The following is a 113,663-nucleotide window of genomic DNA, read 5'->3' on the forward strand; positions in this document are numbered from 1 at the left end:
GCTGCGAGTACACCATGTTGACCGGGGCCTCGAAGCCCGGGACCAGGCGGTGGTACGAGTTCACCGTCGGGTTGGTGAACGCGAGCAGCGACGGGGCGTGCTTGAGGATGCCGCCGATGTAGTAGCGGGCCATGTCCGAGAGGCCCGCGTAGCCCGTCTCGTCGTAGAACAGCGGGGAGCCGTTCGACCACAGCGACTGGTGGACGTGCATGCCCGAGCCGTTGTCGCCGAAGATCGGCTTCGGCATGAAGGTCGCGGTCTTGCCGTTGCGCCAGGCGACGTTCTTCACGATGTACTTGAAGAGCATCAGGTCGTCGGCCGCGGCGAGCAGCGTGTTGAACTTGTAGTTGATCTCGGCCTGGCCGGCGGTGCCGACCTCGTGGTGCTGGCGCTCGACCTGGAGGCCGACGTTCTCCAGCTCCAGGGAGATCTCGGAGCGCAGGTCGGCGAAGTGGTCGACCGGCGGGGCCGGGAAGTAGCCGCCCTTGTAGCGGACCTTGTAGCCGCGGTTGTTCTCCTCCGAACCGGTGTTCCAGGCGCCGGCCTCGGAGTCGATGTGGTAGAAGCCCTGGTTCGCGGAGGTCTCGAAGCGCACCGAGTCGAAGACGTAGAACTCGGCCTCGGGCCCGAAGTACGCGGTGTCGGCGATGCCGGTGGAGGCGAGGTACGCCTCGGCCTTCTTCGCGATGTTCCGCGGGTCACGGCTGTACTGCTCGCCCGTGATCGGGTCGTGGATGAAGAAGTTGATGTTGAGCGTCTTGTCGCGGCGGAAGGGGTCCACGCGGGCCGTCGACAGGTCGGCGCGGAGCGACATGTCGGACTCGTGGATGGCCTGGAAACCGCGGATCGACGAACCGTCGAAGGCGAGCTCCTCCGCCGGGTCGAAGGCCGTCGCCGGGATCGTGAAGTGCTGCATCACGCCCGGAAGGTCGCAGAACCGGACGTCGACCATCTTGACGTCGTTGTCCTTGATGAACTTGTTGACCTCGTCGGCGTTCTGGAACCCGTGCTTCTCGGACATCCAACTCCTCCTACTCCCGGCCCGGGGAGGGGCGGGGTTGCAGCTCGGTCGTGCGGCCAGTGCGGTGGCACACGCTGGACCCGACCATAGGCAGACGGGATTTCTCAAGCATGACCCAATTGTTTCGTCGAAGTTAACCGGGCTGGGTGTCCCCGGGGCGTTCCGGCGCGCTCGGCGCCCGTCCGGACCGGCTGTGCCCACCCGGGCCGAAGTGATCAAAAACGGGCGCAGTACCGTGGTCGCGTGGACAACAGGCAAGCACTCGGATCCTGGCTCTCCGGCCCCCGCGCGGCGGCCGAGGAGGCCGGCGTGGACTTCGGCTACCGCGGTCAGCAGCTGGGACTGCCCGAGGAGGGCCCCGGCTCGATCGCCCGCCCGGGACGGCGGCTCGGCGCCCTCGCCGTCGACTGGGCCCTCTGCACGCTGATCGCATACGGCTTGATCACCGACGGCTACAACCAGGCCACCGGCAACTGGGCCCTCGTCATCCTGCTCGTCCTGAGCGTGCTGACGGTCGGCACCATCGGCTCGACGCCCGGCAAGCGCCTCTTCGGCCTCCAGGTCGTCTCCGTGCACGGCGGCCGCCTCGGCCTGCCGCGCGTGGCGCTCCGCTCCCTGCTCGTCTGCCTGGCCCTCCCGGCGCTGATCTGGGACCGCGACGGCCGCGGCCTCCACGACCGCCTCTCCGGCGCCGTCCAGGTCCGCATCTGATCCCCGGGCGCGGAGCTCCTGAGCAGGAGGCCGGCCCCCCGAGCGCGGAGAAAGGCCCCGGACCGTTGTCACGGTCCGGGGCCTTTCTCGTCAGGTCGTGGGTCAGCGCGCCTTTCCGCCGCGCGGCATCCGCATCCCCTTGGGCATGGGGCCCTTCGGCAACGGCATGTTGCTCATGAGGTCGCCCATCGCCCGCAGCCGGTCGTTGGCCGCCGTCACCTGCGGGCCGGTGAGCACCCGAGGCATCTTGAGCATGGTCGTGCGGAGCTTCTTCAGCGGCACCTGGCCCTCGCCGTCGCCGACGATGAGGTCGTGCACCGGCACGTCCACCACGACGCGGTTCATCCGCTTCTTCTCCGCCGCCAGCAGGGTCTTGACCCGGTTGGGGTTGCCCTCGGCCACCAGCACGATGCCGGCCCGGCCGACCGCCCGGTGCACGACGTCCTGGCTGCGGTTCATCGCGACCGCGGGGGTCGTCGTCCAGCCGCGCCCGACGTTCTGGAGCACCGCCGCCGCCGCGCCCGGCTGGCCCTCCATCTGTCCGAAGGCCGCGCGCTCGGCGCGCCGCCCGAACACGATGGCCGCCGCCAGGAGCGCCAGGACGAAGCCCAGGATGCCCAGGTAGACCGGGTGACCGATCAGGAAGCCGATCGCGAGGAGGACACCGAGTACGACGATGCCCACGCCAGCGACGACAAGCCCGACCTTAGGGTCAGCCTTTCGGGTCATCTTGTACGTGAGGGCGATCTGCTTGAGCCGCCCCTGGTTCGCAGCGTCAGCGCTGCCCGTGTTTGCCTTCCTCGCCATGTCCTGAAGTTTACGTGGCCCGGGAAGTCCGGCCCGACGCGACCTCCATCACGTGCTGGGCCTCGACCCGGTCCTTGGCGTTGCGGCGGTCCTCCAGGACGGAGTTCCAGGCGTTGCGCCGGGCGGTGCGCTGCCCGGCGCCGAGGAGCAGTGACTCCACGGCCTTCAGGGCGTCGGTGACGGACGGGATCGCGGTGACGCGGACGTGCGTCGATGCGGCCGGCATGTCGGGGTCCTCCCTCGATTGCGGGTGAGACGAGGCGGGGGGTGTGAGCGGGTGGTGGCGGTGAGTGGTTCCAGGCTCACAGACTGGTGTTACCAGGGCGTGACCCGGTGGTCAAACACTGATGAAACGTGGATGAGCCCAGGCGGCGGAACCGGGGAACGGCGGCGCGGCCCGTACATCCCCGCTGAGCTGCGGGGGCGTACGGGCCGCGCCGGATCCGGCCACTACTGACCGGTAACTACTTGTGCTCGGATTCACACAGCCATGGAACGGCTCAGACCGCCTGCGTGGCGTTGTCCACCGCGCCGCGCTTCTCGATCGCCTGCTGGAACAGACGACCGGCACGGTACGACGACCGGACCAGCGGGCCCGACATCACGCCGGAGAAGCCGATCTCGTCGGCCTCCTCCTTCAGCTCCACGAACTCCTGCGGCTTGACCCAGCGCTCCACGGGGTGGTGCCGGACCGAGGGGCGCAGGTACTGGGTGATCGTGATGAGCTCGCAGCCCGCGTCGTGCAGCTGCTGGAGCGCCTCGCTGACCTCCTCGCGGGTCTCGCCCATGCCGAGGATCAGGTTCGACTTCGTGACCAGGCCGTAGTCACGGGCCTGCGTGATGACGTCCAGGGAACGCTCGTAACGGAAGCCCGGACGGATCCGCTTGAAGATCCGCGGCACCGTCTCCACGTTGTGCGCGAAGACCTCGGGGCGGGAGGCGAAGACCTCCGCCAGGAGCTCCGGCACCGCGTTGAAGTCGGGGGCCAGCAGCTCGACCTTGGTCCGGCCGTCGGCACGGTCCGCGGTCTGCTGGTGGATCTGGCGCACGGTCTCCGCGTACAGCCAGGCGCCGCCGTCCTCCAGGTCGTCGCGCGCGACGCCGGTGATGGTGGCGTAGTTCAGGTCCATCGTGACGACCGACTCGCCCACGCGGCGCGGCTCGTCCCGGTCCAGCGCCTCGGGCTTGCCCGTGTCGATCTGGCAGAAGTCGCAGCGCCGGGTGCACTGGTCACCGCCGATGAGGAAGGTGGCCTCGCGGTCCTCCCAGCACTCGAAGATGTTGGGACAGCCCGCCTCCTGGCAGACCGTGTGCAGGCCCTCGCTCTTCACGAGGCTCTGCATCTTCGTGTACTCGGGCCCCATCTTCGCCCGGGTCTTGATCCACTCGGGCTTGCGCTCGATGGGGGTCTGGGCGTTCCGGACCTCCAGGCGCAGCATCTTGCGTCCGTCGGGTGCGACTGCGGACACATCGGCTCCTGTAGCTTCGATTCTTCGGCGAACACCAGGGTACGCCGTTGCTTCCCATGCCTTACTACGTCTGGCCAACCTCTGGCCAGCGCCCTGCATTCCTCAGACCGAGGCGGTTTCCGCCGCCACCGGACGCTCGATCTCGCGGGGCCTGAGCTCCGCGCCCTCCAGGACGTCCCGCAGATGGCGCTCCGCGACCGGGAGCACCTCCTCGATCGTGAGGTCGCGGCCCAGCTCGTTGGCGAGCGAGGTCACCCCCGCGTCGCGGATGCCACAGGGGATGATGCGGTCGAACCAGGCGTTGTCCGGGTTCACGTTCAGCGCGAAGCCGTGCATCGTGACGCCCTTGGCGACCCGGATGCCGATGGCGGCGAGCTTGCGGTCCTCGCGGCGCTGGCCGGCGTTGGACGGCGCGTACTCGGGCCCGTTCAGGCGCGGGTCGAACTCCTCGTCCGTCAGCCGCGGATCGAAGTCGAGGGAGAGTCCGCCGATCGCCGGGCGCTGCTCGACCGGGTCGCCGAGGACCCAGACCCCGCTGCGTCCCTCGATCCGGGTGGTCTCGACTCCGAACTCGGCGGCCGTACGGATCAGGGCCTCCTCCAGGCGGCGCACGTGCGCGACGACGTCCACCGGGCGGGGCAGCTTCATGATCGGGTAGCCGACCAGCTGGCCGGGGCCGTGCCAGGTGATCTTCCCGCCCCGGTCGACGTCCACCACGGGCGTCCCGTCGAGCGGGCGCTCGTTCTCCTGGGTGCGCCGGCCGGCCGTGTAGACCGGCGGGTGCTCCAGGAGCAGACAGGTGTCGTCGGTCTCGTCGGCGAACCGCGCGGCGTGCACCTCGCGCTGCTTGTCCCAGGCCACCTGGTACTCGACGGCTTCCGCGCCGAACCCAAGGCGGACGAATCGCAGCTCACTCACGGCCATGCCTCCTCCTGGGTGCCGTGGACCGGGGACCGGGGATCATCCCGGGCCGGCGGCGGCACCATGCGTCATTCGCGCCCATGCCACTGTACGGCGGTGGCGGGGACGCCCCTCCGGCAGGTGGACGGGGGCGCCTACGTCAGCGATGCCGTCAATCCTCACACGATCGGATGAATCTGGGGCGAAGCTGGCGGTACGGGCCGTGGGGACCGCTAAATTCACGCCGTTCCATGAGGGTCCGACGGGGCTGCCGCCCGGACCCGGAAGGCAGGAGACCGCACAGCTGATGACGGAACGACCACCGCAGCGCATCCCGAACCGCCAGCTCGCCGCGCTCATCGCCGAAGCCGGGTTCTCCCACGCGGGGCTCGCGAGACGGGTCGACCAGCTCGGTCTGGAACACGGCCTCGACCTGCGGTACGACAAGACCTCGGTGACCCGCTGGCTCCGCGGCCAGCAGCCGCGCGGCACCACGCCCGCCCTCATCGCCGAGGTCTTCACCCGTCGCCTCGGCCGCCGTCTCTCCGCCCAGGACCTCGGTCTCGACGCCTGCGCGCCGGTCTACGCGGGCCTGGAGTTCGCCGCGACCCCGGAAGAGGCCGTCGACATCGTCAGCGGCCTCTGGCGCAAGGACTCCGGCAGCCACGCGGAACTCCGCAAGATCGCCTTCACCCCGGCGGGCCTGGTCGTGCCCAGCCGCGACTGGCTGATCGGGCGGGCCGACGACAAGGTCGCGCGCGGGGAGCAGCCGCAGCCCGCCCGCGCCTCCACCGGCGGCACGGCCACCGCCTCCGCCCGCCTCGCGCACGACAGTCGCCTCGGGCAGGACACACGGCTCACCCGCGACTCCCGTCCCGGGAGCGACTCCCGCCTCGCCGGTGACTCCGGGGCCCCGTACGACCCGCGTGACCCGCGCTCCGCGCACACCCCGCAGGACAACCGTCCGCCCCACGACCCCCGCGCCCCGCTCGACCCCCGGGTGCCGCCGCAGGGCCGCTTCTCCGTGCCCCGGCAGCGCGGTACGGACCGGGGGCCCGGCCAGCGGGTCTCCAGCGGCGACATCGCCGCCCTCCGCTCGGTCGGGGAGCTCTTCCGCACCCTCGACCACGCCTACGGCGGCGGCCACGCCCGCCAGGCCCTCGTCCGCTACCTGGAGCACGAGACCGAGCCGATGCTGCGCGGCACCTACGGGGAGTCCGTGGGCCGCCGGCTCTTCGCCGCCGCCGCGGACCTCACCCGGCTCGCCGGCTGGACCTCGTACGACATCGCCGCCCACGGACTCGCCCAGCGCTACTTCGTGCAGGCGCTGCGCCTCGCCCAGGCCGCCGGGGACCGGGCCTACGGCTCCTACGTCCTGCTCACCATGAGCTGCCAGGCCGTCTACCTCGGCCACGGCCGCGAGGCCGTGCAGCTCGCCCGGGTCGCCCAGCAGGGCGTCGGGCCCGCCGCGCCGCCCGTCGTCCAGGCGATGCTGCACGCGGTCGAGGCGCGCGGGCACGCGGTCCTCGGCGAGGCCCGCGCGTGCAGCGCCTCCCTCGTACGGGCCGAGCGGGCCCTCGAAGCGGCCCGGCCGGGCGACGAGGTGCCGTACTGGGCCCGGACGTTCGACGAGGCCCAGCTCGCCGACGAACTGGGGCACTGCCACCGGGACCTCCAGCAGTACCGCCCCGCCGCCCAGCACGCCGAGCGCGCCCTCCAGCTGCGGGCCCCCGGCTACGCCCGCAGCCGCCTCTTCTGCCGGGTGGTCCTGGCCACCTCCCGCCTCGCCCTCGGGGAACTCGACCAGGCGTGCGCGCTCGGCGCGGAGGCCGCCCAGCAGGCCTCCGAGATGCGGTCCGCCCGCGCCGTGGAGTACGTACGCGACTTCGAGCGGCGCCTGGAGCCGTACCGCGACGCGGCGGCGGCCCGCACCTACCGCGACCGGGTGGCGGCCATCGGCTGACCCGGCCCCGGGGCGCCCCGGCCGCCGCCCGGCTCAGGCCGCCTCCTCCTCGGCCGCCGGCTCGTCCGGCGCCCGCAGGCCCAGGTCGGACAGCAGGGCTCCGGCCGCCCGGTGGCCCGAGGCGAGGGCGCCCTGCGGGGTGCTGGTGGCCCGGTGGTCGCCGCAGGCGTAGAGGCCCGCGAGCAGCCGGACCGGCCGGCGGGCGTCGTGCGGGGGCGTCATCGCGGGCACGGCGTCCCGGGTGTGGTGCAGGGCGAGCAGCTCCCACTCGTCGGTCGACGTGCCGTAGAGCGTCGCCAGGTGCTTGCGGACCCGTCGTTCCGTGTCGTCCGGCGGCGTCCCCAGCACCGTCGAGGTGATCAGGGGCCGGCCCCCCGGCGCCCGGCTCGGATCCACCGCGCTCATCACGGCGGTGTGGGCCACCGGCCCGCCCGGGTCGGACTCCAGGACGAGCGTCGGGTCCCCGGTGGGCGCCACCGGCGCCGTGTGGTGGAGCACCGTCACGGCGTGGAAGTCCGGGGTCCGCAGCCCCGGAAGCAGTGCGGCGGCCGTCCGCGCGCCGGTCGCGAGCACCACCGACCGGCACCGGAAGACCCCGTGCCGCTCCGTCGTGACCCGGGAGACCGAGGCCTCCGTGACCCGCACGCCGGTCCGGACCGTGCCCGGCGGCAGCGCGGCGGCCAGCTGCTCGGGGAGCGCCGCCGAACCGCCCTGGGGGACCGTCAGCCTGCCCCTGGCGAAGGCCCGCAGCGCGAGGTCCGCATGGCGGCTCGACATGCCGAGGTCCGGATCGCCGAGCAGCGCCGCGAGCAGCGGACGCAGCACCCCCTGCACGGTCCTGGCGGGCAGCCGGGCGGTCAGCGCCTCGCGCGCGGTCCGCTCGGGGCGGGCGAGGAGACGCTGGGTCGGGGTCGCGGCCAGCCGGACCAGCGACGCGCCCAGCCGCGCCTGGTCGAGCGAGGCGGCCGGATGACGGGGGGCGCTCGCGAGGGCGCGCGCCACGCTGAACGCTCCCCCCACGCTCCGGTGGCCCGCTCCCCGGGGCCCGCCCGCCGCCCGGCGCGGGCGCGGAGCGCCCCATCGCGCGTAGCGGCCGTCGCTGTGCACGAGCACCCCCGGAGCGAAGGGGCGCAGCACGAGGCCGTCGAGGCCGGGCGTGGCGCGCAGCTCCTCGTACGACAGGGTGAGCAGCGGTCCGACCCGGTCGAGCAGGAAGCCGTCGACGGCCTCGGTGGCCATCCGCCCCCCGATCCGCGGCTCCGCCTCCAGGACGGCGACGGAGAGTCCGGCGCCGGTCAGCCGGTGGGCGGCGGCGAGCCCCGCGACCCCGGCTCCCACGACGACGACGTCGACGGCCCGCGTGCCGTCGTCCTCGACGTCCGTACGCTGTGCGGTCCTTGCGCTGTCTGCGCTGTTGAGCACGTGCCCCTCCCCAGGTCGGCGCGGCCGGTGGGATGCCTATGCCCCCAACCGGCCTCCGGAACGCCCGAGTTCGCCGTTCTCGTCGAGCCTAGGCAGCGCTCCCACGGGTGCCAGCCGCGCGCACCGGGGTGCTTGCGGCACGGGGGAGCGCAGGGGTGCGGGGAGGGGCCGGTGCCGTGCCCGGCGGGCGCCGGCGCTCAGCGGGCGGCGGCCCTGATCGCGTCGTCGATGGTCGGGAACGCGAACTCGAAGCCCGTCTCCAGCAGGCGCCCCGGCAGCACCCGCTGACTGCCCAGCACGTCCTGCGCGAAGTCCCCGAGGACCAGCTTCAGGGCGGGTGCGGGCACCGTGCACACGGTCGGCCGGCGGAGCACCCGGCCCATCGCCGCCGTCACCTCGCGGTTGGTGACGGGCTCGGGGGCCGTCAGGTTCACCGGACCGGAGACCGACGGGGTGTCGACGAGGTGGCGCAGGGCGGCCACCTCGTCGTGGAGGGAGATGTACGACCAGTACTGGCGGCCGTCGCCCATCCGCCCGCCGAGCCCGGCGCGGAAGACCGGGAACAGCCGACCCCACGCCCCGCCCTCACGGGCCACGACCAGGCCGGTGCGGGCGTACGCGACCCGGATGCCGGCCTCCTCGGCGGGCGCGGCGGCGGCCTCCCACTCCACGCAGACCTCGGGCAGGAAGCCCGTCCCGGCGGGGGCGCTCTCGTCGACCGCACGGCTGCCGGTGTCCCCGTACCAGCCGAGCGCCGTGCCGCACACCAGGGACTCCGGCGGCTGCGCGAGCGAGGCGAGGGCCTCGGCGACGGCCCTGGTGCCGAGCACCCGGCTGTCCCGGATCTCCCGCTTGTACGCCTCGTTCCAGCGGCGCTCGCCGACCCCGGCGCCCGCCAGGTGCACGACGGAGTCCACGCCGACGAGTCCGGCGGCGTCCACGTACAGCCGCTTCGGGTCCCAGGTGACCTCGTCGGCGGTCCTGGCGGGCCGGCGGACCAGCCGGAGGACCTCGTGGCCGTCGGCGCGCAGGGAGCGGACCAGGGCGGAGCCGATGAGCCCGGAGGCGCCGGTGACGGCGACGCGCTTGCGAGTGGCGGAACGCTGCATGGACACCATCCTGCCCTCCCCGGCGGGCGCGTGGCACAGTGGCGGTCATGATCGTGCCGGAGACGCTGATACGGACCGCCGTGCAGGCCGACGACGCCGCCCTGGCGGAGCTCGACCGGACCACCTGGTCGACCCTGCACGCGGTGCTGCCCGCCCCGGAGCCGGGCGAGCCCTTCTTCGACGCGCGCCACCTGCCCGGGGACTACCTGGTGGCCGAGCGTGGGGGAGCGGTCGTCGGCTACGTCCGGGTGGTGCCGCCGACCCCGCTCGCCGCCACCGCGCACGTCCGGCAGATCCAGGGCCTCGCCGTCGCCGGGTCCGCCCGGGGGCTCGGCGTGGCGCGGGCGCTGCTGCGGGGCGCGATGGACCTGGCCAGGGAGCAGGGCGCCGTCCGGATCACCCTGCGGGTCCTCGGGCACAACGCCCCGGCCCGCGCCCTCTACGCCTCCGAGGGCTTCGTCGTGGAGGGCGTCCTGCCGGGCGAGCTGTTCCTCGGCGGGGCGTACGTGGACGACGTCCTCATGGGGCGCCCGCTCACTCGCTGACGTCCGGGTTCAGCAGCCGCATCCCGCCCATCAGTTCGCGCAGGCAGCGGACCGCGAGCCCGGCCGGGGCGCCCTCGCCGGTGACCGGGGCGTCCGACTCCGCCCAGGCCTCCAGGGCGATCCGGATCGCGTCCGTGGCCGCCGCCGCCGCGAGCCGTACCTCCAGCGGGTCCGCGTCCGGCCCGGCGAGCCCGGCGACGACCTCGCGCAGCCGTTCCTCCGACTCCTGGTTGACCCGGTACCAGACCGCCCGCAGGGCGGGGTCGCCGGTGGCGGCGCGCAGCAGCCCGCGCGTCCAGCGGAGCCCCTCCGCCGCCTCCTCGTCCCCGGGGTTCAGCGAGGCGGCGATCGAGCGTTCCAGGGCCTCGGGCAGGGCCGCGCCCGGTTCCGTGGTGGCGAGGATCCCGCGCCAGCGGTCGGCGCCGACCGTGAGGAGGGGGGCGACGGCGTCCTGCTTGGAGCGGAAGTAGCGGTAGAAGGTGCGCAGCGCGACGCCGGCCCGCTGGGCGATGTCCTCGGCGGTGGTGCCGTCGGGGCCGCGCTCGGTGAAGAGCTCTCCGGCGGCGCGCGCGATGTCCAGCTGGGTGGCGGCCTTGCGGCGCTCCGTCAGCGTCCGGGTGGGGGGCGTGGCGCCCTCGGGCTTCGTGCTCACCGTACGAAGCGTACGCCCGCGACTGCCGAGCGTGCACGTCGTGCAGCTGTGGCAAAACGTGTCACGTGGGCGTACGGTGGCATGGTTCCCGGGAACGTTCCCCGGAATCTTGAGATCGAGAGGTTGTCGCCATGAACCAGCTGACCCGATACGAAGGACGCCGCGCCCTCATCACCGGCGGCGGCTCCGGCATCGGCCAGGCCACCGTCCTGCGCGTGCTCGCCGAGGGCGGCCGGGTCGTGGCCGCCGACATCAGCGAGGACGGCCTCAAGGACACCGTCGCCAAGGCGGGCGACGCCGCCGACCGCCTCACCACCGTCGTCCTGAACGTCGGCGACGAGGCCTCCGTACGCGCCGGCGTCGCCGCCGCCGTCGAGGCGCTCGGCGGCCTGGACGTCCTGGTCAACGCGGCCGGCATCCTGCGCTCCTCGCACACCCACGAGACGAGCCTCGACTCCTTCGAGCAGGTGCTCCGGATCAACCTGACCGGCACCTTCCTCATGATCCGCGAGGCGATCCCGGCCCTCCTGGAGGGCAACGGCTCCGCCGTCGTGAACTTCTCCTCCACCTCGGCGATGTTCGCCCACCCCTACATGGCGGCCTACGCGGCCAGCAAGGGCGGCATCCAGTCCATGACCCACGCGCTCGCCGCCGAGTACGCCGGGCGGGGCATCCGCTTCACCGCCGTCCAGCCCGGCTCCATCTCCTCCGGCATGACCGACGGCACCGGCGCCAGCCGCCAGAGCGTCGGCCCCGGCCTCCCCGAGGACGCCGACCTCTCGCTCTTCGTGAAGCTCGCCCCCGCCCTCGGCCAGGGCTTCGCCGGCCCCGAGACCGTCGCCGGCGTCGTCGCGATGCTGGCCTCCGACGACGGCCGCTTCATCACCGGCACCGAGGTCCGCATCGACGGCGGGACGCACTTCTGATGACCGCCTCCCCGCTCGCCGCCGAGGTCTTCGGCGGACGCACGGCCGTCATCACCGGCGCCTCCTCCGGGATCGGCGCGGGCCTCGCCCGGCACGCCGCCGGGCTCGGCATGAAGCTGGTCCTCGCCGACATCGCCGCCGACCGCCTCGCCGCCTTCGCCGAGGAACTGCGGGCGGGCGGCGCCGAGGTCGAGAGCGTGGTGACCGACGTCGCCGAACCCGCCTCCGTCGAGGCGCTCGCCGACACCGCGTACACCCGCTTCGGCACGGTCGACCTGCTCGTCAACAACGCCGGGATCATGTCCATGGGCTGGTCCTGGGAGATCCCGGCCGAGCGCTGGGACGCCATGCTCCGGATCAACATCGGCGGCTACGTCAACGGCATCCGCGCCTTCGTCCCGCGCATGCTGGAGCGCGGCGCGAAGGCCTGGGTGGTGAACGTGTCGTCCATCGGCGGCATGCTGCCCAGCCCGCTGATGGCCCCGTACAGCGTCACCAAGTTCGGCACGCTCGCGCTCACCGAGTCGCTGCACCACGAGATGCTGATGAAGGGCGCCCCGATCCAGGTGTCCGTCGTGACCCCCGGCTCGGTCAAGAGCGAGATCTTCAGGGCGGCCAGGCCCGGCGAGACCGTCCCGCCCGAGATCGCCGCCTTCAACGAGCAGCTCCAGACCCTCGCCGACGAGCACGGGCTCACCCCCGAGGAGCACGCCGAGCGCGTCTTCGAGATGGTCGCCGAAGGGAAGTACTGGGCGATCCCGCAGCCCGAGCAGCTCTTCCCGGCGCTCCAGCCGCGCACGGACATGATCCTCGGCCAGGAGAACCCCCGGCTCCAGCTGGGCTGAACCGCCAGGGGCACAGACCCCGGGTGCGCGACCACTCGGGGGCGCGGATCCCTCCGTCCGCGCCCCCGGGTCCTACGCCGCCCCGAACCGCTCCCACAGACGCGGGAAGCGGGCCGCGAGCACATCGTCGTCCGCCAGGTCGAAGGGAGTGCCCAGCGGCTCCCCGCCCGGCATCGGAATGCCCAGGTCCGGGGTCTCGGCGCCGGTCAGCCGCTCGTACGCCTCGTCCGCCGCGAAACCGATCTCCTCGCCGTCCCCGTCGATCTCCATGTCGAAGTCGTCGAGCAGCTCCGCCAGCGCGTCCGGATCGTGCACCGCGCCCTCGTACACCTCCCGGCCCTGCCCGATGAGCCAGCAGCGGAACGAGTCGAAGGACTCCTCGCCCGCCCCGTCGAAGAGCACCGCCGCCGCGCCCCACAGATCCCAGAGGTACGCGCGGTTGTAGCGGGCCTCGAAATGGCGCGCGTAGTCGAGCACGGAGTCGGGGTCCAGCCGGGTCAGCCGTTCCACGAGCAGATCGGCCTGCTCCTCGGGGTCGCCCTCGGCGGCCTCGCGGCTGGCGTCGATGATCTCCCAGAACTCGGTCTCGTCCATCACGGGACCAGCATCGTGGCTCGGGAGGTGCGACGCACCCGGAAAGCCCGAAATGAATCCGGACAGAGGATGTCGGGTATTCCGGGAAGACTCCTCCGCATGACGACGGAGACGAAGCCACTGCACGGACGGATCTGCCTGGTGGCCGGGGCCACCAGGGGCGCGGGACGGGCCATCGCCGTCCAGCTCGGCGCGGCGGGAGCCACGGTGTACGTCACCGGGCGGACCACCCGCGAGCGGCTCAGCGAGGTCGGCCGGGCCACCGAGACCATCGAGGAGACCGCCGAACTGGTGACGGCGGCCGGCGGCGAGGGAGTCGCCGTCCCCACCGACCACCTGGAGGCCGACCAGGTCCGGGCGCTGGTCGACCGGATCGACCGGGAACAGGGACGGCTCGACGTCCTCGTCAACGACGTGTGGGGCGGCGAGCACCTGGTCGTGTTCGGGAAGAAGCTCTGGGAGACCGACCTCGACAACGGCCTGCGGATGCTGGAGCTGGGCGTGCGGACCCACGCGATCACCTCCCGCCTCGCCCTGCCTCTGCTCATCAGGAACCCGGGCGGCCTGGTCGTCGAGGTGACGGACGGGACGGCCGCGTACAACACCCGCTTCCGCGAGAACTTCTTCTACGACCTCGCCAAGAACGCCCCGATCCGGATGGCCTTCGCCCTCTCCCACGACCTGGCGGACGTCGGCGGGACGGCGGTGGCGGTCACCCCCGGCTGGCTGCGCTCCGAGCAGATGCTCGAAGGCTTCGGCGTACGCGAGGAGAACTGGCGCGACGCCACCGCGAAGATCCCCGACTTCGCGGTGTCCGAGTCCCCGGTCTACGTGGGGAGGGCGGTCGCCGCCCTCGCCGCCGACCCCGACCGGAACCGCTGGACCGGACAGTCCCTCTCCAGCGGGCAGCTGGCCAGGGAGTACGGCTTCACCGACGCGGACGGCTCGCGGCCGGACGCCTGGGGCTTCATCGTCGCGGGCGAGACCGGGAAGCCGGACGTGAACGACTACCGGTAGCGCGCGGCCGTGCGCCGGGCCGCCTCGGCGAACCGCTCGCGCAGGGAGGCGGGGGCCAGCACCTCCGCCTCCGGGCCGAGCCCGAACAACTGCGAGAAGGCCACCTCCTCGCTCTCCACCGGGAGCCGCACGGTCACGCGCCCGTCGCCGTCCCCGTCCCCGTCCCCGGAGCCGGAGCCGGAACCCGAGTCCCGCTCCCCGTCGGCCGCCGCCGCGAGCGCCTCCTCGGCCGCCGCTCGGTCCGTGACGTACGGAAGCCGGCGCGCCCCCGCCTCCGTGAGCCGGACGACGACCTCGGCGCGCAGGATCGACCGGGCGAACTCGGCGGCCCGCTCCTCCCAGAAGGCGGACAGATCGAAGTCCTCCTCCCGGACGAACCGCTCCCCGCCGACCGCGACCGCCGTGAAGCGGTCCACCCGGTACGTACGGAAGGAGGAGCCCGAGCGCGCGCACAGGTACCAGACGCCCGCCTTCAGGACGAGTCCGTACGGCGCGAGTTCGCGCTCCACCTCGGTGTCCCCGCGCCGGTAGCGCGCCCGGACCGGCAGGTCGTCCCAGACCGCCTCCGCGAGCGGCGCCAGCAACTCCGGCGTCTCCGGCTCCTGGTACCAGCCGGGGGCGTCCAGATGGAAGCGCCGCGCCGCCGAGGCCGGCGCGTCCCGCAGCGAGGGCAGCAGGGCGGCGCTCACCTTCAGCCGCGCCGAGGAGGCCGCGTCCGCGAGCCCCATGTCCCGCAGCGCACCGGGAAGCCCGGAGAGGAACAGCGCCTCCGCCTCACCGCGCTCCAGACCGGTGAGGCGCGTACGGTATCCGCCGACGAGCCGGTACCCACCGGCCCTGCCCCGGTCCGCATACACCGGAACCCCCGCCTCCGAGAGGGCGAGGGCATCGCGGGTGACGGTCCGTTCGGACACCTCCAGCTCGGCCGCGAGCGCGGCCGCCGTCATCGAGGGACGGGACTGGAGGAGCAGGACCATCTTGATCAGCCGGGCGGCACGCATGACTCCATCATGCGTGCCCGCACCGACGACCGGATCCGGCCTACAGACCGTAGCGCTCGCGCGCCTCCTTCACGGCCGAGGCCGGGACCTCGCCGCGGCGGGCGAGCTGCGCGAGGGCCGCGACGACGATCGACTGCGCGTCGACGCCGAAGTGGCGGCGGGCCGCGTCACGGGTGTCCGAGAGGCCGAAGCCGTCGGCGCCCAGCGAGGACCAGTCCTGCTCGACCCACTGCGCGATCTGGTCCGGGACCTGGCGCATGTAGTCGGAGACCGCGAGGACCGGGGACTCGATGCCGTCCAGGGCCCTGCGGATGTACGGCACCTGCTCCTCGCCGCGCAGGAGGGCCGCGTCGGCCTCCAGCGCGTCACGGCGCAGCTCCGTCCAGGAGGTCGCGGACCACACGTCGGCGCCCACGCCCCACTCGGCGGCGAGCAGCTTCTGCGCCTCCAGGGCCCAGTGGATGGCCGTACCGGAGGAGAGCAGCTGGATGCGCGAGGCGTTCGCCGGGAGGTCGAGACCGGCCGACTCCGCCGTGTTGAAGCGGTAGAGGCCCTTGACGATGCCCTCGTCGATCCCGGCCGGCTTGGCCGGCTGCGGCATCGGCTCGTTGTACACGGTGAGGTAGTAGAAGACGTTCTGGTCCTCGCCCTCGGCGGCCTCGCCGTACATCCGGCGCAGACCCTCCTTGACGATGGCCGCGACCTCGTAGGCGAACGCCGGGTCGTACGTCAGCGCCGCCGGGTTGGTCGCCGCGATCACCGGCGAGTGGCCGTCGGCGTGCTGGAGGCCCTCACCGGTGAGGGTCGTACGGCCCGCGGTGGCGCCGACGAGGAAGCCGCGGCCGAGCTGGTCGCCGAGCTGCCACATCTGGTCGGCGGTCCGCTGCCAGCCGAACATCGAGTAGAAGATGTAGAACGGGATCATCGCCTCACCGTGCGTGGAGTACGCGGTGGAAGCGGCGATGAAGTCGGCCATCGAACCGGCCTCGGTGATCCCCTCGTTGAGGATCTGGCCGTTCTTGGCCTCCTTGTAGTACATCAGCTGGTCGCGGTCGACCGGCTCGTACGTCTGGCCCTTCGGCGAGTAGATGCCGAGCGACGGGAACAGCGACTCCATACCGAAGGTACGGGCCTCGTCCGGGACGATCGGGACCCAGCGCTTGCCGGTCTCCTTGTCGCGGATCAGGTCCTTGATCAGACGCACGAAGGCCATCGTCGTCGCCATCGACTGCGCGCCGGAGCCCTTGTCGAAGGCGGCGAAGGCCTTCTCGGCCGGGGCCGGCAGCGGGGCGAGCGGCTGGGTGCGGCGGGCCGGTGCCGGGCCGCCGAGGGCCGCGCGGCGCTCCTGGAGGTAACGGACCTCGGGGGAGTCGGCGCCGGGGTGGCCGTAGGGCACCTGGCCGTCGACGAACTGCGCGTCCGAGATGGGGAGTTCGAGAAGGTCACGCATGTTCTTGAACTCGTCGGTCGTGAGCTTCTTCATCTGGTGGTTCGCGTTCTTCGACGCGAAGCCCTCACCCAGGGTGTGGCCCTTGACGGTCTGCGCGAGGATGACCGTCGGCGCGCCCTTGAACTCCACGGCGGCCTTGTACGCGGCGTACACCTTGCGCGGCTCGTGGCCACCGCGCGAGAGGTGGAAGCACTCCAGGATCTTGTCGTCGCTCAGCAGCTGCGCCATCGCGACGAGCGCCGGGTCCTTGCCGAAGAAGTCCTGGCGGATGTAGGCGGCGTCGCGGGTCTGGTACGTCTGGACCTGCGCGTCCGGCACCTCGCGGAGGCGGCGGACCAGGGCGCCGGTGGTGTCGAGCGCGAACAGCTCGTCCCAGGCGTTGCCCCACAGCGACTTCACGACGTTCCAGCCGGCGCCGCGGAACTGGGCCTCCAGCTCCTGCACGATCTTGAAGTTGGCGCGGACGGGGCCGTCGAGGCGCTGCAGGTTGCAGTTGATGACGAAGGTCAGGTTGTCCAGACCCTCGCGGGCCGCCAGGGCGAGGGCGGCGGTCGACTCGGGCTCGTCCATCTCGCCGTCACCGAGGAACGCCCACACGTGCGAGGCGGAGACGTCCTTGATGGAGCGGTTGGTCAGGTAGCGGTTGAAGCGCGCCTGGTAGATCGCCGAGAGCGGGCCCAGACCCATGGAGACGGTGGGGAACTCCCACAGCCAGGGGAGGCGCCGGGGGTGCGGGTAGGAGGGCAGGCCGTTGCCGCCGGACTCCTGCCGGAAGTTGTCGAGGTGGGCCTCGTCGAGGCGCCCGTCCAGGAACGCGCGGGCGTAGATGCCGGGGGCGGCGTGACCCTGGATGTAGAGCTGGTCGCCGGAACCGTCGGCTTCCTTGCCCTTGAAGAAGTGGTTGAAGCCGGTCTCGTACAGCCAGGCGGCCGAAGCGAAGGTGGCGATGTGACCGCCGACGCCGTACTTCGAGCCGCGGGTGACCATCGCGGCCGCGTTCCAGCGGTTCCAGGCGGTGATCCGGCGCTCCATGGCCTCGTCGCCGTCGAAGGCGGCGCCCGTCGGCTCGGCGGAGGTCGGGATGGTGTTGACGTAGTCCGTCTCCAGCAGCTTGGGCAGGGCCAGGCCCGCGCCCTCGGCGTGCTGGAGCGTGCGGCGCATCAGGTAGGCGGCCCGGTGGGGGCCGGCGGCCTTGGTGACGGCGTCCAGGGAGGCCGCCCACTCGGCGGTCTCCTCGGTGTCACGGTCCGGGAGCTGGTCGAGCTCGCTCGGAATCTTGCCTACGGGATCGGTCATGATCGCCGCCTTCCGGACAGATGGGGGTGGAGAAGGGGTGCCTTGTCTGGCAGGACAGGGCGAAGGGCCGGGTAGCGGCCCGCCGAAGACTGTAAACCGACGATCGATGATCGATCAAAGGGTTGAAGGGGAAAACCTCTTCAGATCGAGAAAGTCGGCACAGGGTGCCAAGGAAAAGGGCACCCGGTGCCTCCGAAATGACCCGTTCTCGCAGGTCGGAGGCGCTTTCTGAGGGGGTGCTCGCACGGATGAGCGGGCCCGCCGAAGGCGGACCCGCTCGCTGTGCGTCAGACCTCTCGGGCCCCGGCCGGGTCCCGGATCAGGCCCTGGGGGCGCAGCCCAGAACGTGCGCCTTCACCAGGGCGCCGATGTTCGGGTCGCCCCTGCGGAAGGCCTCCACCAGCTCCTGGTGCTCCTCCGCGTACGACTTCTGGACCGTGCCCAGCCAGCGGATCGACAGGGCCGTGAAGACCTCGATGCCGAGCGTCTCCCAGGTGTGCAGCAGCACGCTGTTCCCGGCGGCCTTCACCAGCTCCCGGTGGAAGGCCACCGTGTGCCGCACCTGCGCGGTCCCGTCGGAGGTCGCGTCCGCCTCGTAGAGGGCCGCCACGTGCGGTTCCAGGGCCGAGCAGTCCGCCGCCAGCCGTCCGGCCGCCAGCTCGGCCGCGATCTGCTCCAGACCGGCCCGGACGGGGTAGCTCTCCTCCAGGTCGGCGGCGGTCAGATTGCGGACCCGGACGCCCTTGTTCGGCGCCGACTCGATCAGCCGCAGCGACTCCAGCTCGCGCAGCGCCTCGCGGACCGGGGTCTGGGAGACCTCCAGCTCGGTCGCGATCCGGCGCTCCACGATGCGCTCGCCCGGCTTCCAGCGGCCGCTGACGATCCCCTCCACGATGTGCTCGCGGATCTGCTCGCGCAGCGAGTGGACGACGGGGACGGTCATGAAGCGGCTCCTCGGGGAGTGTTGACTCTCAAGACAATACGGCGGCGCCCCCGTCCGGAAACACTTCCGGACGGGGGCGCCGCAGGTGAGGCTCGTTACGTTGCCTCCGCGTCTGCCTTTCGGTCCACCGCTTCGGCGTACGCCTTACAGGCCGAGGTCGACCTCGAACTCGCCGGCCTCGAGGATCGCCTTGACCGAGGTCAGGTAGCGGGCGGCGTCGGCGCCGTCCACCAGACGGTGGTCGTAGGACAGCGCGACGTACGTCATGTCGCGGATCGCGATCGTCTCACCCAGGTCCGGGTGGTTGATGACGACCGGACGGCGCACGGTGGCGCCGATGCCCAGGATGGCGACCTGGTTCGGGGGCACGATGATCGTGTCGAAGAGCGCGCCGCGCGAACCGGTGTTGGAGATGGTGAAGGTCGCACCGGCGAGGTCGTCCGGGGTGATCTTGCTGGCGCGCACGGCGCCGGCCAGCTCCGCGGTCTTCTTCGAGATGCCGGCGATGTTGAGGTCGCCCGCACCCTTGATGACCGGGGTCATCAGACCCTTCTCGGAGTCCACCGCGATACCGATGTTCTCGGTGTCGAAGTAGGTGATCGTGCCCTCGTCCTCGTTGATCCGGGCGTTGATGACCGGGTGGGCCTTCAGCGCCTGGGCCGCGGCCTTCACGAAGAACGGCATCGGGGACAGCTTGACGCCCTCACGGGCGGCGAAGGCGTCCTTGGCCTTGGCGCGCAGCTTCATCAGCTTGGTGATGTCGACCTCGACGACCGAGGTCAGCTGGGCCTGGCCGTGCAGCGCCTTCATCATGTTGTCGCCGATGACCTTGCGCATGCGGGTCATCTTGACGGTCTGACCGCGCAGCGGGGAGACCTCGAGCGCCGGAGCCTTGGCGGCGGCGGCCGGAGCCGCGGCCGGAGCGGCGGCGGCCTTCTTGGCCTCGGCGGCCGCGAGGACGTCCTGCTTGCGGATGCGACCGCCGACGCCGGAGCCCTTGACGGCCGCCAGGTCGACACCGTTCTCGGTGGCGAGCTTGCGGACCAGCGGGGTCACGTACGCGCCGTCCTCGGCGGGAGCCGCGGGCGCCGCCGGAACCGGGGTGACCAGGGCCGGGGCGATGGACGGGGCGGCGGGCGCGACCGGAGCCGGAGCGGCGACCGGGGCAGCGGGCGCCACCGGGGCCGGAGCGGCGACCGGGGCGGCCGGAGCCACCGGGGCCGGAGCGGCGACCGGGGCCGGGGCCGCCGCGGGGGCGACCGGAGCCGGAGCCGGGGCGGCGGCCGGAGCGGCACCCGCGGCACCGATGACGGCGAGCTTGGCGCCGACCTCGGCGGACTCGTCCTCGGCGACGACGATCTCCAGGAGGACACCCGAGACCGGGGCCGGGATCTCGGTGTCGACCTTGTCCGTGGAGACCTCGAGCAGCGGCTCGTCGGCCTCGACGGTCTCGCCGACCGACTTCAGCCAGCGGGTGACGGTGCCCTCGGTGACGGACTCGCCGAGCGCCGGCAGGACGACGTCCGTGCCGGTGGCGCCACCGGCGGCCGGAGCCTCGGCGGGGGCCTCGGCGACCGGAGCCGGAGCCGCCGGGGCCTCGGCCGCGGGGGCCGGGGCGGCGGCCGGAGCCGGAGCGGCCTCGGCGGCCGGAGCGGCGGCGGCGGGCGCACCCGTGCCGTCGTCGATGATGGCCAGCTCGGCGCCGACCTCGACCGTCTCGTCCTCGGCGACCTTGATGGAGGCCAGGATGCCCGAGGCGGGGGCCGGGATCTCGGTGTCGACCTTGTCGGTCGAGACCTCGAGCAACGGCTCGTCGGCCTCGACACGCTCACCCTCGGCCTTGAGCCAGCGGGTGACGGTGCCCTCGGTGACGCTCTCGCCGAGCGCCGGCAGGGTTACGGAAACCGACATGGTTTCAGTTGCTCCTAACGAATTGCGGGAAGTGGTCGTCGCGCCCTGTGATGACGATGAGCGTCAGTCGTGGGAGTGCAGCGGCTTGCCGGCCAGGGCCAGGTGGGCCTCGCCGAGCGCCTCGTTCTGCGTCGGGTGGGCGTGGATGAGCTGCGCGACCTCGGCCGGCAGCGCCTCCCAGTTGTAGATCAGCTGCGCTTCGCCGACCTGCTCGCCCATGCGGTCACCGACCATGTGGACGCCGACCACGGCACCGTCCTTGACCTGGACGAGCTTGATCTCGCCCGCGGTCTTGAGGATCTTGCTCTTGCCGTTGCCCGCGAGGTTGTACTTCAGGGCCACGACCTTGTCCGCGCCGTAGATCTCCTTGGCCTTGGCCTCGGTGATGCCGACGGAGGCGACCTCGGGGTGGCAGTACGTCACCCGGGGCACGCCGTCGTAGTCGATCGGGACGGCCTTCAGGCCGGCCAGGCGCTCCGCGACGAGGATGCCCTCGGCGAAGCCCACGTGCGCAAGCTGGAGGGTCGGGACGAGGTCGCCCACGGCCGAGATCGTCGGCACGTTGGTGCGCATGTACTCGTCGACCAGGACGTAGCCGCGGTCCATCGCGACGCCCTGCTCCTCGTAACCGAGACCGGCGGAGACCGGGCCGCGGCCGATGGCGACGAGCAGCACCTCGGCCTCGAAGGTCTTGCCGTCGGCCAGGGTGACCTTGACGCCGTTGTCGGTGTACTCGGCGGACTGGAAGAAGGTGCCGAGGTTGAACTTGATGCCGCGCTTGCGGAACGCGCGCTCAAGGAGCTTCGAGCTGTTCTCGTCCTCGACCGGGACCAGGTGCTTCATGCCCTCGATCACCGTGACGTCGGTGCCGAAGGACTTCCACGCGGAGGCGAACTCGACGCCGATGACACCGCCGCCGAGGATGATCGCGGACTCCGGGACCCGGTCCAGGGTCAGCGCGTGGTCCGAGGTGATGATCCGGTTGCCGTCGATCTCCAGGCCGGGCAGGGACTTCGGCACGGAACCGGTGGCCAGGAGGATGTGACGACCCTCGACACGACGGCCGTCGACGTCGACGGAGGTCGGGGAGGACAGGTGGCCGGTGCCCTCGATGTACGTCACCTTGCGGGAGGCGACGAGACCCTGCAGACCCTTGTACAGGCCCGAGATCACGTCGTCCTTGTACTTGTGCACGGCCTTGATGTCGATGCCCTCGAAAGAGGCCTTGACACCGAACTGCTCCGCCTCGCGGGTCTGGTCGGCGACCTCACCGGCGTGGAGCAGGGCCTTCGTCGGGATGCAGCCGTTGTGCAGGCAGGTGCCGCCGAGCTTGTTCTTCTCGATCAGTGCGACGTCCAGGCCCAGCTGCGCTCCGCGCAGCGCCGCGGCGTAACCGCCGCTGCCGCCGCCGAGGATCACTAGGTCGAAAACGGTGCTGGCGTCGTTCGCCACGTCACGTCCTCCATGCATGTGCGCTCGTCGCCGGTCGTCGATGACCGGGCGGCGGCTGGTGTCCGGCCGCTTTATTTCGGCCCTGTGGTGGGGGCCCTGTCCTGCCGAGAACCCATCTTCGCACTTGTTGACGGACGACGGGACGCGGGGCCGTGCTCTGAGACGGCCGATCGTCCGTACGGCGGGGCCACCAGCGCGTACGAACCTACGGATTTCGTCGCCGGCGAACACGGTGGACGCCGGACGCGGCCGACACGGCCGGCGGCGGACGGCGTGCGAACGGGGACGGCCCCGGGCGCGAAGCCCGGGGCCGTCCCCGTCACGGTGGTGCTCAGAGCTCGCCGGCCGCCGTGCGCTCGGCCAGCTTCACCAGGGTGCGCACCGAGGAGCCGGTGCCGCCCTTCGGGGTGTAGCCGTACGGGGCGCCCTCGTGGAAGGCCGGGCCCGCGATGTCCAGGTGGGCCCAGGTGATGCCCTCGCCCACGAACTCCTGGAGGAAGAGACCGGCGACCAGGCCGCCGCCCATCCGGACGCCCATGTTGGCGATGTCGGCGGTGGGGGAGTCCATGCTCTTGCGCAGGTCCGCGGGGAGCGGCATCGGCCAGGCCTGCTCGCCGACCTCCTCGGCGATCTCGTGGATCGCGGCGCGGTAGTCGTCGTCGTTGGCCATGATGCCGAAGGTGCGGTCGCCCAGCGCCAGGACCATCGCGCCGGTCAGGGTCGCCACGTCGACGATCGCGTCCGGGTGCTCCTCGGAGGCCTTGGTCAGCGCGTCGGCGAGGACGAGCCGGCCCTCGGCGTCGGTGTTGAGGACCTCGACGGTCTTGCCGCTGTACATGTTCAGGACGTCACCCGGGCGGGTGGCGGAGCCGGAGGGCATGTTCTCCGCCAGGGCGAGCCACCCCGTGACGTTGACCTCCAGGCCCAGCCGGGCCGCGGCGACGACGGAGGCGAAGACGGCGGCGGCGCCGGCCATGTCGCACTTCATCGTCTCGTTGTGGCCGGCCGGCTTCAGGGAGATGCCGCCCGAGTCGTAGGTGATGCCCTTGCCGACCAGGGCGAGGGTCTTCTCCGCCTTCGGGTGGGTGTAGGCGACCCGGACCAGGCGCGGCGGGTTCACGGAGCCGTTGCCGACGCCCAGGATGCCGCCGAAGCCGCCCTTGGTGAGCGCCTTCTCGTCGAGGATCTGGACCTTGAGGCCGTGCTCCTTGCCGGCGGCCTGGACGGCGGCGGCGAAGGTGGCCGGGTACAGGTCGTTCGGCGGCATGTTGATCAGGTCACGGGCGCGGTTCATCTCCTCCGCGACGGCCTGGGCGCGCTCGGCGGCGGCCTTGAAGGCCTTGTCGCGCGGCTTGGCGCCGAGCAGGGCGACCTCGCCCAGCGGCTTCTTCGCGTCCTTGCCGGCCTCCTGGTACGCCGTGTAGGCGTACGCACCGAGCAGGGCGCCCTCCGCGATGGCGGCGGCGTCCTCGGCGACGTCGATCGGCAGCGCGAACGCGGCCTTCTTCGTGCCGGTCAGGACACGGGCGGCGGTGCCGGCGGCGCGGCGCAGGACCTCGGCGCCGTACGACTCGCCGTCCTCGGGCACGCTGCCCAGGCCGACGGCCAGGACCAGGGGCGCCTTGAGGCCGGCGGGGGCGGGCACCTTCGTGGCCTCTCCCTCGGCACCCGAGGCGCCCAGGGTCTCCAGGACGGCGGCGAGCCGGCCGTCGAAGGCCTTGTCGACGGCCTCGGCGCCCGGGGCGACGACGAGCGCCTTCCCGGACTTCGCGACGCCGACGACGAGGGCGTCGGCGCGCAGCGTCGCCGCACCGGCAGTGCTGAGAGTGAGAGCAGTCACGGTGGTGAAATCTCGCTTCCATTGAGTTCTGTGGCGGTCGAGGGATGGGCCGACCGTGCCCGCCGCATCGTATTTCGGCCCGGAGAGCGCCGAGAACGAGCCTACGCTCGCTCAGCGGGTTCGCTCACGGCGGCGTTGATTCACTCATCCGTGGTGTCTCTTTCATGTTTACCGTTCCGGCCCGGAACGCTCGTCCACACTCGCCTCATTCGCGCAAGGACGACGCCCTCGTCTTTGCATCATCTGCATGATCTCCACAGGCCCTGCGTCCCGGCCCCGGGCGCGGCAGGACCTGCCGAGGGGGGACACCACCCGATGGACTCCGGCCGAATCCGTACGCCCAGAACCGCGCCCCGCACCCGCCGAGGCGCCCGCGTCGCACCCCGCACCGCCCGCGTCGCGGCCCTCGCCGCCGCCGCGCTGCTCGCCACCGTCGTCCCGTCCGCGCAGGCCCTCGCGGCCCCCGCGCCCCGGATCGACCTCACCGTCCTCGTCGTCGACGACGGCGGCAGCGCGGTCGGGGCGATCACCGCCGAACTGAAGGGCTCCGGCGTCCCGTACCGCAGGATCGACCTCGACGACCCGAACCGGCCCGTCCTCGACACGGCCTTCCTCAGCGACACCCTCGACGGCCGCCCCCGCGCCAAGTACCAGGGCGTCGTCCTGCCGCACGAGAGCGCCTTCGGCCCCGACTCGGCCGAGCACACCGCCCTCCAGGCGTACGAGCGGACGTTCGGGATCCCGCAGGTCGACGCGTACACCTGGTCGCACCCCGGCGTCGGCCTCGACTACACGAACGAGGGAGGCTGGTCCGGCGTCCTCGACGGGACCACGGCCGGCGTCACCGCCGCCGGGCGGGCCGGCCCCTTCGGCTATCTGAACGGGGCGCTCACCTTCGAGGACAACGACCCGGCGATCTCCGAGAGTTACGGATACGCCGGCCGCCCCCGCGCCGGGTACACCAGCTACCTGGACATGCCCGTCGACGGGGCCGGCGGCCGGGCCAGCCTGGTCGGCGAGTACGCCGCCGACGGGCGCCGCGAACTCGTCGTCACCTTCGCCTACAACCAGTACCAGCGGCAGTTCCGGGCCCTCGCCCGCGGCATCGTCGAATGGCTCACCCAGGGCGTCCACCTCGGCCGGAGCCGCAACTACCTCTCCGTCCACGTCGACGACGTCTTCGCCCCCGACGCCCGCTGGGACACCGGACTCGACTGCACGCCCGGCGACTTCGACTGCGTCGGCGACGACGGCGAGGGCGCGAACCCGATCCGCATGACGGTCGCGGACGCCCAGTACGCCGCCGCCTGGCAGAAGTCGGCCGGCTTCACCCTCGACATGGTCTACAACGGCGGCCAGGGCGAGCAGTGGAAGACCGAGCACGGCGGCAGCGACCCGCTCACCGACCGGCTCGTCGCAGACCGCGCCCAGTACCGGTGGATCAACCACACCTACACCCACCCCTTCCTCGGCTGCGTCCAGGACAACGCCGTCGTGCCCTGGCAGTGCGCCAAGGACACCGCGGGCAACACCCTCTGGGTCAGCCGCTCCGAACTCTCCGGCCAGATCCGCGACAACTACAACTGGGCCGTCGGCAAGGGCATCTCCGTCGACCGGACCGAACTCGTCACCGGCGAGCACTCGGGCCTCAGGACCCTTCCCCAGCAGCCCGTCGACAACCCCAACCTCGCCGGCGCCCTCGCCGACAACGGCGTCAAGTGGACCGGCAGCGACAACTCCCGCGAACCGCAGCAGCGTTCGGTCGGGACCGCCACCGGCGCCGCGAAGACCGTGCCCCGCCACCCCATGAACGTCTACTACAACGTGGGCACCGCCGCCGAGATGGCCGATGAGTACAACTGGATCTACACCTCCCGCGCCGCCGGCGGCAGCGGCGTCTGCGAGTCCAACCCCGCCTCCACCTGCCTGCCCGCCCCGCTCCCCACGGCCACCGGCTACGCCGACCACATCGTGCCGCAGGAAGCCCGCACCGCCCTCTCCCACGTCCTCGGCAACGACCCCCGCCCGCACTACGTGCACCAGTCCAACCTCGCCGAGGAACGCCTCCTCTACCCCGTCCTCGACCGGGTCCTCGGCGACTACCGGGCCCTCTTCGCGCCCAGCGCCCCCCTGGTCAACCCCGCCCAGAAGGACGTCGGCACCGAACTGACCCGCCGCACCGCCTGGGACCAGGCCCTCGCCGCCGGCAAGGTCACCGCCTACCGCGTCGGCGGCACGGTCACCGTCAAGGCCCCCGCCGGCGTCGCGGCGCCCGTCACCGCCCCCGAGGGCACCCGCAAGCGGCTCCTCCTCGGCACCACCGCCTTCGGGACGCCCTACGCCGGGACCCGCTCCGCCTGGACCACGCCCGAACTGCTCCAGACCAGCGTCACACTCACGCTCCCGACCGCCTGACCAGCACGTTCTGGGGGGAACGCACATGCCGAGCCGTGGCCGTCACGTCACCATGCTCACCGAAGGCACCTATCCGCACGTCCACGGCGGCGTCAGCACCTGGTGCGACCAGCTCGTCCGCGGCATGCCCGAGGTCGACTTCGAGATCCTCGCCCTCACCGGCAGCGGCCGCGAGCCCGTCACCTGGGAGCTGCCGTCCAACGTCACCCGGCACACCGCGTACCCCCTCTGGGGACTTCCGCAGGGGCCGGCCGCGCCCATCCGCGCGCGCCGGCCCCTGCGGGGGCGTACGCGCCGCCGCTTCCTCGACGCGTACGAACGCGTCCTGCTCGCCCTCCTCGACCCCGAGGCGGACTGCGACTTCGGCACCGGCCTGTACGAACTGGCCGAACTCGCCCGGCAGGGAAGGCTGACCACGGCCCTGCGCTCCGAGGCGGCGCTGCGCTCCCTGATGTGGATCTGGACCATGCCCCATCTGCCGACGCTCGCCGCCCGGCCCACCGTCCACGACGCGCTCACCGCCACCGACCTGCTCGAACACGCCCTGCGGCCACTCGCCGCCCGGATATCCACCGACGGCGTCGCGCACGCCGTCTCCAGCGGCCTCGCCACCCTGCCGGCGCTCGCCGCACAGCACTTCGAAGGGGTGCCCTTCCTGCTCACCGAACACGGCATCTACCTCCGCGAGCGCTACCTCGGCTACCGCACCGACACACAGCGCTGGCCCGTCAAGGCCCTCATGCTCGGCTTCTACCGCGAGCTCAACACCCTCGGCTACCGCAAGGCCGACCTCATCACCCCCTGCAACCACTACAACCGGCGCTGGGAGGAGCGCGGCGGCGCCCCCGTCGACCGCATCCGCACCGTCTACAACGGCGTCGACCCGGCCCTCTTCCCCGAGGCCGGACCCGAACCGGAGACACCCACCCTCAGCTGGTGCGGACGCGTCGACCCCATCAAGGACCTCGAAACCCTGATCAGGGCGTACGCGATCTGCCGGGCCGAACTCCCGGCGCTGCGGCTCCGGTTGTTCGGCCCGGTCCCCGCCGGGAACGAGGACTACCTCACCCGGCTGGAGAAGCTCGCCGCCGAACTCGGCGTCACCGACGGCCTCACCTTCGAGGGCCGGATCTCGGACGTGCCCTCCGCCTACGCGGCCGGCAGCGTGGTCATGCTCTCCTCCATCAGCGAGGGCTTCCCCTTCTCCCTCATCGAGGCCATGTCCTGCGGCCGCGCCACCGTCTCCACCGACGTCGGCGGGGTACGGGAGGCCGTCGGCGACGCCGGGATCGTCGTCCCGCCCCGCGAACCGGCCGTCATGGCCGCCGCCGTCACCGCGCTCCTGCGCGACGGGGCCCACCGCGCCGAACTCGGCCGCCAGGCCCGGCAACGGGTGATCGACCGCTTCACCCTGCACCGCTCGGTCGACGGCTTCCGCCAGATCTACCGCGAACTCGCGGGCGACCGGATCGGACCCGTACGCCCCGTCACCCACCCCAAGCCGTGGCCGGTCCGCCTGCCCGCGCCCCGCCGCATCACCCCCACCCTCGTCGCGGGAGGCACCCCGGCATGAGCGGCTCCCTCTGGCTGAGACGCCCGACCACCCACACCCCGCTCCCGGCGATCCCGCGCCCCCGCGCGCAGACCCCGGGGGCGCCCGGAGGACCCGGCAGGGGCGCGGACGCCGACACCGCGCCCCCGACGGGCCCCGGCCGCACCGGCGACGGCCACCCCGCCCCGGCCCGGGACCCGGCCCCGGACCCCACCGGGGGCGGACTCGCCGCCGACCCGCTCGACGAACTCGCCGAGCGGCTCGGGGGACTCGCCTCCGTCGCCGTCCACCCCGACGAGATCGCCGCCCTCCTCGAGTCCGACGGCATGACCGACGACCACATCCGGCTCACCTACGGCCGCGCCGACTCCTTCGAGCTCGCCGAGGACCTCTACGCGCGCGTGGAGCGGCGCCACCCCGCCCCGGAGGCACCGCCCGCCGGGCCCTGGCACAGCGGACTCGCGGGCTGCCTCCTGCGCGGCCTCGTCTTCGCGCTGCCAGGCCTCGCGTACGTCCTCGCCTCACCCCTGCTCGCCGGGGAACACGGCCGGTTCGGGCTCCCCGGCGGCACCGTCCCGCTCCTCGCGGGCGCCGTCACCGGCTGGGTCTGGAACCAGGCCCTCTCCCACCGCGCGTACACCTGGCTCGGCCTCGGCGACCGGCCCGCCGCCGCCCGCACCCTGCTCCTCGGCGCCCCGGCGGGCGCCCTGGCCGGCACGGCCGTCGCCCTCGCGGCCGCCGCGCCCGGCGAGCTCCCGGCCGCCCTCTTCGCCGCCGGGCAGTCGCTCTACCTGGCCGCCGCGACCGTCCTCCTCGTCCTCGGCCGCGAACGGGCCCTGCTCTGCGCCCTGCTGCCGCTCGCCGGAGCCGTCCCCGCCTTCCGCTGGGACCTGCCCGACCCGCTGCGCGCCGCCCTCCTCCTCGCCGCGCTCACCGCCAGCACCGTCTTCGCCGGGCTGGTGCTCCGGCCGGGCGCGCGGCGCGGCGCGGCGGGACGCGGCGGCCCGCCGCGCGCGGCCTCCCTCCCGTACGGACTGTTCGGCCTCGGCAGCGGTCTCCTCGTGCTGCACGCGGGCGTCGGCGACACGCCAGTGAGCGGGGCGGGCGCGGTGATAGCGCTGACCCTCTCCATGGGGCCCGCCGAGTGGCTGCTGCACCGCTTCCGGGGCGAGAGCCTGACCCGGCTGCGGACCCTGGCCACCGCCCGCGAGTTCCGCCGCGCGGTCACCGGCACCCTGGTGCTCTGCCTCGGCGGCTACCTCACCGTCCTCGTCGGGCTCGCCCTCACCGTGACCCTGGCCTGGCCGGGGGCGCCCCCGCCGGCGCTCCCGCGGCTCCTCACCCTGCTCCTGATCGGGACCGTGCTGTGGCTGGGGCTGCTGCTCCAGGCCTTCGGCGCGGTGCTGAGCGCCGCCGCGGTGTGCCTGCTCGCGGCGGCGGCACAGACCGCGGAACCCGCCGCGGGCCCGGTGGCGGCCGGGGGAGCGGCCGCCGTGCTCGCCGTACTCACCTGTGTTCTGCTGGTACGACCGACCGCCCACCGCGTCTAGGGGACCCGGCCCGTGAATCGTTTCCTCCTGGTGCCGTTCTACGAGCACCCGGCCGACCGTCCCGAGGCCTGGTCGGCGCTCGTGGACGCGGCCCCGTCCCTGTACGGCGTCGTCGTCAACCCGGCGAGCGGCGCGGGCGAGGCGCCCGACCCGGCGTTCGCGGAGAGCGCCGGACGGCTGCGCGCGGCCGGCGTCCGGCTCCTCGGCTACGCGGACACCGCCTACGGGCGCCGCCCGCACGCCGAGGTCGTCACCGACCTGCTCCGGCACCGCGACTGGTACGGCACCGACGGCGCCTTCCTCGACCAGGTGTCGACCGCGCCCGCCGCCCTCGGCCACTACCGCCGGATCGCGGTCGCGGCCCGCTCCGCCGGAGCGGGGACCCTGGTGCTCAACCACGGCGCCCACCCCGACCCGGGATACGAGGAGTTCGCCGACCTCCTCGTCACCTTCGAGGGCCCCTGGGACACCTACCGGGCGCTCGACCTGCCGGTCGCCCCGCACTACTGCCACCTCGTCTACGCCGCCCCGCCCGGCGTCCGCCCCGCCACCCCGGTGCACTGCGCCGTCCCCGGCACCGGCGCCCACCCCTGGGGCACCCTTCCGCACCTCCTGGAGCCCGCCCGATGAGACGAACGCTGCCCCTGCTCGCGGGGCTGCTGCTCCTCGCCACGGCCTGCACGACGGCCCCCGACCCGGACCCGAAGCGGAGCGAGGGCCGCTGGCAGCCGAAGCCGGGTCTGACCTGGCAGTGGCAGCTCAGCGGGAAGCTCGACCCGACCGTCGACGTCCCCGTGTACGACATCGACGGCTTCGACCACCCGGCGTCCGCCGTCGCGGACCTGCACCGCAGGGGCCGCAAGGTCATCTGCTACCTCTCCACCGGCGCCTGGGAGGACTTCCGCCCCGACGCGGCGGACTTCCCGAAGTCCGTCCTCGGCAAGGGCAACGGCTGGGAGGGCGAACGCTGGCTCGACATCCGCCGCACCGACGTCCTCGAACCGCTCATGGCGAAGCGCCTCGACCTGTGCCGGGACAAGGGCTTCGACGCCGTCGAACCCGACAACATGGACGGCTACCGCAACCGCACCGGCTTTCCCCTCACCGCCGCCGACCAGCTCCGCTACAACCGGCTGATCGCCCGCCTGGCCCATGACCGCGGCCTGGCGGTCGGCCTCAAGAACGACCTGGACCAGATCCCGCAGCTGCTCCCGGACTTCGACTTCGCGGTGAACGAGCAGTGCGCGGAGTACGACGAGTGCGGCCGGCTCGCCCCGTTCGTGACGGCGGGCAAGGCCGTCTTCCACGTCGAGTACGAACTGACGACGGCCCAGTTCTGCCCGCAGGCCCGGAAGCTGGGCCTCAGCTCCATGCTCAAGCACTACGACCTGGGGGTGTGGCGCCGGCCCTGCTGACGGGGGAGCGGCCGGCGCGCCACGGGCGGGTCAGCCCAGCGCGAGCGCCACCAGGGCCACCGTCGCCGCCGACTCCTCGACGGCCCCGAACACGTCGCCCGTCACCCCGCCGAAGCGCCGCACGCAGCGGCGCAGCAGCAGCGCCGCCGCGCCCATCGCGGCCCCGGCCGCCAGGACGTTGTGGACCGCGTCGTACGGGGAGAACAGCAGGCCCGCCAGGGCGCAGAGGGCCAGCACCACGGCCGTGGTGAGGGTCGCCGAGCGGACCGGGACCGTCGCGGCGACGATCGCGCCGAGTCCCTCGGGCCGGGCGGCGGGGACGCCGTGGCGGGAGGCGTGGGTGAGGGCGAGGCGGGCGACGGCCGCGGCGAGGAGGGTGCCGGCCGCGCCGTGCGCCCAGCCCTCCCCGTACAGCTCGAAGAGGGCCGCGACCTGGGCGAGCAGGACGAGGAGGAGGACGATCACGCCGAACGGGCCGACGTCCGACTGCTTCATGATGCGCAGCGCGTCCTCGGCGGGCTTGGCGCTGCCGAGGCCGTCGGCGGTGTCGGCGAGGCCGTCGAGGTGGAGGCCGCGGGTGAGGACGGCGGGGACGGCGGTGCCGACGACGGCGGCGAGCAGCGGACCCGAGCCGAGCGCCAGGAACGCGGCGCCGAGCGCGGCGGCGCAGAGGCCGACGGCCAGACCGGCCAGCGGGGCGCAGAGCATGCCGGCGCGCGCCGCGTCCCGGTCCCAGCGGGTGATGCGGGCGGGGAACACCGTGAGGGTGCCGAAGGCGAAACGCAGGCCGTCCATCCGGGCAGGGTAATCGCCGCTTCCGGACGGTAGATTGCGCATACCGCGCATATCGGAACGGGGTGGCATGGGTCACTGGTTCTCCCGCAACATCGTCGAGCCGGGCAAGCTCCCGATGCTCCTCGCGCTGACCTCGTTCATCGTGACGTTCCTGGTCACCCGGGCCGTCGTCCGCCTCATCCGGGCGGGGAAGGGGCCGTTCAAGAACGTCTCCTCCGGCGGGCTCCACATCCATCACGTCGTGCCCGGTGTGGTCCTCACCGTCCTCGGTGGATTCGGTGCGGTGGCCAGCGACCGGCACGGGGTCGGCGGGGCCGTCTTCGCGGTGGTCTTCGGGATCGGCGCCGGCCTCGTCCTGGACGAGTTCGCGCTGATCCTGCACCTGGACGACGTCTACTGGAGCGACGAGGGCCGCAAGAGCGTCGAGGTGGTCGTCCTCACCGCGTCCATGGTCCTGCTGGCCCTGAGCGGCTTCTCCCCGCTCGGCGTCGACGACATGACCTCCGACGAACGCCAGGACCGGGCCACCTTCCTCCTGACCCTGGCGGTGAACTTCCTCTTCATCCTGGTCACCCTGGTGAAGGGGAAGTTCCGGATGGCCGTGATCGGGACCCTGGTCCCCTTCGTGGCGATCGTCGGCGCCGTCCGCCTCGCCCGCCCCGGCTCCTGGTGGTCCCGCCGCTTCTACCGGCGCCGCCACCGGGCACGGGCCCGCTCCCGTATCCGTACCTACCGGCACGACAAGCGCTGGACCAGGATCCGGCGCCGCTTTCAGGACTTGATCGGCGGCTTCCAGGAGCGGGTCCCCGGACGGGGCTCCGGTTCCACCCCGTCCTGACGGCGCTCCCGCCACGCCCGGACGGCGATCAGGAGGAGGACGGCGGCGATGGCCGCCAGATGCTCCTTGCCCGCGAGGTTCGCCTTGATGATCACCTCCACGACCATCGCCACGACCACCAGCGCGCCCGTCCACCGGGCGCCGAGCCGCCAGCACACGTACACGGCGAGGCCGACGACCGCGGCCGACGGCCCCGTGTCCACGACCTGCGCGTCGGAGGCGGGCAGCCCGAGCGGGCCGTCCGGCCCGAGCGCGATGCCCACGCGCGCGTACAGCGTCCCGGCGAGCGTGGCCAGATAGGCGACGCCGAGGGTCCGCCACCGGCCGAGACAGATCTCGGCGATCCCGAACACCAGCAGGACCTGGGCGAGCGCGCCCCACACCGGCAGGTCGAGGGCGGGTACGAAGAGCGAGAGCGGGGTACGGAGCAGCGACAGCCACAGGGGGTCCTCGGCCCGTACGGAACCGATGTCCTGGACCGCCTGATAGCCCCAGCCCTGGTTCTGCACCACCTGGAACAGAGCGGTGAGGGAGACGGCGGCGAGCGTCATCGGGACCGCCCTCCACCGCTCGGTGACGAGCGCCGTCCGTACGGTGGTGAACAGCGGCCCCCACTCGCGGCGGGCGAAGTCCCGGAGGGCCCGGCTCAACGGCCGCTCTCCAGATGTCTGCGGTGCATCCTCCCCCAAGGACTTCGTCCAGGGGGTGCCCCCAGCAGCCCGGGGGCCTCCAGGAACCCCTCCGCCCGGCCGGCGGCGAGGCCGATGCGCAGCAGGTCCGCACTCTTCTCGAAGAGCATGAATCGGGGCTCCCAGATCGGTCGGTACTTGGCGTTGGCGCGGTACAGCGACTCGATCTGCCACCAGCGGGAGAAGAAGCTGAGCAGCGAACGCCACATGCGCAGCACGGGTCCCGCCCCGAGCTTCGAGCCACGCTCGAAGACGGAGCGGAACATCGCGAAGTTCAGCGAGACCTGAGTGATCCCGATCTCCTTGGAGCGCTGGAGGAGTTCGATGACCATGAACTCCATCAGACCGTTCTCGGAGTCGCGGTCGCGGCGCATCAGGTCGAGCGAGAGCCCCTTCGGGCCCCAGGGCACGAAGGACAGCACGGCCCGCAGCTCGCCCTGTTCGTCGGTGCACTCCAGCATCACGCAGCGGCCGTCGCGCGGGTCCCCGAGCCGGCCGAGCGCCATCGAGAAGCCGCGCTCGGTGGCGCCGTCCCGCCAGTCGTCGGCCCGGCGCAGCAGCTCGGCCATCTCGTCGGCCGGGATGTCCTCGTGGCGCCGGATGCGGACCTCGTAACCGGCCCGCTTGACCCGGTTGAAGGCCTGCCGGACCGTCCGCATCGCCCGGCCCTCGAGCGTGAACTCGTCGGTCTCCACGATCGCCTCGTCGCCCAGCTCCAGCGCGTCCAGGCCGTGCCGGGCGTAGATGGTGCCGGCCTCCTCGCTCGCCCCCATCACGGCCGGGATCCAGCCGTGCTCACGGGCCTCGGCGAGCCAGGGCTCGATCGCGCCGGGCCAGGCCTCGGGGTCGCCGATCGGGTCGCCGGACGCCAGCGACACCCCGCCGACCACCCGGTAGGTCACGGCGGCCTTCTCGCTCGGCGACCACACGACGCTCTTCTCGCGGCGCAGCGCGAAGTAGCCGAGCGAGTCGCGGTCGCCGTTCTTGTCCAGCAGCAGCCGCAGCTTCTCCTCGTCCTCCTCGGTCAGCGGGTCGACGGCCCGGCGGGAGCGGAAGGCGGCGAACAGCACCGCGAAGAGCAGCAGCGTGGACAGCACGTTGATGGTCACGTCGACCCAGCCGGGGGTGCTGATCCCGGCGATGCGGGAGTCGTCCGCGGCCAGGGTGATCAGCCGCATCACGCCGTACCGCCAGCGCTCCAGGAAGGTGGAGGGAGCGGTGGCGGTGTTGGTGACGGTGACCAGGACCGCCGCGAGCAGCGAGGTCACGAGCAGTCCGCCGACCGCCACGATCGCGGCCAGCCACGGGTTGGAGCGGTCGCCCTTCGCGTAGAACTCCTTGCGGCCGAGCAGCAGCGCGAGGACGAACGCGGCGGTCAGGGCCAGCGAGATCCAGTTCTGGGCGTGCTGCCGGATCTCCGGGAAGAACATCACCAGCGCGAAGAGCAGCAGGAAGAGCCCGCCGAGCACCAGGTTGAGGATCCACGCGGCCCGCTTGCGGCGCCGCATGGTGATCGCCAGGAAGAGCGTGAAGACGCCCGAGGCGAAGCCCGCCGTGAGCATGTACGGGGTGAAGTAGTTGTCCTCGTTGTGCCGGCGCAGGTCCTGCCCGAAGGAGACCCAGACGGCACTCAGGAAATTGATGAACGTGACGACGCGCAGGTACCAGACGGCGAACGCGGCGCTGCGCCGCGAACGGGCCGTGGTGCCCCGGGGCGCTCCTTCGGCGGACAAGCGGGCCTCTCCCATGAAAAGCGATCATATGGGGCGCCGCTCGCCGTGCGGCGACGCCGGAGACGGCCGCGCGCGCGTCGCGACCGGCCGCCTGACCGGCGTCGGTGGGTCCGTCTCCCCGCGTCGGACCCCGCCGTCAGAGCCCGGAGTCGCCCTCGGCGTCCGGAGCGGTCGGGTCCGGACGTTCGGGCAGCTCCGCGGCGAGCGCCGCCGCGGCCCTGACGAGGGGAAGCGCGAGCAGTGCCCCGGTTCCCTCACCCACATGGACGCCGTGGTCGAGCAGCGGGTTGAGCGCCATCCGGTCCAGCGCCTTCGCCTGCGCCGGCTCCCCGCTCACCTGGCCCGCCAGCCACCAGTCCGGCGCCCGGAACGCCGCCCGCTGCGCCACCAGCGCGCAGGCCGCCCCCACGACACCGTCGAGGATCACCGGCATCCGCCGCACCGAGGCCTGGAGCAGGAACCCGGTCATCGCCGCCAGGTCCGCCCCGCCGACCGCCGCGAGCAGCTCCAGCTGGTCGCCGAGCACGGGCCGGGCCCGCCGCAGCGCGTCCCGGATCGCCGCGCACTTCCGCATCCACGCCAGATCGTCGATCCCGGCTCCGCCCCGGCCCGTCACCACGGAGGCGTCCGTCCCGCACAGCGCCGCGATCAGCGTGGCCGCCGGCGTGGTCCCGCCGACGCTCAGGTCCCCCAGCACCACCAGATCGGTGCCCGAGTCCGCCTCCTCGTCGGCGATGGCGATGCCCAGCCGGACCGCCGCCTCGGTCTCCTCGACCGTCAGCGCGTTCTCGACGTCGATCCGCCCGGTACCCCGCCGCACCCGGTGGCGCACCACCTCGGCGGGCAGCAGCTCCGGGTCGCAGTCCAGCCCGGCGTCCACCACCCGGACCGGGACCTCCGCCGACCGGGCCAGCACCGCGACCGGGCTCTCCCCCTCCAGGACCGCGCGCACCAGCTCGTGCGCGGTGCCCGCCGGGCGCCCCGACACGTCGAGCGAGGCGATCCCGTGGTCGCCCGCGAAGAGCACCACCTTCGGCTGCTCGATCGCCCGCACCTTGACCGAGGCCTGCGCGGCCGACAGCCACTCACCGAGCTCGTCGAGCCGGCCGAGCGCACCCGGCGGCACGGTCAGCCGCTCACGGCGCTCCTCGGCGTCACGCCGGATCCCCCCGTCGGGGCGCTCGATCAGATCGGAGAAGTCGTCCAGGTTCACGGGATTCCGCCTTGTGACAATCAGCGAGGGCCATCGGTGCTCGCACCCTACCCGCGCAGCACGAACGGCTGACCGGCGACCACGAGGAGGACCTCCTCGCACTCGTCGGCGAACGCCGCGTTCAGCCGGCCCAGCTCGTCCCGGAACCGCCGCCCCGCCGCCGTCGCCGGCACCACCCCCGAGCCGACCTCGTTCGTCACCGCGACGACCGTGCGACGGGTGGCGCGCACCGCGGCCACCAGCTCCGCCGTCCGCTCCCGCAGCGCCGCCTGCCCGCCGGCCGCCCACGTCTCGTCGTCCCAGGCGCCCACCCGGTCCATGGCGTCCGTCAGCCACAGCGACAGACAGTCCACCAGCAGCGCGGGCCCGTCCCCGTCGAGCAGGGGTACGAGATCGCAGGTCTCGGCGGTACGCCAGGAACCGGGCCGCCGCTCCCGGTGCAGGCCCACCCGCTCCGCCCACTCCGGGTCGCCCTCCCGGGTCCCGCCGGTCGCCACGTACAGCACCTCGGGGAAGGACTCCAGGCGCCGCTCGGCCTCCACGGACTTCCCCGACCGGGCCCCGCCGGTCACCAGCGTCCGGCGCGGCACGTCCGGCACCTCGTGGTACTCGCCCACGTACAGCGTCGTCCCGTCCGGCACCGCCCGCGCGCCGGCCGCCGCGAGCCGCCGGTCCAGCTCCGCTCCCGTCGGCGCGTCGTGGTCCAGATGGACGGCGATCACCTCGGTCGCCGGGCCCACCGCGCCGGTCGCCCGCAGCCGGGCCAGCGCGTCCGGCCGGCCCGTCACATCGGCGACGACCATGTCGTACGGCACCCGGTGGTCCTCGGGGAGGCCCGCCGGAGCCCCGCCGGGCGGCAGATAGAGGAGCCGCTCGCCGTCCGCCGAGGTCACCTCGTACCCGGTGCCGGGGGAGTCCATCGCGACCGCCCGCACCCGGTGTCCGGAGATCAGCGTCAACTCCCGTCCGTCCGGCACCCGCCCGGCCGTCGGCAGCCCGGCGGGCACCTCGACGGCGGGCCCGTCGTGCGGATGCGTCAGCAGCACCTGCCGTACGCCCACCAGCGAATGGCCCGAACGGGCCGCCGCGAGCGCGGCCCCCGGGGTCAGATCGAGCAGCAGGGCCCCGTCCACGAGCAGCGCCGTCGCGGCGCGGACCCGGGGGCCGCGGGAGAGCGCGCACACGGCGCAGGGGCAGTCGGAGCGGGGGAGTCCGAGCGGGGCGCCGGTGCCGAGCAGAGTCAGTTCCACCCTCAGATCCTCCCGCGCCACCGCGAGGCGTGCGCGCCCGGCTACTCTGCGGGCAGGAAACCGATCATCCGGTGAGCGCCAGGAGGCGGACATGGCATGGACGTGGCGGTTCGAGAAGTCCGACGGCACAGAGGTCGAGCCGGTGGTGACTCCGGAGGAGTTCACCACCCAGGGCGACGCGGAGAGCTGGATCGGCGAGCACTGGCGTGACCTCCTGGGCGGTGGCGCGGACCAGGTGACGCTGTCGGAGGACGACACGAAGATCTACGGCCCGATGCCCCTGAACGCGGAGGGCTAGGGCGCCCGGCGGCCAGGGAGGGGGTGCGGGGGACACGGTCCCCGGCACCCCCTTCGGCCTGGGTGGCCCCGGTGTCCCGGGGCGCGTGACTCGGGTTGGGCCTCAGGGCTCCGGGCCCCGGTGCGTCCCGGCCGACGGCTCTCGGGCCCGGGCCTTCGGCCGTGCCAGGAGCTTTCGGGGTCCGTGTCTCCGGGCGCCGGTCCCGTCCGGGCCCCGGGCGCGTGCGGGTTCCGTGTCTCCGGGCCGGGCCACGTCCCGGCCCCGGCCACGTCCCGGCCCCGCGCCGTCACAGCTCGCCGAGCGTGATCTCCGTCTTGTGGGTCGTCGTGCCCCGGACGTACGTCGCCGTCACCTTGTCGCCCGGCTTCATCGAGGCCAGCGCCTCCGACAGCGACGTGATCGTCGTGATGTCGGTGTCCCCGAGCCGGGTGATCACGTCGCCCGGCTTCAGACCCGCCTTGCCCGCCGCGCCGTCGGCCGGGGCCTCGACCACGGCGACGCCCGCCGGGTTGTAGTCGTCGTCGAGCACCGTACGGCCGGTGATGTCCAGGGCCGCCCGGCCCGAGTCCGTCACCTTGCCGTCCTTGATGATCTGGTCCGCGATCGTCCGGACCATCGACGCGGGGATCGCGAACCCGATCCCCGGTGCCGTCCCGCCGCCCAGCTCCGGATCGGTCGCCGCGAGCGTCGGGATGCCGATGACCTGGCTGTCCAGGTTCACCAGGGCGCCCCCGCTGTTGCCCGGGTTGATCGCCGCCGAGGTCTGCACCATGTTCCCGATGGTCGCGCCGGTCCCGCCGCCGTCGCGCCCCTCGCTGACCGTGCGGCCGGTCGCCGAGACGATGCCCTGCGTCACGCTGCCGGACAGGCCGAGCGGAGAGCCCATCGCGAGGACGATCTGCCCCATGTCGACGCCGGCCGAGTCGCCGAACTTCGCCGGCTTCAGGCCCTGCGGCAGCGACTCCAGCTTGATCACCGCGAGGTCCTGCTCGGGGTACGAGGAGACGAGCCGGGCGGTCACCGTCTGCCCGCCGGTGGCGGCGGCGACCTTGAAGGTCTTCTCCTCGCCGACCACGTGCGCGTTCGTGACGACGTGCCCCTTGTCGTCGTAGACGACCCCGGAGCCGAGGCTGGCGCTCGCGTCGATCTGCACCACCGACGGCAGGACGTTCTTGATGACGGCCTGGTAGTCGTCCTGGAGTTCGTTGGCGGAACGCGGCGCCGCCGCCTGCGTCGAGCGCTCGGGCGCGGCCGGGCCCCCGCCGGAGGAGCAGCCGCCGACGAGCGCGGCGGCGCAGACCGTGGCCGTCAGGGGGAGGAGGAGACGGGGCGTACGGGCACGGGCACGCGCGGAGGCGCGGGAGACGTCCATGTCCGGAGTATCTGTTTCATCCCGCGCGCGGGCCCGGCGGGCGCACCCGATCAGGGGTGCGGGACCCCGCTCGGGGTCCCGCGGGGGCGGCGACGGCCGTACGAGGCCGGCCGCGCCGCGTCAGCCCCGTACCCCGCAGAGGTGCAGCAGCGCCGCCAGCCGCCGGTACGGCTCCGTGCGGCCCGCCCGGTCCTCGGCGGCGAGCAGCCGGTCCAGCTCCTCGGCGGCCGGCAGCCCCGCCTCGTGCGGGATGCCGTCGGTGAAGACCCGCACCCCGTACCAGGCGTGCAGCGGCGCCGCGATGCCCGCCAGCGTCGAGGTCAGCGCGTCCAGCCGGTCGGCCCGCACCTTCACGCCGTTGTCGTCGGTGTAGACGTCCGAGTCGAAGGCCGCGAGCGCCCCCGACCAGTCGCCGGCGAGCCCCGGCCGCAGGGCGAGCGCCTCCGCGTTCCGCACGACCAGGGAGAGGAGTCCGCCGGGGGCGAGCATCCTGGCCAGGCCGGCGAGCAGCGCGTCGGGCTCGTCCGCGTACATGAGCACGCCGTGGCAGAGGACCACGTCGAAGCTGCCGGGGAGGAAGTGCACTCCGGTCTCGCGTCCGTCGCCCTCGATCAGCCGGACCCGCTCGCGGATCCCGGCCGGTTCGGTCGCCAGCGAGTCCCGGGCCGCCTTCAGGAGGTCGGGATCGGCTTCGAGACCGGTGACGGTGTGCCCCGCGCGGGCGAGGCGCAGGGCCTGGGTGCCCTGGCCCATGCCCGCGTCGAGGATGCGCAGCCGCTGGCCCACCGGGTAGCGGCCGGATATCTGCTCGTCGAGCTGACGGGCGACGATCTCCTGCCGGATGGTGTCGCGCAGCCCGCCGGAGCCGGCGGGCCAGTGCACGACGGGCAGCACGGGGCCGCCCGACTCCGACGTCGCCGCGCCGAAGGCGCGCTCGACGGGCTCCGAGCTGTCGGCGCTCAGGGCCGCTCTCCGCGCTTGACCTGCGGCTTCGGCAGTCGCAGTCGGCGCATCTGGAGCGTACGCATCAGGCCGTAGGCGATGGCGCCACGCTTCGGCTCGTTCGGGAAGCGCTCGTTGAGCTGCTTCCGGAGCCGGATCCAGATGCCGATCGAGTCGATGACGATCAGGACGATCACGCCGAGCCAGAGCAGCAGCGAGATGTTCTGCAGCCCCCGGTTGGCGTTGCCGAACAGCGACAGCACGAGGATCACCACGGCCATCGGCAGGAAGTACTCGGCGATCGCGAACCGCGAGTCGACGAAGTCGCGCACGAAGCGGCGGACCGGACCCTTGTCGCGGGCCGGCAGATAACGCTCGTCGCCACTGGCCAGCGCCTCGCGCTGGCGGGCGAGGTCGGAGCGGCGTGCCTCGCGCTGGCGCTTGGAGGCCTCCTTGCGGTCGGTCGGCACCGTCGCGGCGCGACGGCGCTGGGTCTGCGCCTCACTCCGCTTCGGCGTCGGGCGGCCCTTGGGGGCCTCGGGGTCGCGGGGCTGCTTGGAGAGGTCCGCCGTCACCTTGTCGGTGGGGGCCTTCTCTTCCTTCGAACGGCTACGGAACACAAAACCCAAGGGTACGGGGTGGTGGGCATGAACCCCAGGCTGGGCGGGAACGATCTGATAGCAATGCTTCGAAAGATCTTGAAAAATTCTTCGGCATTGGCGGAGCGACAGCGGAGCGGACTGCGTCTCGGTGTATGTGTACGCGGGACCACGGGGGTTCCCCTAGATCCATCTACTCCCTGCGCGGGAGGAAGCACGGGACGCAGTCGTCCTTGGGGAGGAGCGCATCACGCTCCGAACAGTGCGGTAATGGAGACAGGGCCCGTACTGTGGATCCTGTCGAAGAGCGGTAGCCGAAGTCCGTCAGAAGGGGGCGCGCGAAGCCCATGAGCGGTGTCATGAAGCGTATGGGGATGATCTTCCGCGCGAAGGCGAACAAGGCCCTTGACCGGGCCGAGGATCCGCGCGAGACGCTCGACTACTCGTACCAGAAGCAGCTGGAGCTGCTGCAGAAGGTGCGGCGCGGCGTCGCCGACGTCGCCACCTCCCGCAAGCGGCTCGAACTCCAGCTGAACCAGCTGCAGGGCCAGTCCGCCAAGCTGGAGGACCAGGGCCGCAAGGCGCTCGCCCTCGGCCGCGAGGACCTGGCGCGCGAGGCGCTGTCCCGGCGCGCGGCGCTCCAGCAGCAGGTCAGCGACCTGGAGGTGCAGCACCAGACGCTGCAGGGCGAGGAGGAGAAGCTCACGCTCGCCGCCCAGCGCCTCCAGGCCAAGGTGGACGCCTTCCGCACCAAGAAGGAGACCATCAAGGCGACCTACACGGCGGCCCAGGCGCAGACCCGGATCGCCGAGTCCTTCTCCGGCATCTCGGAGGAGATGAGCGACGTCGGCCTCGCGATCCAGCGGGCCGAGGACAAGACCGCCCAGCTCCAGGCGCGCGCCGGCGCGATCGACGAGCTGCTCGCCTCGGGCGCCCTGGACGACCAGTCCGGGCTCGGGAAGGACGACATCCAGGCGGAGCTGGACCGGCTGTCCGGCGGTACGGACGTCGAGCTGGAGCTCCAGCGGATGAAGGCCGAGCTGGCGGGCGGACCGTCGGCGCAGCAGCAGGCCATCGAGGGCGGCGGCGCGGCCGCGCCGCAGGACCACACGCAGCAGCAGTCCCACCCGCGGTTCGAGAAGTAGGCGACAGACAGGACGCGTCATGATCGTGCGGATCATGGGGGAGGGCCAGCTGAAGCTGGCCGACAGCCACTTCGTCGAGCTGAACAAGCTGGACGACGAGCTGCTCGCGGAGCTGGAGTCGGGGGACGAGGAAGGGTTCCGGCGCACGCTGGGCGCCCTCCTCGACGCCGTGCGACGGCTCGGTGAGCCACTGCCGGACGACGCACTGGAACCCTCGGAGCTGATCCTCCCGGCTCCGGACGCGGGCCTGGACGAGGTCAAGGAGATGCTCTCCGACGACGGCCTGATCCCGGGCTGAGGTCGGGGGCCGGTCCCGGCCGATCGTCCGGCCGAATCCCGGGCCCGCTGCCGGGCCGGCCCCCCGGCCGGCCCGCCCCGCCCGCTCCCGGGTCGGCCATGCCGCACGACAGGTCCCGCCACCCCCCCCGGGGTGGCGGGACTCCGTGCTTCCCGTACGAGCCCCCCGCCGCGCCCCGTACCGTTGTCCCCCGTGACCCCCACCGGCCATGCCACCGGCACCCCCTTCGCCCGCTTCCGCGACTGGTTCCGCGGGCACCCGCTCGCCTTCGACGCCACCGTGGCGTTCGGCGCGCTCGTCTGCATGATCGCCGGGTCGTTCACCGATCCGCACGGCAGCCGGACCGGACCGACCTTCGGCGACCACGTGCCCGGCGTGACCAGCGTCCTGATCATGGTCGCCGGGGCCGTCGCACTGGTGCTGCGCCGCCGCTTCCCGCTCCGGGTGCTCTGCTTCACCGTGGCCGTCACCCTCGTGGAACTGGTCGGCGACAACCGGCCCGCCCCCATCGCGATGAGCGCCGTCGTCGCGCTCTACACCGTCGCCTCCCGCACGGACCGGCCCACCACGTGGCGGGTCGGCCTCGTCACCATGGCGCTGCTGACCGTCGCGGCCATGGCCTTCGGCCCCACCCACTGGTACGCGCAGGAAAACCTCGGCGTCTTCGCCTGGACGGGCATGGCGGCCGCCGCCGGTGACGCCGTGCGCAGCCGGCGGGCCTTCGTCGACGCGATACGGGAGCGCGCCGAACGCGCCGAGCGGACCCGCGAGGAGGAGGCGGGACGCCGGGTCGCCGAGGAGCGGCTGCGGATCGCCCGCGACCTCCACGACGTCGTCGCCCACCACATCGCCCTGGTGAACGTCCAGGCGGGCGTCGCGGCCCACGTCATGGACAAGCGCCCCGACCAGGCCAAGGAGGCCCTCGCGCACGTCCGGGAGGCCAGCCGTTCCGCGCTCGACGAACTGCGCGCCACCGTCGGTCTGCTCCGCCAGTCCGGCGACCCGGAGGCGCCCACCGAACCGGCCCCCGGCCTCGCCGTCCTCGACGGGCTCCTCGACAGCTTCCGCAAGGCCGGGCTCCCGGTCGCCCTGGCCCGCACCGACGGCGCCCCGCCGCTGCCCGCGACCGTCGACCTGGCCGCGTACCGGATCGTGCAGGAGGCCCTGACCAATGTGCGCAAGCACGCGGGCCCGGACGCGAAGGCCGAGGTGAGCGTCGTCCGGGTGGGCCGCACGGTCGAGATCACCGTCCTCGACGACGGCGCGCCGACGGCCGGGGGCACCGACCCGAGCGGCGGCCACGGCCTCCTCGGCATGCGCGAACGCGTCGGCGCCTTCGGCGGCACCCTGAACGCGGGCCCCCGGTACGGCGGCGGGTTCCGGGTCCAGGCGATACTGCCCGTGACGTCCCGAACGGGGGAGGACCGATGACGATCCGGGTAGTGCTCGCCGACGACCAGGCCCTGCTGCGCAGCGCCTTCAAGGTCCTGGTCGACTCCGAACCCGACATGGAGGTCGTCGGCGAGGCCGCCGACGGCGCCCAGGCCGTGGCCCTCGCCCGCTCCGAACGGGCCGACGTCGTCCTCATGGACATCCGGATGCCGGGCACGGACGGCCTCGCCGCCACCCGCATGATCACCGCCGACCCGGAACTCTCCGGGGTGCGGATCGTCATGCTGACCACCTTCGAGGTCGACGAGTACGTCGTGCAGTCGCTGCGCGCCGGAGCCTCCGGCTTCCTCGGCAAGGGGGCCGAGCCCGAGGAACTCCTCGGCGCCATCCGGATCGCGCACGCGGGCGAGGCGCTGCTCTCCCCGGCCGCCACCAAGGGCCTGATCGCCACCTTCCTCGCGCAGGGTCCCGGCACCGAGGACGTCGGCGGGGGAGGCGGGGCCCGCGCCGCGCGGCTGCCCGCGCTCACCGCCCGGGAGCGCGAGGTCCTGGTCCTCGTCGCGGGCGGCCTCTCCAACGACGAGATCGCCGAGCGGCTCGACGTCAGCCCGCTCACCGTGAAGACCCATGTCAACCGCGCCATGGCCAAGCTCGGCGCCCGCGACCGGGCCCAGCTGGTGGTCACGGCCTACGAGTCCGGTCTCGTACGCCCCCGGGTGGAGTGACCGCGTACTCCAGACGCGGTATGCGCGGGATAAGGATCTGGACCCGGGGACCGAGGACTTCCGGCGCTCGATGGCAGATCGTATAGACGGGGGCGCCCCCGGCGGATCCAGCGGATCCCGGCCGGGTTCTTGGCTGCTCCCGCCTGTCGACGAGTACGCCACAGAAGAGAGACCCCATGTCCTGGCTGTCCAGATTCAGCCTCGCGCAACGGGCCCTGATCGGGCTGATCTCCATCGTCGCGCTCGTGTTCGGCGCGATCGCGATCCCGCAGCTGAAGCAGCAGTTGTTCCCCTCGATCGAGCTGCCGATGGTCTCGGTCCTCGCTCCCTACCAGGGCGCCTCTCCCGATGTGGTCGAGAAGCAGGTCGTGGAGCCGCTGGAGAACAACCTGAAGGCCGTCGACGGCCTGAAGGGCGTCACCTCCACCGCCTCCGAGGGCATGGCCCTCGTCATGGCCTCCTTCGACTACGGCGACGAGTCGACGAAGCAGCTCGTCGCCGACGTGCAGCAGGCGGTGAACCGGGCCCGCGCCCAGCTGCCCGACACGGTCGACCCGCAGGTCGTGGCCGGCTCGACGGACGACATCCCGACCGTCGTCCTCGCCGCCGCCTCCGACAAGGACCCGCAGGCCCTCGCCGACCTCCTGGAGCGGACCGTCGTGCCCGCCCTGGAGGACATCGACGGCGTCGGCCAGGTCTCCGTCAGCGGCGTCCAGGACCTCCAGGTCTCCGTCACCCCTGACGACACCAAGCTCGCCGCGGCCGGCCTCACCTCCATGAAGCTCGCCGAGGCCCTCCGCTCCGGCGGCGGCACCATCCCGGCCGGCTCCTTCTCCGAGGCCGGTAAGAACCGCACCATCCAGGTCGGCGGCGGCTACACCTCGCTGCGCCAGATCGAGGACCTGCGCATCCCCGCCGCCGTCCCCGGCAAGAGCAAGGCGGTCCGCCTCGGCGACGTCGCCACCGTCCGCCAGCAGGAGTCGCCCCGCGTCTCCCTGACCCGGACCAACGGCAAGCCCAGCCTCGCCGTCATGGCCACCATGGACAAGGACGGCAGCGCCGTCGCGATCTCCGACGCCGTCGAGGAGAAGCTGCCCGAGCTGCGCGCCGCCCTCGGCGCGGGCGCCGAGCTGACCGTGGTCTCCGACCAGGGCCCGGCCGTCGCCAAGGCCGTCTCCGGACTGACCACCGAGGGCGCGCTCGGCCTCGTCATGGCCGTCCTGGTGATCCTGGTCTTCCTCGCGTCGATCCGCTCGACCCTGGTGACCGCCGTCTCCATCCCGCTCTCGGTCGTCCTCGCGCTGATCGTGCTGTGGACCCGTGACCTCTCGCTCAACATGCTGACGCTCGGCGCGCTCACCATCGCCATCGGCCGGGTCGTCGACGACTCGATCGTGGTCCTGGAGAACATCAAGCGGCACCTGGGCTACGGCGAGGAGCGCCAGACCGCGATCCTCACCGCCGTCCGCGAGGTGGCGGGCGCCGTGACCTCGTCGACCCTCACCACCGTCGCCGTCTTCCTGCCGATCGGCCTGGCCGGCGGCATGATCGGCGAGCTGTTCGGCTCGTTCTCGCTGACGGTCACGGCGGCCCTGCTCGCCTCGCTGCTCGTCTCCCTGACCGTGGTCCCGGTCCTCTCGTACTGGTTCCTGCGCGCCCCCAAGGGCGCCCCGGACGACCTGGCGGAGGCCCGCAGGCTGGCCGAGGAGAAGGAGGAGAAGAGCCGTCTCCAGCGCCTCTACGTGCCGGTCCTGCAGTTCGCGACCCGGCGCCGGCTGACCAGCCTCGGCATCGCGTTCGCCGTCCTCGTGGTCACCTTCGGCATGGCCCCGCTCCTGAAGACGAACTTCTTCGACCAGGGCGAGCAGGAGGTGCTCAGCATCCAGCAGGAGCTGCCGCCCGGCACCGGCCTGGACGCCTCCGACGCCGCCGCGAAGAAGATCGAGAAGCTCCTCGCGGACACCGAGGGCGTCAAGGACTACCAGGTCAACGTCGGCTCGTCCGGCTTCATGGCGGCCTTCGGCGGCGGAACCGGCACCAACCAGGCCACCTACCAGGTCAGCCTGGAGGAGTCCGCCTCGTCCGAGAAGGTCCGCGAGACCATCGAGAAGGGCCTCGGCTCCCTCGACGGCATCGGTGACACCACCGTCGCGGCCGGCGGCGGCTTCGGCAGCCAGGACCTGAGCGTGGTCGTCAAGGCCGGCGACGCCGAGGTCCTCAAGAAGGCCTCCGAGCAGGTCCGCGCGGCGGTCGCCGGGCTCAAGGACGTCACCGACGTCCAGAGCGACCTCTCGCAGTCCGTGCCCCGGATCTCCGTGAAGGCCAACGCCAAGGCGGCCGATGCGGGCTTCGACTCCACCTCGCTCGGCATGATCGTCGCCCAGGCCGTCCGGGGCACCCCGGCCGCCAAGGCGATCCTCGACGACAGCGAGCGGGACGTCCTCATCACCTCGGCGCATCCGGTCACCACCCTGGCCGGGCTCAAGGCCCTGCCGCTCGGCCCGGTGACGCTGGGCGACATCGCCACCGTCGAGCTGGTCCCCGGCCCGGTCTCCATGACCCGGATCGACGGCGCCCGCGCCGCGACGATCACGGCCAAGCCGGTCGGTGACAACACCGGCGCGGTGAGCGCCACCCTCCAGTCGAAGATCAACTCCCTGGACCTGCCCGAGGGCGCCTCCGCCACCATCGGCGGTGTCTCCGAGGACCAGTCCGAGGCCTTCCTCAACCTGTTCCTGGCGATGCTCGCGGCCGTCGCGATCGTCTTCATGCTCCTGGTCGCGACCTTCAGGTCGCTGATCCAGCCGCTGATCCTGCTGGTCTCGATCCCGTTCGCGGCGACCGGCGCGATCGGCCTCCTGGTGATCACCGACACCGCGATGGGCGTCCCGGCGATGATCGGCATGCTGATGCTGATCGGCATCGTCGTCACCAACGCCATCGTCCTGATCGACCTGATCAACCAGTACCGGGCCCAGGGCCTCGGCGTCGTCGAGGCGGTCATCGAGGGCGGCCGGCACCGGCTCCGCCCGATCCTGATGACCGCCCTGGCGACGATCTTCGCCCTGCTCCCGATGGCGCTCGGCATCACCGGCGAGGGCGGCTTCATCGCCCAGCCGCTGGCCGTGGTGGTGATCGGCGGTCTGATCACCTCGACGCTGCTGACCCTGCTCCTCGTCCCGACGCTCTACGCGATGGTGGAGCTCCGCAAGGAGCGCCGCGCGAAGAAGAAGGCGGCGAAGAAGGGCGGAGAGCCCGGCGAGACGGCGGTCCCGCCGCAGGCCAAGGAGCCGGCCGCGGTCTGATCCGTACGGCATGACGAAGGGGCGCCCCACGAGCTCGTGGGGCGCCCCTTCCGCGTGCGTACCGGGACACCTACCGGGTCCCTGCCGGAGAACCGTTACGGCAGCGCCAGCATCCGCTCCAGGGCGAGCTTGGCGAAGCTCTCCGTCTCCTTGTCGACCTGGATCCGGTTGACGAGCTTGCCCTCGGCCAGCGACTCCAGGGTCCACACCAGGTGCGGCAGGTCGATGCGGTTCATGGTCGAGCAGAAGCAGACCGTCTTGTCGAGGAAGACGACCTCCTTGTCCTGGTCGGCGAACCGGTTCGCCAGCCGCCGGACGAGGTTCAGCTCGGTGCCGATGGCCCACTTGGAACCGGCCGGGGCCGCCTCCAGGGTGTTGATGATGTACTCGGTCGAGCCGACGTGGTCCGCGGCGGCGACGACCTCGTGCCGGCACTCGGGGTGGACCAGCACGTTCACCCCGGGGATGCGCGCGCGGACGTCGTTCACCGAGTCCACCGAGAAGCGGCCGTGCACCGAGCAGTGGCCCCGCCAGAGGATCATCTTGGCGGCGCGCAGCTCCTCGACGGTCAGCCCGCCGTTGGGCTTGTGCGGGTTGTAGAGCACGCAGTCGTCCAGGGACATGCCCATGTCGCGGACGGCGGTGTTGCGCCCCAGGTGCTGGTCCGGCAGGAACAGCACCTTCTCCCCCTGCTCGAAGGCCCAGTTCAGGGCCCGCTCGGCGTTGGACGAGGTGCAGATCGTGCCCCCGTGCTTGCCGGTGAAGGCCTTGATGTCGGCCGAGGAGTTCATGTACGAGACGGGCACGACCTGCTCGGCGACGCCGGCCTCGGTCAGCACGTCCCAGCACTCGGCGACCTGCTCGGCGGTGGCCATGTCGGCCATCGAGCAGCCGGCCGCCAGGTCGGGCAGCACGACCTTCTGCTCGTCACCGGTGAGGATGTCGGCCGACTCCGCCATGAAGTGCACACCGCAGAAGACGATGTACTCCGCCTCCGGCTTGGCGGCGGCGTCGCGGGCGAGCTTGAAGGAGTCGCCGGTGACGTCGGCGAACTGGATGACCTCGTCACGCTGGTAGTGGTGGCCGAGGACGAAGACCTTGTCCCCGAGCTTCTCCTTGGCGGCGCGGGCGCGCTCCACCAGGTCCGGGTCGGAGGGCGACGGCAGATCGCCGGGACACTCCACGCCGCGCTCGCTCTTCGGGTCGGCCTCGCGACCGAGCAGGAGCAGGGCGAGCGGCGTCGGCTGTACGTCGAGCTCAGGACGGGTTTGGGCCGTGGTCACGTCACGCACCCTTTCTTCGGGGAACCTTTTCGTCGAAATGACGCTATCTATCATAACCCCTTCACGTCACGTTGACGATGTCCATAGTGTCGATGTGACGAATTCGCCGTCGCCGTCCCTGGACTTCGCCGTCCCCGCAGCTGGACAGGGTGTGCGAGCATGAAGGAGGGAAGACCCCACTCGGCCCGGAATGAATCCGGGGCGCCGGCGGTTGCAACCGTCGGCAAGCAGTCTCCGTACACACCGGGAGAGAAGCAGATGTCCGTATCGGACGAGAAGACCACTGTCAGCGACGGCATCCTCCTGTCCGACGCCGCCGCGGCCAAGGTCAAGGCCCTCCTCGACCAGGAAGGCCGCGAGGACCTGGCCCTGCGCGTCGCCGTTCAGCCCGGCGGCTGCTCCGGCCTGCGTTACCAGCTGTTCTTCGACGAGCGTTCGCTCGACGGCGATGTCGTGAAGGACTTCGACGGCGTCAAGGTCGTCACCGACCGCATGAGCGCCCCGTACCTGGGCGGCGCCTCGATCGACTTCGTCGACACCATCGAGAAGCAGGGCTTCACGATCGACAACCCGAACGCCACGGGCTCCTGCGCCTGCGGCGACTCGTTCAGCTGAGCCGCACACCGGCTAGGTCGTGTCCGGAAAGTAGCGCCGTCTGCCCGCAGGGCAGGGCCCGCGGCGTCTGGTGCGTGCGATCGCAAGGCGCCGGAAGGCCCTCGTAGCGGCGACCTAGGGCCTGTCTGACAATGCGCGTCGGATCAGGCCGGGCCGTACGCGCATGAGGGCGGCGGCCCGGGATCACTCCCGGGCCGCCGCCCTCACGCATGCCCCCGCCGGACCGGCGCACCGGCCCGGCCCCGGCGGTTCAGCGCCGCGGCACCGCCTCGCCGCTCGCCGCGTCGACCACCGGACGGGAGCCCAGCGGGACCTGAAGCGTCACGGTCCGGGTGAACTCCTTGGCGATCATGACGCAGACCCGGTCCGGGTCCACCGGCGACTCGGTGATCCGTACCGCCACCCGCTCCGGACGCTCCTCCGCCGTCACCTCGTACGTGCTGCACACCCCGCCCCAGAAGGTGACCGCGAGCTTCCGCCCGCCGTCCTCCGCGCGGTACGACTCCACCTGCCGCGCCGGCGCCGTGCCGTCCTCCCCGGGGGGAGGCGTCGGCGCGGGCTTCGCGGGCGGCGCCAGGTACTCCGTGGCCACCGCCGTCTCCGCCACCGTGTACGGCGCCCCGTCGTCCGGGTCCGCCGTGAACAGCCAGGACGGTACGAGCAGCCGCTCGCCCTCCACATCGCGGGCGGCCAGACCGAACACCGCACCCGTCACCGCCACCCGCTCCGGCTGCGCCCGGTCCACGACCGTCCGGCAGGGGCCGCCCGGCTCGGGCTTCCCCTCGCCCTCGACCCGCCCGTTCCCGATGACGTCACCCGGCGAGGACGGCGGCTTGCCGAGGCAGCCGTCGGCGCCGATCGGTCCGGAGCCCTTCGACTCCTCGTTCAGCGCGGCGAGCGCCTTCGACGCCCCGACCACCGGATACACGGCGCCCTCCACCGGCGCCTTGAGCATCCCGCTCCCGGAGACCGGCTTGCCGTCCCGCCCGATGTGCAGTCCCGTCGACCAGCCGTGGGTCGGCAGCCCGCCCACCACCGGATCGGCGTTGACCACCCGCACCGAACCGTTCACCACCCGGCTCGCGTCGACCTTCGCGTCGTCCTGGCCGAGCGCCTTCAGAACCGGCGCGGCCGCCGCCTTTGCCGCCGCCTCGCTCAGCGGCGTACCGCCCGGGGACGACTTCGAGGGCTCGCCGGGCGGCGGGCAGGCCTTGCCCTTCAGACAGGTGTCGCCGACCGGCCCGCCGTCGTACCAGGAGTACGTCCAGTTCCCCGGCGCCCGCTTCGCCACGTCGAGCCGCGGCCCCGAGCCGTCCTGCTCCGGCCGGATCGTCCAGACGTCCCCCACCAGGGCCGGACGGCCGGAGACGCCCAGCGCGTCGGCCAGCCTGGTCACCTCTGCCGAGGTGACCAGGCCCTCGGGCCGGTGGACCGCGGCCGAGGAGGGCCCTTGGGGGAGTGGGCCCTTGGCTGTGTAGACGGTCCCGTTCGGACCGCCGCCGGGGTCGGGCTCGCCGGGCGCGATCCCCGGACCGCCCCGCGTCGTCGCCCCGCCACCGGGGTCCGTACCGCCGCCCCCGAGCCGCAGCTGCGGCGGGGGGCCGGCCGCGTCGGCGGCCCGGCCCGCCGGGCCGGTGTCGTCACCGGAGGCCGTGGCGGCCAGATAGACGCCACCGCCCCCGGCGAGCAGCACACCCGCCGCCACCGAGGCGGCCAGGACGTTCCGTCGCCTCCGTACGTTCTCCGTACCGCTCACCGCAACGCTCCCTCGTCTCGACCGGACGCCGATGGGACGGAGCGGGCGGGCGGACGGTTCCGTCCGTCAGCCCCCGTATTCCGCCGTGGCGTCGATCAGCCGTGCCGAGGCCGCCGGTACGACGACCCCGTGGATCAACGCCGGGGAGACCGGGGCGGGTACGGGGGAGGCGGGGGTCACCCAGTGCGGAGCCATCCGAGCGCTGTCGCCCCGCAGATCGGCGAGGCTCAACTCGGACTCGTGTCGCTCACGTGAAGCGGGGTAGAGGGTCATGGGCGCACCGTAAGCACCGCACGCCCCCGGGGAAAAGGCCTACTCTGGGGTAGTTTCCACTGTTCGGCAGGCACGCCCCCACCCGGTAGCGTGAACCGTCTGTCATTGCCGCCTTCCCGCAGGAGCACCCCGCCGTGCGTATCGCAGTCACCGGCTCCATCGCCACCGACCACCTCATGACCTTCCCCGGCCGGTTCGCCGACCAGCTCGTGGCCGACCAGCTCCACACGGTGTCCCTCTCCTTCCTCGTCGACAACCTCGACGTCCGGCGCGGCGGAGTCGGCCCCAACATCTGCTTCGGCATGGGCCAGCTGGGCGGCAGCCCGGTCCTGGTGGGCGCGGCGGGCTACGACTTCGACGAGTACCGCGGCTGGCTCGACCGGCACGGCGTCGACACCGGCTCGGTGCGGATCTCCGAGGTCCTGCACACCGCCCGCTTCGTCTGCACCACGGACAAGGACCACAACCAGATCGGCTCCTTCTACACGGGCGCGATGAGCGAGGCCCGGCTGATCGAGCTCAAGGCCGTCGCCGACCGCGTCGGCGGACTCGACCTGGTCCTGATCGGCGCCGACGACCCCGAGGCGATGCTCCGCCACACGGAGGAGTGCAAGACCCGCGGCATCCCCTTCGCCGCCGACTTCTCGCAGCAGATCGCGCGCATGGGCGGCGAGGAGATCCGCACGCTCCTCGACGGCGCGACCTACCTCTTCTCCAACGAGTACGAGAAGGGCCTCATCGAGTCCAAGACGGGCTGGACCGACGCCGAGATCCTCGCCCGCGTCGGCCACCGGGTCACCACCCTCGGCTCGCGCGGCGTGCGCATCGAGCGCGTCGGCGACACCCCGATCGAGGTCGGCTGCCCCGAGGAGACCGCCAAGGTCGACCCGACCGGCGTCGGCGACGCCTTCCGTGCCGGCTTCCTCACCGGCCTGTCCTGGGGCGTCGGCCTGGAGCGTGCCGCGCAGGTCGGCTGCATGCTGGCCACCCTGGTCATCGAGACCCTCGGTACCCAGGAGTACACCCTGCGCCGCGCCAACTTCATGGAGCGCTTCACCAAGGCGTACGGCGAGGACGCCGCCGCCGAGGTCCGTTCGTACCTGGTCTGACGCCACCCGCCGGGGGCCCGTGCACGCGCACGGGCCCCCGCGGCATGTCCGGGGCCGTGCGAGCGGGCCCGGTGGCGCATCCGCGCCGCGGGCGGGTCTACGCCACCCGGCGCACCGTGTACGCCACGCCGCCGCGCTCCGACGGCTCCTCGCCGACGTACTCCTGGCCGCGCATCTCGCACCAGGCCGGGATGTCCAGCCGGGCCGCCGCGTCGTCCGACAGGACCGTCACCGTGCCGCCCACCGGGACGTCGCCGATCACCTTCGCCAGCTCGATCACCGGGATCGGGCAGCGCCGGCCGAGCGCGTCCACCACGAGCGGGCCCGCGCTCGCCGACGGGGCGGCCACCGGGGCGGCCGGGGCGCCCAGCCGCTCCCGTACCCCCGCCACCACCCCCGGCAGCACCTCCAGGAAGCGGTCCACGTCCTCCGCCGCGGTGCCCACCGGCAGGGACACCCGGACGTTCCCCTCGCTCAGCACCCCCATGGCCCGCAGCACATGGCTGGGCGTCAGAGTCGAACTCGTGCACGACGAACCGGACGAAACGGAGAAACCCTCCCGGTCCAGCTCGTGCAGCAGGGTCTCCCCGTCGACATAGAGACAGGAGAACGTCACCAGATGGGGGAGCCGGCGCACCGGGTCGCCCACCACCTCCACCTCGGGCACCAGCTCCGGCACCCGCGCCCTGATCCGGTCCACGAGCGCCCGCAGCCGCGCCCCCTCGGCCTCCGCCTCCGCCCGTACGGCGCGCAGCGAGGCCGCCGCCGCCACGATCCCCGGCAGGTTCTCGAAACCGGGCGCCCGGCCCGACTCCCGCTCGTCCGAGGGGCCTTGGGGCGCGAACCTGACCCCCTTGCGCACGGCGAGCAGTCCCACCCCCGCCGGGCCGCCCCACTTGTGGGCGCTCGCCGCGAGCAGCGACCAGCCCTCCGCCACCGGCCCCCAGCCGAGTGACTGGGCCGCGTCCACCAGGAGCGGCACCCCCGCCGCCCGGCAGGCCTCGGCCACCTCCGCCACCGGCTGCTCGGTCCCCACCTCGTGGTTGGCCGACTGGAGGCACGCCAGGGCCGTACCGGCGTCGAGCGCCGCCGCGAACACGGCCGCGTCCACCGCCCCCGACCGGTCCACCGGTACCTCCGCCACGGACCCGCCCGCCGCCGCGTGCGACTCGGCCGCGTGGAGCACGGAGGAGTGTTCGACCGCGGAGAACACGAGCCGGTTCCCGACACGCCGACGCCCCGCGAGAGTCCCGGAGATTCCCGCGTGAACCGCGCGCGTCCCCGAAGGAGTGAACACGAGCTCGTCCGGGCGACACCCCACGGCCTCCGCCGCGGCCTCCCGCGCCGCGTCGAGGAGCAGCCGGGCCCGCCTCCCCTCCCGGTACAGCCGGGCCGGATCGGCCCAGCCCTCGTCCAGGGAGGCGAGCAGCGCCTGACGGGCGACGGGGTGCAGCGGGGCGGCGGACGCGGCGTCGAAGTACGGCATCCGCCCACCGTAGGGCCTGCGGGGACCGGCCGGACGGGCCCGCCGCGGCGGGGCCGGGGACGATCTTCGTCCGGCGGCGGTGAGCCCTCGTCAGAAGCGGGCGCCGGTGCACCGGCAGACCGCCGAACGGACGCGTCCGACCCCCCTCCGGAACCCCGGAGTCCACCCCTTCGGGGACTCGGACGGCGCGTTGAGCACCCTCCCCGCGCGACCCCAAATAGCGTCCAGTAGGGTTTGGTCCGCATAAACATCCAAACCCCTGCCCGCGGCCGGGGCGGCGACCGACCAGCGAGACGGACGGCCGTGGCCGACCAACGCGGGCCGAGACTCTCGGGAAGGCGCTACGTGAGTCCCAACGGCTCCGACCGCTCGTCGCGGCGCCCGATGCGGCGGAAGCTGCCGCAGGTGCTGACTGCGGGCCTGATCCTGGCGACAGCCACGGGCTGCTCGTACAACTGGGAAGACTTCCCCCGCCTCGGTATGCCCACCCCCGTCACGGAAGAGGCGCCTCGGATCCTCTCCCTGTGGCAGGGCTCCTGGGCTGCCGCGCTCATTACCGGCGTCCTGGTGTGGGGCCTGATCCTCTGGGCCACCATCTTCCACCGGCGCAGCCGGACCAAGGTCGAGGTACCTCCGCAGACCCGTTACAACATGCCCATCGAGGCGCTGTACACGGTCACCCCGCTCATCATCGTCTCGGTGCTCTTCTACTTCACCGCGCGCGACGAGTCGAAGCTCCTCGAGCTCTCCCCGAAGCCGGCCCACACGGTCAACGTGGTCGGCTACCAGTGGAGCTGGGGCTTCAACTACGTCGAGAACGTGCCCGGTGTGAAGGGTGACGCCAAGACGGACAAGAACCTCGCCTCGATCCCGGACAAGTTCCTGGAGGCGTTCCCGGAGAACGCCGGCGGTGTCTACGACGCCGGTATCCCCGGCGACCGGAACCCGCAGACGGGCAACCCGGGTCCGACCCTGTGGCTGCCCAAGGGCGAGAAGGTCAGGTTCGTCCTGACCTCGCGTGACGTCATCCACTCCTTCTGGGTCGTCCCCTTCCTGATGAAGCAGGACGTCATCCCGGGTCACACCAACTCCTTCGAGGTGACCCCGACGCAGGAAGGCACCTTCCTCGGCAAGTGCGCCGAGCTGTGCGGTGTCGACCACTCCCGGATGCTCTTCAACGTCAAGGTGGTCTCCCCGGAGCGCTACCAGGCGCACCTGAAGGAGCTGGCCGAGAAGGGGCAGACCGGCTACATCCCGTCTGGCATCGAGCAGACGGACCCGGCCAGGAATGCGGAGAAGAACCAACTGTGAGCATCCACAACGAAACCCAGGGTGCCGCCGCAGCTGAGGACTCGTACGAGAACGAGCTGCCCGTACGGCGCAAGCAGCCCGGCAACGTCGTGATCAAGTGGCTGACCACCACCGATCACAAGACGATCGGGACGATGTACCTGGTCACGTCGTTCGTCTTCTTCTGCATCGGCGGACTCATGGCGCTCTTCATGCGCGCCGAGCTGGCCCGTCCGGGTACGCAGATCATGTCGAACGAGCAGTTCAACCAGGCGTTCACGATGCACGGCACGATCATGCTGCTGATGTTCGCGACGCCGCTGTTCGCCGGATTCGCGAACTGGATCATGCCGCTGCAGATCGGCGCGCCCGACGTGGCGTTCCCGCGGCTGAACATGTTCGCCTACTGGCTGTACCTGTTCGGCTCGATCATCGCGGTGGCCGGCTTCCTCACCCCGCAGGGTGCGGCCGACTTCGGCTGGTTCGCCTACTCCCCGCTGTCGGACGCCGTCCGCTCGCCGGGTGTCGGCGCCGACATGTGGATCATGGGTCTGGCCTTCTCCGGCTTCGGCACGATCCTCGGTTCGGTCAACTTCATCACCACGATCATCTGCATGCGCGCTCCGGGCATGACGATGTTCCGCATGCCGATCTTCACCTGGAACGTGCTGCTGACCGGTGTCCTGGTCCTGCTCGCCTTCCCGGTGCTGGCGGCCGCGCTGTTCGCCCTGGAGGCGGACCGCAAGTTCGGTGCCCACGTCTTCGACGCGGCCAACGGCGGAGCCCTGCTCTGGCAACACCTCTTCTGGTTCTTCGGACACCCAGAGGTGTACATCATCGCCTTGCCCTTCTTCGGCATCATCTCCGAGGTCATCCCGGTCTTCAGCCGCAAGCCGATGTTCGGCTACATCGGTCTGGTGGCCGCGACCATCGCCATCGCCGGTCTCTCCGTGACCGTGTGGGCGCACCACATGTACGTGACCGGAGGCGTGCTCCTCCCGTTCTTCTCCTTCATGACGTTCCTCATCGCCGTACCGACGGGCGTGAAGTTCTTCAACTGGATCGGAACGATGTGGAAGGGCTCACTGTCCTTCGAGACACCGATGCTCTGGGCCGTCGGCTTCCTGATCACCTTCACCTTCGGTGGTCTGACCGGCGTCATCCTGGCCTCGCCCCCGATGGACTTCCACGTCTCGGACTCGTACTTCGTCGTGGCGCACTTCCACTACGTCATCTTCGGCACCGTCGTCTTCGCGATGTTCTCCGGCTTCCACTTCTGGTGGCCGAAGTTCACCGGCAAGATGCTCGACGAGCGCCTCGGCAAGATCACGTTCTGGACGCTGTTCGTGGGCTTCCACGGCACGTTCCTGGTGCAGCACTGGCTCGGTGCCGAGGGCATGCCGCGTCGTTACGCGGACTACCTCGACGCCGACGGCTTCACCGCGCTGAACACGATCTCGACGATCTCCTCCTTCCTGCTCGGTCTGTCGATCCTGCCGTTCTTCTACAACGTCTGGAAGACCGCCAAGTACGGCAAGAAGATCGAGGTCGACGACCCGTGGGGCTACGGCCGTTCGCTCGAATGGGCGACGTCCTGCCCGCCGCCGCGGCACAACTTCCTCACCCTGCCGCGGATCCGTTCCGAGTCCCCGGCGTTCGACCTGCACCACCCTGAGATCGCCGCTGTCGATCAGCTGGAGAACAAGGGTCACGAGGCCGAGGCCCTCACGGGCGCCAAGGAGGCCGGCAAGTGAAGATCCAGGGCAAGATGTTCATCTGGCTGAGCGTCTTCATCCTTGCCATGGCGGTCCTGTACGGCGTCTGGTCCAAGGAGCCGGTCGGTACGACGGCGCTCTTCCTGGCCTTCGGCCTGTCCATCATGATCGGCTACTACCTGGCCTTCACGGCCAAGCGTGTCGACGCGATGGCGCAGGACGACAAGGAGGCCGACGTCGCGGACGAGGCCGGTGAGGTGGGCTTCTTCGCCCCCCACAGCTGGCAGCCGCTGTCGCTGGCCACCGGTGGTGCGCTCGCCTTCCTCGCCATCGCGATGGGCTGGTGGCTGCTCTACTTCTCCTTCCCGCTGATCCTGATCGGCCTCTTCGGCTGGGTCTTCGAGTTCTACCGGGGCGAGAACCAGAACCAGTAGCGGTACCCGCTCCGCACCGGAGCACCCGAGAGGGGCCCGGACGCTTCGTCACCGAAGCGTCCGGGCCCCTCTTTTGCAGCACTCGACGCGCTGGGCGCGAGGATTGTCCTTAGCGTGAAGTCATGAACGACACGCCGCGCATTCGGACTGTTCTGAGCTGCACTCTCCTGGCCGTCACCGTCACCGCCGGCGCCACCGCCTGCGCGGGCTCCGACGACCATCCGCTGTCGGCGCGGGCCTTCGACGCGGCCGAGCAGCTCGCGGTCAACGCTCCCGCCGACGGTTCCAAGGCGGACCCCGAGAAGCCCCTGGAGATCACCGCCAAGGGCGACGACGGGCGGATCACGGACGTGACCGCCACCGACGCCGCGGGACACCACCTGGCGGGCGAACTCACCGCGGACGGGCAGCGCTGGCGCTCCACGGCCGCGCTGGCGGCCGGCGCCCGCTACACGGTCCGGGTGGCCACGGAGGACGAGGACGGCGCTCCAGGGGCCCGTACGTTCACCTTCGAGACCGCCCCGGCGAAACGGGCCCTCACGGCGACCTTCGGCCCGGAGGCGGGCACGTACGGCGTCGGACAGCCCATCACGGCCGACCTCAGCCTCCCCGTCAAGGACCGCAAGGCCCGCGCGGTCGTCGAACGGGCCCTCAAGGTCCGCTCCACGCCCTCCGTCGAGGGCGCCTGGTACTGGGTGGACGACAAGAAGCTGCACTTCCGCCCGAAGGAGTACTGGCCCGCGGGGGCGCTCGTCACGGTCACCGGCAACCTGGACGGCCTCAAGGTCGGCGACAAGCTCTACGGCGGCGCCTCCAAGCCGCTGAAGATCACGATCGGCGACCGGATCGAGGCGGTCACGGACGCCGAGACGCACTACATGACCGTGAAGCGCAACGGAGAAGTGATCAACACCATTCCGGTGACCACCGGCAAACCGGGCTTCTCCACCCGAAACGGCATCAAGGTCGTGCTCGGCAAGGAGTACTACGTCCGGATGCGCGGCACCAGCATCGGCATCGCGGAGGGCAGCTCCGACTCGTACGACCTGCCGGTCTACTACGCGACCCGGGTCACCTGGAGCGGCGAGTACGTGCACGCCGCGCCCTGGTCCGTCGGCTCGCAGGGCGTCGAGAACGTCAGCCACGGCTGTGTCGGCATGTCGACGGGGAACGCGGCCTGGTTCTACGAGACCGTCCGCCCCGGCGACCTCGTCCGCGTCGTCAACAGCTACGGCGACACGATGGACACCTTCGGCAACGGCTTCGGCGACTGGAACATGCCGTGGGACAAGTGGCGCACGGGCAGCGCCCTGGTGGAGGCCGCCGGAAACCCCACGACCCCCACCGAGCAGGCCCGTCTCAGGCCCTCGATCTGATCAGCCCGCTGAAGGCGCCCGGAGGCGAACCGAGCCCCTCAGGAGGCGATCGACAGGCGCGAGCGCAGCAGGGCCGCCAGGGACGCCGCGAACTCGACCGGTTCCACCGGAAGGGTGACCGCGGCGTCCGCGCGGCTCCAGGTGGCCAGCCAGGCGTCCTGCGGACGGCCGATGAGCAGCAGCACCGGCGGGCACCGGAACACCTCGTCCTTGATCTGCCGGCAGACGCCCATGCCGCCCGCGGGCGTCGTCTCGCCGTCCAGGACGCACACGTCGATGCCGCCCTCGTCCAGGTGCTTCAGCACCGCCGGCAGCGTCGCGCACTCCACGAACTCCACCGGGGGGACGTCCGACGCGGGCCTGCGCCCGGCCGCCAGCCGCACCTGCTCGCGGGTGTTCGCGTCGTCGCTGTAGACCAGGACCGTGGCACTCGACTGCATCGTTCCTCCGGCTGGGAAGGCGGGTGGGTCGTCGTCGACCGATGCGCGGATGCTACTCCGGTCCACACCCCGTCAACACCCGTTCAACACCTGTTCGAAGGGTGCTCGGAGGCCCTCGCACTGGGCCGTTCGGGCTGGACACACCCCTCGGACACTCCGAACGGCACCCCCCGGAGTGAGGGCGGGATAAGCGACCGACATAATGTCGGTCGTGGCGACAGTAACGACAGTAGAAACAGGGCACGCGCACCCGTCGGTCAATCGACCGAACCTCACCAGCGTCGGAACCATCATCTGGTTGAGCTCCGAGCTGATGTTCTTCGCGGCCCTCTTCGCGATGTACTTCACCCTGCGATCGGTGACGGGTGCCGAGTTCTGGGCGGAAAAGGCCTCAGCCTTGAACTTCCCGTTCTCGGCTACCAACACCACGATCCTGGTGCTCTCCTCACTCACCTGCCAGCTCGGCGTCTTCGCCGCCGAGCGGGGCGACGTGAAGAAGCTCAGGACGTGGTTCATCATCACGTTCGTGATGGGTTCGATCTTCATCGGCGGCCAGGTCTTCGAGTACACCGAGCTGGTGAAGAAGGACGGCCTCTCGCTGTCCTCCGACCCGTACGGCTCCGTGTTCTACCTGACCACCGGCTTCCACGGCCTGCACGTGACGGGCGGTCTCATCGCCTTCCTGCTGGTCCTCGGCCGGACGTACGCCGCCAAGAGGTTCACCCACGAGCAGGCAACCGCCGCCATCGTCGTGTCCTACTACTGGCACTTCGTCGATGTCGTCTGGATCGGCCTCTTCGCCACGATCTACATGATCAAGTAATCGGCGCCGCCTCCATGGCGGACCGAGACATCCAGCAAGCATCGACGCAGAAGATCCTGACACCGGGGTAATCCGTGAAAAAGCTCTCCGCACGACGACGCCATCCGCTGGCGGCGGTCGTCGTCCTACTTCTCGCGCTGGCGGCCACTGGGGGGCTGTACGCCGCGTTCGCGCCCGCGGGCACGGCGAAGGCCGATGAAACCGCCCAGTCCCTCGCCATCGAGGAGGGGAAGAAGCTCTACTCCGTCGGCTGCGCCAGCTGCCACGGAACCGGGGGTCAGGGCACCACTGACGGCCCGTCCCTCGTCGGCGTCGGTTCGGCCGCCGTCGACTTCCAGGTCGGCACGGGTCGCATGCCGGCCCAGCAGCCGGGCGCCCAGGTCCCGAAGAAGAAGGTCATCTACTCGCAGGCTGAGATCGATCAGCTCGCGGCGTACGTCGCCTCTCTCGGTGCCGGTGCGGTCATCCCGACCGAGGCCCAGTACAACCCGGCCGGAGCCGACGCCGCTCGCGGTGGCGAGCTGTTCCGCACCAACTGTGCCCAGTGCCACAACTTCACCGGCGAGGGTGGCGCGCTGACCTATGGCAAGTACGCCCCGAGCCTCGAAGGCGTGAGCCCGAAGCACCTCTACGAGGCCATGCAGACCGGCCCGCAGAACATGCCCTCCTTCCCGGACACGACCATGCCGGAGAAGGAGAAGAAGGACATCATCGCGTACGTCCAGGCCGTCAACGGCGAGAAGGCCGACAACCCGGGCGGACTCTCGCTCGGTGGTCTCGGCCCCGTCAGTGAGGGCCTGTTCGCCTGGATCTTCGGTCTGGGCGCGCTGATCGCAGTTGCCATCTGGGTCGCGGCCCACACCGCTAAGGCCAAGAAGTCATGAGTAGCCAAGAGATTCCAGAAGAGAACCTGCCGGCAGGGCAGGACACCGCGCACGGCGCGGTGATGGTCGCCGACGACCCGTTCGCCGACCCGGGCCTCCCGCCCCACAAGCCCCGCATCCAGGACATCGACGAGCGGGCCGCCCGTCGGTCCGAGCGCGCGGTCGCCTTCATGTTCACGCTGTCGATGCTGGCCACTGTCGGCTTCATCGCCTCGTACGTGATCTTCCCGGTCGACAAGATCGTGTACATCTGGCCCTTCGGCCGGGTGTCCGCGCTCAACTTCGCGCTGGGCTGGACCCTCGGCCTCGCCCTCTTCTTCATCGGCGCGGGCGCGGTCCACTGGGCCCGCACCCTGATGTCCGACGTCGAGATCGCGGACGAGCGGCACCCGATCCAGGCCGACGCCGAGACCAAGGCGAAGGTCATGTCGGACTTCGCGGCCGGTGCCGCCGAGTCCGGCATGGGCCGCCGCAAGCTCATCCGCAACACGATGTTCGGCGCGCTGTCGCTCGTACCGCTCTCCGGCATCGTGCTGCTGCGTGACATGGGCCCGCTGCCCGAGAAGAAGCTCCGGACCACGCTGTGGACCAAGGGCCTCCAGCTCATCAACATGAACACGCACGAGCCGCTGCGTCCCGAGGACGTCGCGGTCGGTTCGCTGACCTTCGCGATGCCGGAAGGGCTGTCGGAGCACGACGAGAACTTCCAGACCGAGATCGCCAAGGCCGCCCTGATGATCGTCCGCATCCAGCCGGACGACATCAAGGACAAGCGCGAGCTCGAGTGGTCGCACGAGGGCATCGTCGCCTTCTCGAAGATCTGCACCCACGTGGGCTGCCCGATCTCCCTGTACGAGCAGCAGACGCACCACGTCCTCTGCCCGTGCCACCAGTCCACCTTCGACCTCTCCGACGGCGCCCGCGTCATCTTCGGCCCGGCCGGTCACGCCCTCCCGCAGCTGCGGATCGGCGTGAACGACAAGGGCTTCCTGGAGGCGCTCGGCGACTTCGACGAGCCCGTCGGTCCTGCCTTCTGGGAGCGCGGATGAGCACTGTGACGGATACGAAGAAGGCACCCGCGGGTGAGCGGGTCGCCGACTGGGCCGACGGTCGCCTGGGGATCTACACGCTGGCCAAGGCCAACATGCGGAAGATCTTCCCGGACCACTGGTCCTTCATGCTGGGCGAGATCTGCCTCTACAGCTTCCTCATCATCATCCTGACGGGCGTCTATCTGACGATGTTCTTCCACCCGTCGATGAACGAGGTGGAGTACGTCGGACCGTACGTCCCGCTCCAGGGACAGCTGATGTCCGAGGCGTTCAACTCGACCATGCACATCTCGTTCGAGGTGCGCGGTGGTCTGCTGATCCGGCAGATCCACCACTGGGCGGCGCTGATCTTCCTCGCCGGCATGTTCGTGCACATGATGCGCGTCTTCTTCACGGGCGCGTTCCGCAAGCCGCGTGAGATCAACTGGCTGTTCGGCTTCCTGCTGTTCTTCCTGGGCATGTTCACCGGCTTCACCGGTTACTCGCTCCCGGACGACCTGCTCTCCGGCACCGGTGTCCGCTTCATGCAGGGCGCGATCCTGTCCGTGCCGGTCGTCGGCACGTACCTGTCGATGTTCCTGTTCGGCGGGGAGTTCCCCGGCGGCGACTTCGTGGCCCGGTTCTACTCGGCCCACGTCCTGCTGCTGCCCGGCATCATGCTCGGCCTCGTGGTCGCCCACCTCATCCTGGTGTTCTTCCACAAGCACACGCAGTTCGCCGGCCCCGGCCGGACGAACAAGAACGTCGTGGGCATGCCGCTGCTGCCGGTCTACATGGCCAAGGCCGGAGGCTTCTTCTTCCTGGTCTTCGGTGTCATCGCGGTCATCGCGGCCATCGCCTCGATCAACCCGATCTGGGCCATCGGCCCGTACCGCCCGGACCAGGTGTCCACCGGCGCCCAGCCCGACTGGTACATGGGCTTCGCCGAGGGTCTGATCCGTGTGATGCCGGGCTGGGAGATCAACCTGTGGGGCCACACGCTGGTCCTCGGTGTGATGATCCCGCTGGCGATCTTCCCGGCGGTCCTCGCGGCCATCGCGGTCTACCCGTTCATCGAGTCGTGGATCACCGGCGACAAGCGCGAGCACCACATCGCGCAGCGCCCGCGCAACGCTCCGACGCGCACCGCCTTCGGTGTCGCCTGGATCACCGCGTACATGATCATGCTCGTGGGTGGTGGAAACGACCTCTGGGCGACCCACTTCCACCTGTCGCTGAACTCGATCACCTGGTTCGTCCGGATCTTCTTCTTCCTCGGACCGGTCATCGCGTTCATCGCCACCAAGCGGATCTGCCTCGGCCTCCAGCGCCGGGACAAGGACAAGGTGCTGCACGGCCGCGAGTCGGGCATCATCAAGCGCCTGCCGCACGGTGAGTTCGTCGAGGTCCACGAGCCGCTCAGCCAGGGCGAGCTGCACCGCCTCACGGCGCACGAGCAGTACGACGCCGCGGAGCTTCCGCCGGCCGTCGACGACAACGGCGTGGAGCGCAAGGTCGGGCGCATGGAGAAGCTCCGGGTCAAGCTCAACAAGGGCTACTACGGCGACGACAGCCAGATCGCCAAGCCCACGGCCGAGGAGTACAAGGAGATCCAGAGCGGCCACGGCCACCACTGATCACCTGAACTCCTGACTTGAGACAAGTCGCCACGGCGAGAGCCCCGTCCATTCGATGGACGGGGCTCTTTGCCGTCCCCCGGGGTCGATAGGGTGGAGCCGTATTCCCTACGGACTGACCAGGAGCTGCCATGAGCGCTGCGACCCCCGCTGGAGGACCTACGTCGGCGGGCCGCTCCTGGCCCGCCGTACTGGACGGTCTGCTGTCCGGCCGCGACCAGAGCGCCGAGGACACCGCCTGGGCGATGGACCGTATCCTGCGCGGCGAGGCGACCGACGCCCAGATCGCCGGATTCGTGGTCGCCCTGCGCGCCAAGGGCGAGACCGTCGAGGAGATCACCGGCCTCGTCCGCACGATGTACGAGCACGCCAACACGATCGACGTGCCCGGACCTTCCGTCGACATCGTCGGCACCGGCGGCGACGGCGCCAAGACCGTCAACATCTCCACCATGTCCGCGATCGTCGTCGCGGGCACCGGCGCCAAGGTCGTCAAGCACGGCAACCGGGCCGCGTCCTCCGCCTCCGGCGCCTCCGACGTCCTGGAGAAGCTCGGCGTCAACCTCAACCTGACCCCGAAGCGGGTCGTCGAGGTCGCCGAGGAGGCCGGGATCACCTTCTGCTTCGCGGTGAAGTTCCACCCGGCGCTGCGGCACGTGGCGACGGCCCGCAAGGAACTCGGCATCCGGACCGTCTTCAACTTCCTCGGCCCGCTCACCAACCCGGCCCGGGTGAAGGCACAGGCGACCGGTGTGGCCGACGCCCGGGTGGCCCCCATCGTCGCCGGGGTGCTGGCCGAGCGCGGTTCCTCCGCGCTCGTCTTCCGCGGCGACGACGGCCTCGACGAGTTGACCACCACGGCCACCTCGCGGGTCTGGGTGGTCCGGGACGGCTCGGTGCGGGAGGAGGCCTTCGACCCCCGGGACGTCGGCATCGACCTCGTACCGGTGGAGGCCCTGCGCGGCGCCGACGCCTCGTACAACGCCGACGTCGCCCGTCGGCTGCTCGCCGGGGAGACCGGCCCGGTACGGGACGCGGTGCTGCTCAACTCGGCGGCGGCGCTGGCCGCGCTGGCGCCGGGGGAGGGCTCCCTCGCCGAGCAGATCCGCACCGGCATCGCGCGGGCCGCGGAGTCCATCGACTCCGGAGAGGCCCGCCGGGCCCTCGAACGATGGATCGCCGCCAGCAACGCCTAGGTCGCGTCGCCGTACGACCCCGGTCCAGCATGCGGACCGGGGTCTTGCGGTTCGTCGATCATGTGGCAGGATGCTCCGTAGGTCACGAGTGACAGCGTTTTGGCCCCGGCTTGCTGTCCGGCAACCCTCCGTCCGTGGCGGGGTGCCCCGGGTGATGACCAGGCCGTAGGCAGCGAGGTCTACGGCAAGCGCGGACCCCTCGACACACCAGGGGTCCTGGTCTCTCGAGGAGCTTTTTCCGTGAGCAAGCGAATGCGATAGGGCGAGTCCGCCCCTACTTCACCCTCGGATCATCGGATCAGGGTCACTTCCGCGTACCCGCGCATGCCGCCGTGTACCGCCATGCCCTCCCGTGCACCCCGAGGCATCACCCGTACCCCGCCGTGTCCGGCCGCGTACGGGATCACCGAAGCCATTCAGCACCGCCCGCCGGGAGATACCGCCATGTCCGCACGCCCTGACGCCGTCGCCACCGCCACCGTCGAGACCGTCGCCGCCACCGTCGAGTCCGCCGTCGCCGAGTCCGCCGACCCCTGCTGCGCCGCCCCGCTGCCCGTCCTCGGCCGGGACGTCACCGTCCCGCTCGTCACCGGCGGCGAGGTGACCTACGCGGCGCTCGACTACGCGGCCAGCGCCCCCGCCCTCCAGCGGGTCTGGGACGACGTCGCCGCGTACGCCCCGTACTACGGCAGCGTCCACCGCGGCGCCGGCTACCTCTCCCAGCTCTCCACCGACCTCTTCGAGAACAGCCGCGTCACCGTCGCCGGGTTCCTCGACTGCCGCGCCGACGACCAGGTCGTCTTCACCCGCTCCACCACCGACTCGCTCAACCTGCTCGCCGCCGTGATCCCGGCCGGCTGCGAGGTCTTCGTCTTCGAGACCGAGCACCACGCCTCGCTGCTGCCCTGGCGCGACGCCCGCGTCACCTACCTCAACGCGCCCCGCACCCCCGCCCAGGCCGTCGAGACCCTGGAGCGCGCCCTCGCCGACCGCGACCCCTACGGCCCCGCCCTGGTCTGCGTCACCGGCGCCTCCAACGTCACCGGCGAGCTGTGGCCGGTGAGGGAACTCGCCGCCGCCGCGCACGCCCACGGCGCCCGGATCGTGCTCGACGCCGCCCAGCTGGCACCCCACCACCCGGTCTCCGTCCAGGAACTCGACGTGGACTGGATCGCCTTCTCCGGACACAAGCTGTACGCGCCCTTCGGCTCCGGCGTCCTCGCCGGCCGCGCCGACTGGCTCCAGGACTCCGAGCCCTACCTCGCGGGCGGCGGCGCCTCCCGCAAGGTGGCGCGCCGTGCCGACGGTGGTGTGGACGTGGAGTGGCACACCACCGCGGCCCGGCACGAGGCCGGCTCCCCGAACGTCATCGGCGTGTACTCCATCGCCTCCGCCTGCAAGGCGCTCACCGAGGCGGGCTTCGACGGGCTCGTCGCCCGTGAGCGGCACCTGATCGCCACCGTCCGCGAGGGCCTCGCCGAGGTCCCCGAGGTCAAGGTGCTCTCGCTGTTCGGCGACGACGCCCCCCGGGTCGGCGTCATCTCCTTCGTGGTGGACGGCTGGAACAGCTCCCACTTCGCCGCCGCGCTCTCCGCCGAGTACGGCATCGGTGTCCGCGACGGACTCTTCTGCGCCCACCCGCTGGTCCGCACCCTGCTCGGCAGCGACCCGCAGGACCCGGGCGAGTGCGGCGCCCCCGAGGCGGCGCCGGGCGAGCGGTCCCTCAACGCCATCCGGGTCAGCTTCGGCGCCGGTACGCCGGACGAGCACGTGGAGCGGTTCGTCGGCGCCGTGAAGGCGCTCGTCCGCGACGGCGCGCAGTGGAAGTACCGCACCGAGGACGGCCGCTGCGTCCCCGACCGCGGCTGAGCGCTCACTCGTACGGGTGAAGGGGGCCTCCCGACCGGGAGGCCCCCTTCACCGTGCCGCGTGCGGGTCTCAGGACTCCAGACCGATGGCGAAGGCCGCCTCCAGATCGTGCTGGGAGTACGTACGGAACGCGACGTGGGTGTCGGTCGCCTCCACGCCCGGGATCTTGCTGATGCTGCCCGGGATGACGTCCGCCAGGTCGTCGTGGCGGGGCACGCGGACCATCGCGATGAGGTCGTAGGTGCCGGTCACCGAGAAGACCTCGCTGACGCTGTCGAGCGCGGCGATCGACTCGGCGATCTCGGGGATGCGGTCCACGCTGGTCTTGATGAGCACGATCGCGGTGATCACGGCTGGCTTTCTCCCTCGGTCGCCGCGGCTTGGGCTTTCACTCTATCCCCACCCCGGTGGCGCCCCCAGGCGTAGAGGAAGCCGACGCAGAAGCCGACGACATGGGCCAGATAGGCGACGCCCGGGCCCGCCCCCGCCGTCCGCGCGGCCAGCCACTGGAGCACGAACCAGAAGATCAGCACGATCCAGGCGGGGAAGCGCAGCGGCAGGAAGAAGAGGAAGGGGAAGAGGCTGGTGACCCGGGAGCGCGGGAAGAGGAAGAGGAAGGCCCCCAGTACCCCGGAGATCGCCCCCGACGCCCCCACGAGGGTCTGCTCGCTGTGCGCGTGCGCCACCGCGTACCCGAGCAGGGCGAGATAGCCGGTGCCCAGGTAGAAGAGGGCGAACTCGACCGGGCCCATGCGCTCCTCGGCCATCGCGCCGAAGACGTAGAGGAAGAGCATGTTCCCCAGCAGGTGGAGCCAGCTGCCGTGCACGAAGAGCGCGGTGAGCGGGGTGAGCAGGGCGCGGGGCTCGCCGCCCATCAGCTCGGCGGGGACGACGCCCCAGCGGCGGAAGTACGCGCCCTGCGCCGCGAGGAGCTGGTCCCCGGAGCCGTGCATCGGGTTCAGTCCCGAGATCGGGCTGATCACGAAGAACAGGCAGCAGGCGGCGATCAGTCCGTACGTCACCGTGGGCCCGCTGCGGGTGCCGCGCCAGGCACCGAGGGTCGTGCCTCGCCAGTCGATCATGGACAGATCATGGCGTACCGGGGCCGAAGTGGACAGAGTGCCTCGCCGTGCCTCCGGGTACCGGCGAGGCCGTAGGGTTGCGGGCAGAACGACCGCAGTTCGACGGCGCACCGCGGCTCCCGCACCTGGTACCACCCAGACAGGAAGAAGGACGGCTCGATGACGACGGTTCCCCTGCCGACCGCCGAGACCCGCTGGCGCTGCACGCTCTGCGGCAACCTCACCCGCTTCGACGTGACGCGCTCCTCCAAGGTCGTCGAGTACGTCCATCTGGACCTCGCGGGCGATCCCACGGTCGAGGAGCGGCAGGTGGTCAGTGAGACCATCGAGTCGGTCCGCTGCCGCTGGTGCAACGCGGTGGACCAGATCGAACTGGTGGACAGGCCGGGCGCCGCCTCCTGAGGGACGGCGCGGACGACATAGGGGTGACGGATCGTGGAGCAGCCCGCGCACGGTGGAGAGCCGGCCGGCGCGGCAGGTGACGCTGCCGAGACGCTCGACCACCCACTGCCGGAAGGCGTACGGCGGCGGGTCGTCGCGCTGGTCGCCGACGCCTTCGGCGGGCTGACCGTCGCGGAGCTGCCCGCACCCCTGAGGCAGTACGCCCGTTTCACCGCGAGCCGGCGGGCCAAGTTCGCCGGCAACGCGATGGCGGCGGCCCTGGAGAGCGACCCGCTGTTCCGGCAGCGGATCGGCGAACGGTTCAAGCAGGGCCAGCCCGAGCTGGCCGGCGCCGTGGAGACCGGCACCCCGCCCGCCGCCGCCGACCCCGTGGACGTGGCGGCCGCCGCCTATGTGCTGCGCCCGCCCGGCTGGGTCAAGCTGGTCGCCGCCGCGGGCGAGGAGGCCCAACGGGTCGACGCCGAGCGGGCCGACGAGGCCGGCCGGCGCGAGCTGGACCGGCTGCGCGAGGAGCTCGCCGCCGCCCGGGACCGCACCCGGACCGAGACCGAGCAGCTGCGGCACGACCTCGAAGCGGCCCGCAAGGAAGCGGAGTCGCTGCACCGCAAGCTGCGCAGCGCCCAGAGTGACGTGAAGCGCGGCGAGGCCGCGCTGCGCAAGGTCCAGGGCGAGATCGAGGCCGCGCGGGCCGAGTCGGCGGCCCAGGTGTCCTCCGCCGAGAGCGAGACCCGGCGTCTCAAGGCCCGGCTCGGCGAGGTGGAGGCGGCGCTCGAAGCCAGCCGCAGGACCGCCCGCGAGGGGCGTTCGGTGGAGGACATGCGGCTGCGGCTGCTCCTCGACACCGTGCTCGACGCGGCCCAGGGGCTGCGCCGCGAACTGGCGCTGCCGCCCGTCTCCGTGCACCCGGCCGACACCGTGGACGCGGTGGAGCCGGGGCGGATGTCCCCGAAGGACATCGCGGCGCGGGCGCTCTCCGAGACCGATCCGGCGCTGCTCGACCAGCTGCTCGCGCTGCCGCAGGCACATCTGGTCGTCGACGGCTACAACGTCACCAAGACCGGCTATCCGACCATGCCGCTGGAGAAGCAGCGGCTGCGGCTGCTCGGCAGCCTCTCGGCGCTGGCGGCCCGCTCGGGCGCCGAGGTCACCTGTGTCTTCGACGGCGCGGAGCTGGCCGCCCCGGTGCTGCTCGCGCCGCCGCGCGGGGTGCGGGTGCTGTTCTCCAAGCCGGGTGTGACGGCCGACGAGTTGATTCGTCAGCTGGTACGGGCGGAGCCGCCGGGCCGGCCGGTCGTGGTGGTCTCCACGGACCGCGAGGTCGCCGACGGAGTGGCGAAGGCGGGGGCGCGGCCCGTCGCGTCCGCCTTGTTGCTGAAGCGGCTTTCGCGGCTTCAGTGACGCATTGCAACTCCTGGGTCTTTTGACCGATTTCTGGATGGCGGACCGTCAAGTGCTCATCACTGCCCGTGTGATGCATGTAAATAATGTGGTGCGTGAGCGATATTTTTGCCGGTGGGATTTGAACTGATCACAACTTGGTCACTAGGGTCGGGCTTCGAACCTTCGCGCGGTTGATCACCCATCCGGGGTGGCGGCGGAGGAACCGCCTGCCCCTGACCGGTTGGGCGGCTCTGAGGAAGAAGGAGCTCGCCTTCGTGGCGTCCCACCGTCGACTCAAGCAGCCGAGCCGAACCCGCGTGACCGTGCTCACCGTGACCGCGGCCGCGGCCGTCGCGCTCACCGCCCAGTCCGGAGCCCAGGCGGCCCCCGCCAAGCCCAGCATCGACGAGGTCAAGTCCAAGGTCGACAAGCTGCACCACGAGGCCGAGGAGGCCACGGAGCAGTACAACCTGGCCGACGAGCGCCGCGGCACGCTGCAGAAGGAGATCGGCAACCTCCAGGACAAGGTGGCCCGCGGTCAGCAGGAGCTCAACACCCTGCGGGACCAGATCGGTTCGGTCGCCAGCGCCCAGTACCGCTCCGGCGGCATCGACCCGGCGCTCCAGCTCTTCCTCTCCGCCGACCCGGACACCTACCTCGACAAGGCGTCCGCGATCGACCAGCTGAGCGCCCAGCAGGCCGACGTGCTCACCTCGATCCAGGCCAAGCAGCGGACGCTCGCCCAGGAGCGGGCCGAGGCCACCACGAAGCTGGCCGACCTCGAGGACGTCCGCAAGACCCTCGGCGCGAAGAAGAAGAAGTTCCAGGGCAAGCTCGCCGAGGCGCGCCAGCTCCTCAACACCCTGACCGCGGCCGAGCGGGCCAAGATGGAGGAGAAGGAGCAGCGGGCCAGCCGCGCCGCCAGCGAGCGCGTGGACCTGGGCAACGAGGCTCCCGCGAGCGGCTTCGGCGCCGCCGCGCTCTCCGCCGCCGCCACCCGCGTCGGCATGCCGTACGCCTCCGGCCACGAGGGCCCCTCCTCGTTCGACTGCTCGGGTCTGACCCAGTGGTCCTACCGCCAGGCCGGCGTCAGGCTCACCCGCACCACGTACACCCAGCAGAACGACGGCACGAAGATCGGCCGCAGCCAGCTCAAGCCGGGCGACCTGGTCTTCTTCAACGGCCTCCAGCACGTCGGCCTGTACGCGGGCAACAACACGGTGCTGCACGCCCCCTACTCGGGCGCCTACGTGCGCTACGAGTCGATGAACACCATGGGGTCCTTCCAGTTCGGCGTCCGCATCGCCGGCTGACCCCGCGACCCGCTGCGGTATGCCGCCCGAACGGGTGGTTCGCCGCGACACGCGCTGACCTGACGCCCCGCCGGTGACCTGTGATCTCCGGCGGGGCGTCACTTTGTGTGTCCATCGGCTTCGTTGGACGCGGAGTGATCAGCGGCTACTGTCTGCCGCGCCAGTCTGCGTCGAGCCGAACGGAGCGCGTTCGTGGCGTCCCACCGCCGACCCGCCAGGGTCACCGTCCTCACCGCCGCCGCCGCGGCCACCGCGGCCGCCTCCCTCGGGGCCGTGCCCGCGAGCGCCGACCCCGGGGCCGGACCCGCGGCCGGCCGCGCCACCGTGGACCGCCTCTTCGAAGAGGCCGAGAAGGCGACGGAGGGCTACAACCGGGCGGACGAGAAGGCGGACGCGCTGCGCAGGACCGTCTCGCAGGCCCAGGACGGCCTCGCCCGGGGGCAGGAACGCATCAACCGCATGCGGGGCGCGCTCGGTTCGGTCGCCGGCGCCCAGTACCGCTCCGGCGGCATCGACCCCGCCCTCGCCCTGCTGCTCTCCTCCGACCCGGACACCTACCTCGACCGGGCCTCGGCCCTCGACCGGGCCACCGTCCGGCAGAGCGCCGCACTCGGCGAACTCGTCCGGGAACAGCGCCGGCTGGACCAGAAGCGCGCCGAGGCCCGTACCGCCCTCGGTGAACTGGAGCGCAGCCGCGCCGAGGTCGCCCGCCACAAGCGCACCGTCGAGCGCAAGCTCGCCGAGGCCCGCCGGGTCCTCGCGAGCCTCACCGTCGAGGAGCGCGCCGACTACGACCGCTCCTCCCGCTCCGGCGCCCGCTCGGAGGCCGGGGAACTGCCGCCCCTGGCCGACCTCGGCCCCGCCTCCTCGCGCGCCGCGGCCGCGGTGATCGCCGCCCGCAGCGCGATCGGCAAGCCGTACGTGTGGGGCGCGACAGGACCCTCCGCCTTCGACTGCTCGGGCCTGATGGTCTGGTCGTACCGGCAGGCGGGGATCAGCCTGCCGCGCACCTCCTCGGCGCAGCGGAACGCGGGCCGGCACGTGCCGCTCTCGCAGGCGCAGCCCGGGGACCTCGTCACCTACCGCGGCGACGCCAGCCACGTCGCGATCTACGCGGGCAACGGGCAGGTCATCCACGCCCCCTACCCCGGCGCCCGGGTCCGCTACGACCCGGTGAACATGATGTCGCACGTCACCGTCACCCGGGTCTGAGCCGGTAGCGGGAGCGGGCCCCGCCCCTCCGACCGTACGATCGGAGGCGTGGCAGGTCAGGGGTGTGGAGCGCGGCGGCCGGCGACGGCCTGCCTGCTGGCCCTGCTGCTCGCCCTCACCGGCCTCGTCGGCTGCGCGACGAAGACGCCCGCCGAGCCGGCCTCCCGGGAGGTCCAGGCACTCCTCGACCGGCACGCCCGCGCCCTCCTCGACCGTGACGAGCCCGGCTATCTGGCCGCCCTCGACCCCGCGTACGCCCCGGCCGCGCTCACCGTCTACCGGCGGCTCGCCGCCGTCCCGCTCGACGGCTGGACGTACCGGGTCACCGGCGTCGACCGCACCGGCACCGACCGGCTCACCGCCCGCGCCGACCTCGGCTACCGGCTCCGCGGCCACGACCGGCGGCCCGTCACCGGCGCCCGCGTCCTCGACCTCGTCCGGCGGGACGGCCGCTGGTACGTGAGCGGGGACCGCCCCGCCGAGGGGGCGCCCAGGCAGCTGTGGGAGCAGGGCGACGTGAAGACCGTCACCGGCGCCCGCTCGCTCGTCCTCGGCGTCGGCGCGAGCACCGAACGGCTCCGGGAGATCGCCGCGGCGGCCGACCGGGCGGTCCCCGTGGTCGCCGCCGCCTGGCCCGCCGACTGGGCCCGGCAGGTGGTCGTCCTCGTCCCCGGCTCCCTCGAAGGGATGGGGGAGCTGCTCGGGGCGCCCGGCGCCTCCTACCGGGGGATAGCGGCCGTCACCACGGGGGAGACCCGGGGCGGCCCGGACGCCCCCGCGGACCGGGTGATCGTCAACCCCGACGCGTACGGGGTGCTGGGCGGCTTCGGCAGGGACCTGGTCCTCACCCACGAGACCGTCCACGTCGCGACCCGCGCCGCCACCACCCCCTCGACCCCGGTCTGGCTCTCCGAGGGCTTCGCCGACTGGGTCGCCTACCGGGGCACCGACCGCACCCCCGTCCAGGCCGCCCCCGAGCTGCGCCGCGCGGTCCGCGCGGGCGAGCTGCCCGGCCGGCTCCCGGCGGACGAGGACTTCGCCTTCGGCGGCGACGCGGAGGCGCTCGCGCGGGCGTACGAGGGGGGCTGGCTGGCCTGCGCGCTGATCGCGGACCGGTGGGGCGAGGCGAAGCTGACGGCCTTCTACCGGGCGGTGGGCGCGCACCCGGCCCGGGACGGCGCGGTGGAGCAGGCGCTCCGGGAGGTGCTGGACACCACACCGGAGGACTTCACCGCGGACTGGCGGACGTATCTGGGGGAGCGGCTGGGCTAGACCCCCGGCCCGGCTGTTCTCAGTGGGAGCCGGAGAGGGTCTTCTCGCGCTCCGTGCGGACCGCCTGCGCGGGCACGACCGCCGACCCGGCGAGGCGCGGTTCGGTCACCGTCTGGCGCCACAGGATGCGGCAGGCCATGAGGGTGGCGGCGATGAGGAGACCGTTCCGGGTGAACAGCACCGCGATGCCCAGCGGGTCGCTCCGCGTGACGTGCGAGAACCACACCGGGAACTCGAACTGCGTCACCGCCGTCGCCCACACGATCAGATGGACGGGCCGCTCCATCCGGCTCGACCGGTACGCCAGGCACACCGCCGCGAGACCGACCAGCCACAGCATGTACTGCGGGGAGAGCACCCGGCTCGTCGTCGTGAACAGCAGCACCGCGACGAAGGCCGCGTCCGCGACCGTCGAGGAGGTGAAGCGGTGGGCCCGGAAGCGCCACAGCAGCAGCCAGCCGAAGGCGGCGAAGGTGAGCACCATCGCGGCCGTCGAGACCACGGAGACGTACGGGCCGAGGAACTCGATCGAGCCGTAGTTCATCCGGGCCTCGCCGCTCCAGCCGAACTGCCGGGCCACGTGGAAGACCATCGAACCGAGCGACTCGACCTCCGTGCCCCGGTCGCGCTGGAAGGAGAGGAAGGCGAGCGCGCCCGGCATCCACAGCACGCAGAACAGCAGCACCGCGGCCGCCGCGCCCACCGCCGTCGACCAGGAGCGGAAGGTGGCCCGGCCCTTCGCCGTGCCCGCGAGCAGCAGCACCGGCCAGACCTTCAGGACCGCGCCGAACCCGGCGAGCGCGCCGAGGACGCGCGGGCTGCGGCCGGCCGCGAGCACCGCGGCCACCGCGACGGCGGTCACCATCACGTCGTAGCGGGCGTACGCGGTCGGGCCGAGCAGCGGGACGGCCGCGATCCAGATCCAGGCCCCGCGCAGCGAGCGGCCGGCCCGGCGGCCGGTGTACGTGAGCAGCCCGAAGACGAGCGCGTCGCAGAGGAAGGCGAGGACGAAGAAGGCGGAGGAGTAGTCGAGGAAGGGCAGCAGCCCGGGGGCGAGGATCGCGAAGGCGGCGGCCGGCGGGTACTGCCAGGTCACGTCGTCCTGCGGGTACGTGCCGTTCCGGAGGACCTCGTACCAGGCCTGGTAGATGTCCTCGACGTCACTGGTGACGTCCGGGCCGGGGATGACCACGATCTTGAACACGCACACCAGCAGGATGACCCGGGTGAGTCCCCAGAGGCCGATCGGCAGCCGTAGACCCGTGCGTGACCACTTCCCCACTGCGCCCGTCATCACTGTCTCGTCCTTCTCCTGTCGGCCCGCTCGCGCGGGGGAGTGGTGGTGCTGGGCGGTGGGTGCGCTCGCGGTACTGTCGGCCACGATGCACAAGACCCTGATCGTAACCAACGACTTCCCGCCACGCCCCGGCGGAATCCAGGCCTTCCTGCACAACATGGCCCTGCGCCTGGATCCCGACCGGATCGTGGTCTACGCCTCCACCTGGAAGCGCAGCCGCGAGGGGATCGAGGCGACGGCCGCGTTCGACGCCGAACAGCCTTTCACGGTTGTCCGTGATCGCACCACCATGCTGCTGCCGACGCCTCGGGTCACCGCCCGTGCCACCGCCCTGCTCCGCGAGCACGGCTGCGAGTCGGTCTGGTTCGGCGCGGCCGCCCCGCTCGGCCTGATGGCGCCCGCGCTGCGCAGGGCCGGCGCCCGGCGGCTGGTCGCCACCACGCACGGCCACGAGGCGGGCTGGGCCCAGCTGCCCGCCGCCCGGCAGCTGCTGCGGCGGATCGGCGAGGGCACGGACACGATCACCTACCTCGGCGAGTACACCCGCTCCCGGATCGCGGGGGCCCTCACGCACGCCGCTGCCGGACGCATGGTCCAGCTCCCGCCCGGGGTGGACGAGAAGACCTTCCACCCCGGCTCGGGCGGCGACGAGGTCCGCGCCCGGCTCGGCCTGAGCGACCGGCCGGTCGTCGTCTGCGTCTCCCGGCTGGTGCCGCGCAAGGGTCAGGACACCCTGATCACGGCCCTGCCGGCGATCCTGCGCCGGGTGCCCGACGCGGTCCTCCTGATCGTCGGCGGCGGCCCGTACGAGAAGGACCTGCGCCGCCTCGCCGCCGAGACCGGCGTGGCCGGATCCGTACGCTTCACCGGCGCCGTCCCCTGGTCGGAGCTGCCCGCCCACTACGGGGCCGGCGACGTCTTCGCCATGCCCTGCCGCACCCGCCGCGGCGGCCTCGACGTCGAGGGCCTCGGCATCGTCTACCTGGAGGCCTCCGCGACCGGCCTCCCGGTCGTCGCGGGCGACTCCGGCGGCGCCCCCGACGCCGTCCTGGACGGCGAGACCGGCTGGGTCGTCCGAGGCGAGTCCGCCGAGGACACCGCGGACCGCGTCACCACCCTCCTCCTGGACCCGGAACTCCGCGCCCGCATGGGCGAGCGCGGACGCGTCTGGGTCGAGGAGAAGTGGCGCTGGGACCTGCTCGCGGAGCGGCTGCGCGAGCTGCTGTAGGACGTACGGGACCGCGCGGGCCGCCGCAGGACGTACGGAAGGGGCCCGGGGCGATCGATCGCCCCGGGCCCCTCCCGCACCCGCCCTACTTCGTGTAGATCGCCTCGATGTCGTCCGCGAAGTCCTTCGCCACCACGTTCCGCTTCAGCTTCAGGGACGGGGTGATGTGGCCCGCCTCCTCCGTGAACTGGGCCGGGAGGATGCGGAACTTGCGGACCGACTCCGCCTTGGAGACCGCCGCGTTGCCGTCGTCGATCGCGCGCTGGACCTCCGCCACCAGGTCCGCGTCGTCCCGGAGGGTGGCCGCCGTCGAGCCCGACGGCTTGCCGTGCTCCGAGGCCCAGCGGCCCAGGAACTCCTCGTCGATCGTGACCAGCGCGCCCACGAACGGGCGGCCGTCGCCGACCACCATGCACTCCGCGACCAGCGCGTGCGCCCGGATCCGGTCCTCGATGACCGCCGGGGCGACGTTCTTGCCGCCCGCCGTCACCAGGATCTCCTTCTTCCGGCCGGTGATCGCCAGGTAGCCGTCCTCGTCGAGGGTGCCGATGTCACCGGTGTGGAACCAGCCGTCGGCGAGCGCCTCGGCCGTGGCCGCCTCGTTGTTCCAGTACCGCGAGAAGATGTGCTCGCCGTGCAGCAGCACCTCGCCGTCGTCGGCGATCCGCACCACCGAGCCCGGCAGCGGCTGCCCGACCGTGCCGATCTTCTGCCGGTCCCAGGGGTTGAACGCGGTCGCCGCGCACGACTCCGTCAGGCCGTAGCCCTCCAGGACCGTGAAGCCGATGCCCCGGAAGAAGTGGCCGAGCCGCTCGCCCAGCGGCGCGCCGCCCGAGATCGCGTACTCGCCGCGCCCGCCCAGGACCGCACGCAGCTTGCTGAAGACCAGCTTGTCGAAGAGCTTGTGCTTCAGCTTGAGGCCGAAGGACGGGCCCTGCGGGGTGCTCAGCGCCCGGCTGTACGCGATCGCCGTGTGCGCGGCCTTGTCGAAGATCTTGCCCTTGCCGTCGGCCTGCGCCTTCGCCCGCGCCGAGTTGTAGACCTTCTCGAAGACCCGCGGCACGCCCAGGATCAGCGTCGGCCGGAACGAGGCCAGCTCGTCCGTGAGGTTCTTGATGTCCGGGACGCAGCCGAGGCGGATCGGCGCCATCACGGACGCGACCTCGACCAGCCGCCCGAAGACGTGCGCGGCCGGCAGGAACAGCAGCACCGAGCACTCGCCGGTCCGGAAGAGGGGCTTCAGTCGCTCCACCACGTTGCCGCACTCGGCGAAGAACGCCCTGTGGGTCAGCACGCAGCCCTTGGGGCGGCCGGTCGTGCCCGAGGTGTAGACGATCGTCGCCGGGTCGTCCGCGTTCGCCGCCGACATCCGCGCGTCCAGCAGCTCGTCGGAGACGTCCGCGCCCGAGGCCGTGAGCCGCGCGACCGCGTCGTCCTCGATCTGCCACAGCTCCTTGAGCTCCGGAAGGTTCGCGCGCACCGACTCCACCGCGTCCCGGTGCGCCTCGCTCTCCACCAGGGCCAGGGTCGCGCCCGAGTCGCCGAGGATCCACTGGATCTGCTCCGGCGAGCTCGTCTCGTACACCGGGACGGTCACGCCGCCGGCGCTCCAGATCGCGAAGTCGAGGAGGACCCACTCGTAGCGCGTACGGGACAGCAGTGCGACCCGGTCGCCCGGCTCGACACCGGCGGCGATCAGGCCCTTCGCGGCCCCGCGGACCTCCGCGAGGAACTCCGTGGCGGTCACGTCGGTCCAGGCGCCGTCGACCTTGCGGCCCATCACGGCGACGTCTGGGTGCTGGGAGGCGTTGCGGCGGATGAGATCCGTCAGGTTGCCGTCCGCGGGGACCTCGTACAGGGCCGGAAGGCTGAACTCGCGCAAGACTGCTGCTCCTCATCGGGCGCCGGCGCCACGGCTCTGTGTGATGCACCGGTGTAGTCCAAGAACTGGCAGGTGCTCCGTGGGGGTGAGCACGACTGGACTGCCCGGACGTTACCCACCAGTACACGGTTCCCGATAGGGGGTCCCGGCCAGATGTTCCGTGCGTCACACACGCGTGGCGGTGCTCTGCGCACAGTAATCCACAGGTTTCCCGACTCGGAAGTAACCGCAGGTGACACCCCCTAAGGTGGGGCCCATGCGAGTCCATGTGGTCAGTGACGTGCACGGCAACGCCGAAGACCTCGCCCGGGCGGGGGAGGGTGCCGACGCCCTCATATGCCTCGGTGACCTGGTCCTCTTCCTCGACTACGCCGACCACAGCCGGGGCATCTTCCCCGACCTCTTCGGCGCCGAGAACGCCGGCCGGCTCGTGGAGCTGCGCACCGCCCGCCGCTTCGACGAGGCCCGTGACCTGGGGCGCCGGCTCTGGGCCGGGCTCGACATCGACCGCGACACCGCCATCGAGGCCGCGGTCCGGCGCCAGTACGCCGCGCTCTTCGCCGCCTTCCCCACCCCGACGTACGCCACCTACGGCAATGTCGACATCCCCCGGATGTGGCCCGAGTTCGCCCGGCCGGGCACCACCGTCCTCGACGGCGAGCGGATCGAGCTCGGCGGGCTCGTCGTCGGCTTCGTCGGCGGCGGGCTGCGCACCCCGATGCGCACGCCGTACGAGATCTCCGACGAGGAGTACGCCGCCAAGGTCGAGGCCCTCGGCGACGTCGACGTCCTCTGCACCCACATCCCGCCGGACGTCCCCGAGCTGACGTACGACACCGTCGCCCGCCGCTTCGAACGCGGCAGCCGAGCCCTGCTCGACGCGATCCGGCGCACCCGGCCCCGGTACGCCCTCTTCGGCCACGTCCACCAGCCGCTGGCACGGCGGATGCGGATCGGCTCCACCGAGTGCGTGAACGTCGGACACTTCGCCTCGACGGGCAGGCCCTTCGCCCTGGAGTGGTGACGGGCCCCGGTTCGCGGCGCGATAGCCTTCCGTCGGCACGTCTGTGCCCCTTTGACTTCCGCCGGACCGCACAGTGGAGGAGCCACCACGATGGCCGAACACACCAGCTCGAGCATCACGATCGAGGCGGCACCGGCCGACGTCATGGGCGTGATCGCCGACTTCGCCCGCTACCCCGAGTGGACGGGCGAGGTGAAGCAGGCCGAGGTCCTGGAGACCGACGACGCCGGCCGCGCCGAGAAGGTCCGACTGGTCCTCGACGCCGGAGCGATCAAGGACGACCACACGCTGGCGTACACCTGGACCGGCGCCGACGAGGTCAGCTGGACCCTGGTCAAGTCCCAGATGCTCCGCTCCCTCGACGGCTCCTACCGCCTGACCCCGCTGGCCGGCGGCGCCCACACCGAGGTCACCTACCAGCTGACCGTCGACGTCAAGATCCCGATGCTCGGCATGATCAAGCGCAAGGCGGAGAAGGTCATCATCGACCGCGCGCTGGAGGGCCTGAAGCAGCGGGTGGAATCCCGCGCGTAAGCGCTCCGGGAGCACCCGGCCGCACTCCCGGAGGACGTGAACGCGGCCCCGCGGGGCACCGGTAACGTCCTCCGCATGCGGATCATCCTTGTCACCGGCCTCGGCGGCGCCGGGCGCAGCACCGTCGCCGCCGCCACCGCGCTCGCCGAGGCGCGGGCCGGGCGCCGGGTCCTGCTCGTGTCCGAGGACGCCGACCCGCTGCTGGGCGGCGACGGGCCGCGGGTCCTGCGGCCCCGGCCCGCCGCCGACTTCCGCCGGGAGTTCCTCGCCCTCCAGGACCGCTCGGCCACCGCCCTCGACCTGCTGGGCGCCGCCCCCTTCGAGGACGCCGAGCTCACCGAACTCCCCGGCAGCCGCCAGTTCGCCCTGCTGCGTTCCCTGCGCGACGCCGCCGCCGGTGACCACGACCTGGCCGTCGTCGACCTGCCGCCGCTCCCCGAGGCGCTCGCCGCCCTCGCCCTGCCCGAGCAGCTCCGCCGCTATCTGCGCCGCCTCCTGCCCCCGGAACGCCAGGCCGCCCGCGCCCTGCGCCCGATGCTCGCCCAGCTCGCCGGGGTCCCCATGCCCGCGCAGTGGCTGTACGCGACCACCGCGCGCTGGGAGGCCGAGCTGGCCGCCGTCCAGGCCGTCGTCGACGCCCCCACCACCAGCGTCCGGCTCGTCCTCGAACCCGGCCCCGCCGCCGCGGACGCCCTGCGTACCGCCCGCCTCGGCCTCGCCCTCCAGGGCCTCGCCCTCGACGCCGTCGTCGCCAACCGGCTGCTGCCCGCCACGTCCGAGGACCCCTGGCTCGCCGGCCTCACCGCCCAGCAGCACCGGCACCTGGACGAGCTCCGTACCGCCGGCGAACCCCTCGACGAGCTGCCGCACCTCGGCCGCGACCCGCGCGGCCCCGAGGACCTGGCCCTCCTGGCGCCCGCCCGGCCCGCCGCCGCCCCCGCCCCCGTACCGGAGTGGACCGTCGAGGACCGGCGCGAGGAGGACGGCGTCCTCGTCTGGCACATCGCTCTGCCCGGCGCCGTCAAGGACGAGCTGTCCCTCGTCCGCAGGGGCGACGAACTGCTGCTCACCGTCGGAGCCTTCCGCCGCAACGTGCCCCTGCCCGCCGCCCTGCGCCGCTGCACCGTCACCGGCGCCGGACTCGTCGAGGGGGACCTCCGGGTCCGCTTCACCCCGGACCCCGGGCTCTGGCCCCGTACCTCCTGAACGGGCGTGTACCGTCGAAGTACCACCACTGAGGAGTACGCCATGAGCGATTCGGACGCCTGGGCCAAGGCGTGCGCCGAGGACCTGGAGGCGGAGCGGGCCCGTCGCCGGGCCGAGCGCGGGACGGAGCCCGGCTCCGCCGCCGAGGAGTTCCGCAAGCTCTTCGAGGCCGTCGCCGACAAGGTCGCCGGCGGACTCGGGAACCCGCTGCTCGGCGGCCAGGCCGTACAGACCGTGCAGCAGCTCGTCAGCCAGGCGAAGTCCGTCGTCGAGCCCGTCATCGAGCGCAACCCGCAGGTCTTCGACCACCTCGCCGCCGCCGGGAACGAACTGCTCGCCGCCTACCGCTCCGCCGTCGAGGGCCACGAGACCCGCTGGACCCGCGGAGGCGCCGTGCCCGACGCCGACGACCCGCGCAGGGACGCCGACCGGGAGCCGCCCCGCGCGGACGACGGCGGGGACCGGCACGAGGACGGCCCCAAGAAGGACGACGAAGGGCCGGGAACCGGCCAGCACATCGACCTCGACTGATCAACGGTCCACCGCCCCTCGGGTACGGTGGGCCCTAGCGGGGCTCGACCGAAAACTGAGGGACACATGGGACTCACCATCGGCGTCGACATCGGCGGCACGAAGATCGCGGCCGGCGTGGTCGACGAGGACGGCAAGATCCTCGACACGCACAAGGTGCCCACCCCGCCGACCCCCGAGGGCATCGTCGACGCGATCAGCGCCGCCGTGTCCGAGGCCGGCAAGGGCCACTCGATCGAGGCCGTCGGCATCGGCGCCGCGGGCTACGTCGACGACAAGCGTGCCACCGTCCTCTTCGCGCCGAACATCGACTGGCGGCACGAGCCGCTCAAGGACAAGGTCGAGCAGCGGGTCGGCCTGCCCGTGGTCGTCGAGAACGACGCCAACGCGGCCGCCTGGGGCGAGTACCGCTTCGGCGCCGGCCAGGGCCACGAGGACGTCATCTGCATCACCCTCGGCACCGGCCTCGGCGGCGGCATCATCATCGGCAACAAGCTGCGCCGCGGACGCTTCGGCGTGGCCGCCGAGTTCGGCCACATCCGGGTCGTCCCCGACGGTCTGCTCTGCGGCTGCGGCAGCCAGGGCTGCTGGGAGCAGTACGCCTCCGGGCGCGCCCTCGTCCGCTACGCCAGGCAGCGCGCCAACGCCACCCCGGAGCGCGCGGAGGTCCTCCTCGGCCTCGGCGACGGCACCCCGGAGGGCATCGAGGGCAAGCACGTCAGCCAGGCCGCCCGCGCGGGCGACCCGGTGGCCGTCGACTCCTTCCGCGAGCTGGCCCGCTGGGCGGGCGCCGGTCTCGCCGACCTCGCCTCGCTCTTCGACCCCTCGGCGTTCATCGTCGGCGGCGGCGTCTCGGACGAGGGCGACCTGGTCCTCGACCCGATCCGCAAGTCCTTCCGGCGCTGGCTGATCGGCGGCCAGTGGCGTCCGCACGCCCAGGTCCTCGCCGCCCAGCTCGGCAACAAGGCCGGACTCGTCGGCGCGGCCGACCTCGCCCGCCAGGGCTGAACGGACCGCACCGGGACCGATGACGACAACCGCCCGCCGCGTCCGCACCGGACGCGGCGGGCGGTTGTCGTACGTTACGTGCCATGGTGATCAGTGAGCTGCCCAACTCCCGCACCGAGGCCGACGGTTCGGCCGTCCTCCGGGTCCTCTGCTACAACGTGCGCTCGATGCGCGACGACGAGGACGCCCTCGCCCGGGTCATCCGGGCCTGCGCCCCCGACCTCGTCCTGGTCCAGGAGGCCCCGCGCTTCTTCCGCTGGCGCAAGCACGCCGCCCGGCTCGCCGCCAAGAGCGAACTCGTCATGCTGAGCGGCGGCGCCACCGCGGCGGGGCCGATGCTGCTCTGCTCGCTGAGGGCCACCGTCGAACGCACCGAGGACATCCTGCTGCCGCTCACCCCGGGCCTGCACCGGCGCGGCCTCGCGACCGCCGTCGTCCGCTTCGGCGGGGCCAGGGTCGGTGTCGTCAGCTGTCATCTGAGCCTGCGGAAGGACGAGCGGTACGCCCAGGCGGGCATGGTCCTCGACCGGGTCGCCGCCCTGGGGACCCCGTACGCCCTCGTCGGCGGGGACCTCAACGAACGGCCCGACGGCCCCGCCTTCCGCCGGCTGACGACGGAACTCCGGGACGGCTGGGAGGTCAGCCCCCGGGGCGGCGCGTACACCTCGCCCTCCGGCGGTCCGCATCAGCGGATCGACGCGATCCTGGCCACCTCGGGCGTCGAGTTCCTCGGCTGCGGGGTGCCGGCCGACCTCGATCCGGCCGACCTGCGGGCCGCCACCGACCACCTTCCGGTGCTGGCGGCGGTCCGCGTACCGGCGGCCGTCTGACACGGACCGGGCGGGGCCGGGCCGGGTCGGGACAGGCCGTGTCGGGACAGGTCCTAGACGACCGCCCCGCGCCCCGGGTCGTCGAAGCCGTCGTCGTCCTCGTCGTCGTGCTTCATCCGCCCCACCAGGGTGGCGAAGCCGCCCAGGAAGCCGCCGATGCAGAGCGTCGTCAGCCACCAGGTCATGTCCCACTGGAGCAGTACGGCCACCAGCATCAGGACCGGGCCGCCGACCACGGCCAGCCAGGCGAACTTGGTCGTGGTGTCCGCCTCGGGCAGCGGAGGCGGCTCCGGCGGCACGAAGTGCCCCTCGTCGGAGCCGCCCGGGGCGTCGTCCGGTTCGGCGGGGGAGTAGTCCCGGGGGCCGGGGGGCCGCACGCCCACCCCGGGGGCGAAGACGATCGAGCTGCCGAGCGCGGGCCGCTCGGGGCCCGCCCCGGAGCCGTCCGCGCTGTCGGAACCGTCGGAGTCGTCGGAGTCCCCGGCTCCCTTCGGTCCCTTCGTCCCCTCCGCGCCTTCGGAGCCCTCCGGCGGGGTCGCCCCGGCCGTCGGCCTCGGCTTCCAGGGCGTGGCCTCGCCGACCGTCGGCCTCGGTCTCAGGGGCGGCCGGGTCTCCCCGGACGTCCCCTCCCCGTCGTCCCCGGCCTCGGCCTCCGGCTCCGGCAGGGCCAGGTTCTCGATCGGCCGGAACGGCTTCGCCCCCGGAGGGTCCACGGGCTCCTCGCCGTACCCGGCGACGATCGCGGCCCAGGCCGCCTCCTCGTCGATGGGCTGCGGCTCCCGCTCGCCGCCGTCCTGCTGCTCAGCCACCGCTCCTGCTCCCCTGTTCGTCGACCAGCCCCGGGGCGAGACGCTCGACGAAGGCCAGGCTCTCGTCGAAGATCCGCTCCGCGTCATGGTCCAACGTCGCGACGTGGTAGCTCTGTTCCAGCAGGATCTCCCGGACGTCCGTCGAGGAGATCCGGGAGAGGATCCGGGCCGAGTCGACCGGCGGCACGACATGGTCCTGGGGGCTGTGGAGCAGCACCACCGGCTGCGTGACCTGCGGAAGCTCCGTGTCGACGAGCCGGAAGAACTGGCGCAGGGAGTGCGCGGCGTGCAGCGGCACCCGGTCGTAGCCGACCTCGGTGACGCCCTCCTTGGCGATGTCGCTGGCGATGCCCTTGGTGGAGGGGACCAGATGGCGGGCGACCGGCAGCGCGTGCGCGGCCAGGCCGTGCACCTTGTTGCCCGGGTTGACCAGGACGACGCCCTTCACGGCGTCGCCGTGCTGGGCGGCGAGCCGCAGGGTCAGCGCCCCGCCCATCGAGAGCCCGAAGACGAAGACGGTCGAGCACCGCTCCAGGAGCTCGCGCAGGGCCCGGTCCACCTCCGCGTACCAGTCGTGCCAGGTGGTGAGCTGCATGTCCTGCCAGCGGGTGCCGTGGCCCGGCAGCAGCGGCACCGAGACGGTCAGACCGCGCTCGGCCAGATACTCGGCCCACGGGCGCATCGACTGCGGGGAACCGGTGAATCCGTGACAGAGAAGGACGCCGACCTCTCCGCCCTCGTGGCGGTACGGCTCGGCTCCGGGAAGGACCGGCACCGGGGTCTCCTGTTCGCTCGGGCTTCGCGTCGGTCTTCGGGTGCGCCGAAGCGACGGAACATGGGGAAGGACCTTCACGGTACGCGACCGGACCGACACCGACCAGGGCCGTAGCGGGGGCCGTGCGCCGGTACGGGATAAAGTCGTCGCGACGGCACACGGAAGGCATGGCGAGTTGATCTACGGCGCAATGAAGTTCTCCCTCGGAGGGTCCCTGAAGCTTGCCTTCCGGCCCTGGGTGGAGGGTCTGGAGAACATTCCCGCCGAGGGGCCCGCGATCCTGGCGAGCAACCACCTGTCGTTCTCCGACTCCTTCTTCCTGCCCGCCGTCCTCGACCGCAAGGTCACCTTCATCGCCAAGGCGGAGTACTTCACCTCGCCGGGCGTGAAGGGCAAGCTCACCGCCGCGTTCTTCAAGGGCGTCGGACAGCTCCCGGTGGACCGTTCGGGCGCCCGGGGCGCGGGCGAGGCGGCGATCAAGGCCGGCATCGACGTCATCGAGAAGGGCGGGCTCTTCGGGATCTACCCCGAGGGCACCCGCTCGCCCGACGGCCGTCTCTACCGGGGCAAGCCCGGTGGTCTGGCCCGGGTGGCGCTGGCCACCGGCGCGCCGGTGATCCCGGTCGCCATGATCGACACCGAGAAGATCCAGCCGCCCGGCAAGGTGGTCCCCAAGCTGATGCGGCCGGGCATCCGGATCGGCAAGCCGCTGGACTTCACCCGCTACCAGGGCATGGAGGGGGACCGCTTCATCCTCCGTTCGGTGACCGACGAGGTCATGTACGAGATCATGAAGCTGTCCGGCCAGGAGTACGTCGACATCTACGCGACCGCCGCCAAGCGGCAGATCGCGGATGCGGAGAAGGCGGCCAAGGAGGCCGTCAAGGCCGAGATCGCCGCTCGGGAAGAGTCCGGCGCGTAGCACCGGGAATGGCGCGTAGCACCGGGAGTCCGGTGCGGAAGGCGTCCCGCGAGGGACGTCCGGGGGTGGGGGGATGGCCAGGCGCGAGCGTGTCGTGCGCATGTCGGTCGAGCAGCCGTTGTGGCGGGCTCTGACCGGCTACCGCCTTCTGACCATGGTCTACGCGGTCCTGCTGTTCGTCTTCGGACGGGACCGGTTCGAGCGGCCCTGGGTCGCCGTCGCCTATCTGGCGGTGATGTGCGTCTGGACCCTCGCCACCCTCCCCAAGGTGGCGAACGCGGCCAGCTGCACCCGGCGCTTCCTCGGCGCCGACCTCACCGTCGCCGTCGTCGGCATCCTCCTCACCCCGCTGGCCGACGCCCACGCCCAGTCCGTCGACGGTCCCACCCTGCCGTCGATATGGACCGCCGGCGCCGTCCTGGCGTACGCGATCAAGGGCGGCTGGCGCTGGGCCGGCGTGGCCTCCTCGGTCGTCGCCGTCGCCAACATCGTCGAGCGCGGCCACCCCAGCCGGGACACCTTCCACAACGTCCTCCTGGTCTGGGTCGCCTCCATCGCCATCGGATACGTCGTCGAGGTCGCCCGCGCCTCCGAGCGCACCCTCGCCCGCGCCCTGGAGATCGAGGCCGCCACCCGGGAACGGGAGCGGCTCGCCCGCGACATCCACGACAGCGTCCTCCAGGTCCTCGCCATGGTGCAGCGGCGCGGCACCGCGCTCGGCGGCGAGGCCGCCGAACTCGGCCGGATGGCGGGCGAGCAGGAAGTGGCCCTCCGCACCCTCGTCGCGGGCGGCCTCGCCCGGCCGAGCCTGGTCTCCGAGGACGAGTCCGAGGGGGCCGTCGTCCGGGTCGTCGAGGTGGACGAGGAGCCGGACGACGACACCCCCGTGGACCTGCGGCTGCTGCTCGCCCCGCGCGCCGGGGCCCGGGTCACGCTCTCCGAGCCGGGCGCGCCCGTGCTGCTGGGACCGCCCGCCGCGCGCGAGCTGGCCGCCGCCGTCGGCGCCGCCCTGGACAACGTACGGGTGCACGCGGGCGAGGACGCCCAGGCCTGGATCCTCGTCGAGGACTGGCCGGACGAGGTGATCGTCACCGTCAGGGACGACGGCCCCGGCATCCCCGAGGGCCGCCTCGCGCAGGCCGAGGGCGAGGGCCGGATGGGGGTCGCCCTCTCCATCCGGGGGAGACTGCGGGATCTGGGCGGCTCGGCCGAGCTGATCTCGGTCCCGGGTCAGGGCACGGAAGTCGAGTTGAAGGTTCCACGGGGGAAGGCAGGGGAGAAGTGAGCGAGCAGCCGATCAAGGTGATGGTGGTCGACGACCACCCGATGTGGCGGGACGCGGTCGCCCGCGACCTGGCGGAGGCGGGCTTCGACGTCGTCGCCACCGCGGGCGACGGGGAGCAGGCGGTGCGCCGCGCGGTCGCGGCCGGGCCCGACGTCCTCGTCCTGGACCTGAACCTGCCGGTGAAGCCGGGCGTCCAGGTGTGCAAGGAGCTGGTCGGCGGCCGGCCGCAGCTGCGGGTCCTGGTCCTCTCGGCGAGCGGCGAGCACGCCGACGTCCTGGAGGCCGTGAAGTCGGGCGCCACCGGCTACCTCCTCAAGTCCGCCAGTACGGAGGAGCTGATCGACGCCGTGCGGCGGACGGCGGTCGGGGACCCCGTCTTCACCCCGGGCCTCGCCGGGCTCGTCCTCGGCGAGTACCGGCGCCTGGCCTCCGAGCCCGCCCCGGCGGCCGGCGCGGACGAGCCGAAGGCCCCGCAGCTGACCGAGCGCGAGACGGAGGTCCTGCGGCTCGTCGCCAAGGGGCTGAGCTACAAGCAGATCGCCGAGCGCCTGGTGATCTCGCACCGCACGGTGCAGAACCACGTCCAGAACACCCTCGGCAAGCTCCAGCTGCACAACCGGGTGGAGCTCGTCCGGTACGCCATCGAGCGCGGCCTCGACGAAGCCTGAGGCGGCCTCCCCGGACGATGGGTCGTATATTCACGCATATACGGCCCATCGTCCCGTTGAGGGGAAACACGTGGAAATCCTGGCATTCGGCGTGCAGGCGGACGAGAAGCCCCTGATCGAGAAGGCGTTCGCGGGACACCACGACGTCCGCTGTCTGGGCGTCTTCCTCACCGAGGACACCGCCCCCATCGCGGCCGGCTACGAGATCGTCTCCACCAGCGTCAACGCCAGCCTGGACCACCGGGTCCTGCAGACCCTCGCCGCCGGCGGGACCCAGATGATCGCCCAGCGCTCCACCGGCTTCAACAACATCGACCTGGAGGTCGCCGAGAGGCTCGGCCTCACCGTCGCCCGGGTCTCGTACTACTCGCCGTACTCCGTCGCGGAGTTCGCCTGGACCCTCGCCACCGCCGTCAACCGGCGGATCGTCCGCGCCTCCAACCGGACCCGCGACTTCGACTTCCGGCTCGACGGACTGATGGGCCGTGACCTGTGGGGCCGTACCGTCGGGGTGCTCGGCACCGGCAAGATCGGCGAGGCCTTCACCCGGATCGCCCACGGCTTCGGCATGAACCTGCTCGGCTGGGACGTGGCCGAGAACCCCGCCTGCCTCGACCTCGGCATGCGGTACGTCGAGAAGGAGCGGCTCTTCGCCGAGGCCGACGTCATCAGCCTCCACGTACCGCTGCTGCCGTCCACCCAGCACATCATCGACGCCGCCGCCCTCAAGGCCATGAAGGACGACGTCATCCTGGTGAACTCCAGCCGGGGCGGGCTCGTCGACACCGAGGCGCTCGTCACCGAACTCCGGGCCGGCCGCTTCGCCGGCGTCGGCCTCGACGTCTACGAGGCGGAGGCCGGGCTCTTCTTCCTCGACAAGTCCCTGGAGGCCGTCGAGGACGACACGCTGGCCCGGCTGGTGACCTTCCCGAACGTGGTGGTCACCTCCCACCAGGCGTACTACACGGTGGACGCGGTCGGCCAGATCATCGACACCACCGTCCGCAACGTCCTCGACTACACCGCCGGACGGCGCAGCGAGAACGTCCTCGTCCCCAGGGAACCCGCCGGGCGCTCCGCGCATCCTCCCGCGTGACCAGGCGGCGCGGTCACCGGACCGCGCGCCGCTCATCCGTGGGGGATTCACATGTTCTCGTCCGTACGGCGCCGTACCGCCGCCGCGCTCACCGCCTCCGTCCTCGCCGCCGCCGGGGGCGTCGCGGCCCTCGCGACCCCGGCCGCCGCCGTCCACGGCGGGCGCTCCACCACCGTGACGGACCACCCGTACGCCATGCTCATCGAGACCCCGGACGGCACCCAGTTCTGCGGCGGCACCCTGGTGGCCCCCACCAAGGTCCTCACCGCCGCGCACTGCGTGGCCGACGCCGAGGCCCCCCGAAAGCTCCTCGTCATCGGCGGGCGCACCGCGCTCGACAGCACCAAGGGCACCGTCCGGCACATCGCCTCGATCAAGGTCCACCCCCGGTTCGAGCAGTCCACACTCACCTACGACGCGGCCGTCCTCACCCTGGACCGGCCCATGCCGTACAAGCCGCTGCCGGTCGCGGGACCGAAGGACAAGGCGCTCTACGCCTCCGGCACGAAGGCGACGACCGTCGGCTGGGGCCGCACCGGCCGCGACACCCTCGCCACCCGCCTCAAGGCCGCCGAACTCCGCCTCGCGCCGCTGAAGAGCTGCGACCCCTTCACCTTCCCCACCGACTCCGGTGCGACGAAGGTCTGCGGGACCGCCGCCCCCGGCACCCGCGACAGCGTCTGCAAGGGCGACTCCGGCGGCCCGCTGACCGTCGGGGGCAAGCTCATCGGCGTCGTCTCCACCGGCAACAAGTACTGCGACGACCAGTTCCCGGTCTCCGTCTTCACCCGGGTCAGCGCGGTCGCGAAGGACCTGGGCCTGACGGTGTCCTGAGCGGGCGCCCGTGCCGGGCCCGACGGTGTCCCGAGCCCTCGGGCCCAGGACACCGGGGCGGCCCGGCCCTCAGACCAGGACGCCCGCGAGCAGCGCGGCCGTCAGGGCCGCGCCCTCCGTCGTCAGCACCGACTCGGGGTGGAACTGCACCCCCGCGAAGCCCGGCCCGCGCAGCGCGTGCACCTCACCGGTCTCCGCGTCCCGGCTCACCTCGATCCGGTGCAGCGCCAGCTCCGTCGCCGTCCGGTCGTCGCAGCGGGCGGTGAAGCTGTTGTAGAAGCCGACCGTCCGCTCCTGCCCGAAGAGGTCGATCCGCAGCTGCGCCCCCTGGAACGGGGTCCGCTTGCGGACGATCTCCAGGCCCAGCTCGGCGGCGATCAGCTCGTGCCCGAGGCAGACGCCGAGGAGGCCGTGGCGGTGCTCCCGCACCAGCTCGGCCGTCAGACCGCGCAGGAAGCGCATCTTCGGGTCGGCGGCGTCCGAGGGGTCGCCGGGCCCGGGGCCCAGGACCACCGGCCCCTCGTGGGCGAGGGCCAGCTCGCGCAGCCCCGGCTCGTCGTAGCGGAGCACCGACACCTCCGGGCCCGAGGAGCGCAGGACGTGCGCCAGCATCGCGGTGAAGGTGTCCTCGGCGTCGATCACCAGCGCGTGGCCCGACAGTTCGGCCGACCGGGCCTGCATCCGCAGCCAGAACGGCGCGAGGTCCGCCCGGCGCGCGTCCAGGGCGGCCCGTACCCGCGGATCGTCGGCGAGCCGGGCGGGCGCCGGAGCCGCCGCCTCCACGGCCGGCCTGCCCTCCCGCACGCCGAGCGCGGTGAGCACCCCGGCGGCCTTGGCGTGGGTCTCGGCGACCTCCCCGGCCGGGTCCGAGTGCCGTACGAGGGTCGCGCCGACGGGCACCCGCAGACTCCCGTCCCCGGAGATGTCCGCCGTACGGATGAGGATGGGCGAGTCCAGCGTCTGCGCCCCGCTCCCGTCCGTGCCGAGCAGGGCGAGCGCCCCCGCGTAGTAGCCGCGGCCGCCCGTCTCGTGACGCTCGATCACCCGGCAGGCGTTCTGCACCGGCGAGCCGGTGACGGTCGCCGCGAACATCGTCTCGCGCAGCACCTCGCGCACGTCCAGGCTGGAGCGTCCCCGCAGCTCGTACTCGGTGTGGGCGAGATGGGCCATCTCCTTCAGCCGCGGCCCGATCACCACCCCGCCCATGTCGCCGACCGTGCACATCATCTTGAGTTCCTCGTCGACCACCATCGACAGTTCCTCGGTCTCCTTGCGGTCGGCGAGGAAGGCGAGCAGGCCGTCGGCGGTCGGGGCGGACCCGGCCGGGTAGCGGTACGTGCCGCTGATCGGGTTCATCACGACGGTGCCGCCCGTCATCCGGACGTGCACCTCGGGGCTGGCCCCGACGAGCGTCCGGTCCCCGGTGTGCACGACGAAGGTCCAGTACGCGCCCCGCTCGCCGGCGAGCAGCCGTCGGAACAGGGCGAGCGCGTCGGCGCGCCCGAACCCGGGGATCTCCCCGGTGTACGTGCGCCGGATGACGAAGTTGGCGCCCTCGCCCGAGCCGATCTCCTCGGCGATGACTCGGCGCACGATCCCGGCGTACTCCTCGTCGGAGACGTCGAAGCCGCCGTCCTCGACGGTCACGTCGTGCGCCGGGAGCTGCGCCAGCGCCTCGGCGAGCGGGAGTTCGTGGGTCTCGTCGGCGACCAGGACGGAGAGCGGGGTGCCGTCGTCACGGACGTCGAAGCCGCGCTCCCTGATCTGCCGGAAGGGCACCAGGGCGAGCGTCGGCCGGGGGCCCACGGGCAGATCGGCGAGGTGTTCGGCCTCGTGGACCCGGCCGATCAGCACCTCGACGGTGTCGTGGTCGCGTCCTGGGGTGCGGCGGCGGAGCAGGGCGAAGGGCGGGCAGGAGTCGTCGAGGAGACGGGAGAGGTCCATGGTCCGTCGTTCCTTCCGTCGGTGTGCGGAGAGGAACGGCCCGGGAACGAGAAAGGCCGCCCTCTCGGGGCGGCCTGTGCGTTCGGTGTACGCGCGATCAGTGGGCCGCCGGGGGAGCGGTCCACCACCAGTTCTGGATCTGAGGCGCGAACATGCGAGCACTGTAGCCCAGCCGGACGCGGAACGGGGCCCGGTCCGCACCGTGGACGGTGCGAGCCGGGCCCCGTGAGCCCTCGGACTGCCGTGCGGCTACCCGATCAGAAGATCAGGTTGTAGATCTGCCAGCCGCCGCCGACCCGCACGCGGGGCGAGAACAGGGTGCTGGTGCCGGTGCCGGGGAGGGTCCACAGGACGCCCGCCGTGTCGCGGCCGGTGAAGTCGACCTTGCCGTCCTTGTTCACGTCGCTCGGGCCGACCATGCTGACGTAGGTCTGCCAGCCGTTGCTGATCTTCACCCGGGGCTGGAAGAGCGTGCTGGTGCCGGTGCCCTTGAACAGCCACATGCCGCCGGAGGTGTCCCGCGCCAGGACGTCGGGCTTGCCGTCGCCGGTCAGGTCACCGGTGCCGACGAGCTCGTTGTAGATGGTCCAGCCGGCGCTGACCTTCACCCGCGGGGCGAACGGCGTCGACGGGGTGCCGGTGCCCTTGAACAGCCACAGGACGCCCGACTTCTCGCGCGCGAGCAGGTCGGCCTTGCCGTCGCCGGTGAGGTCGCGGACACCGACCATGCGGTCGTAGATCTGCCAGCCCGCGCTGACCTTGATCCTCGACTTGAACGGCATCGAGGCGTTGCCGCTGCCGGGGAAGTACCACATGATGCCGGTGGTGTCCCGCGCCATGATGTCGCCGGTCCCGTCCGCCCGCAGCGCGGTCATCGGGGTCACGGTGTCGTACGTGTTCCACCCGGCGCTGATCCGGTAGCGGGTCAGGTAGGGCGTGGTGACGTTGCCGGTGCCCTGGTACTGCCAGAGGACACCGGCGGTGTCACGGGCGAGCAGGTTGTAGCGGTTGGTCGCGGTGACGGGCGCCCTGGTGGCGACCTCCTTGACGTCGCTCTGCTTCACGTACGCCAGACGGTGGTTGTAGCGGATCGGGATGAAGACGTTCGTCTTGCCCACGACCCGGGTGCCGTTGGTGTTGTACGCGCTGTAGTAGTAGTCGCCCGCGACCGGGGCGCCCGCCTTGGCGTACACCTGGCCCGCCGGGAGGCTGTACTTGCTCAGCGAGGCGTTGTTGTTCGCCTGGACCGGGACGCCGGTGCCCGTGTAGGCCGCGTCCTCGGGGTACGCCCGCCCGTAGACCGGGATCGAGGTGGCGCCGTCCTTGGCGGTGAGCGCGGTCAGCGCGGTGGTGCCGACCGGGGCCGTGAACTGGCCGCCCGGGTTGGAGAACCAGGCCTTCTTGCCGCCGAACCAGACGGCGGTCCAGTCGGTCCGCGACTCGGCGACGACGTACGTGCCGCCGGCCGTGACCTTGTTCGCCCAGTTCGAGCCCTGGGACCAGCCGGAGGAGAAGTACGGGTCCGTGAGGGCCTTCGCCGGGTCGGCGACCGGCTCCGAGTAGAGGTAGCCGAAGTTCACCGGCTGCGACGGAGTCGTCTTGGCCGTGCCGTCCTCGGTGTACGCCAGGGTCGCCTGGTTGGCCGAGGTGAACGGCGGCACGATCCGGACGAGCTGGCCGGCCTGGAGCAGGCCGCCCGCGTTGCCGGCACCGGTCGGCGCGCCGACCATGCCCATGAAGCGGTTCCAGTCCCAGAACGGGCCCGGGTCCCAGTGGTCCTGGACGACGCTGTCGAGGACGCTCGGGGCCTCGTCGTGACCGATGATGTGCTCACGGTCCAGCGGGATGGAGAACCGGTTCGCCAGGTACTTCACCAGCGCCGCGGACGACTCGTACTGCGGCTCGGTGTACCAGCCACCGCCGCCCTTGATCGCGTAGCCCTCGTGCTCGATGCCGACCGAGTGCATGTTCACGGTCTTGTTGTTCGCGTGGAACGCTTCGTTCTTGGTCTCGACCATCTGCGTGACGCGACCGTCGTTCCGCACGATGTAGTGGGCGCTCGCCCACCGCTGCGGGTCCTTGAACACGTTCACCGCGGCATCGTGGCTGCCCTCGATGTCGTGGATGACGATCTGGCGGATGTCGTAGCCGCCCGTGCCCCGGTCGGCGATGTTGTAGTTGCCGAGGTCCTGCGCGTAGGCCGCCGGGATGAAGGAGCAGACCAGGTTGGTCGGGCACTCGGGGGCCGGGTCGGCGGTCGTGGCCGCCGTGCTCGCCGCGAGCGGCACGTTCGCGGGCTTCACCGGCTCCACCGAGGGATCGGCCGGCAGGACGACCTGCTCGCCGTCCGCGGTGATCTCCCGCTCGCCCGTCCTGATCGACTCGAAGACGCGCTTCGCGAACTGGTCGGCGCCCTTGCGGTTCTCCGACTGGCTGTAGCGGGCCACGGCGGGGTACCAGTCGCCCGCGTCGTCCGACAGTTCCGCGCCGGCCTGCTTCTGGTACTCGGCGAGGAGGGCGGCGCCCGCGCGGATCGAGGCGGCGCTGTCCCCCTGGACGGCGTCGGTGGAGCTGTCGATCAGCTCGGCGGCCTTGTCCAGGGTGTGCAGCGTCGGGTCGTCGGTGTCGACCGTCTCGCCGGACGTCGGCGCCAGCGCCTTCTTCTTGTCGATCTTCTTGTCGACCGCCGGGTCACCCGTGCCGTTCACCAGGTGGAGCAGCTGGTCCTTCGCGTCCCGCGCGATGTCCTCGGGGTCGACCTTCGTCAGACCCATGACGTTGTACGCGCCGGTGGTGCTCGGCAGACCGTCGTGCGACTCCCAGCGCGTCTGGCGGTACGACACCGCCATCAGCACGCTCTGCGGCACATCGAACTCGCGCGCCGCGTTTGCGAACTGCGACTGGAGGGAAGCGTCCTTGCCGGACGCCGTGTCGCCCGCCGCGCCCAGGAGGCTCGGTGAGGCGACCGCGATGGTGCCGATCGTGGCGGTGGCGACGACCGCTGCCGCCGCTCCGTAGAGGAGTCGTCTCTTCTTGCGGTCCCTGCGGTGCCTCTGGGTCACGCCCACCCCTGTGGTTCGACTGTTGTGTTGTGAAACGGGCCAGAGGGTAACACCACTCGATGGCATGAAGATCACCCGGGGACAATCCGGGCGCGCGTCTCAGTCACTGGGCAGAGGGACAGGACCGGACGAAGAACCCCGTAATGTGGTGTGCGTGACCGTGAACGCTGATTCCCACGCCGTCGCCGAGGCGACCTGGCGAGACCTGCCCGCGGCGCAGCAGCCCGAGTACCCCGATGCCGAGGCTCTGCGCGATGTGATCGCGGACCTCGAGTCGTATCCTCCGCTCGTCTTCGCCGGCGAGTGCGACCAGCTGCGCGCCCGGATGGGAGCCGTCGCCCGTGGCGAGGCGTTCCTGCTCCAGGGCGGCGACTGTGCCGAGGCCTTCGACGCCGTGTCCGCCGACCACATCAGGGCCAAGCTCAAGACGCTGCTCCAGATGAGCGCCGTCCTCACCTACGCGGCCTCCGTGCCCGTGGTGAAGGTCGGCCGCATCGCCGGCCAGTACTCGAAGCCCCGCTCCAAGGGCACCGAGACCCGCGACGGCGTGACCCTGCCGACCTACCGGGGCGACTCGGTCAACGGCTTCGGCTTCGACGAGAAGTCCCGCATCCCGGACCCCGAGCGCCTGAAGCGGATGTACAACGCGTCCGCCTCCACGCTCAACCTGGTGCGCGCCTTCACCACCGGTGGCTACGCCGACCTGCGCCAGGTGCACGCCTGGAACCAGGACTTCGTGAAGTCGTCCCCCTCGGGCCAGCGCTACGAGGCGCTCGCCCGCGAGATCGACAACGCGCTGAACTTCATGAAGGCCTGTGGCACCGACCCGGCCGAGTTCAAGGCCGTCGAGTTCTACGCCTCCCACGAGGCGCTGCTGCTCGACTACGAGGGTGCCCTCACCCGTACGGACTCGCGCACCGGCAAGCTGTACGACACCTCCGGCCACATGGTCTGGATCGGTGAGCGCACCCGCCAGCTCGACCACGCCCACATCGAGTTCGCCTCGCGCATCGCGAACCCGATCGGCATCAAGCTGGGCCCGACCACCTCGGTGGACGACGCGCTCACCTACATCGACCGTCTCGACCCGGACCGCGAGCCGGGCCGTCTGACCTTCATCGTCCGCATGGGCGCCGACAAGGTCCGCGACAAGCTCCCCGAGCTGGTCGAGAAGGTCACCGCCTCCGGCGCGGCCGTCGCCTGGGTCACCGACCCGATGCACGGCAACACCTTCGAGGCCGCCTCCGGTCACAAGACCCGCCGCTTCGACGACGTGCTCGACGAGGTCAAGGGCTTCTTCGAGGTCCACAAGGCGCTGGGCACCCACCCGGGCGGCATCCACGTCGAGCTCACCGGTGACGACGTCACCGAGTGCGTGGGCGGCGGCGACGAGATCTTCGTCGACGACCTGCACCAGCGCTACGAGACGGCCTGCGACCCGCGCCTCAACCGCAGCCAGTCCCTGGACCTGGCGTTCCTGGTGGCGGAGATGTACCGCGATCAGTAAGTAGGTACCTACGACGACGGGGCGCGGATCCATGTGATCCGCGCCCCATCGCCGTATCCAGGCCTTTTGCGGCCCCGCCGTGCCGGGTAAGGTTAGGTTAGCCTTATCGATCACGGCGGGAGGTGAACCGCGTTGTACGTCTGCTCGTGCTTCGGCGTGACGGAGAAGCAGGTCAAGGAGCATGCGGACGCGGGCGCCTGCACGCCCCGCCAGATCGCCTCGGCCTGCAAGGCCGGAACGGACTGCGGTTCCTGCGTCCGTCGCATTCAGGCCATTCTCGGGCGCGGCAGCTGCCCGCGCCGCGACCTCCTGGACCAGGGGATGCCCGCCCTCACGGCGGAGGCCGTCGAACTGCCGGAAGCCGCTTAGCCCGGCCGGACGACCGCCCGGGTCAGCTCGGCTGCTCGATCAGGGTCGAGATGTACAGCGCCTCGCCCAGGGACTCGATCAGCTCCAGCTGGGTGTCCAGGTAGTCGATGTGGTGCTCCTCGTCGGCCAGGATCTCCTCGAAGAGGTTGGCGGACGTGACGTCCCCCTTGGCCCGCATGACCTCGATCCCGCGCCGCAGCCGGTCGATCGCCTCCACCTCGACCTGGCGGTCCGCCTGGAACATCTCGGTGAGGGTCTGACCGACCCGTACGTGGAAGAGTCGCTGGTAGTTGGGCAGGCCGTCGAGCATCAGGATGCGCTCGGTCAGCTTGTCCGCGTGCTTCATCTCGTCGATGGACTCTTCACGGGTGTACTTGGCGAGCTTCGTCCACCCCTTGTTGTCCTGGATGCGGTAGTGCAGCCAGTACTGGTTGATGGCCGTCAGCTCGCCGGTCAGCTGCTCGTTGAGAAATTCGAGGACCTCGGGGTCGCCCTGCATCGCAGAGGCTCCTTCCACGTTCCGTGTCTATGCCGTCACTGGGCAGGATGGCCGCATCCTCGCACCCCGAATGGGGGGCGTCCAGTAAGTGCAGGCTTAGTGGGAGTTGCCCGAATCATGACGCCCGGAAGGTAGCCTGGTCATGACCACCCCTCGCGGTCTGTCACCATGGATGACATGGGTCAGCCGGAGAGCGGAGTACACCGGGAAGCGGGGCAGCCGGATCGTTCGACGGACCTTCCGCCGGGCCAGCGGCTCCAGCGCGGCTGGCCGGTCACCCATTACGGGCCCGTCCCCAAGTTCAAGCCGGACCGCTGGGAGTTCCGCGTCTTCGGCGCGACGGCCGACGGCGACAAGCGGTGCTGGAACCACGAGGAGTTCTCGGCCCTCCCCTTCTCCACGGTCGTGGCGGACCTGCACTGCGTCACGAAGTTCAGCATGCTCGGGTCCGAGTGGGGCGGCGTGGCCGCCCGTACGGTCCTGGAGCTCGCCCCGCCGGCGCCCTCGGTGACCCATGTGATGGTCTGGGCCGAGTACGGCTACAGCGCCAACATGCGGCTCGCCGACTTCGCCGCGGACGGCACGATCTTCGCCACCCACAAGGACGGGGAGCTGCTCACCGCCGAGCACGGCTTCCCGCTGCGTCTGGTCGTCCCGCACCTGTACGCCTGGAAGGGGCCCAAGTGGGTCCGGGGCGTGGAGTACATGGCCGCCGACCGCCGGGGTTTCTGGGAGGAGCGCGGCTACCACAACCTCGGTGATCCGTGGACGGAGCAGCGGTACTCGTACCAGGAGGAACCGGGAGACGGCCCGGAGCTGTAGCGCTCCGGGCCGTCCGTCGGCGTTCGTCGTCGGCCGGGTCGCAGGGCCGCCGGCCGGTTCGTTCAGTGGTGGTACTGGTGGACCACCGCGTGGCCCTTGCCGCGGCCGATCATCCACTTGTTGACCGGAGTGGTGATCACGAAGGCGGCGGCGAGCGCGATGGCAAGCACGATCCAGAAGAGCGGTTCGTCCAGGTGCGCGTCCATGGCGCCGGGCCAGAGGGCGATCACGCCGTTGTCGATGATCTCCATGACCGCGATGGAGAGGGTGTCGGCGGCCAGCGCGACCTTGAAGGCCGTCCGGAAGTCGACGCCGGCGGCCAGGATGCCGCGCAGGGTGAGCGCGTAGCCGAAGAAGAAGGCCAGGACGATCGCGAGGATCATCGTCTGCATGTTGCCCCAGCCGAGCGCGGTGCCGATCAGCATGCCGAGGACCTCGCCGATGGCACAGCCGGTGAGGCAGTGCAGCGTGGCCTTGGCGGCCATCGACCAGGAGACCTTGCCGGTGCCGTGGTGGCCGTGGTGCTCGTGCCCCGCCGAGTGACCGGCGTGGTCCGAGTGGCCGGCATGGCTGGTGTGGTCGGTGTGCTCCGCGTGACCCGTGTGGTCGGTGGTGTGGGTGCCGTGTTCGTGACTGCCGTGCGCGTCCTGCTGCATCGGGTGCCCCCCAAGCTCGGGTAGCGGTTCCTGCCGTTACAGGAACCGTATACCCCCCTGGGGTATTCATCAACGCGAAATCGGCGTCAGTCCCGCAGCTTCTTCAGCAGCTCCACGTCCGCGAGGTGCCCCGCCTTGCCGCCCGGCGTCTCGATGATCAGCGGGACGCCCTCGGTCGCCGGGTGCCGGAGCAGGTTCCGGAAGCCGTCCTCGCCGATGTGGCCCACGCCGATGTTCGCGTGCCGGTCCTTGCGCGCGCCGACGACGTCCTGCGAGTCGTTGGCGTGGATCAGTTTCAGCCGTCCCTCGCCCACGGTCTCCACCAGCTGGTCGAGCGTCTGCGCGGCGCCGTGCGGGCCGGTCAGATCGTGGCCCGCGGCGAAGATGTGGCACGTGTCCAGGCAGATCCCGAGCTTCGGGTGCCGGTCGAGCGCGTCGAAGTACGGGCCGAAGTCCTCCGCCCGCGAACAGAGCGAGAAGCCCTGGCCCGCCGTCGACTCCAGGAGCAGGAACGGGTCGTCGTCGTGCGTCAGCTCGTCGAGCAGCGGCAGCAGCAGCTCCCGCACCTGCGCGAGCGCCACCGCGCGCGTGCGGCCCCCGGTCGCCGAGCCGGTGTGCACCACCACGCCCTTCGCGCCGATCTCCCGGCCGCGCCGCAGCGAGTGCCGCATCGACTCCACCGACTTCTCGGCGGTGGCCTCGGTGTGGGAGCCGAAGTTGATCAGGTAGGGGGCGTGCACCCAGGCCGAGACCGACTCGGCCTCGCACTCGGCCCGGAACCGCTCGTCCTGGGCCGGGTTGCCGGGCGGGGTCGCCCAGCCGCGCGGATTGGCGACGAAGACCTGCACGGTCTCCGCGCCCAGCTCACGGGCGTAACCGAGGCCGACGGTGGCGAGGCCACCCGCCACGGGGACATGGCCGCCGACGGGATTGCGCATCTGTTCCTACAGCCCCTTGATCGTGATCGTGACGGTGGAGCCCTCGGGCGCGGTGGTGCCGCCCTCCACGGACTGGCCGGAGACCGTGTCGCCGAGGTAGGGGAAGGACTTCTTGACCTCCACCTCGAAGCCCGCGTCCTCCAGCGCCGTACGCGCCTCGTCGGTCGAGCTGCCGGTGACGTCCGGGACCGGGACGAGCTTCGGGCCCTTGGAGACGGTCAGCGTGATCGTGTCGCCCTCGGCGGCCCGGCTGCCCTCGGCGAGGGACTGGGCCGCGACGGAACCGGCGTCCTCCGGCGAGTTGATCCGCTCCGGGGCGACCCGGACGGTGAGTCCGGCCTCCTGGAGCGTCGCCGTGGCGTCCTCGACCGTCTCACCGGTCATGTCCGGCACGTCGATCGGCGAGCCCTTGCTGACCACCAGCGCCACCGCCGAGTCGGGCGCCCGCTCGGTGCCGGGCTCCGGGTCGGAGCCGATCACGGAGCCCTGGGCGACGGTCTCGCTGAAGGCGCTGGTGATCACCCCGACCGCCAGGCCCTGCTGTTCCAGGGTGCGCCGGGCCTCGGCGAGCGGCTTGCCCTTGAGGTTGGGCACCTTCACGATCTGCGGACCCCTGGAGAGGGTCAGGGTGACCGCGGCGTTGCCCCGGAGGCGCTCGCCGGGGGCCGGGTCGACGGCCATCACGGTGCCGCGCTCGTACACGTCGCTGAACGCGCGCTTCGTCGTGCCGACCTCCAGACCGGCGTCGGTGATCCGCTTCGTCGCCACGGCCTCGGTCTGGCCGAGCACGGCGGGGACGCGGGTGAACTGGCCGGAATTGATGTACCAGACCCCGGCGCCCAGACCGAGGGCGAGCAGCACGCCGAGGACGAGGAGGAGCGGGCCGCGCGGAGGCCGGCGGCGCCGGTCGGCCGCCGGGGGCGGCTCGGGCGCCGGCATCCGGTTGGTGTGCAGCACCTCCTGGGCGTCCGCCCCGGCCGGTACGACCCGGGCGATCACGCTGGTCCGGTCCTCGGTGGTGCTCCGGTCCTCGGACCGAGCCTGCGGGGGTACGGCGTCCAGCTGGGCGTCGTCGAGCCGGGAGCGGGCCTCGCGGACCAGGCCGAGCAGGGCGACGGCGTCGTACGGGCGGACGTCGGGGTTGCGGGCGGTGGCGGCCGCGACCAGCTCGTCCAGCTCGGTGGCGAGCCCGGGGACGGCGGCGGACGGGGCGGGCACATCGGTGTGGAGGTGCTGGTAGAGCACCTGCGCGGGGGTGTCGCCGGAGTGCGGCTTGCCGCCGGTCAGCATCTCGTAGAGGACGACACCGCAGGCGTACACGTCGGCGCGGGTGTCGGCGGTGCCGTGCTCGATCTGCTCCGGCGCCAGGTAGGAGACCGTCCCGAGGACCGAGCCGGTGGTGGCGGTCGCCGAGCCCACCGCCCGTACGAGACCGAAGTCGGCGACCTTCACCCGGCCGTCGTCTCCTATCAGGACGTTCTCCGGCTTCATGTCCCGGTGGACGAACCCGGCCCGGTGGGCGGCGCCGAGCGCGGCGAGCACCGGCTCCAGGATGTCCAGCGCGGCCCGGGGCGCGAGGGCCCCGCGCTCGCGCAGCACGTCGCGCAGCGTGCAGCCGGCGACGTACTCCATGGCCAGATAGACGTACGCGCCCTCGGCGCCCTGGTCGAAGACCCCGACGACATTGGGGTGGGAGAGCCGGGCGACGGACTTCGCCTCGCGGATGAACCGCTCGACGAAGGCCGCGTCGGTCGCGAGCGCCGGGTGCATCACCTTGAGCGCGAGGACGCGGTCGAGGCGGGTGTCGACGGCCCGGTAGACCGTGGCCATCCCGCCGACGGCGATGCGCGCGTCGACGCGGTAGCGGCCGTCGAGCAGCCGCCCGACGAGGGGGTCCTGAAGGGTCGTGTCCACGGCGTCGAGTCTACGAGCCGTGGACCCGGCCCCCGCGCGGATGCCCCGGTACTGCAGCGCAGCTGTGACGAGCGCCGCACGGGAGCCGCGCGGGGACCGGCGGCCCCGGCGCCCCGCCGGTCAGAACGCCGGGCGTTCCGGGTCCAGCGCGGCGCGGCCCGTCACCGGGGACGACGCCTCGGCGAAGTGGCGGCGGGGGATGCGGCCCGCCCGGTGGGCCAGCCGGCCCGCCTCGACCGCGTGCCGCATCGCCGCGGCCATCAGCACCGGCTCCTGCGCCCGGGTCACCGCCGAGGCCAGCATCACCGCCGCGCACCCCAGCTCCATCGCGAGCGCCGCGTCCGAGGCGGTGCCCGCGCCCGCGTCGAGGATCACCGGCACCCCGGCCCGCTCCGCGATCAGCTGGAAGTTGTGCGGGTTGCGGATGCCGAGGCCCGAGCCGATGGGGGAGCCGAGCGGCATGATCGCCGCGCACCCCACGTCCTCCAGCTTCCGTGCGAGGACCGGGTCGTCGTTGGTGTAGGGGAGGACGGTGAAGCCGTCGTCGACCAGGGTCTCGGCCGCGGCGAGGAGCTCCTCCCCGTCGGGCAGGAGGGTCCGCTCGTCCGCGACGACCTCCAGCTTGATCCAGTCGGTGCCGAGCGCCTCGCGGGCCAGCCGGGCCGTGAGGACGGCCTCGCCCGCCGTGTAGCAGCCCGCCGTGTTCGGCAGGACGCGGATGCCGAGCCGGTCCAGGACCGAGAGGACCGAGCCCTGGACGGTCGGGTCGAGCCGCCGCATCGCGACGGTGGTCAGCTCCGTGCCGCTGGCGGTCAGCGAGCGTTCGAGCACGTCGAGGCTGGGCGCCCCGCCGGTGCCCATGATCAGGCGGGACGAGAACTCCGTACCCCCGAGGGTGAACACGTCGTCGGACATCGCGCTCAGCCCCCCTGCACCGCGGTGAGGACCTCCACGCGGTCGCCCTCGCCGAGCAGCGTCCGGGCCCACTCGCCGCGCGGCACGACCGTCTCGTTGAGGGCGGCGGCGACCCCGGAGCGGGACGTGGTCAGGGTGGCGACGAGGGCGTCGAGGGAGAGGGGGCCGGAGAGCACCCGGGCCTCTCCGTTCACGGACACGTTCATGCGGGCTGCTCCTGACGTACGGGAGAGGTACGGGAAAAACGGCGGGGGGTGAAGGGGCGCGCCTCGTCGGGGAGGGCGCCCGTGGTGAGCGCCTCGGCCATGACGTCGCCGGTGACGGGGGTCAGCAGCACCCCGTTGCGGTAGTGGCCGGTGGCCAGGTGCAGGCCGGGCAGGGCGGTGGGGCCGAGCAGCGGCGCGTTGTCGGGGGAGCCGGGGCGCAGGCCCGCCAGGGTCTCGGTGAGCGGCAGCTCGGTGATCCCGGGGACCAGCTCGTGGGCGTCCCGGAGCAGCTCGTACACCCCGCCGGCGGTGACCGTGGTGTCCCAGCCGAGTTCCTCGCTGGTGGCGCCGACGACCAGCTCGCCGTTCTCGCGGGGCACCAGATAGACGTGGCTGCCGCGCACGACGGCCCGGACGGTCCGGGAGAGGAAGGGGGCGTATGGGGCGGGCACCCGCAGCCGCAGCACCTGGCCCTTCACCGGGCGGACCGGCGGCAGCACCTCGGGCGGCACGCCCGCGAGGCGCCCGCTCAGGCTGCCCGCGGCGAGCACGACCTGGCCGGCCGTCAGCTCCCGGCCGTCGTCGAGCACCACACCGCGCGCCCGGTCGCGCACCACCGTCAGGCTCCGCGCGAGGGAGCGGTGGAAGACCACCCCGGCGCGTTCGCAGGCGACGAGGAGCGCGGCGGCGAGCCGGCGCGGGTCGACCTGGTGGTCGCCGTCCACCCGCAGCCCGCCGCGCACCCCCGGGGCGAGCATCGGTTCCAGACGGCGGCAGTCGCGGCCGCTGAGCCACTCCGAGGTGAGCCCGCAGCGGGTCTGGAGGGCGTGCAGTTCGCGCAGGTGGGCGCGGTCGTCGGCGTCGAGGGCGACGGCGAGGGTGCCGCAGGCGCGGTAGCCGACGTCGTGGCCGGTCGCCTCCCGGAGCTCGGCGGCGAACGCCGGATACCGGGCGGCGGAGGCGAGGTTGAGCCCGAGCAGGGTCTCCTCGCCGTAGTGGAGTTCGGTGACGGCGGCGAGCATCCCGGCCGCGACCCGCGCGGCGCCGCCGCCGGGGTCGGGGTCCACGACGGCGGTGCGCAGGCCGCGCAGCGCGGCCCGCCAGGCCGTGACGAGACCGATGACGCCGCCGCCGACGACGAGGACGTCGGACGTCCGGGGGCCGTCCCCGTCGGTCGCGGTCGGGCGGACGTCCGTCGGGCGGGCCTCGGGCGCCCGGACCTCGGGCGCCCGGGCATCGGTCGCATGAGGATCGGCCACGTGGGCGTCTGGTGCGTGGGCGTCTGGTGCGTGGACTTCGGAAGAACGCATGGGCGTCCAGCCCCTCCCTTCGCCGGCATGACCCGGATCAGGTTCGTACGGTCGGAGGCCGTCCCAGCCTCCCTCTCAGCCCGGTGCGTCCGGGCTCCCGCGAGTGCTTTACGCCCGCCAGACTAACCGCAGGCCCGGTGCGGTCCCAGACCCCTCCCTTCCTGACGGTCCGTCAGATGCGTAAGGTGGTCGGGTGAGCGAGCAGAAGCAGGCCCAGCAGCATGTCGTGATCGTCGGCGCCGGGATGGCGGGCGTCCAGACCGCCGTCGCCCTGCGCGAGCAGGGCTTCACCGGCCCCGTGACCCTCATCGGGGCCGAACCCCACCAGCCCTACGACCGGCCCCCGCTCTCCAAGGCCGTCCTCCTCGGCAAGGCCGAGGACTCCGCCTTCGACATCGACTTCGAGGACCTCCGCGTCGAACTCCGCCTCGGCCTGGACGTCACCGGGCTGCGCGCCGCCGACCACGAGGTCGACACCGAGGCCGGGCCCGTCGGCTACGACGCCCTGGTCGTCGCCACCGGCGCCCAGCCCGTCACCCTGCCCGGCAGCGAGGGCGTCCCCGGGGTCCACCTGCTGCGCACCCTCGACGACGCCGTGCGCCTCGGACCCGTCCTGGAGCACCGGCACGACGTCGTGGTCGTCGGCGCCGGATGGATCGGCGCCGAGTTCGCCACCGCCGCGCGCGCCGCGGGCTGCGCCGTCACCGTCGTCGAGGCCGCCGGCCTCCCCCTCACGGGCGCGCTGCCCGCCGAGGTCGCCACCCCGATGGCCGAGTGGTACGCGGCGAACGGCGCCGAACTCCTCACCCACGCGCGCGTGGCCACCGTCGAACCCGGCCGGGTCGTCCTCGCCGACGGCCGCGAGCTGCCCGCCGACGCCGTCGTCGTCGGCATCGGCGCCCGCCCCGCCACCGGCTGGCTGGCCGGCTCCGGCATCGCCCTCGACCCGGGCGGCGCCGTCACCGCCGACGAGCGGCTGCGCACCTCCCTGCCCGATGTGTACGCCGTCGGCGACTGCGCCTCCTTCCCCTCCGCCCGCTACGGCGAGCGGCTCCTCGTCCACCACTGGGACAACGCCCTCCAGGGCCCCCGCACGGTCGCCGGGGAGATCACCGGCGCCGGCGACGCCCCGTACGACCCCGTCCCGTACTTCTGGTCCGAGCAGTTCGGCCGCTTCGTCCAGTACGCGGGCCACCACGCCCACGCGGACGAGCTGCTCTGGCGCGGGGACCCGGCGGACGAGGCCTGGTCGGTGCTCTGGCTGCGCGACGGCGTGCCGGTCGCCCTGCTCGCCGTCGGCCGCCCCCGCGATCTGGCCCAGGGCCGCAAGCTCATCGAGACGGCCACCGCCGTCGACCCCGCCCGGGCGGCGGACCCCTCCGTACCCCTGAAGGCGGCGGTCAGGTAGGGCCCGACTACCGGCTGTCAGTCCGGGATGGCAGGCTTGTCCTGTGACCGAGATTGACGTAAAGATCGATGCGCTCGTCCCCGCCTGGCTCTACGTGCCCGACATCGCGGAGATGCTCGATGTCGAGGTGACGCGCGTGCGGCAGCTGATCAAGGAAGGCCAGCTCATCGCCGTGCGCCGCGGCGAGAACAACGCCCTGCAGATCCCCGCCGCCTTCATCCAGGAGGACAGGATCGTCAAGGGGCTCGTCGGGCTCCTGACCGTGCTGCGGGACGACGGCTTCACCGACGAGGAGATGCTGGAGTGGCTCTTCACTCCGGACGAGAGCCTGCCGGGCACGCCCGCGCAGGCGCTCAACGAGAACCGTGGCACGGAGGTGAAGCGCCGCGCCCAGGCGCTCGCCCTCTGACGCCCGCACGCACCGAAGACACCATCAGCGGGTGTCGCGGCGACCGGCCCCCGACGGGCCGGCCGCCGCGGCACCGGCGACACCGACGGGGGGAACCCACCCATGCCCACGCCTCGTGAGCGGCTCGCCGACGCCCGGCTCTACCTCTGCACCGACGCCCGGAAGCGCCAGGGCGACCTGCCCGACTTCCTGGACGCCGTGCTCTCCTCCGGTGTCGACATCGTGCAGCTCCGCGACAAGGGCATGGAGGCCGGCGAGGAACTGGAGCACCTGGCCGTCTTCGCCGATGCCGCCCGCCGCCACGGCAGGCTCCTCGCGGTGAACGACCGGGCCGACGTCGCCCACGCCATCGGCTCCGGCGTGCTCCACCTCGGCCAGGGCGACCTGCCCGTGCCCGCCGCCCGCGCGATCCTCGGCGAGGAGGTCCTGATCGGCCGCTCCTGCCACGCCGAGAGCGAGGCCGCCGCGGCCGCCGTCGAACCGGGCGTCGACTACTTCTGCACCGGGCCCTGCTGGCCCACCCCCACCAAGCCGGGGCGGTACGCGCCGGGCCTCGGCCTCGTGCGGTACGCGGCCGGCCTCGCCCAGGACCGGCCCTGGTTCGCCATCGGCGGCATCGACGAGACCAACCTCGACGAGGTCCTGGACGCCGGGGCCCGGCGGATCGTCGTCGTCCGGGCGATCACCGAGGCCGATGACCCGGCCGCGGCGACGGCCGCGCTCGCCAAGCGGGTGCGGGAGCGCGCCGGGGCGTAGCGCCCCGCGCGGGGGACTCCGGGCGGCCCCGGTCGTGAGGCGTGTCCCGGCCGAGGTGTGTCCGAAAAGGTGTCCATCACTCGGACACCGTTGACGCCGCTCGCCGGACCCCGTCTAACCTGCCCGTATGGCCCTTGGTACCGCTTCCGTCCGTTCGGACCGCGCCCGCACGGTCCGCGAGATCCTCGCCTCCGGCGGCACGTCGTACTCCTTCGAGTTCTACGCGCCCCGGACCGAGAAGGGCGAGCAGGTCCTCTGGAACGCGATGCGCCGGGTCGAGGCCGTCGGGCCGAGCTTCGTCTCCGTGACCTACGGGGCGGGCGGCACCACCCGCGGCGGCACCGTGAAGGCGACCCAGAAGATCGCCTCCGACACCACGCTCACCCCGGTGGCCCACCTCACCGCCGTCGACCACTCGGTCGCCGAGCTGCGCAACGTCCTCGGCCAGTACGCCGACGCCGGCATCCGCAACATGCTCGCGCTGCGCGGCGACCCGGCGGGCGACCCGCTGGGCGACTGGATCGAACACCCCGAGGGCGTGAAGTACGCCGCCGACCTGGTCCGGCTGATCAAGGAGTCCGGCGACTTCTGCGTCGGAGTCGCGGCCTTCCCCGAGATGCACCCCCGGTCCACCGACTGGGACGCGGACATCCGGCACTTCGTGGACAAGTGCCGCGCGGGCGCCGATTACGCCATCACCCAGATGTTCTTCGACCCGGAGGCCTATCTGCGGCTCCGGGACAGCGTCGCCAAGGCGGGCTGCGAGACCCCGATCATCCCCGAGGTCATGCCCGTCGTGAACGTCAAGACCCTCGACCGGCTGCCCCAGTTGAGCAACGCGGCCTTCCCCCCGGATGTGAAAGACCGCATCCTCGCCGTCAAGGACGATCCCGCCGCTGTACGCTCCATCGGTATCGAGTTCGCGACGGAGTTCTGCGCGCGGCTGCTCTCCGAGGGTGTCCCCGGACTGCACTTCATCACGCTGAACAGCTCCACCGCGACGCTCGAGATCTACGAGAATCTCGGACTGCACCAGCAGTCGTGACCGGTCGTACCCGCCCCGACCCGCGGCGGTGACCGTGGAGAGGGGCGGCGGGGCATGGGGTGGACGGTCCTCTACATCGCGTTCGGCGTGGTTGCGCTGTGGTTGCTGGGGGAGGTGCTCCTCCAGTACAAGGCGCGGCTGCGCTGGCGCCTGCTCGCCTTCACCGGCTTCGTCGGCGTGGTCTTCGGCGTGCTGCTGCCCTCGGTGGCGGTGATCGTCGCCGGTGCCGTGGCCTTCGCGGTCGGCCAGACCTATGTGACGCTCTCCTTCCGCCGCGGCTTCTCCACCGGCTGGGCGATCGGCGGCAGCCCGGGTGCCAGCCGCCGGCGCCGCTCGGGCGGTCCGGCGCAGGCCGGGCCCACCCTTGAGGTCACCGAGCTGTCCTACGAGGACGAGGAGTCCCCGTTCCCCGGCCAGGGCGAACCGGCCGCCGCCGAGACCACCGCGGTCTACGAGCCCCTGCCGCTGCCCGAGGACACCGGCCAGTACGGGGTCTACGGCGGGCACGGCACGGGCCACGACGCCGGCCAGGGTGCCGCCGCCCACGACACCGGCTACACGACGGGGTACGCGACCCCCGGCCACGACCCGTACGCCCCGGCCTACGACCAGCAGCAGCCGGCCTACGGCTACGACACCGCGGGCCAGCAGCAGTACGCCGCCTACTCCGACCCGTACATCGGTCCGGGCACGGACGCCCAGCAGTACGGCACGTACTACGGCGACTCCTACGCCCCCTCGTACACCTACGACACGCCGCCCGGCGGGGTCTGGGTCCCGCAGCAGCGCGACACCGACCAGCCCGTCCAGCCCCAGCAGCCCCCGCAGCAGCAGGGCGCCCAGCAGTACGGCTGGGAAGCGCACCCGGACGACCAGCAGCAGTACCGGTACTGAGCGACCGTCGGGGGCCCCCGGCCCCCGACGCCCCCGGGCCCGTCCGGGCAGCCCCTACTGGGAGCCGCGGAAGTCCGCGCCCTCCACGATCAGCCCGGCCACCAGCGCGCCCGACATGCCCGCGTGGGCGAGACCGCCTCCCGGGTGCGACCAGCCGCCCGCGAACCAGAGCCCCGGCAGCGGCGAGCGGTTGTCGGCGGGCAGCAGCAGCCCCCGGGCCCCGGCCAGCGCCGGCCCCGGCACCTCGGCGGCGCCGGTGTCCCGCCGTACGTCCTCCGGCGTGCGGACGTGCCGCCACAGCAGCCGCTCCGCGAGCCCCGGGACCGCCGGGCCCGCCGCCTCGACCATCCGGTCGGCGAAGGCCTCCCCGTCCTGCCCGGGGGAGGTCCGCACGGTCGCCGTGACCGTCACCGACTCGTACCCGCCCTCCGGGTGCAGCGCCGGGTCGTCCGGCCGCAGCACCGTCACCGTCGGCCGCCCGCCCTCCGCGTGCACGACCGTGCGGTGGACCGCCTCCGCCTCCCGGGCGCCGCGCAGGGCCAGACAGACCGTCACCCTGCCCGTCAGGACGGTCTGGTGGTGCGGCCGGTCGTCGCCGTGGCCCCACTCGACGACATGGTCCCGGTAGAGGGCGGGCACCGGCGCGCCCGAGACGACGTGGTCGGCCTCGACGGTCTCCCCGCCGGCCAGCCGGACACCGACCGCCCGGCCGTCCTTCTCCAGGACGTCCTCGACGGGTGAGCCGAAGACGAACTCGACCCGGCGCTTCCGGCACCGCTCGTACACCGCGTCGGCCAGCGACCGCAGCCCCCCGGCCACGTACCAGCTGCCGAAGGTCTGCTCCATGTACGGCAGGACGGCGGCCGAGGCCGGGGCGGTGGCGGGGTCGAAGCCGTACGTCCAGGCGTACGCGTCGAGCAGGGCGACGAGCCGGGGATCGCGCAGCTCCCGCGTCCCGATCTGCGCCAGTGTGGTCGTCGGGCGGCGCAGCAGACCCGCCTTCAGGGCCGGGTACGGGTCGGCGGCCGGCGGCGCGGAGTCCTTCGGCTGCGGCTCCTCCAGGAGCGGGCGGCGGGTGCGGTCCCAGGCCTCGCGGGCCCGCACCAGGAACGCGCCCCAGCGCTCGCCCGCGCCCGCGCCGAGCGCCGCGTCCAGGGCGGCGACCGTGCCGGCCCGGGAGGCGTTCGGCAGGTCCACGCGGGTGCCGTCGGCGAAGACGTGACGGCTCGCCGGGTCGACCTGCGTCAGCGTGACGCACTCCTCCAGCGGTTCCTTGCCGGTCTTCACGAACAGGTCCCGGTAGACGGCCGGCAGGTGCAGCAGCCCCGGGCCCGTGTCGAAGGCGAACCCGTCCCGCTCGAACCGGCCGACCGCGCCGCCGTACGTCGCCGTCCGCTCGTACACCGTCACCCGGTGGCCCGCCACGGCCAGCCGGGCCGCCGCCGACATGGCGCCGAGTCCCGCGCCGATCACCACAATCCGTGCCATGTCAGCGACCCTATCCGGCGGCTCCGACGGCCCCGGACGGGCCCGGAGCGCGGGGCGGGATCAGAAGTGCTCCGAGCCGTCCCCGTCCCCGCTCCCGGACGGCGGCCGGTCCCGGACGCGGCCCCCTACGTCGGCGAGCCGCCGCTCCTCGCGGCGCTGCGACCTGCGGCGCAGGAAGCGCCGGATCCGCTGGGCGAGGAAGACCAGTATCGCCAGGCCCAGGGCGAGCAGGACGGCCGCGACGACCGCCGCCGCCACCGGATGGAAGACCGCGAAGGTGACGATCGCCGCCACCCCGAGATCCTCCGCCAGGCTCAGCGCGACATTGGAGAACGGTTCGGGCGAGGTGTTGACCGCCATCCTCGTCCCCGCCTTGACGAAGTGGCTGAGCAGGGCCGTCGAACCGCCGACCGCGCCCGCCGCGAGTTCCGGCAGCGAGCCGTTCTGCCCGGCGAGCAGGGCCCCGACCACGGCGCCGGCGATCGGCCGGATCACGGTGTGGACGGAGTCCCATATCGAGTCGACGTACGGGATCTTGTCCGCCACCGCCTCGCAGAGGAACAGCACGCCGGCGACGACGAGGACATCGGTGCGCTGCAAGGACTCGGGCACCTCGTCGGTGAGCCCGGTCGCGCCGAAGACGCCGAACAGCAGGACCACCGCGTACGCGTTGATCCCGCTCGCCCAGCCGCTGGTGAACACCAGGGGGAGTACGGACACGTCGGCGATCGTAACCAGCACTGAGTACCCGTACCTAGGGGGCGAGATGAGTAGGTGCGCGGATGGGCTCGGCACCGCCCAGGCGGAAGAGTGGAGTCCACGGAAGGGGCGCGGCTCCGGGCACCGCGGACACGGGGCCGCGGAACCGGGGCCGCGCGCCTGCCGCTACGGGGCACGGGGGTGTCACGGGGGAGTGCGGAAGCGTGCGGAGAGCGCGCGGACGTACGGCGTTGTACGGAGAAGGCCGGTGCGGCGGGGCTCGGGGGGATCGAGCCGCGTCGCACCGGCCTTCTCCGTGCGTGTCCCTCTGTCGGCGGGTGCCGCGCGCTACCGGCCGCCGACCCGGCCGTGCAGCAGCCGGGAGAGCGCCGCGTGCACGTCGTCGAGCGAACGCTCGCTCTGGAAGGCCTGCCAGTCGAGCGCCGCCACGAGCACCATGCCGACCAGGGCCGCCGCCGTCAGCTGGACGTCGATGTCGTCGCTCAGCTCACCGGCCTCGACCCCGTCGCGCAGCACTCCCTCGACCACCGCGACGGCCTCCTGGCGGACCACCAGGAGCGTCGAGTTCCAGGCCCGGTTGGTGCGCCACAGCTCGGCCACGTACAGCTGGGTGAAGGCCGGGTAGCGGTCGATGAAGACGAGACCCGCCCGGATCATCGCGTCCAGCGCGTCGACCCGGCTCCCGCCGCGCTCGGCGGTCTCCTCGGCCGCCGAGCGGAGCGAGGCCGCGAGCAGCGCGACCCCGTGGCGCAGCAACTCCTCGAACAGCTCGGTCTTGCTCTTGAAGTTGTAGTAGACCGTGCCCTTGGCCACGCCGGCCCGCTCCGCGATCTCGTCGACGGTCGTCGCGGAGAAGCCCTGCTCCGCGATGAGGGTGACCGCCGCTTCGTAGAGCTTCGCGCGCGTGGCCTGGCGTCGGGTGCTGCTGCTGTCCATGGGCTCGATTCTCACAGGTGCGGCGGGCGTCACCGGCCGCGTCTCACAGGGTCAGTTCGGGGTGGAGCCGGTCCAGCGTCCACACCTGCCGCTTGCGGGCCGAGACGGCGGTCAGGGCCAGGGCACCCACCGTGAACGCGGTCAGGACCGCGCAGGCCTGCCAGACGGGCCCGATCCCGCCGCCCGTGATCAGCCGGCGCAGGGCCTCGACCACGTAGCTCATCGGCAGGAAGGGGTGGATCGCGTTGAAGAAGGCCGGGCTGGTCTGGACGGGGTAGGTGCCGCCCGCCGAGGTCAGCTGGAGCATCAGCACGGCGAGCACCAGGATGCGGCCGGCCGCGCCGAAGCGGGCGTTGAGCCACTGGATGATCGCGGCGAAGCAGCAGGTGACCACGGCGAGGAAGCCGACGGTTCCGGCGGCCCGGTCCATCTGGAGGCCGAGGCCCCAGTGCAGGACCGACATGAGGGCGCCGACCTGGAGGACGCCGAGCGCGGCCACCGGGAGCCAGCCCGCGAGGGCGATCCGCCAGGCGGAGCCGCCCGCGGCGAGGGCCCGGCGGTTCAGCGGCTGGATGATCATGTACGCGACCATCGCGCCGACCCAGAGGGAGAGCGGGATGAAGTACGGGGCGAAACCGGTGCCGTAGTTCGGCGCCTTGTGCAGCGACTGGGAGGCCAGCCGCACCGGGTCGGCCATGACCTCGGTGCGCCGGTCGCGGTCCTGCTGGTCGTAGTCGGGGATCCGGCCGACGCCGTCCTTCAGGCCGGCGGCGAGGCTTCCGGAGCCGTCGGCCAGCTTGAACAGGCCGCCGTCCAGGTCGCCCGCGCCCTTCTTCAGCTTGCCGACGCCGGTGTCGAGGTTCACGGAGCCGGCCTTGGCGTCGGTGATGCCGGTGTGCAGCCGGTCCGCGCCCGCCGCGACCTTCTTCGCGCCCGCGTTGAGCTCGTTGATCTTCTTGACGGCGCCCTCCACGTCCTCGTCGAGGTGCGGGGCGCGGGCGGCCAGTTCGTCGGCCTGCTTCTTGAGCGTGACGAGCCGGGCGTCCAGGGTCTTCAGGTCGCCGCCGCTGTCCTTGGTCAGCTGGTGGACGTCGTCGGCGATGACCGCCACGTCCCCGGCGGTGACCGTCGCCTCCTTGAGGACCCCGCACACCCGGGTGTCGGGCTCCGGCCTGTCCACACACTCCTCGCGGTGGAGCGTGGCCAGGTCGGTGTCGGCCTTGTGCGCGGCGGTGCGGATCAGCGGGGCGCGCTTCACCAGGTCGTCCAGGTTGTGGCGGACGGCCGTGGCGGAGTCGGAGACCAGCCGGGCGGTGTCACGGATCGACCGGCCGTTGTCCGCGAGATAGGGGCGGACCTTGTCGGCGGTGCCGTTCACCTTGTCGGCGAGGGCCTGGGTGCCGTCCGCGACCTTGCGGGAGCCGCTCTCCAGGTCCTTCGCGCCCTTGTCGAGCTTCTTCAGGCCGGCGGCGAGGTCGCCGCTGCCGGTCTTGGCGGTCGAGAGGCCGTCCGCCAGGTTCTTGGAGCCCTTCTTCGCCTTGTCCACGCCCTGCTTGAGGTCGCCCGCGCCCTTGGCGGCCTCGGCGGTCGCGTCGTGGATGTCGGAGAAGGAGACGAAGATCTTGTCGAGGAAGGTGCGGGAGGACTTCGTGGAGGCGGCGGTGCGCACCTCGGAGAAGACCGTCCGGGAGATCTGGCCGACGATGTAGTTGTTGGCGTCGTTGGTCCGCACCCGCAGGGCGCCGGTCTCGGGCGCGTCGCCGGAGCTGGAGGCGATGCGGGAGCTGAAGTCGCCGGGCATGGTCAGGGACAGGTAGTACGTGCCGTCCTCGACGCCCTTGCGGGCCTCGGCGTCGCTCACCCGGTGCCAGTCGAAGGTCTTGCTCTCCAGGAGGCCTTCGGTGATGTCGTCGCCGGCGTGGATCGACTTGCCGTCGGCGGTGGCGCCGCGGTCCTCGTTGACGAGGGCGACGGGGATCTTGTCGAGCCTGCCGTACGGGTCCCAGAACGAGTACAGGTACAGGGCGCCGTATAGCAGCGGCAGCAGCAGGATCGCGACGAGCGCGGCGCGCGGCAGCTTTCCCCTGCCGAAGCGCCTCAGCTCAAGCGCGGCCAGTTTCGGCGAGCGCATCGGCCGCCCCCTCCTCGGTCGTGTCTTCGGTGTCGTCCCCGGTGCCGGTCCCGGGGGTGCTCCCGCCCCTGGCGGCGGACGCGGGCCCGGCCGTCTCCGGCTCGGGCGTCCCGCCCTCGGTGGTGTCCGGACCGGGCGTCTGCGCCTCGGCCGCTCCGTCGAGGGTGGTGATGCGCAGGGCGTCCTCGGGGGCCTCGCTGCACACGGCGAGGACGGTCGTGCCCGCGGCGGCCAGGGACCGCAGCAGCGCCCACGCCTCCGCCCGGTCGGCGTCGGAGAGCTTCAGGTCCGTGTCGTCCACGGCGAGCAGCCGGGGCCGGCCGATCAGGGCCAGCGCGATCGAGAGCCGGAGCGCTTCGAGCCGCTCCAGGTCCCGTACGGAGGTCCGCTCGCCCTTCGGCAGGGCGGCCAGGTCGAGACCGGCGGCCGTCACGGCCTCCTCGATCCGGGCCCGGGCCGTCGCCGCCCGCTCGGCGGGGCGCAGCAGCAGGGTCCGGAAGGAACCGTCGAACCGGCGCTGGAGCAGG

Annotated in this window: 103 protein-coding genes and 2 riboswitches (2 of these 105 running past the window's edge); of the genes, 55 read left to right on the top strand and 48 right to left on the bottom strand. The window is 72.3% G+C overall.

Annotated elements, in window-relative coordinates:
- Positions 1-1,021 carry the 5' portion of a type I glutamate--ammonia ligase gene (gene glnA, locus ASD33_RS16725; protein WP_056560321.1) on the bottom strand. The gene continues 404 nt to the left of window position 1, outside the view, so 1,021 of the gene's 1,425 nt are visible here — the first part of the coding sequence; its start codon is at positions 1,019-1,021; its stop codon lies beyond the left edge, outside the window.
- Positions 1,022-1,264: 243 nt separating this feature from the next.
- On the opposite strand from glnA, the gene ASD33_RS16730 reads away from it, so the two are divergent.
- Positions 1,265-1,732, top strand: coding sequence for an RDD family protein (locus ASD33_RS16730; protein WP_056560323.1), 468 nt, complete (start codon positions 1,265-1,267; stop codon positions 1,730-1,732).
- Positions 1,733-1,834: 102 nt separating this feature from the next.
- Here the strand turns inward: ASD33_RS16730 and ASD33_RS16735 are convergent, their stop codons facing one another.
- The 4 genes from ASD33_RS16735 to lipB all read right to left on the bottom strand — a co-directional run bounded on the left by ASD33_RS16735 (position 1,835) and on the right by lipB (position 4,926).
- Positions 1,835-2,539, bottom strand: coding sequence for a DUF4191 domain-containing protein (locus ASD33_RS16735; RefSeq protein WP_056560326.1), 705 nt, complete (start codon positions 2,537-2,539; stop codon positions 1,835-1,837).
- A 10-nt stretch (positions 2,540-2,549) separates the two neighbouring features.
- Positions 2,550-2,765, bottom strand: coding sequence for a hypothetical protein (locus tag ASD33_RS16740; RefSeq protein WP_056560329.1), 216 nt, complete (start codon positions 2,763-2,765; stop codon positions 2,550-2,552).
- 274 nt (positions 2,766-3,039) lie between these two features.
- Complete coding sequence (lipA, locus tag ASD33_RS16745) at positions 3,040-4,008, bottom strand: lipoyl synthase (RefSeq protein WP_056560332.1); 969 nt, start codon at positions 4,006-4,008, stop codon at positions 3,040-3,042.
- 102 nt (positions 4,009-4,110) lie between these two features.
- Positions 4,111-4,926: a lipoyl(octanoyl) transferase LipB gene (gene lipB / locus ASD33_RS16750; protein WP_056561520.1), complete on the bottom strand. Its 816-nt coding sequence runs from the start codon at positions 4,924-4,926 to the stop codon at positions 4,111-4,113.
- Positions 4,927-5,215: 289 nt separating this feature from the next.
- Here lipB and ASD33_RS16755 point away from each other — a divergent pair, with 289 nt between their 5' ends.
- The gene (locus ASD33_RS16755) at positions 5,216-6,871 is read left to right on the top strand and encodes a hypothetical protein (protein ID WP_056560335.1); all 1,656 of its coding nucleotides are present in this window, start codon (positions 5,216-5,218) and stop codon (positions 6,869-6,871) included.
- Positions 6,872-6,904: 33 nt separating this feature from the next.
- On the opposite strand, the gene ASD33_RS16760 is transcribed toward ASD33_RS16755, so the two are convergent.
- Positions 6,905-8,293, bottom strand: a complete 1,389-nt coding sequence (locus ASD33_RS16760) for an NAD(P)/FAD-dependent oxidoreductase (protein WP_079044815.1) — start codon at positions 8,291-8,293, stop codon at positions 6,905-6,907.
- A gap of 197 nt (positions 8,294-8,490) precedes the next feature.
- The gene (locus ASD33_RS16765; RefSeq protein WP_079044816.1) at positions 8,491-9,411 is read right to left on the bottom strand and encodes a TIGR01777 family oxidoreductase; all 921 of its coding nucleotides are present in this window, start codon (positions 9,409-9,411) and stop codon (positions 8,491-8,493) included.
- 38 nt (positions 9,412-9,449) lie between these two features.
- Here ASD33_RS16765 and ASD33_RS16770 point away from each other — a divergent pair, with 38 nt between their 5' ends.
- Positions 9,450-9,947: a GNAT family N-acetyltransferase gene (locus ASD33_RS16770; RefSeq protein ID WP_056561526.1), complete on the top strand. Its 498-nt coding sequence runs from the start codon at positions 9,450-9,452 to the stop codon at positions 9,945-9,947.
- On the opposite strand, the gene ASD33_RS16775 is transcribed toward ASD33_RS16770, so the two are convergent.
- Positions 9,937-10,599: a TetR family transcriptional regulator gene (locus tag ASD33_RS16775; protein ID WP_056560338.1), complete on the bottom strand. Its 663-nt coding sequence runs from the start codon at positions 10,597-10,599 to the stop codon at positions 9,937-9,939. The genes ASD33_RS16770 and ASD33_RS16775 overlap by 11 nt on opposite strands.
- Positions 10,600-10,730: 131 nt before the next feature.
- On the opposite strand from ASD33_RS16775, the gene ASD33_RS16780 reads away from it, so the two are divergent.
- Positions 10,731-11,525, top strand: coding sequence for an SDR family oxidoreductase (locus tag ASD33_RS16780; protein WP_079044817.1), 795 nt, complete (start codon positions 10,731-10,733; stop codon positions 11,523-11,525).
- Entirely contained in the window at positions 11,525-12,370 is an 846-nt protein-coding gene (locus ASD33_RS16785) for an SDR family NAD(P)-dependent oxidoreductase (RefSeq protein ID WP_056560341.1), read from the top strand. Before ASD33_RS16780 ends, ASD33_RS16785 begins: the two co-directional genes overlap by 1 nt.
- A gap of 72 nt (positions 12,371-12,442) precedes the next feature.
- Here the strand turns inward: ASD33_RS16785 and ASD33_RS16790 are convergent, their stop codons facing one another.
- Positions 12,443-12,964: a DUF4240 domain-containing protein gene (locus ASD33_RS16790; RefSeq protein WP_056560344.1), complete on the bottom strand. Its 522-nt coding sequence runs from the start codon at positions 12,962-12,964 to the stop codon at positions 12,443-12,445.
- A 99-nt stretch (positions 12,965-13,063) separates the two neighbouring features.
- On the opposite strand from ASD33_RS16790, the gene ASD33_RS16795 reads away from it, so the two are divergent.
- The gene (locus tag ASD33_RS16795) at positions 13,064-13,981 is read left to right on the top strand and encodes an SDR family oxidoreductase (protein WP_056560347.1); all 918 of its coding nucleotides are present in this window, start codon (positions 13,064-13,066) and stop codon (positions 13,979-13,981) included.
- Here the strand turns inward: ASD33_RS16795 and ASD33_RS16800 are convergent.
- From ASD33_RS16800 to ASD33_RS16825, 6 genes are all read right to left on the bottom strand, one after another.
- Positions 13,972-14,982, bottom strand: a complete 1,011-nt coding sequence (locus ASD33_RS16800; RefSeq protein ID WP_056560350.1) for a WYL domain-containing protein — start codon at positions 14,980-14,982, stop codon at positions 13,972-13,974. The genes ASD33_RS16795 and ASD33_RS16800 overlap by 10 nt on opposite strands.
- A gap of 40 nt (positions 14,983-15,022) precedes the next feature.
- Positions 15,023-17,728 carry a pyruvate dehydrogenase (acetyl-transferring), homodimeric type gene (gene aceE / locus ASD33_RS16805; RefSeq protein WP_056560353.1) on the bottom strand — a complete coding sequence of 902 codons (2,706 nt, stop codon included), beginning with the start codon at positions 17,726-17,728 and terminating at the stop codon, positions 15,023-15,025.
- 319 nt (positions 17,729-18,047) lie between these two features.
- Positions 18,048-18,671, bottom strand: coding sequence for a GntR family transcriptional regulator (locus ASD33_RS16810; RefSeq protein ID WP_056560357.1), 624 nt, complete (start codon positions 18,669-18,671; stop codon positions 18,048-18,050).
- Positions 18,672-18,815: 144 nt separating this feature from the next.
- Entirely contained in the window at positions 18,816-20,582 is a 1,767-nt protein-coding gene (gene sucB, locus ASD33_RS16815) for a 2-oxoglutarate dehydrogenase, E2 component, dihydrolipoamide succinyltransferase (protein WP_056560359.1), read from the bottom strand.
- Positions 20,583-20,645: 63 nt separating this feature from the next.
- The gene (lpdA, locus tag ASD33_RS16820; RefSeq protein ID WP_056560364.1) at positions 20,646-22,034 is read right to left on the bottom strand and encodes a dihydrolipoyl dehydrogenase; all 1,389 of its coding nucleotides are present in this window, start codon (positions 22,032-22,034) and stop codon (positions 20,646-20,648) included.
- Between the two features lie 331 nt (positions 22,035-22,365).
- Positions 22,366-23,874 (bottom strand): leucyl aminopeptidase, encoded by a 1,509-nt coding sequence (locus ASD33_RS16825; protein ID WP_056560367.1) that lies wholly within the window; start codon positions 23,872-23,874, stop codon positions 22,366-22,368.
- Between the two features lie 315 nt (positions 23,875-24,189).
- On the opposite strand from ASD33_RS16825, the gene ASD33_RS16830 reads away from it, so the two are divergent.
- From ASD33_RS16830 to ASD33_RS16850, 5 genes are read left to right on the top strand one after another with little or no spacing between them, the layout of a single operon-like run.
- Positions 24,190-26,289 (top strand): hypothetical protein, encoded by a 2,100-nt coding sequence (locus ASD33_RS16830; protein ID WP_056560370.1) that lies wholly within the window; start codon positions 24,190-24,192, stop codon positions 26,287-26,289.
- A gap of 25 nt (positions 26,290-26,314) precedes the next feature.
- On the top strand, positions 26,315-27,862 hold the full coding sequence (pelF, locus tag ASD33_RS16835; RefSeq protein WP_056560373.1) for a GT4 family glycosyltransferase PelF: 1,548 nt from the start codon (positions 26,315-26,317) through the stop codon (positions 27,860-27,862).
- On the top strand, positions 27,859-29,391 hold the full coding sequence (locus ASD33_RS16840; RefSeq protein WP_056560376.1) for a hypothetical protein: 1,533 nt from the start codon (positions 27,859-27,861) through the stop codon (positions 29,389-29,391). Before pelF ends, ASD33_RS16840 begins: the two co-directional genes overlap by 4 nt.
- A 12-nt stretch (positions 29,392-29,403) precedes the next feature.
- On the top strand, positions 29,404-30,021 hold the full coding sequence (locus ASD33_RS16845; RefSeq protein ID WP_056560380.1) for a spherulation-specific family 4 protein: 618 nt from the start codon (positions 29,404-29,406) through the stop codon (positions 30,019-30,021).
- Positions 30,018-30,806 carry an endo alpha-1,4 polygalactosaminidase gene (locus ASD33_RS16850; RefSeq protein ID WP_056560383.1) on the top strand — a complete coding sequence of 263 codons (789 nt, stop codon included), beginning with the start codon at positions 30,018-30,020 and terminating at the stop codon, positions 30,804-30,806. The genes ASD33_RS16845 and ASD33_RS16850 overlap by 4 nt, the downstream gene beginning before the upstream one ends.
- A 30-nt stretch (positions 30,807-30,836) precedes the next feature.
- Here ASD33_RS16850 and ASD33_RS16855 read toward each other — a convergent pair whose 3' ends face one another.
- Positions 30,837-31,601, bottom strand: a complete 765-nt coding sequence (locus ASD33_RS16855) for an adenosylcobinamide-GDP ribazoletransferase (protein WP_056560384.1) — start codon at positions 31,599-31,601, stop codon at positions 30,837-30,839.
- 67 nt (positions 31,602-31,668) lie between these two features.
- On the opposite strand from ASD33_RS16855, the gene ASD33_RS16860 reads away from it, so the two are divergent.
- Positions 31,669-32,439, top strand: a complete 771-nt coding sequence (locus ASD33_RS16860; RefSeq protein ID WP_056560387.1) for a hypothetical protein — start codon at positions 31,669-31,671, stop codon at positions 32,437-32,439.
- Here the strand turns inward: ASD33_RS16860 and ASD33_RS35785 are convergent.
- From ASD33_RS35785 to ASD33_RS16880, 4 genes are all read right to left on the bottom strand, one after another.
- Entirely contained in the window at positions 32,373-33,089 is a 717-nt protein-coding gene (locus ASD33_RS35785) for a hypothetical protein (RefSeq protein WP_056560390.1), read from the bottom strand. The genes ASD33_RS16860 and ASD33_RS35785 overlap by 67 nt on opposite strands.
- A complete protein-coding gene (locus ASD33_RS16870; protein ID WP_056560394.1) occupies positions 33,086-34,876 on the bottom strand; it encodes a phosphatidylglycerol lysyltransferase domain-containing protein in 1,791 nt (596 codons plus the stop codon). The genes ASD33_RS35785 and ASD33_RS16870 overlap by 4 nt, the downstream gene beginning before the upstream one ends.
- A gap of 121 nt (positions 34,877-34,997) precedes the next feature.
- Positions 34,998-36,074: a nicotinate-nucleotide--dimethylbenzimidazole phosphoribosyltransferase gene (cobT, locus tag ASD33_RS16875; RefSeq protein ID WP_056560396.1), complete on the bottom strand. Its 1,077-nt coding sequence runs from the start codon at positions 36,072-36,074 to the stop codon at positions 34,998-35,000.
- A gap of 47 nt (positions 36,075-36,121) precedes the next feature.
- Positions 36,122-37,324 (bottom strand): bifunctional adenosylcobinamide kinase/adenosylcobinamide-phosphate guanylyltransferase, encoded by a 1,203-nt coding sequence (locus tag ASD33_RS16880; protein WP_056560399.1) that lies wholly within the window; start codon positions 37,322-37,324, stop codon positions 36,122-36,124.
- Positions 37,325-37,415: 91 nt separating this feature from the next.
- On the opposite strand from ASD33_RS16880, the gene ASD33_RS16885 reads away from it, so the two are divergent.
- Complete coding sequence (locus ASD33_RS16885; protein ID WP_056560402.1) at positions 37,416-37,622, top strand: hypothetical protein; 207 nt, start codon at positions 37,416-37,418, stop codon at positions 37,620-37,622.
- A 286-nt stretch (positions 37,623-37,908) separates the two neighbouring features.
- Here ASD33_RS16885 and ASD33_RS16890 read toward each other — a convergent pair whose 3' ends face one another.
- The 3 genes from ASD33_RS16890 to ASD33_RS16900 form a co-directional block, all read right to left on the bottom strand.
- Entirely contained in the window at positions 37,909-38,994 is a 1,086-nt protein-coding gene (locus tag ASD33_RS16890; protein ID WP_056560404.1) for a trypsin-like peptidase domain-containing protein, read from the bottom strand.
- A 120-nt stretch (positions 38,995-39,114) separates the two neighbouring features.
- A complete protein-coding gene (locus tag ASD33_RS16895) occupies positions 39,115-39,888 on the bottom strand; it encodes a methyltransferase domain-containing protein (RefSeq protein ID WP_242427013.1) in 774 nt (257 codons plus the stop codon).
- Positions 39,889-39,953: 65 nt separating this feature from the next.
- Positions 39,954-40,556: a DUF3043 domain-containing protein gene (locus tag ASD33_RS16900; protein WP_056560407.1), complete on the bottom strand. Its 603-nt coding sequence runs from the start codon at positions 40,554-40,556 to the stop codon at positions 39,954-39,956.
- Between the two features lie 326 nt (positions 40,557-40,882).
- Between ASD33_RS16900 and ASD33_RS16905 the strand changes: the two genes are divergently transcribed.
- The 5 genes from ASD33_RS16905 (at position 40,883) to ASD33_RS16925 (ending at position 47,400) form a co-directional block, all read left to right on the top strand.
- A complete protein-coding gene (locus ASD33_RS16905; RefSeq protein WP_063991960.1) occupies positions 40,883-41,680 on the top strand; it encodes a PspA/IM30 family protein in 798 nt (265 codons plus the stop codon).
- Positions 41,681-41,699: 19 nt separating this feature from the next.
- Entirely contained in the window at positions 41,700-41,978 is a 279-nt protein-coding gene (locus tag ASD33_RS16910) for a hypothetical protein (protein ID WP_056560413.1), read from the top strand.
- A gap of 192 nt (positions 41,979-42,170) precedes the next feature.
- Positions 42,171-43,409, top strand: coding sequence for a sensor histidine kinase (locus tag ASD33_RS16915; RefSeq protein ID WP_056560416.1), 1,239 nt, complete (start codon positions 42,171-42,173; stop codon positions 43,407-43,409).
- Positions 43,406-44,095 (top strand): response regulator transcription factor, encoded by a 690-nt coding sequence (locus tag ASD33_RS16920; protein ID WP_056560420.1) that lies wholly within the window; start codon positions 43,406-43,408, stop codon positions 44,093-44,095. Before ASD33_RS16915 ends, ASD33_RS16920 begins: the two co-directional genes overlap by 4 nt.
- 176 nt (positions 44,096-44,271) lie before the next feature.
- Complete coding sequence (locus ASD33_RS16925; RefSeq protein ID WP_056560423.1) at positions 44,272-47,400, top strand: efflux RND transporter permease subunit; 3,129 nt, start codon at positions 44,272-44,274, stop codon at positions 47,398-47,400.
- A gap of 95 nt (positions 47,401-47,495) precedes the next feature.
- On the opposite strand, the gene nadA is transcribed toward ASD33_RS16925, so the two are convergent.
- A complete protein-coding gene (nadA, locus tag ASD33_RS16930) occupies positions 47,496-48,692 on the bottom strand; it encodes a quinolinate synthase NadA (RefSeq protein WP_056560426.1) in 1,197 nt (398 codons plus the stop codon).
- A gap of 249 nt (positions 48,693-48,941) precedes the next feature.
- Here nadA and ASD33_RS16935 point away from each other — a divergent pair, with 249 nt between their 5' ends.
- The gene (locus ASD33_RS16935; protein WP_015033024.1) at positions 48,942-49,298 is read left to right on the top strand and encodes an iron-sulfur cluster assembly accessory protein; all 357 of its coding nucleotides are present in this window, start codon (positions 48,942-48,944) and stop codon (positions 49,296-49,298) included.
- 250 nt (positions 49,299-49,548) lie between these two features.
- Here ASD33_RS16935 and ASD33_RS16940 read toward each other — a convergent pair whose 3' ends face one another.
- Together ASD33_RS16940 and ASD33_RS16945 are read right to left on the bottom strand one after the other, a co-directional pair.
- On the bottom strand, positions 49,549-51,054 hold the full coding sequence (locus ASD33_RS16940) for a hypothetical protein (protein ID WP_056560429.1): 1,506 nt from the start codon (positions 51,052-51,054) through the stop codon (positions 49,549-49,551).
- Positions 51,055-51,120: 66 nt separating this feature from the next.
- Positions 51,121-51,327, bottom strand: coding sequence for a hypothetical protein (locus ASD33_RS16945; protein WP_056560431.1), 207 nt, complete (start codon positions 51,325-51,327; stop codon positions 51,121-51,123).
- A 134-nt stretch (positions 51,328-51,461) separates the two neighbouring features.
- Between ASD33_RS16945 and ASD33_RS16950 the strand changes: the two genes are divergently transcribed.
- On the top strand, positions 51,462-52,436 hold the full coding sequence (locus ASD33_RS16950; RefSeq protein ID WP_056560435.1) for a carbohydrate kinase family protein: 975 nt from the start codon (positions 51,462-51,464) through the stop codon (positions 52,434-52,436).
- A gap of 97 nt (positions 52,437-52,533) precedes the next feature.
- Here ASD33_RS16950 and ASD33_RS16955 read toward each other — a convergent pair whose 3' ends face one another.
- On the bottom strand, positions 52,534-53,922 hold the full coding sequence (locus ASD33_RS16955; RefSeq protein WP_056560438.1) for a cysteine desulfurase/sulfurtransferase TusA family protein: 1,389 nt from the start codon (positions 53,920-53,922) through the stop codon (positions 52,534-52,536).
- Positions 53,923-54,267: 345 nt separating this feature from the next.
- Here ASD33_RS16955 and coxB point away from each other — a divergent pair, with 345 nt between their 5' ends.
- The 4 genes from coxB to ASD33_RS16975 all read left to right on the top strand — a co-directional run bounded on the left by coxB (position 54,268) and on the right by ASD33_RS16975 (position 58,737).
- Positions 54,268-55,233, top strand: coding sequence for a cytochrome c oxidase subunit II (coxB, locus tag ASD33_RS16960; RefSeq protein WP_056560442.1), 966 nt, complete (start codon positions 54,268-54,270; stop codon positions 55,231-55,233).
- The gene (ctaD, locus tag ASD33_RS16965; RefSeq protein WP_056560445.1) at positions 55,230-56,966 is read left to right on the top strand and encodes a cytochrome c oxidase subunit I; all 1,737 of its coding nucleotides are present in this window, start codon (positions 55,230-55,232) and stop codon (positions 56,964-56,966) included. The genes coxB and ctaD overlap by 4 nt, the downstream gene beginning before the upstream one ends.
- Positions 56,963-57,361 carry a cytochrome c oxidase subunit 4 gene (locus ASD33_RS16970; RefSeq protein WP_056560448.1) on the top strand — a complete coding sequence of 133 codons (399 nt, stop codon included), beginning with the start codon at positions 56,963-56,965 and terminating at the stop codon, positions 57,359-57,361. The genes ctaD and ASD33_RS16970 overlap by 4 nt, the downstream gene beginning before the upstream one ends.
- A gap of 122 nt (positions 57,362-57,483) precedes the next feature.
- Complete coding sequence (locus ASD33_RS16975; protein ID WP_056560451.1) at positions 57,484-58,737, top strand: Ig-like domain-containing protein; 1,254 nt, start codon at positions 57,484-57,486, stop codon at positions 58,735-58,737.
- A gap of 38 nt (positions 58,738-58,775) precedes the next feature.
- On the opposite strand, the gene ASD33_RS16980 is transcribed toward ASD33_RS16975, so the two are convergent.
- Positions 58,776-59,177, bottom strand: coding sequence for a hypothetical protein (locus ASD33_RS16980; protein ID WP_056560453.1), 402 nt, complete (start codon positions 59,175-59,177; stop codon positions 58,776-58,778).
- A gap of 202 nt (positions 59,178-59,379) precedes the next feature.
- On the opposite strand from ASD33_RS16980, the gene ASD33_RS16985 reads away from it, so the two are divergent.
- The 6 genes from ASD33_RS16985 to ASD33_RS17010 all read left to right on the top strand — a co-directional run bounded on the left by ASD33_RS16985 (position 59,380) and on the right by ASD33_RS17010 (position 66,617).
- The gene (locus ASD33_RS16985; RefSeq protein ID WP_056560456.1) at positions 59,380-60,000 is read left to right on the top strand and encodes a heme-copper oxidase subunit III; all 621 of its coding nucleotides are present in this window, start codon (positions 59,380-59,382) and stop codon (positions 59,998-60,000) included.
- Positions 60,001-60,074: 74 nt separating this feature from the next.
- Positions 60,075-60,884, top strand: coding sequence for a c-type cytochrome (locus ASD33_RS16990; RefSeq protein ID WP_056560459.1), 810 nt, complete (start codon positions 60,075-60,077; stop codon positions 60,882-60,884).
- Positions 60,881-61,933 (top strand): Rieske 2Fe-2S domain-containing protein, encoded by a 1,053-nt coding sequence (locus tag ASD33_RS16995; protein ID WP_056560462.1) that lies wholly within the window; start codon positions 60,881-60,883, stop codon positions 61,931-61,933. Before ASD33_RS16990 ends, ASD33_RS16995 begins: the two co-directional genes overlap by 4 nt.
- Entirely contained in the window at positions 61,930-63,552 is a 1,623-nt protein-coding gene (locus tag ASD33_RS17000; RefSeq protein WP_056560465.1) for a cytochrome bc complex cytochrome b subunit, read from the top strand. The genes ASD33_RS16995 and ASD33_RS17000 overlap by 4 nt, the downstream gene beginning before the upstream one ends.
- A 131-nt stretch (positions 63,553-63,683) precedes the next feature.
- A complete protein-coding gene (gene trpD / locus ASD33_RS17005; protein WP_056560469.1) occupies positions 63,684-64,748 on the top strand; it encodes an anthranilate phosphoribosyltransferase in 1,065 nt (354 codons plus the stop codon).
- Between the two features lie 80 nt (positions 64,749-64,828).
- Positions 64,829-64,945: riboswitch (SAM riboswitch) on the top strand.
- Between the two features lie 247 nt (positions 64,946-65,192).
- Entirely contained in the window at positions 65,193-66,617 is a 1,425-nt protein-coding gene (locus ASD33_RS17010) for an aminotransferase class V-fold PLP-dependent enzyme (protein WP_242427014.1), read from the top strand.
- 69 nt (positions 66,618-66,686) lie between these two features.
- Here the strand turns inward: ASD33_RS17010 and ASD33_RS17015 are convergent, their stop codons facing one another.
- Positions 66,687-66,968 carry an Lrp/AsnC ligand binding domain-containing protein gene (locus ASD33_RS17015; protein ID WP_030205672.1) on the bottom strand — a complete coding sequence of 94 codons (282 nt, stop codon included), beginning with the start codon at positions 66,966-66,968 and terminating at the stop codon, positions 66,687-66,689.
- Positions 66,965-67,699, bottom strand: coding sequence for a rhomboid family intramembrane serine protease (locus tag ASD33_RS17020; RefSeq protein ID WP_056560473.1), 735 nt, complete (start codon positions 67,697-67,699; stop codon positions 66,965-66,967). The genes ASD33_RS17015 and ASD33_RS17020 overlap by 4 nt, the downstream gene beginning before the upstream one ends.
- A gap of 159 nt (positions 67,700-67,858) precedes the next feature.
- Here ASD33_RS17020 and ASD33_RS17025 point away from each other — a divergent pair, with 159 nt between their 5' ends.
- The 5 genes from ASD33_RS17025 (at position 67,859) to ASD33_RS17045 (ending at position 73,278) form a co-directional block, all read left to right on the top strand.
- Positions 67,859-68,101, top strand: coding sequence for a hypothetical protein (locus ASD33_RS17025; RefSeq protein WP_017238847.1), 243 nt, complete (start codon positions 67,859-67,861; stop codon positions 68,099-68,101).
- 33 nt (positions 68,102-68,134) lie between these two features.
- Positions 68,135-69,499, top strand: coding sequence for an NYN domain-containing protein (locus ASD33_RS17030; RefSeq protein WP_056560476.1), 1,365 nt, complete (start codon positions 68,135-68,137; stop codon positions 69,497-69,499).
- A gap of 257 nt (positions 69,500-69,756) precedes the next feature.
- Positions 69,757-70,794: a C40 family peptidase gene (locus tag ASD33_RS17035; RefSeq protein WP_056560478.1), complete on the top strand. Its 1,038-nt coding sequence runs from the start codon at positions 69,757-69,759 to the stop codon at positions 70,792-70,794.
- A 192-nt stretch (positions 70,795-70,986) separates the two neighbouring features.
- Positions 70,987-72,006 (top strand): C40 family peptidase, encoded by a 1,020-nt coding sequence (locus ASD33_RS17040; protein WP_056560481.1) that lies wholly within the window; start codon positions 70,987-70,989, stop codon positions 72,004-72,006.
- Between the two features lie 48 nt (positions 72,007-72,054).
- The gene (locus tag ASD33_RS17045; RefSeq protein ID WP_056560484.1) at positions 72,055-73,278 is read left to right on the top strand and encodes a hypothetical protein; all 1,224 of its coding nucleotides are present in this window, start codon (positions 72,055-72,057) and stop codon (positions 73,276-73,278) included.
- A gap of 19 nt (positions 73,279-73,297) precedes the next feature.
- Here the strand turns inward: ASD33_RS17045 and ASD33_RS17050 are convergent, their stop codons facing one another.
- Complete coding sequence (locus tag ASD33_RS17050) at positions 73,298-74,572, bottom strand: glycosyltransferase 87 family protein (protein ID WP_056560487.1); 1,275 nt, start codon at positions 74,570-74,572, stop codon at positions 73,298-73,300.
- Between the two features lie 88 nt (positions 74,573-74,660).
- Between ASD33_RS17050 and ASD33_RS17055 the strand changes: the two genes are divergently transcribed.
- The gene (locus ASD33_RS17055; RefSeq protein ID WP_056561534.1) at positions 74,661-75,803 is read left to right on the top strand and encodes a glycosyltransferase family 4 protein; all 1,143 of its coding nucleotides are present in this window, start codon (positions 74,661-74,663) and stop codon (positions 75,801-75,803) included.
- 85 nt (positions 75,804-75,888) lie between these two features.
- On the opposite strand, the gene ASD33_RS17060 is transcribed toward ASD33_RS17055, so the two are convergent.
- Positions 75,889-77,685, bottom strand: a complete 1,797-nt coding sequence (locus tag ASD33_RS17060; RefSeq protein ID WP_056560490.1) for an AMP-dependent synthetase/ligase — start codon at positions 77,683-77,685, stop codon at positions 75,889-75,891.
- A gap of 256 nt (positions 77,686-77,941) precedes the next feature.
- Between ASD33_RS17060 and ASD33_RS17065 the strand changes: the two genes are divergently transcribed.
- The 6 genes from ASD33_RS17065 to ASD33_RS17090 all read left to right on the top strand — a co-directional run bounded on the left by ASD33_RS17065 (position 77,942) and on the right by ASD33_RS17090 (position 82,818).
- Positions 77,942-78,709: a metallophosphoesterase gene (locus ASD33_RS17065; protein ID WP_079044821.1), complete on the top strand. Its 768-nt coding sequence runs from the start codon at positions 77,942-77,944 to the stop codon at positions 78,707-78,709.
- Between the two features lie 90 nt (positions 78,710-78,799).
- On the top strand, positions 78,800-79,243 hold the full coding sequence (locus ASD33_RS17070) for an SRPBCC family protein (RefSeq protein WP_056560495.1): 444 nt from the start codon (positions 78,800-78,802) through the stop codon (positions 79,241-79,243).
- Between the two features lie 75 nt (positions 79,244-79,318).
- On the top strand, positions 79,319-80,449 hold the full coding sequence (locus tag ASD33_RS17075; protein WP_056561536.1) for an ArsA-related P-loop ATPase: 1,131 nt from the start codon (positions 79,319-79,321) through the stop codon (positions 80,447-80,449).
- A 42-nt stretch (positions 80,450-80,491) separates the two neighbouring features.
- Positions 80,492-80,980, top strand: coding sequence for a DUF5304 domain-containing protein (locus ASD33_RS17080; RefSeq protein WP_056560498.1), 489 nt, complete (start codon positions 80,492-80,494; stop codon positions 80,978-80,980).
- A 66-nt stretch (positions 80,981-81,046) separates the two neighbouring features.
- Complete coding sequence (locus ASD33_RS17085; RefSeq protein ID WP_056560501.1) at positions 81,047-81,988, top strand: ROK family glucokinase; 942 nt, start codon at positions 81,047-81,049, stop codon at positions 81,986-81,988.
- Between the two features lie 83 nt (positions 81,989-82,071).
- The gene (locus ASD33_RS17090; RefSeq protein ID WP_056560504.1) at positions 82,072-82,818 is read left to right on the top strand and encodes an endonuclease/exonuclease/phosphatase family protein; all 747 of its coding nucleotides are present in this window, start codon (positions 82,072-82,074) and stop codon (positions 82,816-82,818) included.
- A 53-nt stretch (positions 82,819-82,871) separates the two neighbouring features.
- On the opposite strand, the gene ASD33_RS17095 is transcribed toward ASD33_RS17090, so the two are convergent.
- Together ASD33_RS17095 and ASD33_RS17100 are read right to left on the bottom strand one after the other, a co-directional pair.
- Entirely contained in the window at positions 82,872-83,627 is a 756-nt protein-coding gene (locus ASD33_RS17095) for a hypothetical protein (protein WP_056560507.1), read from the bottom strand.
- Entirely contained in the window at positions 83,620-84,402 is a 783-nt protein-coding gene (locus ASD33_RS17100) for an alpha/beta fold hydrolase (protein ID WP_056560510.1), read from the bottom strand. Before ASD33_RS17100 ends, ASD33_RS17095 begins: the two co-directional genes overlap by 8 nt.
- Before the next feature lie 175 nt (positions 84,403-84,577).
- Between ASD33_RS17100 and ASD33_RS17105 the strand changes: the two genes are divergently transcribed.
- The 5 genes from ASD33_RS17105 to ASD33_RS17125 all read left to right on the top strand — a co-directional run bounded on the left by ASD33_RS17105 (position 84,578) and on the right by ASD33_RS17125 (position 89,207).
- Positions 84,578-85,324: a lysophospholipid acyltransferase family protein gene (locus ASD33_RS17105; protein WP_199863530.1), complete on the top strand. Its 747-nt coding sequence runs from the start codon at positions 84,578-84,580 to the stop codon at positions 85,322-85,324.
- Positions 85,325-85,397: 73 nt separating this feature from the next.
- Positions 85,398-86,609, top strand: coding sequence for a DUF5931 domain-containing protein (locus ASD33_RS17110; protein WP_056560516.1), 1,212 nt, complete (start codon positions 85,398-85,400; stop codon positions 86,607-86,609).
- Positions 86,610-86,629: 20 nt separating this feature from the next.
- On the top strand, positions 86,630-87,277 hold the full coding sequence (locus tag ASD33_RS17115; protein ID WP_056561538.1) for a response regulator transcription factor: 648 nt from the start codon (positions 86,630-86,632) through the stop codon (positions 87,275-87,277).
- Between the two features lie 70 nt (positions 87,278-87,347).
- Entirely contained in the window at positions 87,348-88,373 is a 1,026-nt protein-coding gene (locus ASD33_RS17120) for a 2-hydroxyacid dehydrogenase (protein WP_056560519.1), read from the top strand.
- A 51-nt stretch (positions 88,374-88,424) separates the two neighbouring features.
- The gene (locus ASD33_RS17125; RefSeq protein WP_056560522.1) at positions 88,425-89,207 is read left to right on the top strand and encodes a serine protease; all 783 of its coding nucleotides are present in this window, start codon (positions 88,425-88,427) and stop codon (positions 89,205-89,207) included.
- A 69-nt stretch (positions 89,208-89,276) separates the two neighbouring features.
- Here ASD33_RS17125 and ASD33_RS17130 read toward each other — a convergent pair whose 3' ends face one another.
- On the bottom strand, positions 89,277-91,151 hold the full coding sequence (locus ASD33_RS17130) for an anthranilate synthase family protein (protein ID WP_056560525.1): 1,875 nt from the start codon (positions 91,149-91,151) through the stop codon (positions 89,277-89,279).
- A gap of 257 nt (positions 91,152-91,408) precedes the next feature.
- Positions 91,409-94,213, bottom strand: coding sequence for an N-acetylmuramoyl-L-alanine amidase (locus ASD33_RS17135; protein WP_056561540.1), 2,805 nt, complete (start codon positions 94,211-94,213; stop codon positions 91,409-91,411).
- Between the two features lie 160 nt (positions 94,214-94,373).
- Here ASD33_RS17135 and ASD33_RS17140 point away from each other — a divergent pair, with 160 nt between their 5' ends.
- Entirely contained in the window at positions 94,374-95,720 is a 1,347-nt protein-coding gene (locus ASD33_RS17140; protein ID WP_056561542.1) for a 3-deoxy-7-phosphoheptulonate synthase class II, read from the top strand.
- Positions 95,721-95,852: 132 nt separating this feature from the next.
- Positions 95,853-96,089: a (2Fe-2S)-binding protein gene (locus ASD33_RS17145; protein ID WP_056560528.1), complete on the top strand. Its 237-nt coding sequence runs from the start codon at positions 95,853-95,855 to the stop codon at positions 96,087-96,089.
- Between the two features lie 22 nt (positions 96,090-96,111).
- Here the strand turns inward: ASD33_RS17145 and bfr are convergent, their stop codons facing one another.
- Complete coding sequence (gene bfr, locus ASD33_RS17150; protein ID WP_053640484.1) at positions 96,112-96,588, bottom strand: bacterioferritin; 477 nt, start codon at positions 96,586-96,588, stop codon at positions 96,112-96,114.
- A gap of 177 nt (positions 96,589-96,765) precedes the next feature.
- On the opposite strand from bfr, the gene ASD33_RS17155 reads away from it, so the two are divergent.
- Entirely contained in the window at positions 96,766-97,410 is a 645-nt protein-coding gene (locus ASD33_RS17155; protein ID WP_056560531.1) for a sulfite oxidase-like oxidoreductase, read from the top strand.
- Positions 97,411-97,472: 62 nt separating this feature from the next.
- Here the strand turns inward: ASD33_RS17155 and ASD33_RS17160 are convergent, their stop codons facing one another.
- The 6 genes from ASD33_RS17160 to thiO form a co-directional block, all read right to left on the bottom strand.
- Positions 97,473-98,066: a DUF4396 domain-containing protein gene (locus tag ASD33_RS17160; RefSeq protein WP_056560534.1), complete on the bottom strand. Its 594-nt coding sequence runs from the start codon at positions 98,064-98,066 to the stop codon at positions 97,473-97,475.
- 86 nt (positions 98,067-98,152) lie between these two features.
- On the bottom strand, positions 98,153-99,004 hold the full coding sequence (locus ASD33_RS17165) for a deoxyribonuclease IV (protein ID WP_056560537.1): 852 nt from the start codon (positions 99,002-99,004) through the stop codon (positions 98,153-98,155).
- Positions 99,005-99,010: 6 nt separating this feature from the next.
- Positions 99,011-100,918 (bottom strand): Stk1 family PASTA domain-containing Ser/Thr kinase, encoded by a 1,908-nt coding sequence (gene pknB / locus ASD33_RS17170; RefSeq protein ID WP_199863531.1) that lies wholly within the window; start codon positions 100,916-100,918, stop codon positions 99,011-99,013.
- A gap of 120 nt (positions 100,919-101,038) precedes the next feature.
- Positions 101,039-101,833 (bottom strand): thiazole synthase, encoded by a 795-nt coding sequence (locus ASD33_RS17175; protein ID WP_056560539.1) that lies wholly within the window; start codon positions 101,831-101,833, stop codon positions 101,039-101,041.
- 5 nt (positions 101,834-101,838) lie between these two features.
- On the bottom strand, positions 101,839-102,039 hold the full coding sequence (gene thiS, locus ASD33_RS17180; RefSeq protein ID WP_056560541.1) for a sulfur carrier protein ThiS: 201 nt from the start codon (positions 102,037-102,039) through the stop codon (positions 101,839-101,841).
- Positions 102,036-103,298 carry a glycine oxidase ThiO gene (gene thiO, locus ASD33_RS17185; RefSeq protein ID WP_079044822.1) on the bottom strand — a complete coding sequence of 421 codons (1,263 nt, stop codon included), beginning with the start codon at positions 103,296-103,298 and terminating at the stop codon, positions 102,036-102,038. The genes thiS and thiO overlap by 4 nt, the downstream gene beginning before the upstream one ends.
- Before the next feature lie 48 nt (positions 103,299-103,346).
- A riboswitch (TPP riboswitch) is annotated at positions 103,347-103,460 on the bottom strand.
- Between the two features lie 82 nt (positions 103,461-103,542).
- Between thiO and ASD33_RS17190 the strand changes: the two genes are divergently transcribed.
- The 5 genes from ASD33_RS17190 to ASD33_RS17210 all read left to right on the top strand — a co-directional run bounded on the left by ASD33_RS17190 (position 103,543) and on the right by ASD33_RS17210 (position 107,861).
- Complete coding sequence (locus ASD33_RS17190; protein WP_056560544.1) at positions 103,543-104,757, top strand: FAD-dependent oxidoreductase; 1,215 nt, start codon at positions 103,543-103,545, stop codon at positions 104,755-104,757.
- A gap of 43 nt (positions 104,758-104,800) precedes the next feature.
- Positions 104,801-105,166 (top strand): Rv2175c family DNA-binding protein, encoded by a 366-nt coding sequence (locus ASD33_RS17195; protein WP_056560547.1) that lies wholly within the window; start codon positions 104,801-104,803, stop codon positions 105,164-105,166.
- Between the two features lie 102 nt (positions 105,167-105,268).
- Positions 105,269-105,922 (top strand): thiamine phosphate synthase, encoded by a 654-nt coding sequence (thiE, locus tag ASD33_RS17200; protein WP_056560550.1) that lies wholly within the window; start codon positions 105,269-105,271, stop codon positions 105,920-105,922.
- Between the two features lie 127 nt (positions 105,923-106,049).
- Positions 106,050-106,967 (top strand): methylenetetrahydrofolate reductase [NAD(P)H], encoded by a 918-nt coding sequence (metF, locus tag ASD33_RS17205; RefSeq protein WP_056560552.1) that lies wholly within the window; start codon positions 106,050-106,052, stop codon positions 106,965-106,967.
- A gap of 54 nt (positions 106,968-107,021) precedes the next feature.
- The gene (locus ASD33_RS17210) at positions 107,022-107,861 is read left to right on the top strand and encodes a hypothetical protein (protein WP_056560555.1); all 840 of its coding nucleotides are present in this window, start codon (positions 107,022-107,024) and stop codon (positions 107,859-107,861) included.
- Between the two features lie 54 nt (positions 107,862-107,915).
- On the opposite strand, the gene ASD33_RS17215 is transcribed toward ASD33_RS17210, so the two are convergent.
- The 5 genes from ASD33_RS17215 to ASD33_RS17235 form a co-directional block, all read right to left on the bottom strand.
- Positions 107,916-109,349: an NAD(P)/FAD-dependent oxidoreductase gene (locus ASD33_RS17215; RefSeq protein ID WP_199863532.1), complete on the bottom strand. Its 1,434-nt coding sequence runs from the start codon at positions 109,347-109,349 to the stop codon at positions 107,916-107,918.
- Between the two features lie 60 nt (positions 109,350-109,409).
- The gene (locus tag ASD33_RS17220) at positions 109,410-110,069 is read right to left on the bottom strand and encodes a DUF4126 domain-containing protein (RefSeq protein WP_056561549.1); all 660 of its coding nucleotides are present in this window, start codon (positions 110,067-110,069) and stop codon (positions 109,410-109,412) included.
- A 327-nt stretch (positions 110,070-110,396) separates the two neighbouring features.
- Positions 110,397-111,005: a TetR/AcrR family transcriptional regulator gene (locus tag ASD33_RS17225; RefSeq protein WP_056560558.1), complete on the bottom strand. Its 609-nt coding sequence runs from the start codon at positions 111,003-111,005 to the stop codon at positions 110,397-110,399.
- Positions 111,006-111,048: 43 nt separating this feature from the next.
- Entirely contained in the window at positions 111,049-113,136 is a 2,088-nt protein-coding gene (locus ASD33_RS17230; protein WP_056560561.1) for a YhgE/Pip domain-containing protein, read from the bottom strand.
- Positions 113,108-113,663: the 3' portion of an ATP-binding cassette domain-containing protein gene (locus ASD33_RS17235; protein WP_056560563.1), read on the bottom strand. It continues 338 nt past the right edge of the window; the window shows 556 of its 894 coding nt (coding positions 339-894); the start codon falls outside the window, past its right edge — the gene reads right to left on this strand; it ends in the stop codon at positions 113,108-113,110. The genes ASD33_RS17230 and ASD33_RS17235 overlap by 29 nt, the downstream gene beginning before the upstream one ends.

Source organism: Streptomyces sp. Root1304 (genome assembly GCF_001426405.1).
In the GTDB taxonomy this organism is placed as follows: Bacteria; Actinomycetota; Actinomycetes; order Streptomycetales; family Streptomycetaceae; genus Streptomyces.

Excerpts from the sequence above, each read along its gene's own strand:
- ASD33_RS16735 (WP_056560326.1), bottom strand. The coding sequence starts at position 2,539 with ATGGCGAGGAAGGCAAACACGGGCAGCGCTGACGCTGCGAACCAGGGG.
- ASD33_RS16740 (WP_056560329.1), bottom strand. The coding sequence starts at position 2,765 with ATGCCGGCCGCATCGACGCACGTCCGCGTCACCGCGATCCCGTCCGTC.
- ASD33_RS16755 (WP_056560335.1), top strand. The coding sequence starts at position 5,216 with ATGACGGAACGACCACCGCAGCGCATCCCGAACCGCCAGCTCGCCGCG.
- ASD33_RS16765 (WP_079044816.1), bottom strand. The coding sequence starts at position 9,411 with ATGGTGTCCATGCAGCGTTCCGCCACTCGCAAGCGCGTCGCCGTCACC.
- ASD33_RS16770 (WP_056561526.1), top strand. The coding sequence starts at position 9,450 with ATGATCGTGCCGGAGACGCTGATACGGACCGCCGTGCAGGCCGACGAC.
- ASD33_RS16780 (WP_079044817.1), top strand. The coding sequence starts at position 10,731 with ATGAACCAGCTGACCCGATACGAAGGACGCCGCGCCCTCATCACCGGC.
- ASD33_RS16785 (WP_056560341.1), top strand. The coding sequence starts at position 11,525 with ATGACCGCCTCCCCGCTCGCCGCCGAGGTCTTCGGCGGACGCACGGCC.
- ASD33_RS16790 (WP_056560344.1), bottom strand. The coding sequence starts at position 12,964 with ATGGACGAGACCGAGTTCTGGGAGATCATCGACGCCAGCCGCGAGGCC.
- ASD33_RS16795 (WP_056560347.1), top strand. The coding sequence starts at position 13,064 with ATGACGACGGAGACGAAGCCACTGCACGGACGGATCTGCCTGGTGGCC.
- ASD33_RS16800 (WP_056560350.1), bottom strand. The coding sequence starts at position 14,982 with ATGCGTGCCGCCCGGCTGATCAAGATGGTCCTGCTCCTCCAGTCCCGT.
- aceE (WP_056560353.1), bottom strand. The coding sequence starts at position 17,728 with ATGACCGATCCCGTAGGCAAGATTCCGAGCGAGCTCGACCAGCTCCCG.
- ASD33_RS16810 (WP_056560357.1), bottom strand. The coding sequence starts at position 18,671 with ATGACCGTCCCCGTCGTCCACTCGCTGCGCGAGCAGATCCGCGAGCAC.
- sucB (WP_056560359.1), bottom strand. The coding sequence starts at position 20,582 with ATGTCGGTTTCCGTAACCCTGCCGGCGCTCGGCGAGAGCGTCACCGAG.
- ASD33_RS16830 (WP_056560370.1), top strand. The coding sequence starts at position 24,190 with ATGGACTCCGGCCGAATCCGTACGCCCAGAACCGCGCCCCGCACCCGC.
- pelF (WP_056560373.1), top strand. The coding sequence starts at position 26,315 with ATGCCGAGCCGTGGCCGTCACGTCACCATGCTCACCGAAGGCACCTAT.
- ASD33_RS16840 (WP_056560376.1), top strand. The coding sequence starts at position 27,859 with ATGAGCGGCTCCCTCTGGCTGAGACGCCCGACCACCCACACCCCGCTC.
- ASD33_RS16850 (WP_056560383.1), top strand. The coding sequence starts at position 30,018 with ATGAGACGAACGCTGCCCCTGCTCGCGGGGCTGCTGCTCCTCGCCACG.
- ASD33_RS16855 (WP_056560384.1), bottom strand. The coding sequence starts at position 31,601 with ATGGACGGCCTGCGTTTCGCCTTCGGCACCCTCACGGTGTTCCCCGCC.
- ASD33_RS16860 (WP_056560387.1), top strand. The coding sequence starts at position 31,669 with ATGGGTCACTGGTTCTCCCGCAACATCGTCGAGCCGGGCAAGCTCCCG.
- ASD33_RS16870 (WP_056560394.1), bottom strand. The coding sequence starts at position 34,876 with ATGGGAGAGGCCCGCTTGTCCGCCGAAGGAGCGCCCCGGGGCACCACG.
- ASD33_RS16885 (WP_056560402.1), top strand. The coding sequence starts at position 37,416 with ATGGCATGGACGTGGCGGTTCGAGAAGTCCGACGGCACAGAGGTCGAG.
- ASD33_RS16890 (WP_056560404.1), bottom strand. The coding sequence starts at position 38,994 with ATGGACGTCTCCCGCGCCTCCGCGCGTGCCCGTGCCCGTACGCCCCGT.
- ASD33_RS16905 (WP_063991960.1), top strand. The coding sequence starts at position 40,883 with ATGAGCGGTGTCATGAAGCGTATGGGGATGATCTTCCGCGCGAAGGCG.
- ASD33_RS16910 (WP_056560413.1), top strand. The coding sequence starts at position 41,700 with ATGATCGTGCGGATCATGGGGGAGGGCCAGCTGAAGCTGGCCGACAGC.
- ASD33_RS16920 (WP_056560420.1), top strand. The coding sequence starts at position 43,406 with ATGACGATCCGGGTAGTGCTCGCCGACGACCAGGCCCTGCTGCGCAGC.
- ASD33_RS16925 (WP_056560423.1), top strand. The coding sequence starts at position 44,272 with ATGTCCTGGCTGTCCAGATTCAGCCTCGCGCAACGGGCCCTGATCGGG.
- ASD33_RS16935 (WP_015033024.1), top strand. The coding sequence starts at position 48,942 with ATGTCCGTATCGGACGAGAAGACCACTGTCAGCGACGGCATCCTCCTG.
- ASD33_RS16945 (WP_056560431.1), bottom strand. The coding sequence starts at position 51,327 with ATGACCCTCTACCCCGCTTCACGTGAGCGACACGAGTCCGAGTTGAGC.
- ASD33_RS16955 (WP_056560438.1), bottom strand. The coding sequence starts at position 53,922 with ATGCCGTACTTCGACGCCGCGTCCGCCGCCCCGCTGCACCCCGTCGCC.
- ASD33_RS16975 (WP_056560451.1), top strand. The coding sequence starts at position 57,484 with ATGAACGACACGCCGCGCATTCGGACTGTTCTGAGCTGCACTCTCCTG.
- ASD33_RS16980 (WP_056560453.1), bottom strand. The coding sequence starts at position 59,177 with ATGCAGTCGAGTGCCACGGTCCTGGTCTACAGCGACGACGCGAACACC.
- ASD33_RS16985 (WP_056560456.1), top strand. The coding sequence starts at position 59,380 with ATGTCGGTCGTGGCGACAGTAACGACAGTAGAAACAGGGCACGCGCAC.
- ASD33_RS16995 (WP_056560462.1), top strand. The coding sequence starts at position 60,881 with ATGAGTAGCCAAGAGATTCCAGAAGAGAACCTGCCGGCAGGGCAGGAC.
- ASD33_RS17000 (WP_056560465.1), top strand. The coding sequence starts at position 61,930 with ATGAGCACTGTGACGGATACGAAGAAGGCACCCGCGGGTGAGCGGGTC.
- trpD (WP_056560469.1), top strand. The coding sequence starts at position 63,684 with ATGAGCGCTGCGACCCCCGCTGGAGGACCTACGTCGGCGGGCCGCTCC.
- ASD33_RS17010 (WP_242427014.1), top strand. The coding sequence starts at position 65,193 with ATGTCCGCACGCCCTGACGCCGTCGCCACCGCCACCGTCGAGACCGTC.
- ASD33_RS17020 (WP_056560473.1), bottom strand. The coding sequence starts at position 67,699 with ATGATCGACTGGCGAGGCACGACCCTCGGTGCCTGGCGCGGCACCCGC.
- ASD33_RS17025 (WP_017238847.1), top strand. The coding sequence starts at position 67,859 with ATGACGACGGTTCCCCTGCCGACCGCCGAGACCCGCTGGCGCTGCACG.
- ASD33_RS17050 (WP_056560487.1), bottom strand. The coding sequence starts at position 74,572 with ATGACGGGCGCAGTGGGGAAGTGGTCACGCACGGGTCTACGGCTGCCG.
- ASD33_RS17055 (WP_056561534.1), top strand. The coding sequence starts at position 74,661 with ATGCACAAGACCCTGATCGTAACCAACGACTTCCCGCCACGCCCCGGC.
- ASD33_RS17065 (WP_079044821.1), top strand. The coding sequence starts at position 77,942 with ATGCGAGTCCATGTGGTCAGTGACGTGCACGGCAACGCCGAAGACCTC.
- ASD33_RS17070 (WP_056560495.1), top strand. The coding sequence starts at position 78,800 with ATGGCCGAACACACCAGCTCGAGCATCACGATCGAGGCGGCACCGGCC.
- ASD33_RS17075 (WP_056561536.1), top strand. The coding sequence starts at position 79,319 with ATGCGGATCATCCTTGTCACCGGCCTCGGCGGCGCCGGGCGCAGCACC.
- ASD33_RS17080 (WP_056560498.1), top strand. The coding sequence starts at position 80,492 with ATGAGCGATTCGGACGCCTGGGCCAAGGCGTGCGCCGAGGACCTGGAG.
- ASD33_RS17085 (WP_056560501.1), top strand. The coding sequence starts at position 81,047 with ATGGGACTCACCATCGGCGTCGACATCGGCGGCACGAAGATCGCGGCC.
- ASD33_RS17090 (WP_056560504.1), top strand. The coding sequence starts at position 82,072 with ATGGTGATCAGTGAGCTGCCCAACTCCCGCACCGAGGCCGACGGTTCG.
- ASD33_RS17110 (WP_056560516.1), top strand. The coding sequence starts at position 85,398 with ATGGCCAGGCGCGAGCGTGTCGTGCGCATGTCGGTCGAGCAGCCGTTG.
- ASD33_RS17115 (WP_056561538.1), top strand. The coding sequence starts at position 86,630 with ATGGTGGTCGACGACCACCCGATGTGGCGGGACGCGGTCGCCCGCGAC.
- ASD33_RS17125 (WP_056560522.1), top strand. The coding sequence starts at position 88,425 with ATGTTCTCGTCCGTACGGCGCCGTACCGCCGCCGCGCTCACCGCCTCC.
- ASD33_RS17130 (WP_056560525.1), bottom strand. The coding sequence starts at position 91,151 with ATGGACCTCTCCCGTCTCCTCGACGACTCCTGCCCGCCCTTCGCCCTG.
- bfr (WP_053640484.1), bottom strand. The coding sequence starts at position 96,588 with ATGCAGGGCGACCCCGAGGTCCTCGAATTTCTCAACGAGCAGCTGACC.
- ASD33_RS17155 (WP_056560531.1), top strand. The coding sequence starts at position 96,766 with ATGGGTCAGCCGGAGAGCGGAGTACACCGGGAAGCGGGGCAGCCGGAT.
- ASD33_RS17160 (WP_056560534.1), bottom strand. The coding sequence starts at position 98,066 with ATGCAGCAGGACGCGCACGGCAGTCACGAACACGGCACCCACACCACC.
- ASD33_RS17165 (WP_056560537.1), bottom strand. The coding sequence starts at position 99,004 with ATGCGCAATCCCGTCGGCGGCCATGTCCCCGTGGCGGGTGGCCTCGCC.
- ASD33_RS17175 (WP_056560539.1), bottom strand. The coding sequence starts at position 101,833 with ATGTCCGACGACGTGTTCACCCTCGGGGGTACGGAGTTCTCGTCCCGC.
- thiS (WP_056560541.1), bottom strand. The coding sequence starts at position 102,039 with ATGAACGTGTCCGTGAACGGAGAGGCCCGGGTGCTCTCCGGCCCCCTC.
- thiE (WP_056560550.1), top strand. The coding sequence starts at position 105,269 with ATGCCCACGCCTCGTGAGCGGCTCGCCGACGCCCGGCTCTACCTCTGC.
- metF (WP_056560552.1), top strand. The coding sequence starts at position 106,050 with ATGGCCCTTGGTACCGCTTCCGTCCGTTCGGACCGCGCCCGCACGGTC.
- ASD33_RS17210 (WP_056560555.1), top strand. The coding sequence starts at position 107,022 with ATGGGGTGGACGGTCCTCTACATCGCGTTCGGCGTGGTTGCGCTGTGG.
- ASD33_RS17215 (WP_199863532.1), bottom strand. The coding sequence starts at position 109,349 with ATGGCACGGATTGTGGTGATCGGCGCGGGACTCGGCGCCATGTCGGCG.
- ASD33_RS17225 (WP_056560558.1), bottom strand. The coding sequence starts at position 111,005 with ATGGACAGCAGCAGCACCCGACGCCAGGCCACGCGCGCGAAGCTCTAC.
- ASD33_RS17230 (WP_056560561.1), bottom strand. The coding sequence starts at position 113,136 with ATGCGCTCGCCGAAACTGGCCGCGCTTGAGCTGAGGCGCTTCGGCAGG.